Origin of the sequence: Cupriavidus necator, assembly GCF_016127575.1 — a bacterium.
In the GTDB taxonomy this organism is placed as follows: domain Bacteria; phylum Pseudomonadota; class Gammaproteobacteria; order Burkholderiales; family Burkholderiaceae; genus Cupriavidus; species Cupriavidus necator_D.
The window spans coordinates 2,496,202-2,609,814 of the sequence record NZ_CP066019.1 but is presented as its reverse complement, the minus strand read 5'-3'; the positions used below and the strand labels follow the sequence as shown (position 1 = coordinate 2,609,814).

Genomic DNA, 113,613 nt, shown 5'->3' with positions numbered 1-113,613 from the left:
GCCTTCGGTCAGCACCGTGTAGAACGCCGTGATCGAGCCGCCGCCTTCGGGGCCGTTGCCGGTGCGCTCGACCAGCGTCGGCAGCTTGGCAAAGACCGAGGGCGGATAGCCCTTGGTGGCCGGCGGCTCGCCGATGGCCAGCGCGATCTCGCGCTGCGCCATGGCGTAGCGCGTCAGCGAGTCCATGATCAGCAGCACATGCTGGCCCTGGTCGCGGAAATACTCGGCCAGCCGCGTCGCATAGGCGGCGCCCTGCATGCGCAGCAGCGGCGAGGTATCGGCCGGCGCGGCCACCACGACTGATCGTGCGCGGCCTTCGGGGCCAAGGATGTTCTCGATGAACTCCTTCACTTCGCGGCCGCGTTCGCCGATCAGGCCGACCACGATCACGTCGGCGCTGGTATAGCGCGCCATCATGCCGAGCAGCACGCTCTTGCCCACGCCCGAGCCCGCGAACAGTCCCATGCGCTGGCCGCGTCCTACCGTCAGCATGCCGTTGATGGCGCGCACGCCGGTATCGAGCACAGTCTCGATCGGCGCGCGCATCAGCGGGTTGATCTGCTCGCCGGCCAGCGGCACCTCCATGGCGGCGGTGATCGGGCCCAGCCCGTCGAGCGGGCGGCCCGCGGCATCCAGCACGCGGCCCAGCAGGCCGGCGCCAACCGGCAGGCGCTTGGAGCCCGGCTCGCGCGGCGTGGTGATGCCGGCCGGCTGCGGCGATGGTTCCAGCGGGTAGACGCGCGCGCCCGGCAGCAAGCCCACCACATCGGATTGCGGCATCAGGTAGAGCCGGTCGGCGCCAAAGCCCACCACTTCCGCTTCCGCGGTGCGCGGGGCATTGCTGTCGGTGGTGAACTGCCCGGCGGGCAGCTCGATCAGGCAGTCGCTGCCCACCGGCAGGCGCAGGCCCACGGCTTCCAGCACCAGGCCCGCGGCGCGCGTCAGGCGGCCGCAGCTGCGCTTGCTGTCGAGCCCGGCGATGCCGGCCGCGGCGCTATCCAGCGCGCCGATCCAGCGTTGCGCATGGGCCAGCGCGGGATCCGGCGCTGGCGTGGCCTGCTCGGCGGCGTCAGGCATGTGGCGGCTCCCATGGATCGTCGCGGCCCAGCGCCTTGACCACGCGGGTCCAGCGCGTAGGCAGCGTGGCATCGCGCTCGCCGCTGGCGGCGCTGGCGATGCAGCCGCCGCGCGCCACCGACGGATCGGCGCGCACGGTCCAGCCGGCGGCCGCCAGTTCGCCATGCAGGTGGGTTTCCACCAGCGCCACGTCGTCGGGATGCAGCAGCAGGCTGGGCGATCCGCACAGCGCGGGTTCGCTGGTCAGCAGCTCGCGCACGGCCGGCAGCAGCACCGCGGGGTCGTTTGCCAGGGCGGTGCGCACCAGCTGGCGCGCCACGTCGAGCGCCAGCGACACCAGCGCGCGCGCGACCTGGTCGTCCACGCCGCCGAGCGCGCTGCGGAAGTTGGTGGCCAGCGCCTGCAGCTGCGTGGCCTCGTTGCGTGCGGCTTCAAGGCCGCGGGCGTAGCCTTCGCGGTGGCCGTCGCCGTAGCCCTGGGTTTGCCCCTGGGTGTAGCCCTGGGCATAGCCTTCCTTGCGCGCGCCTTCGCGCATCGCGTCGAGCGCCTCGAAATCGATCGGCGGCGGTGCGGGCTCGGATGGCATGGCGGCCAGGGCTTCGGGCGGCTCGCTTTCCCGGGGATCGAGCGAGCCCATCTGCCAGCGCTGCCAGCCGGCCGCGCCGCCACGCGCGCGGCGCGGGGGCTCGAACGGCGCAAAGCCGCCAGGATCGGCGGCCGCGCCGTTGCCGGCAAGGGAAGAGAGCGGGTCGCCGCGCGGCGCGCGGCGTGCGGCCTGGCCGCGCTCAGGGTTTGCCTCAGACATAGGCATCGTCGCCTCCGCCGATCTGCACTTCGCCCGCATCCGCCAGGCGCCTTACCACCTGCAGGATGGCCTTCTGCTCGGCCTCGACCTGCGACACGCGCACCGGGCCCAGCGCGTCCAGGTCCTCGCGCAGCATCTCGCCGGCGCGGGTGGACATATTGCGAATGAACTTGTCGCGCAGTTCCTGCGGCGCGCCCTTGAGCGCGACGATGAGCGACTCGGTGGCGATTTCCTTGAGCACGCGCTGGATGCCGCGGTCGTCGACCTCGAGCAGGTTCTCGAACAGGAACATCTCGTCGATGATCTTCTGCGCCAGGTCGCCGTCGTGCAGGCGCACGCCGTCGATCACAGCCTCTTCGTGCGCGGTGCTCATCAGGTTGATGATCTCGGCCGCGGTGCGCACGCCGCCCATGCGGCTGCGCTTCAGGCTCTGGCCCGCCAGCAGCTTGGTCAGCACGTCGGTCAGTTCCTGCAGCGCGCCCGGCTGCACGCCGCCGAAGGTGGCGATACGCAGGATCACGTCGTTGCGCAGGCGGTCGGTGAACAGCGCCAGCACCTCGGACGACTTCTGGCGGTCCAGGTGGATCAGGATGGTGGCGATGATCTGCGGATGCTCGTCGCGGATCAGCTCGGCAATGGCCGTGGCGTCCATCCAGTTCAGCGAATCGATGCCGCCGCCCGGATCGCGCGACTCCAGGATGTCTTCGATCACCGACTGGGCGCGTTCCTCGCCCAGCGCCTTGTTCAGCACGCTGCGGATAAAGGCATTGGAATCGACGTTCAGGGCCAGGTACTGCTCGGTCTCGGTGCGGAACTCGCCCAGCACCTCGGCCATTTCCTCGCGGGTGACCGAGCTGAGCGTGGCCATGGCCGAGCCCAGCTCCTGCACTTCGCGCTGCGACAGGTGCCTGAACACCTCGGCCGCGGCATCCTCGCCGATCGCCATCATCAGGACGGCGCTCTTTTGCAGGCCGGATTCGGAGATGCCCTTAGCGGTTGTCATTGGCAATCCAGTTCTTGATCACGCTGGCGACCAGGCGCGGGTCGCGCTGTGCGGCGTCGCGCACCAGCGCGAGGTCGCTTTCATACTTGGCGGCAAGCCGCAGGATTTCCGGGTTGGCGGGCTCGTCCGGCGGCAGCAGCACTGCCTCGGTCTCGTCCCTGGGTTCCGGCGCCGGCAGCGGCGGCGAGGTGTAGCGGCGCAGGACCGGGCGCGCCACCTTGAACCACACGAACAGCGCCAGCAGTGCCAGCAGCAGGTAGCCCGCAAGGGTCTTGCCGAGCTCGATCATGTCGGGCTGCTTCCACAGCGGCACCTCGGGCGCGGCCTTCTCGCGCTCGGCGGTGAATGGGCTGTTGACCACGTTGATGGAGTCGCCGCGGTCGGCCGAGAACCCCATCGCCTCCTTGGTCAGGTTCTGGATCTGCGCCAGCAGTGCCGGCGGCAGCGGTTCGGCCACGAGCTTGCCCTTGGCATCGGCCTGCTGACGGTAGTTGACCACCACCGCCACCGACAGGCGGCGCACGCCGCCCGGTGCCTGCTGCACGTGGCGCACGGAGCGGTCCAGTTCGTAGTTGACGGTGGAGTCGCGGCGATTGCTGCTGGGGCCGCTGGAAGCGGTGGCATTGGCGACCTGGGCGCCCTGACCTGGCTGGGCAGCTTGCCCCGGCTGTCCCGGTTGCCCGGCAGCCGGAGCACCGGCCTGTCCCGGCGCCTGGCCCGCACGCGGCGTCTGCGGCGTGGTCACGGGCGCGGCGGCGGCAGCCGGCGGCTGGTTCGACAGCGCCCCGGGCACGCCGCCCGGCGGCGTGACACCCTGCTGGGTCGACTCGCTGGTCTGCTGGCTGCGGATCGCCGAGCGGGTCGGGTCCTGGTTGGGCTTGTAGCTCTCGTCGGTGTGCTCGACGATGGAGAAGTCGACGTCGGCGGTCACCTGTGCGCGCACGTTGTCCTTGCCGACGATCGGCGTCAGGATCGCTTCGATGCGCTTCAGGTAGTTCTGCTCCAGCGCCTGGACGTACTTGAGCTGGGTCGCGTCGAGCATGCGCTCGTTGCCGGTGTTCGACAGCAGGTTGCCGTGCTGGTCGACGATCGAGATCGACTTGGGCGTCAGCTCCGGCACGCTCGACGACACCAGGTGGCTGATCGCAGCGACCTGGCCTTCATCGATGGCGCGGCCCGGGTAAAGCTGCAGCACGATCGACGCGGTCGGCTTCTGGCGCTCGCGCACGAACAGCGTCGGCTTGGGGATGGCCAGGTGCACGCGGGCGGACTGCACCGCGGCGATGGACTCGATCGAGCGCGCCAGCTCGCCTTCCAGCCCGCGCTGGTAGTTGACCTGCTCGGCAAACTGGCTGATGCCGAATTTCTGGTTGTCCATCAGCTCCATGCCGGCCGTGCCGCTCTTGGGCAGGCCCTGCGATGCCAGGCGCAGGCGCGTCTCATGCACCTTCTCGGCCGGCACCATGACCGCGCCGCCGCCTTCGGCGAACTTGTACGGCACGTTCATCTGCTGCAGCGACTGCAGCACCGCGCCGCCATCGCGCTCGGACAGGTTGCTGTACAGCACCTTGTAGTCCGGGCTGCGCGACCACAGCACGCCCACCGCGATGGCCGCGGCCAGGGCGGCGCCGGCCAGCATCAGCGGCAGCTTCGGGTTGGCCTTCAGGCGCTCGATCACTTCTGCCGGGCGCCCGGGCAGTGCCACGGTCGCGGTCATGCGCGTGCTCCGGATCCGGCGCCGCGATGCTGGCGACGGCACGGGCGATGCTGACCGCCTTGGTCGTCGGCGCGGCTCACGGCACGGCTCACATTACGCTGCAGAGAAAACACGCGTACTCCCGAATCGATGATTGTCTGGTGATTTCCGGAGCCAGCACGGGACGACAGCCCGCGCTCTTCCGGCACGGTGGCAATGATCGGCCAGACTTGAGCGCGACAATCCGGCGAATAGACGCGGTTTTTTGTCCGATTTCGGCCCATGGGAGCGCGGAGACGGCGGGTACTCTGCGGGGGCTGAAACTGGGTGCGAACCGCCTGAAGCCCGCCTGCCGGCAGGCTGCACTGTGATGCAAGGGGCGCGCCACAAGACGAACTCTGCCGGTGGACCGGCATACGACGAGCCAAATGACCACTATCTCTTCCATCGAGGGCATGCTGCAGCAACTGCGCGGGATGTCCCAGGTTGCCTCGGGCAACAGTGCCAGCCAGTCCGCCGCGCCGGTCGGCGGCGGCTTTGCCGGCGAGCTGCAGCGCTCGCTGGGCCGCATAAACGCCGCGCAGGAACGCGCCTACGGCCAGGCCGAGGCGTTCGAGCTGGGCAAGCCCGGCGTGGCGCTCAATGACGTGATGATCGACCTGCAGAAGGCCAATGTGTCGTTCCAGACCGGGGTGCAGGTGCGGAACCGGCTGGTGGCGGCTTACCAGGAAATGATGAATATGGCGGTGTAAAGCCCACCGGCCTGCCCTGAACGCAAAGAGCCCCTGGCGCGCGCAAGCGGCCAGGGGCTCTTGTCGTCAGGAAGGCCTGCCGGTTCAGGCCTGCGCTTCAGCGCCTGCGGCCCTGCCCGCTTCAAGGTGGTAGATCCACGCCAGCAGTTCCGCCACGGCCACATAGAGCTGCGGCGGCACGTGGCTGTCCAGGTCGACCTGCATCAGCAGATTCACCAGGGTGGGCGAATCGTGGATATAGACGCCCGCTTCGCGCGCGCGGGCGATGATGGCTTCGGCCACCACGCCATAGCCCTTGGCGACCACGCGCGGGGCCCTGTCCCTGTGCTGGTAGGACAGCGCGATCGCCGCGCCGCGGTCTTGCGCCGCTTCGCTCATCGCGCCGCTCCTACCGTCATGTTGTCCTGGGTCTGCACGCTCAGGCGCTGCAGCACGATGCCCTGCGCCTCGAGCTGGTTGCGCAGCAGCGGCCGTGCCGCGATGAAACGCGCCGCGACATCGGTCTCAGGCGTTGCCACGCGGGCGTCGAGCCCCGCCGGTCCCAGTGTCAGCACCGCTTCGACGATGCCGAGGCTCGGCAATTCCAGCCGCAAGCGGCTGGACCATGGCCGGGCGTTGTCGTTATGGACCTGCGCTGCGCCATCCGCATCGGGGCGCAGCAGCTCCCACTCCATCGGCACGCCGGGCCACGCCTCGCCGGCAAAGCGGAACTGCTGCGTGGCGAGCAATTCCAGCTGCTGGCGGACCACGCCTTCGGTTGCCGGATGGATGGCCGGGCCGGCTGCCGAGGCCTGCCTGCCGGCGTCTGCCGAGGCGGTGTCCGGCAGGCCAGCGGCGGCGCGCGCCGCGTGGGGGATGAGGCTGTCCGGCGCTGCAGCGCGCGCGCCAGCCTCCGCGGTGCTCTGGTAGGCCTGCGTGGCCAGCGCCGCGGCGGACTGGCGTTGGGCCCCCGGTTCGGCAGCGGCTTCGCGGCTGTAGGCCGCCGTGGTGGCGGCGCCTTGCCGCAGCGCCTGTTCCGCCGCCGCATGGCTGTGGGCCACGCGCGGATTGCCGGCCGAGGCCAGCGCTTCAGCCAGCACCTGCGAGGCCGGAATCAGCGGCGGCGCTGAGGGCCGCCCCGGCTCTGCCGCTGCGGCACCGCCGGTATAGGTCAGCAGCGCAGACGGCAGCGTGGTTGCGGCGGCCTGCGCAGTGCCGCCTGGGGCAGCCGCCCGGGCCGGCACCGGTACTTGCGCCTGCGGCTCCTGGCGGATGCCGGGCAACGCGCGTGCGCCGGCAACCCACTGTGCAAGGTGCGATTCGTAGAACAGGCCGCTCTGCCCGACCGTGTTGGCAAGCGCCGACGCCGCAGCCTGCGCCGACGCTGGCGTGGGCGCGGCGGCCAGCAGCGGGCCGGCGCTGCGCACCGGCTGGGCCTCGGTACCGTCCATCACCGCCAGGATGGCCCGCGCCGCCGCGCTCAGCGATTCCTGCGTCGAAGTGCCCGGCAGCAAGGTAGCCTGGCCTGCCAAGGCGTTGGGGCCGGTGGCGTGCTGGCTGTGGCGGATCGCCTGGCCGGTGGAGCTCTGGACATTCGACTCGGTGGCCTCGGGCACGGGCTGCAGCGCCGTCAGCTTGTCGATGGCAAGCGCCGTGCGCAGCGGTTGTGGGTCCGGGGCCTGACCGGGTGCCAGGCCTGGAGGCAGATGGATGCCGGTCATACGGGTCGCGTGAATGCAGACGGCGGGCTTTCCGGCCCGCCGCGGGGAGTAGCGCAGCGGTCAGGCTGCGTCAGGCGGTGGCGCCGTAGGCGGCGGACAGTTCGATCTGGCGGCGCGAGCTGGTCAGCATGTCGCCGAGCTTCTTCAGCTGCGGCATGGCCAGGTCGCGGATGCGGGCATCGTAAGTGAGGATGCGGTCCAGCAACTGGTAGCGGCGCATGCGTTCCGCATCGGAGAACGGTGCCTCGTGGTCCATCTGCCGCAGGCGGTCCACCAGGGCCAGGTAGCCCTGCTGCAGCGCGGTGACGGTGTCCCAGTCAGCCGCCTGGGCGGCCTCGTGCATCCGTGCGGACAGCGCGAGGATTTCCTCGTAGCAGTCCACGATCGGGAAAAACTCGGGAAGGGAAGCCATGTCAGTTGTCCTGTAAGGCGGGTTGCCGATCCGCGGCCGTGTCGTCGATCTGCGCCCAGGCCGAAGCCAGGCTTTCGAGCAGCGTGTCGACTTCGGCCAGCAGGGCCGCGTCGCTGCGCAGGTTGGCCAGCATCAGCCGGCGCACCATATATTCGTACAGGGATTCGAGGTTGGCGGAGATCTCGCCGCCAACCTCATGGTCAAGCACGGCGCGCAGGCCGTTATCGATGATGTCGATGGCTTTGGAGATGGCGTTGCCGCGTTCGATGACGTTGCCGCCCTCCAGGTGGAACTTCGCCCGCGCAATGGCTGCGCGCGCGCCGTCGTACAGCATGGCGATCAGCTTGTGCGGGCTGGCGCTCATGGCGCCGGTCTGGACGCCGACCTGGGCGTAGGCGTTGGCGGATGCGCGGGCGAACATGGTTGGGTTCCTTCAGGCTGTGGTGTGCGGCGGGACGGTTACTTCTTGGTGCTGTTGTTCAGCGCATTGAACTGTTGCGTCAGGTAGCTGCTGGTACGGTTCATCTGCGCTACCACCAGGTCCAGTTGCGTGAACTGGGCCTTGTATCGAGCCACCGTGGCAGTAACGCGGTCCTGGACGCGGTCATAGTCGTCTTCCAGGTCCTTCAGCGTCTTGGTGATGCCATCCTGAGCCACCTTCAGCGCGCCATCGGTCTTGCTCAGGCCCTCGATATAGGTGCTGGCGCGCTTGCCGATGCCTCCGTCGCCGGTGGTGCTGGAAAACAGGGACGTGACGCCACCCAGGTCTTCGTTTATCGCCTTGGTCAGCTTGGTGTCGTCCAGCTTCATCGTGCCGTCTTTGTCGAACGAGATGCCGACGTCGATCAGCGTGATCGTGCCGCCGTTGCCGTCATCCATGGCACCGCCCAGCATTGAACGCAGGCTGGACTGGATCGAGCGCAGCGTGCCGTCGCCGGTCAATGCCGCGGACGTACCGGCCTTCGTATCGAATGCCGTCAGCGACTTGGCGGAACTCTGAATGTTGTTGTAGGCGGTGACAAAAGCCTGGACGGCGGCCTTGATTGCGACGTTGTCGCGGGTCACCACCAGCGATGTCGTGCCTGGCTTGACAAGGTTCATGGTCACGCCCTGCGCTGCGTCCACCACTGAATTGCTCTGGCTGACCACGTCGATGCCGTTGATCGTCAGCGTCGCATTGGCAGGCGGCACCTTCTGTTCCATCTTGTTGGCGGCGGGCGCCGCGGCCGGGTCGAACGCAACCACGTTGTTCAGTGCCGCATCGGTCGACGACACCCGCATGGTGGCTTGCGTTCCGGTCTTGTCCGACGTCAATACCAGGCGGTAAGGGCTGGCGCTGCCGTCATTGACGATGCTGGCCGTCACGCCGATGCTGGCCTTGTTGATGGCATCGCGCATTCCTTCGAGCGAAGAATCCGCGGGGATGGTGACCTTCTTGGTGCTAGTGGCGGCGCCACCGGTGGCCAGCGCTTCGCCGAAGTCGAACACGAGCTCGCCGCCACCGATCGCGGCCTTCTGGTCGGCAACGTTGCTGCTCACCAGCGACTGCGCGGTGGCCAGCGTGTTGACAGTAATGCTGTAGCTGCCAGGCACGGCGTTGGCAGCGGTGGTGACGTTCATCACGTCCGTGGTGCCGATGCTGGCCTTTACTGCGCCGAAGGTGGCAGCATCGGACAGCTTCTTCGCCGCGCCCTGGTAGGCGTCCAGCACGCTCTGCACCTGACTGTAGGCCGACAACTTGGTCTGGTAGCTCTTGGCCTGCGCATTGATGGCGTCAAGCGGTGCCTGCTCGGCCTTCTGCAGCTGGTCCAGCAGGTCGCTCAGTTGCAGGTTGGAACCGATGCCGATGGAGGAGATCGTTGCCATATTATTGTCTCGTCTTCAACTGATATTCAGGGCTCAGGCCGCGTGGTTGATGAACAACCCCTGCAGCTTGTCGATGGCGCGGGCAATGCGCAGCACCTCTTCGGTGGGCATCTGCCGGATCAGGTCGCCGGTTTCCTTGTCGATCACCTTGGTGATGACGCGGTGCGTGGTATCGTCGATCTCGAAGCGCAGGCCGATGGTGGTGGTCTTGAGCGCGTCGACCAGCTCGCCGATGGCGGCGCTGGTTTCCAATCCCTGTGCGGCTTCTGTGTGGTCGCTGGCCACGGCACGATCCTGTCGCTGCGTAGCATGGCTGGCCATGGTGGTGGCGCCGCCAGATGGCATGGCAACGGCTAAGCCTTCGGCTGGCATCCGCACGGTAAAGGGGTTCACTGTCGGGGGAGGCGCCATCGAATACTCCGTCCGGGTTGGCAGGGTTCAGTTCCAGGAGAAACGCTTTGCAGGCAGTCGGGCTGCCTGCGAAATGCTCCTCGGGCAAAAAGGCCGGGCCTTGCGGCCCAGCCTTCCTGCGCCATTCGCCGATGCGATTAACGCAGCAGCGACAGCACGCCTTGGGTGGTCTGGTTGGCTTGCGCCAGGACCGACGTACCAGCCTGTTGCAGGATGTTCGCGCGGGTCATGTTCGACACTTCCGTTGCGTAGTCGGCGTCCTGGATGCGCGAGCGCGACGAGGACAGGTTGGTCACGGTGGTGCCCAGGTTCGAGATGACGGAGTCAAAACGGTTCTGGACGGCACCCAGCGAGCTGCGCAGGTCGTCGACTTGCTTCAGCGCGGCGTCGATCTTCTTCAGTGCGTTGCCGGTGGGAACGCCCGTGAATTCGGCTGTGGGGGTGGCGCCGCTCAGGGAGATCGTGCCAACGGCCACGTTGAGGGTGCCGGCGGCACCGCCGTCGGCCAGGGTGCCGGCAGCGACGTAGTTCTTGCCCTGGACGGTGACGTAGCCCGTGGCTACGCCTGCAGCATCGTTGGCAACACGCACTACCTGGTCTTGCAGAGTGACGGGGCCGGCGATGCCATTGGCGGTGTCGTCGAATGCGACATCAGCTTCGTTGAGCTTCACGGCGCCGGTGGCACGATCAACCGAAGCAGCAAAGTAGTCGTCACCAGCCTTCACGACGAACTGGCCAGAGTTCGCGCCGGCAGCCGTCTTGACTTCGTGCAGTTCGAGGTCCGCTGCGGCGAAGGTCTTGCCGGTTGCGGCGTTGATCTTGGTGACGTCGCCCGCAGCGAAGCTCACGTTGAACGAACCGGTACCAGCGGCAGCGTTGATCGTGGTGATCTTCGGGCCGACGTCCAGCGAGTTCTTGGCCACCGAGAAGCCGCTCAGGCCCAGCGTGGTCCTGTCGATCTGCTTCAGATCGATGGAGATGGTCTCGCCGTCGTTGGCGCCAACCTGGACGGACAGCTTGTTGCTGCCGGCCAGAACCTTGACGCCGTTGAAGTCGGTCTGTTGCGACGTACGGTCGATTTCAGACAGGCGCTGGTTGATTTCATCCTGAATCGACTTCAGGTCGGACGAGGAGTTCGAACCCGTGGCCGCCTGGACCGACAGTTCACGAATACGTTGCAGGTTGTTGTTGACTTCGGTCAGCGCGCCTTCCGTCGTTTGTGCCAGCGAGATGCCGTCGTTGGCGTTGCGCTGGGCTTGCGTCAGGCCGCGGATGTTCGAGGTAAAGCGGTTGGCGATGGCCTGGCCGGCGGCGTCGTCCTTGGCGCTGTTGATGCGCAGGCCCGACGACAGGCGCTGGATCGCCGTGTTCAGCGACGATTGCGACGTGTTCATGTTGTTCTGAGTCATCAGAGACAACGAATTGGTGTTAATGACTTGCGCCATGGTACGACTCCTATATGCAAAGTTTTGGGCATTCCGGCTAGTGCCGTAACGTTGGCGGCCTGCTTTGCAGGGCGTAGAGTGCCTCCGTTGCTTGGGTTATCGACCGGGCAAGAGAAAGGTTTAGAGTGATCTCCGCGATAGTTTCGCGGGGTACCGGCAGGGCGGGCTGAGGCGCCGCGCGGCAGGGCAGGAAGGCGCGTGGGGCGGGCGTTGGCCTAGCGGCGCTTGCTGGTGCGGGGGATGTAGATCGGCAGGAAGTCCGGCTCCGGCGCCGGAGCCGGCGCCACCACCGGCGCGTCCGGCGCATTGGCCAGCGTAACCAGGCAGATCGCCCGCTTGTAGACCACCGTGGGCCGGATGTCGTCCGGCTGCCGGCCAAGCAGCACCACGTAGTCGTCTGACGCCAAGACAAGGCCCTGCAGCCGGGCGCCGGTGGCCAGGTGGACGATCACCGGGGCCTGGCTGGTCCTGTATGCCGCAAATTGCTGGTGTTGCAATTGTCTCCGGCTGCGTGACTTGGGCCGGGTTTCCTTCTTCTTCACAACGACTCCGGAAGAGCCCGCAAGGGTTCTGGCGGCTAATGGCTTGGGGTGCGCCACGGCCAGGGCGGCACGAGAAACATCCGCTCTCGGTAACGGCGCGTGTGCCGGCGGTTGGCGCTGCCAGAAGAGAAGGGGAATAATTCAGGGCTGAGAGTAACAAAGTTCTACAAGCGTTGACGAACCGTGTGTCAATTCGGATCTAGAGTCGCCGCTCTATAAAATGTGTTGCTCTCGAGGCCGTGATATTGTACAGCATTGTGCGCTGCCGCATGCCGCGGCTAGGGCGGCGGGGCGACAGGCCGGTTGGACCGGGCTCGCGATGAAATTGCCAGCCCATATGAAAAGTGCCCTGATGTAGCGTCAGGGCTAAGAACAATCAAAAGTGCGCAAATAATCTCATATCGTCATAAGGGAATCCCCTGATAGAAACGGGATTTACACCTCATGTAAGCGCGTTTATATTCTTGGCAAGAGCTTTTCAGCTCGAGCAGTCCTGAAAAGCCTACGAGCACCCCGCGCGTAGGCTTCTTTTTTTGCCTGCGTCGTTTGAATCGCGCTCTGTGGCGCTGTGGCTGGTGCGGTTAGTAAAAACCGACCGGCCGTTCGGACTGCCCAAGCAGATTTAACGCCACTTTCGCGCCGCGCAATCCTCCGAAATGGGAGGATTTTTGCCGCCAATTCTCATTTCCGTTCAAGAGGTTCAGCTGAACGCCGATAGCCGGCGCGGCCCTTAGCCTGCCGTCGTGGCGGTGCCGCGGGCCACGCGCCGCCGTGCGCGCGCTGCCAGGCCGGCGCCCAGCACCCAGCGCAGCGTCGGTGCCAGCACATGCATGCCCGCGAGTGCTGCCGGGCGCCGTATCGAAGGGCCGTCCAGATCGAGCTGTTGCCGTGCCCACGGCGGCAGCAATGCGATGCCCGCGTCGGCCATGATCCGCACCGCCGGCTGCAGCAGCGGGTTGGCCACCGGCATCTTCCGCACCAGCCGCACCACTTCGCTGGTGCGTTCGCTAGCCAGCAGCGCAGGCCGCATGGCCTCCAGGTAGGCCGTGACTTCGGCGCGCGAGCGCGGCACGTCGGCCGCGCCCAGCATCTGGGCGATGCGCGCAACCTCGTCGTAGTAGCGATCCTGCTCGGTGCCGCTCAGTGGTCCGACATAGCGCAGGTAGCCAGCCAGGAAGCTTGAGACCTCGGCCACGTGCACCCACGTCAGCAACGCCGGGTCGGAGGCGGCATAGTGCCGCCCGTCCGGGGCCACGCCGACCACGCCGGCATGGATGCGCCGTACGCGCCCGATCAGCGCCATGGCATCGGCACGGCTGCCGTAGGTGGTGCCGGCGATGAACTGCGCGGTGCGCCCCAGGCGCCCCTGCATGTCGGTGCGAAAGCTGGAGTGGTCCCAGACCCCGGCCAGTGCCAGTGGATGCAGTGTCTGCAGCAGCAGCGCACTGACGCCGCCCGCGAGCATTGCCGGAAAGTCGGCATGCACGCGCCAGCAGACCGCGTCGGGCCCGAACAGACCGGGATCGCCCGGCGGGTTGTCGTAGTCGAGGGTCACGCCGGAATTGCTGCGGGTCAGCGCGCGCACGTGCGCGCCGGCGCGCTCACGCAGCCTGGTGGAGAGATGGTTCAGCGGGCCGCGTCGTGGCTGCGCAGAGCGGCCGGCGGCGGGGTCGGTAAAGCTGGACAAGGCCGGTGCCTGAATGGGGAAGTCAGGGCCAGCATACACGGGATGCGGGGCGATGTGCGCGGGGTCATGCCGCGGCGGTTGCCGCAAAAAGGGCCGGAGCCCCCTTGCGGGAGTCCCGGCCTGTCAATCTCCGGCGTATGCCCCTGCGGCCGCACCGCATGTTGCGGCCGCACATACCCGGAAAGCTGCCTGTTATCGTGGCTGGCGCGGCTTACTTACGGCTGGCGTTGTCCGCCTTGTTGCCCACCCTGTTGCCCGCCCTGGCCGCTTTGCTGGCCGCTGCGTTGGCCACTTTGCTGGCCCGGTTGCGAGCTGCCGCGATCCTGCTGCTGCTGTTGGTCCTGCTTGCGGTCCTGGTTACCCATCTGACCGCCGCCTTGTTGTTGTCCCGGCTGCTGCTGGCTGCCGCGTTGGCCAGATTGTTCCTGCTGCTTCTGTTCCTGCGGCTTCTGGCCCGACTGCGATTGACCCGGCTGTTGCTGCTGTCCCATTGCTAGCTCCTTGACGCGGCGAACTGCCGCATCCCCTGTTTCGCAATCGCCATGCCAAGGATGGAAGGACCGGGGTGCCGCCAGCAACGGCCTGTAACGGGGGATGCAGCACATCACGCGGCGGGCGCTTTTACAACGGGTGGCCCGATTTACACGCCGTGGGCCCCGCCGCGGACGCCTGGTGCGGCCTGCCCGGCAGGTATGGAGCTTGCTGAAATATGCCTTACCAGTGGTTCCGCGTGCCAGGCAAGTCCGGCAACGGATGCGCTGGTGACCCGAAAAAGGAGGCAGCCATGCGTTTTTCCCGAATTCCCGCGCGCACCGTGCGGATGGCCTGTGTTGCTGCCGCGCTGGCGGTAGCCGGTAGCGCGCTGGCGCTCGACAAGAGCGGCCTGATCCTGGTTGCGGCCGACGATACCCCTGTGGCACCCGTCAATTCCGCGCCGGGCATGCCCGGCCGTGCCGACCCTGACCGGGGCGCCGCCCCGGACATGAGCGCCGACAAGGCCAAGCGGGCCGTCGAGGACGGTGCCATCACCACCAGGATCAAGACCAAGCTGCTCACGACCAAGGACCTCAAGTCCACCGGCATCCGTGTGAAAACCAGGCAGGGCACGGTCGACGTGAGCGGCACGGTGCCGAGCCAGCAGCAGCACGACCTGGCGCTCGACGCGATCCGCAGCGTCGAGGGCGTGACGTCGGTCAATGACAACCTGAAGGTGTCATCGCGGTAAGCGGGTTTGTCCGATGCTGAGGGTTTGCTCCCTCTCCCGCGCGCGGGAGAGGGAGAACGCAATCGGAATTTGGCCCCCCTGCCTAAGCCGCGTGCTTCCTGCGCGTAGTGCTTGAACTCTTGCGCGCGGCCGGCGCGTGCGACTCGCGCTTGGCCGGTGCACGCTTGGTCTTGGCGGCGGTGCTGGCGCGCTTGGCAGGCGGGGTCGCAGCCCGCTTGGCAGCGGGCTGCTTCCTGGCGGCGGCATGCCGCGCAGGGGCCTTGCGGCGCGCGGGCGTGGCGTCCTCCTTGTCTTCCTTGCCGCGCTGGCCCAGGCTCTGGCGCAGCAGCGCCACCATGTCGATGACCTTGGCGCCCTGGCGCGGCGCTTCTTCCTCTTCCGCAGGCGGGGTCAGCTGGTGGGTCTTGCCGGAGTCGATCTTTTCTTCGATGCGCGCCATCAGGTCGTCACGATAGCTGTCGCGGTACTGTTCCGGCTCCCAGTCTTCGCTCATGTCTTCGACCAGCTTGGTGGCCATCTCGATCTCGCGCGCATGCGCGCCGGTGGGTTTGCCGGTGGTCGCCTTGGGCAGGCGCAGTTCGGAGATGGGCAGCACCTCGTCGGCAAAGCGCATGGTGTTGAGCACCAGCGCGTCGCCGTGCACCAGCATCGCGGCCAGGTGCTGGCGGGCGCGCAGCACCACCAGCGCCAGCGCGGCACGCCCGGTGCGGCGCATGGTTTCGTGCAGCAGCGCGTAGCCGCGCTCGCCGCGCTTGTCGGGCTCGAGGTAGTAGGGCGTGTCGAAGTAGTACGGCGGGATGCTCTGCGCGTCAACAAAGCTGACGATATCCACCGTCTGCGTGGCCTCGACATTGGCCTGGCGGAAGTCTTCCTCGTTCAGCAGCACGTATTCGTCCTTGGCGTACTGGTAGCCCTTGACGATATACTCCTTGTCGACCGGCTTGCCGGTGCTCTTGTTGATGCGCTGGTAGCCCACCGGCGCCATGTCGCGCACGTCCAGCAGGTCAAGGTCCAGCGTCTGGCTGCGCGACGCGGGCCGCAATACTACCGGGATATTGACCAGGCCAAAGGTTATGGCGCCTTTCCAGATGATGCGTGACACGTGAGGGCTCCTTTGCCAGCCGCACGGGCACGTTGCGGCGGCGGTGGCGGCAGATCGCCCGGAGGCGGGTCTGCCACTGGTTCGGGCGGGCCCGGCGGAGGTTCCGGCGGCGGGGTTTCAGGCTTGCGCGGCGGGATGTCGGGATCGGGCGTGGTATGCACGGAGCTTCCTTGTTCAAGGGTGGATGGGAGCGGCGGCTGGCATCGGCATCGCGCTAGGAATGGTCCGCGCTGAGTGCATCCAGCAGCCGTGTCAGCGCGTCCAGGTCGGCCGGCTTGACCAGGTGCTGGTCGAAGCCGGCTTCCAGCGCGCGGCGGCGGTCCTCGGGCTGGCCGAAGCCGGTCAGCGCCACCAGCGTGGCGCCGCGCATCTCGGGCAGCGCGCGCAGGCGGCGCGCGGTCTCGAAGCCGTCCATGGCGGGCATGCCCAGGTCCAGCAGCACCACCTCCGGCCGGGCATCGGTGGCGCGCGCCAGCGCGCTGGGGCCGTCGGCGGCGGTCACCACCGTATGGCCAAGTGTCTGCAGCGTCATCATCATGGCCTCGAGCGCGTCAGGGTTATCGTCCACCACCATGATCCGGCGCGGCACGCCGCGGTGCGGCGCGGTGCGGCCGGAGCCTGGGTGCCACTTCTGCCACGGCTCTACCGGCAGCGTCACGGTGAAGGTGCTGCCCTGTCCGGGGCCGGGGCTGTCGGCGCGGATGGTGCCGCCATGTAGCCGCACCAGCTTTTGCACCAGCGTCAGGCCGATGCCGGGACCGTCCTGCTGGATCGCGCTGCGCGGCGGTTCGGGCTGGGTGCCGTCGTCGCGCGCGGCCAGCGGATCGAACAGCTGCCGCTGCAGTGCCTCGGACAGGCCGGCGCCGTTGTCGCGCACGCGCACGGTGACGCGGGCGCCGGACGCGGCATCGGGCGCGGTGTTCGCCGCGCCGTCCTCGAGACTGGCATCGACGACGATCTGGCCGCCGGCGGGCGTGTAGGCCGCGGCGTTCTGCAGCAGGTTGCTGAAGATCTGCGCCAGGCGCACCAGGTCGCCACGTACCGGCAGGGGCTGCTCGGGCAGCGACAGGCGCAGCGTATGGCCGCAGGCGTCCATCGTGGGGCGCACGGCTTCCACCGCGGTATTGAGCGCGGTGCGCAGTTCCACCAGGTCCTCGCGCAGCGTGATGCGGCCCTGGTTGAAGCGCGAGATGTCGAGCAGCTCGTCCACCAGCCGGGTCAGGTGGTGCAGCTGCCGGCCGATGATGTCGCGCGCGCGGAACATGTCCTCGCGCGAGGGCGAGAGCTGCTGCAACAGGTCCGCGGCGCTGCGCAGCGGCGCCAGCGGATTGCGCAGTTCATGCGCCAGCATCGCCAGGAACTGGTCCTTGCGCCGTTCCTCGTCATGCAGCGCGCGGCCGGCACGGTTTTGCAGCGTCACGTCCTGGCAGGTGCCGGCAATGCGCAACGGCGGCGTGCGGTCGTCGCCCGGCTGGCCTTCCGCGCCGCGTACCGGGAACGCGCGCGCGCGGATATCGCGCAGCTCGCCGTCCGGGCGCGCAAGGCGGAACTCGATGTCCAGCCTGCCGTCGCCCAGCATGCTGGCGAACGCCGCTTCCACGCGCGCACGGTCGGCCGGCGCCACGCGCTCCAGGCAGCGGCGCGGCTCTTGCGTCAGCTGCTCGGGCTTATGGCCGCACAACGTGGCGAGCGAGGGGCTGGCGAACAGCAGGCGGGGCTCGGCCGGGTCGAGGATCCACACCACGTCGGCCAGCGATTCGGCCACCTGGCGGAACATGTCTTCATGCTCATGCAGTGCCCGCGAGGTGCGGTGATAGGCGTCCTCTGCCCCGCGCAGCCGCAGCAGCGCCTGGATGCTCGACAACACCTCTTCCGGCTCGGCAGGCTCGACCAGGTAGCCGTCGGCGCCGCAGTTCAGCGCCTCTACGCGCTGGCGCGATTGCGCCAGCCCTGGCGAGGTCAGCAGCACCAGCGTGTGCGCGGTCTGTGGATCGGCCTTGAGCAGCCGGCAGACTTCCAGCCCGCTGATATCGGGCAGGCGTGCGGCCAGCAGCACCAGCACCGGCGCATGCTGTCGCACCAGCGACAGCGCCGAATGGCCGGTGGCGGCCTCGATCACGGAATACTCGCCGCGATGGAGGATGCGACTCTTGACGTAGCGCGGCCCCTCGCGGTCATCGACATTCAGGATCAGCGGGGCCGGGTTGGCGGCATGCGGCGTCATGGCATCACGCTGACAGGCGCTTGCGCGCCCGCGCGGAGGTTTGCTCAGGGCCCGGGATGGTCCGCGGCGGCGCCGTGTAAAACCGCGCCGGCCGCGCTGCCCCGCTTGCAAGCTTTGCCGCGCTGGCGCGGCCGCCGGTTGTAGGTATTACATGCGCACAGAAGTCGTCCATCGCCATTCCCCTTATGCATCAGCACGCCTGCGGCTTTGCCAGGCTGTTGCGCTGGCAGAGTGGCAAGAGGCGTGCCGGGCAGGCGTCGCCCGGCACGCAGCGCGGCAACGGCGTGGCATGCGTGGCCCGCTTCAGCGGCGGGCCGCCTCGCCGCCATGCGCTTCGGCGCTGGGGGAGGTGCCGCCGTGCGGTCCGGCTGAGCCGGCCGCTTCGGCAGCTTTCTGCGGGATCTTGCCGGGCTCGGTAGTGCCGCCGCCGGTGGCGCCCTTGCCAAAGCGCGCAGCGATCCGGTCCTGGACCCGGCTTAATGCCTCGGCCTGCTGTTTGGCCGCTTCGGCTTCCTTGGACTTCTTGGCTTCGGCGGCCAGCTGCTGCTCGGGCGTCGGTGCCGGCAGGCGTGCCTGCACCGGGCTGGCGGCGAAGGACAGCATCGCGCAGGAAACCAGCAGGTGGCGCAAGGCGCGGCGGTTGCGTGGCGCGGCAGCGGTGGCTCGAATCTTCGCGGCGATCCTGAGTTGGCTCATCATCACGTCTCCATGTCGTCGCTGCACTGGCAGCAGTGCAACGTGGCGCACGCGGCGGGGGTGCCGGGCCGTGTGCCATGACCGGGATGCGGCAAGAAATGTGCCGCTTGGCGACTGCTGTGGATCTCCGGCGGGAACGGGGGGCTATCGGGCGCGTGCCAGTCGCGCCGCGGCGCGCGTGATCGCCTGCCGGGTTTCGGCGTAGTCCGCCCATGGGTCGTCGGCCGCCACGGCGTCGAGCCTCGGGCCGGCATTGGCCACGGTCCACTGCGCCGCGCCTTGCAGGCTATCGAGTTCCTCCCACCACACCGGCATCGATACCCCCAGCCCCGGGCGTGCCCGCGCCGAGAATGCCGCCACCGTGGTGGCGCCTATGCCATTGCGCAGGTAATCGATGAAAATCTTGCCAACGCGGTTGCTTGGACCGCTCTTGGCCACGAAGCGCTGCGGCACGGTGGCGGCGACATGGCGCACCGCGTCATGCGCGAACGCCTTCACCTCGTCCCACCCGGCACGCGGCGTGATCGGCACCACCACGTGCAGCCCCTTGCCGCCACTGGTCTTCAGGAAGCTGGCGAGGCCGAGTTCATCGAGCAGCGCCTTCATCAGCGCGGCGGCTTCCTGCATTTGTGGCCAGGGCACGCCTTCGCCCGGGTCCAGGTCGAAGACGATGCGGTTGGGGCGCTCGATGCTGCGCTTGCCGGCGTTCCAGGTGTGGAACTCCACCACATTGAGCTGTGCCGCGGCCACCAGGGCTTCGGCCGACGCGATTTCCAGCAGCGCGGGATGCCCAGGCCACAGGCCCGGATCGAGCACGTTGAGGCCGTCCACCCGCAGCGTGTCGCTATGCCGCTGGAAGAACTGCTCGCCGCCCACGCCCGATGGCGCGCGCACCATCGCGATCGGTCGCCCGCGCAGGTGCGGCAGGATCAGCGGCGCGGCGCGTTCGTAGTAGCGCACCAGGTCGCCCTTGGTCAGGCCGGATGCTGTGTCGATGACGCGCTCGGCATGGCTGATCGCGACCTTGCCGCCGGCGGCGGTGGTGCGCTTTGCCGCCGCCTTCGGCCGTGTGCCGGCATGCTTTGCCGTGGTTGCCGCGGGCTTGCCGTTGGCCGCCGGCGTTGCCGGCCGCTCCACCGACACCGCGCGCGCGGGCTTGTCGGTGCGCAGGCCGTGGAACACGGCATGGCGCACGCGGCCTTCGCGGGTCCAGCTGCCGAACGAGACCTCGGCCACCAGCTTTGGCCGCACCCAGTGCCCCTTTACGCCTGCAGGCACGTTCTCAAAGGGCGCGGAATCGGCGCGCAACGCGTCCAGCTGCGTGCGCAGCGCGCCCAGCGTGCGCGCGTCGAAGCCGGTGCCGACATTGCCCGCGTAGCGCAGCCGCCCGCCGCTGTCGTGCACGCCAAGCAGCAACGAGCCGATGCCGGCGCGGCTGCCCTTCGGGTCGGTGAAGCCCGCCACCACGAACTCCTGGCGCAAGGTGCATTTCAGCTTGATCCACGTACTGGTGCGCGCGCTGACATAGGCGGCGTCGGCGCGCTTGCCGATCACGCCTTCAAGCTTCATGCGGCAGGCTGCCTCGAGCATGTCGGCAGGGCCGGCCTCGAAGTCCTCGCTGAACTGCAGGCGCGGCGAGGTGTTGTGCGCGAAGATCCGGCGCAGCAGGGCGCGCCGCTCCACCAGCGGTACCTTGCGCAGGTCATGGCCGGCAAAGTAGGGCAGGTCGAACACGAAATACTGGATGCCCTCGACGCGCGCGGTATCGAAGGCATTCTGCAGCGCCTGGAAGTCGGTCGCGCCATGCTTGCCGAGCACCACGATCTCGCCATCGAGCCAGCCATCGGGCAGGCCCAGGGTGCCGACGTCGCGCGCCAGCGCACGCAGCTTGCTGGTCCAGTCGTTGCCCTGGCGCGTGAACAGGCGCACATCCTTGCCGTCGATGCGGGCCAGCAGCCGGTAGCCGTCGAACTTGATCTCGTAGCGCCACGCCTGCGCGTCGGACGGAGGCTGCTCCACCAGCGTGGCCAGCTGCGGCGCCAGCGCCAGCGGCAAGGCCGCGCGCGGCGCGCCGCGCGGCGGCTTCAGGGATTTCGCCGTGCCGTGTGCATCTGGTGCGGCTTCGTCAGGCGGCTGCGCGGACTTCGCGCGCTTTGCCGCGGGTTTGCGCTGCGTGCCGCCCAGCACGCTGTCCGGCAAGGCCTCGACCACATCGAACTCCGATGCCGGCACGGCGGTCTCGTCGCGCTCCTTGATCAGCAGCCAGGCGTCCTGCTCCTTCTGCCGGCTGCCGTGCATGCGCACCAGGGTCCAGTGACCGTGCAGCTTTTCACCGCGCAGCTCGAACTTCAGCTTGCCGGCGCGGTAGCCGGCCTCGGCATCGCCTACCGGCAACCAGGTGCCGCGGTCCCAGACGATGACCGTGCCGGCGCCATAGTGGCCGGCGGGGATTACGCCCTCGAAGCCGGCATAGTCCAGCGGATGGTCCTCGACATGGATGGCCATGCGCTTGTCGGCCGGGTCCAGGCTCGGCCCCTTGGGCACGGCCCAGCTTTTCAGCGCGCCGCCGAGTTCGAGGCGAAAGTCATAGTGCAGCCGACGCGCCGCGTGCTTCTGGATCACGAAGGAAAGCTCGCCGGCGCGCTTGTGCACCTTGCCGCGGGTGCGCGCGGCGCCGCTGGGCTCAGGCGTGGCGCCGAAGTCGCGCATGCGACGGTATTTGTCGAGCGCGGCGGGAGCGGCCTTGGCGGCTGGCGCGCCGCGTGCCGCCGGGCGGGCCGTGCTGGCGCGCTTGCCGGTGGGCTTGCCGGCGCCTTTTGCCGCGGCGCGGCGTTTGCCGGGATCCTTTGGCGCTGTCGGTCGCGTGGTCTTGGCCATTGCTGTCGCCGGTTAGGTGGGATGTATCCAGCTTAGGCAGCACATGCCGCCGCTGAAATCGGCGCCCGTCCTACAGCGCCCGGCGGCAGCCCCATGCGCGTCGCGCCATGTGGTTCTTACCGGGTGTTGTAAATCTGCGGCAGCCCGCCTGCCGTGGCGCCGCCAGCCAGGGCCGCCCCGGACAGGAACGCTCCTTGCGACTCCCCAGCGGCATGCCCGGCACCGTGCCGGGCCTCCCCGAGGAGAAGCGGCGATGAAACCAACCCTGAAGAACATTGGCTCGCAGGTCATCGTCCTGACCGGTGCCAGCAGCGGCGTGGGCCTGGTGACGGCGCGCAAGGCGGCGCAGCAGGGCGCGCGGCTGGTGCTGGTGGCGCGCAGCGAGGGCTCGCTGCACCAGCTGGCCGAAGAGCTGCGCGACCATGGCAATGAAGTCATCACCGTGGTGGCCGATGTCGGCAAGCATGAAGAGGTTGGCAAGGTGGCGCAGGCTGCGATCGAGCGCTTCGGTGGCTTCGATACCTGGATCAACAACGCCGGCGTGACCATCTTCGGCCGCCATTGCGACGTGCCGCTGGAAGACCAGCGGCGGCTGTTCGATACCAACTACTGGGGCACCGTGCATGGCTCGCTGGCGGCGGCCGCGCACCTGCGCGAGCACGGCGGCGCCATCATCAACATGGGCAGCGAGGCGGCGGACGGCCCGCTGCCGCTGCAGAGCGCCTATGCGGCCTCGCAGCACGCGATCAAGGGCTTTACCGATTCGCTGCGGCTGGAACTGGAGCAGGAGCAGGCGCCGGTCAGCGTGACGCTGATCAAGCCTGCCGGACTGGAAACGCCGCTGGCGATGCACGCCAAGAATTTCCTCGATGTCGAGCCGCGCATGCCGCCGCCGCTGTATGACCCGGCGCTGGCGGCCGACGCGATCCTGTTTGCTGCCGCGAACCCGCGCCGCGAGCTTTTCGTCGGTGCTGCCGCCAAGGCGTTCTCGGCCGCGGCGTACCACGCGCCGCACACCTTCGACCGCTTCATGCGCCGCTTCATGGGCCGCGCGCAACAGACGCATCACCCCGCGGGTCCGCTCGAGGACAACGCGCTGTATGGCAGCGGCAGCGGCCTGCAGGAACGCAGCGGCAGCCACAACGCGCTGCACTCCTGCCCCTACACCACCACCGCGCGGCACCCGATGCTGGCCACTGCGCTGGTGGTGGGCGCCTCCGCCGCGGTTGCCGCGGTGTACCAGTTGCGGCACAAGCGCTAGTGTCCTGTGCTGCGCACATTGGTGGCGCGTGGGCCGCGAACGCCTATCATTGACTCGAATGCCCGCAGTTGCGGGCATTCGGGCCTCCGCCGGGCGGCGGCGCCAGGCCGCCCGCGCACGGGGCCTGCTGTCTTCCCCATCACACAGAAGGTATGCTCATGTCCGAGCCGCATGCGGCAAAAGGCATCCGTACGTCACTCGTCGGCGAGCCGGACTGCACCCTGGCGGACGATGCCGGCCTCCTGCTGGCGGCACAGTACCGGCGCCTGCTCGACGCGGTGGAAGACTGCGCCGTGTTCGAGACTGATGCGCACGGGTGTATTGCGATGTGGCCGGATGCCGCGCGGCGCGTGTTCGGCTACAGCGCCGAGGAAATCACCGGCCGTCACTTTTCCTGCCTGCATCGTCCTGACGATGTCGCTGCCGGCCTGCCGCAGCAATGGCTGCAGGCGGCCGCACTCGGAGGCAGCGCGCGCGACCAGGGCTGGCGCGTGCGGCGCGACGGCAGCCTGTTGCAGGCGTCCTGCCTCATGCGGGCCATTGGCGCTGCCGACGGGCCGGACGTAGCGGCCAGGCATGGCGATGCCTCGTCCGTGGAGTCCGCGGCAGGCCAGGCCGCCGGCTTTATCGTGTCGTGCCGCGACATTACCGTGCAGCAGGCTGCATCCGAGCATGCCCGGCTCGCCGATACCCGGATGCGGCTGCTGGCTGAAAACCTGCCCGGCACCGCGGTGTGCGAACTTGACCTGGACGGCACCATCCGCAGCTGGAACGTCGGCGCGCAGGCGCTGGCCGGCTACGTCGAGGCCGAAGCCGTCGGCCAGCCGCTGGCACTGCTCTATTCCCGCCAGGATGCCGCCGCGGGGCGCGACCGCGCGGCGCTGGAAGCCGCGCGCGCGTGCGGCCAGTGGGCCGGCGAAGAGCGCGTGGCACGCAAGGACGGCTCGGTGGTGCGTTGCCATACGCGCATGGTGCTGGTGCGCGACGCCGCCGGCTGCCCGACCAGCCTGCTGTGGACCGTGCGCGACCTGAGCGATGCGCTGCGGCTGGAAATGCTGGAGGCCGGCAGCCGCCGGCTGCAATCGTTCCTGGCCATCCTGGCGCATGAACTACGCAATCCCCTGGCGGCGGTGCGCAACGCAGTCGAAGTGATCGAGCTGACCCCGGATGCCGACACGCGCGTGCGCCGCTGCGCCGGGATCATCGACCGCCAGCTGCACCAGCTGGAGCGGCTGGTGAACGACCTGCTCGACGTAGGCCGCGTGACCGCCGGCAAGCTGAAGATGGAGCTGACGCCCACCTCGTACAACGACGTGGTAACCACCAGCATCGAGGCAATCCGCCCGGTGCTGGAAGCCGCCGGCCAGCGGCTCGTGTTGGCGCTGCCGGCAAGCTCGCCCTATGTGCGCGCCGACGCCGCGCGGCTGGGGCAGGTGCTGCTGAACCTGCTCAGCAATGCGGTCAAGTACACCCCGCGCGGCGGTATCGTCAGCGTGCATGTGAGCGTGGAGTCAGCGCGCGTCATCACCGCCGTGTCGGATACCGGCCGGGGTCTCGCGCCGGCGGCGCTGGACCGCATCTTCGACCTGTTCGCGCAGGAGGCCGGCGCCGGCAGCCGCGGCGGCCTGGGCATCGGGCTGGCGCTGGCCAAGGCCGTGGTGGAAGCGCACGGCGGCGCGATCCAGGCCGACAGCGGTGGCGCGGGCAAGGGCAGCACCTTCACCGTGATCCTGCCGCGCGCCAGCGCCCGCCGCCGCGAGGCCGGCACGCCGCCGCCAGGGCCGGTGCCGCGGCGCCGCGTGCTGGTGGTGGACGACAATGCCGATTCGGCTGACAGCATGGCCGAGCTGCTGGGCCTGCTCGGCCATGAGGCGCGCGCCGCCCATGGCGGCCAGCAGGCACTGGACCTGGTTGCCGAATTCCGCCCGGATTGCGTGCTGCTCGACCTGGAAATGCCCGACATGTCGGGCTTTGAAGTCCTGCCGGCATTGCGCCAGGCGTGCGCCCCGCGCGCGGTGCAGTTCCTGGCGCTGACTGGGCGCTGCACTGCCGAAGACCAGCGGCGCAGCGAACTGGCCGGCTTCCATGCCTACCTGACCAAGCCGCTGGCGATCGAGGCCCTGTCGCGCGCGCTGGCCGCGCCGCTGCCTTACAAGGAGCGGTAGGCGTCCAGCCGGTTGTACAGCGTCTTCAGGCTGATGCCGAGCGCGCGCGCGGCCTGGCGCTTGTCGCCGTCAAAGCGCGCCAGCGTGGCCATGATGATTTCGCGCTGGGTGTCGGCCAGCGTGGTGCCGACGCGCACGCTGACCACGCCGTCTACCGTGGTGGGCCGCGGCGGCTGCGTGGCCAGGTTGGGGTTGCCGATCTCCACGACCTTGTCGGCCAGGATAAAGGCGCGGTAGACGGCGTTCTTCAGCTCGCGCACATTGCCCGGCCAGTCATAGCGCACCAGCCGCTCCAGCGAGGCGGCCGAGAAGGCCTTGTCGGTGCGCTCCATGGCGTTGTACTCGGCCAGGAAGTGGCGTGCCAGCGGCACGATATCGTCGGGCCGCTCGCGCAGCGGCGGGATATGCAGTGGGAACACGGCCAGCCGGTACAGCAGGTCTTCACGCAACTGGCCGGCACGCGCTGCCTCGACCGGGTCGCGGTTGGTGGCTGCCAGGATGCGCACGTCGGTGGCGATGGGCGTGTCGCCGCCGACGCGGTGGAAGGTGCGGCCTTCCAGCACCCGCAACAACTTGATCTGCATCTCGAGCGGCATTTCAGTGACTTCGTCGAGAAACAGCGTGCCCCCATGGGCCTGCTCGAAGTAGCCTGCCTTCTGCTCGATCGCGCCGGTAAAGCCGCCTTTCTCGTGGCCGAACAGTTCCGACTCGATCAGTGTGGGTTGGATCGCCCCGCAGTTGACCGCAATGAAGGGGCCGTTGCGGCGCGCGCTGCGCTCATGTACCGCGCGCGCCACCACTTCCTTGCCGGAGCCGCTTTCGCCTACCGCAAGCATGGTGACATCGGTGGGCGCCACGCGCTCGATCTGGGCCAGCAGGCGTTGCATGGCGGGCGACGCGCTTTCCCACAGCAGCGACACCTGCGAGGGTATGGCACGGCGCGGCGCGGGCTCGCGCGCCGGCTCGGATGTGCTGGCGGCGTGGCTGGCGGGCTGCCCAGAGAGAGCGGCGTTGCTGCGCCGCGATGTGCTGGCGGTCACGGGCACAATGAAGGCCTCGGTCGGGGGCGGGCTTGTCGTGAGAAGTTCCTATGCTAGCCTTTGGCGCAGGGGCTTGCCATAGGTGTCTGAGCCCGCGCGGAAACATCCGACAGCTGTGTCAGACGGACACCGGCAACGACCGTGCCTGCCCGCGCTTAGACTGGCATTACGCAGTGGACTTGTGCAACCGACTGACAATGTCGCAGTCGAGACCCGTGCCGCCCCTGTGCCTGTCGCGCCACGCCTTGCATGGAGCGTGGCGGCGGGCGTGCCCGAGCCCGGCAGCGTGACCGCCGTGGCCCGCGAACGGAGGCGCCAGCGGATTTCGCCCAAGTTTCCAATAGGTCTCACTGACGGATCGTATGCCCCACATCCTGATTGTCGATGACGACGAAAACGCATGTGCCGCGCTAGCCGAGATCGTGGCCATGGAAGGCTTCAGCTCCGCCACGGCGGGCACCCTGCGCGAGGCACGGCTGCAGATCGGCTGGCGCATGCCGGAGGCGATTGTGGCGGACCTGCGCCTGCCGGACGGCAACGGCATGGAGCTGTTCGACGAGGTTGGCGCCTCGGGCGTCGAAGTGATCCTCACGACCGGTTATGCCAGTGTGGAAAGCGCGGTCGAAGCGCTGCGCGCCGGTGCCACCGATTACCTGGTCAAGCCCATCAACGTGGCGCGGCTGCAGACCGTGCTCAGGCGCCTGGCCACCACCGGCGAGTTGCGCGCCGAGATCCATTCGCTGCGCGGCGAGTTGCGCCGCTACGGCCGTTTCGGCCGGCTGATGGGCAGTTCCGAAGTGATGCAGGTGGTCTACGACCAGCTTGCCCGCGTGGCCCCGACTGAAGCCACGGTACTGCTGATCGGCGAAAGCGGCACCGGCAAGGAACTGGCCGCGCAGACCGTGCACGAGCTCTCGTCGCGGCGGCGGCAGCCGTTCCTGGCGGTCAACTGCGGCGCGATCTCGCCCACGCTGATTGAAAGCGAGATGTTCGGCCACGAGCGCGGCAGCTTTACCGGCGCGGACCGCCAGCACAAGGGCTATTTCGAGCGCGCCGACGGCGGCACTCTGTTCCTGGACGAGATCACCGAGATGCCCGCCGAGCTGCAGGTCAAGCTGCTGCGCGTGCTGGAGACCGGCACCTTCATGCGCGTGGGCACCAACCGCGAATGCCATGCCGATGTGCGCGTGCTGGCCGCCACCAACCGCAACCCTGAAGATGCGGTGGCCGACGGCAAGCTGCGCGCGGACCTGTTCCACAGGCTGAACGTGTTCCCGGTAGAACTGCCGCCGCTGCGCGCGCGCGGCGACGACGTGATCCAGATCGCCAACCTGATGCTGGACCAGCTCAATGCCGAGCAGGGCACCCAGCGCCGCTTCGCGCCCAATGTGCTGGACAGCCTGCGCCTGCACGCCTGGCCCGGCAATGTGCGCGAGCTGCGCAACTTCGTGCAGCGCGCCTTCATCATGTCCGACGACGACCTCATCACCGAAGTGCAGGTGCCGCTGCAGGTCGCGGCCACGCAGGCGCCGGGCGCGGCGGTGGTGTCGGTGCCGGTGGGCATGTCCCTTGCCGATGCCGACCGGCAGCTGATCTTCGCCACGCTGGAGCAATGCGCGGGGGTGAAGAAGCACGCGGCCGAGATCCTCGGCATCAGCCTGAAGACTTTGTACAACCGGCTGGAAGATTATGCCGCCCGCGGCGAATTGCCAGAGTGGCTGCGCGCCTCGCGCAACGACACCGGTTCGTCGGCTACCGGCTGATGGCGTGAGGCAGCGCCTGCGTTAGCGGGGATCGGGCCCGTGCCAGTGAGCCGCAGCGCCCTGTGCAGCACGTTTCTTGCTTCCTCCAACGCATACAACCCGGCCAATCCGGCCGGGGACGTGCCAATGCCGAGCCGCACATGACGCAGCACCCCCCGCAATCCGCGATGCCGGACGCTCCGCTTTCCTCGCCGGCCGGCGCCGTGCGCAGCGTGCAAGAGGTGAGCGCGCTGATCGAGCAATCGGCGCATGACCTGCGTTCGTCGCTGAACGCCATCCAGAGCTGGGCCTACGTGCTGGACCGTGCCTTCGATACCATGCCGGCGCCCGCGCAGCGCGCGCTGGACGGGATTCGCTTCGGCATGCAGCAGCAGCTGGCGCTGATCGAGGAGATGGAAGAGGCCGTGCGGCTGCTGGCCGACGAGAGCGCACCGCGCTGGCAGCGCCTGGACCTGCTGGCGCTCACGGCCCAGGCCATTGCCGACCGGCGTCCCACCGCCGAAGCCCGTGGCGTGCTGCTGTCGCCGGTCGCCACTGACGGTGCGGCGGATTCGTCGGAAGCAGCCTATCTGATCGATGGCGACGCCGAGCGGCTGGCCCCGCTGCTGCGGCACCTGCTGGTGCATTGCATCTGGCGCGCGCCGGCCGGCGGCTCGGTCGGCGTGCAGGTGTTGAGCGAGCCGGATCACGTGAAGCTGCGCATTACCGAGAGCCCGCCGCTGGACCAGCAGCGCAGCGCCAGCCGGCTGACCGCGCTGACCGATTTCTTCGGGCGCCGGGCGGCGCCGGACGGCGCGACCCCGGCCCGGCAGAGCAGCGCGCTGCTGCTGACGCGCCGCATGGTCGAAATGCACGGGGCGGCGCTGAGCGCGGAAAGCGATGGCTGCGATAACGACCGGATCAGGGTTTGCATCGCCGTCAGGTTCCCGCGCCACATGAGCGCCTGAAGCGGCGCCGCGAATTCATGTAGTTTTTACCGGCCTGTCGCGTGCGCTACGCGTAGCGCTTGCCGGCCGGCCCTGGTTGCACTTGCCATACCTGCGGCGTCACGGCAGCGCCCGCACCGCTCCCCCGCCACTCTCCTGTCCTTTCCCGTTTCTGGCCCGCGCCTTGCATGGATGAATGACCCAACCAAGGAGGGTACAACCATGCCCAAAGCCAGCCGCAAATCCGACAAGGCCGCGCAGGTTGCTCACAAGCCGTCCGGCGCGAAATCCGACAAGTCCCTGGCTGCCCGCATGAGCGGGCCATCCGCGGGCAAGGCCCACGCAGGCAGCAAGGCCGCCGCAGGCGACAAGCAACGGGGCAAGGAAGCCAAGACCTACCAGGCCGCCGTGGACGACTCGCTGGAGATGACGTTCCCGGCCAGCGACCCGATCTCGCCGAGCGCAGCCATGCACGCCGAGAAGAAGACGCAGACCGCGCGCGACGATGTCGACTGGAAGCTCAAACGGGGCAGTGAAGAGCAGCCCGTGGGCGCCAAGCCGGCCGGCCAGCGCAAGGGGTCGGCCAGCAAGCGCTGAAGCGCATTTCCGCAACCCTGAGTCCAGGTGCCGCGGCGGGATTCTACCCAGGGCCCCGCGCCGCGGCCCGCCAAACGGAGATAGCCATGACCCGAGTCCAACCTGAGCCCCCTGAAGAACGGCCGCCGCACGGCGCATCCATCGTCGGCGGCATCGACCGCGATTCCCCGGGCCCTGGCCCATTCGTGATGGCAGCCGACACGCTCGAGGGCAACAAGGTGGTTGACCCCGCCGGCGACGATATCGGCACCATCGACCACATCATGATCGACGTGCTGGGTGGGCGCGTGGCCTACGCGGTGCTGGCCATGGGCGGCTTCCTTGGCATTGGTGAAAAACTCTTCGCCTTGCCGTGGTCGGCGCTCACGCTCGATACGCGGCGCAAGTGTTTTGTGCTTGGTGTTGAAAGGGATCGGCTCAAGGCCGCGCCGGGGTTTGACAAGGACCACTGGCCCAGCATGGCGGATTCGCAGTGGGCGACCAGCATTCACCAGTATTACGGGATTTCGCCTTATTGGGAGGCGGATCGGTATGACCCTTGGGATGATAAGAGGAGGTGATGAGGAGTGGGCGTTGGCTCTTGGGTTGGCGCCATGCGGTCGCTCGTCATTCTTGGCAAGCGCCGCTGTTTCGCCGGAGTCGGGCGGTGGCCCGCGCTCTCAAGCGACATCGCATCAACGCCTTCGGCTGCGCTTCGCGCAAGCGCCCAATGACCGTCAACGCATTTTGGGCCTGCGTAGCAGCCGTAGGCGTCCCCGCGATATGGCTGGCAGCAGGCGGCCTATGCCCTGCATGGGGATCGTTCAATAGTGGGTTAACGCAGGCACTGTCACTGACTCACATGGCGTAGCAGGGTCGAACGGGCAACCACGCCCAATCGGCAAGCAGCACCGTGCGTACCACCAACACCGTGGAACTGATTGCCAGCCGCATAGGCGACGCGTTCTTTGGTTATTTTCTGTCGCTCGGACAAAAAGTAACTCGCCGGCTACGCCGGCGAAACAGCAGCGCTTGCCAAGTGCCAAAAAACCAACCAAATGACGCCAGTCACAAACAGCCACACGCTGTGGGAGCGCCAACAATGAACAATTCCAGCCCAATCCCGCCAGCCATTGACCATCGACCCGGGTCCGGCAAGCATTCCGGCGTGCTGCATGCCTTTGACCGCTTCGCCGGCGCGGCCACGCGCCAGGCCGGATCGCCGATCGCATTCGTGCTGGCCGTCGGTGTGGTGGCCGCGTGGGCCATCACCGGCCCATTGTTTTCCTATTCCGAGACCTGGCAACTGGTCATCAATACCGGCACCACCATCGTCACCTTCCTGATGGTGTTCCTGATTCAGCAGAGCCAGAACAAGGACGCGGTCGCGGTCCACCTGAAGCTCAATGAACTGCTCGCCTCGCACCGCGAAGCCAGCAATATGCTGGTGTCGATCGAGGACCTGGACGAGGAAGAGCTGCGCCAGCTGGTGACCTTCTATCGCCACCTGGCCGAGCTGGCTGACAAGGAAGACGGTATCAAGTCGAGCCATTCGCTGGACGAGGCGCGCGAGAACCACGCCGCCAAGCGGCAGGCGCGCGCAGCGCGCGGGCGCCGGCTGGACGGCAGCGATGCCGGGAGCCGCTCACCCACCGTGGCACCCAGCTCTTAGCCCATGCGGCCCCTTCCATTCCATCGAGCGACAGCCACCAGCAAGGAGCCGCCCGTGTCCGAACCGAGCAAGGCAACGAATCAAAAGCGCGCCGCCCCGGGCAACCTGCCGGCGCGCAGCCGCGCGGTGATGGTCTACGGTTGCGAGACCCTGGGCAAGGCCGACAGCCACCATGGCACGACCCTTGCCAATATTGCCCGCAAGGTCGCCGACATCGCGGGTCTCACCTTTGCAGGCGCCTACGCCGCGCCTGATGCGGGGCTGCCTGTGCCGTACCTGGTGCCCGCGCAGACGCTGGTGGGGCGCAAGCTGGCCCAGGACCTCGGCGTGCGGGGCGCGGGCGACCTGTTTGGCGGGGTGGTGCCTTACGCCTTCGTGGCCACCAAGGCGATCACGCACGGCCTCGTGGCACCCGGCGCGGCAGCACCGCAGGGCTGGTCCGAGGACTTTGTGCAGCGCGTGGTGGGCGCTACCCTGCCGGGCTTCACCGCCTTCACGCTCGGCGACGCGCGGATTGCGGCAATGCGCCTGCTGGCGCTGGGGCCGGTACGGCTGAAAGAACCGTATGGCGTCGGCGGGCTGGGCCAGCGCGTGGTCCACGACGAACGCTCGCTGGACGAGGCGCTTGCCGCGATGGCGCCCGACGTGGTGGAAGCCCATGGCCTGGTGGCGGAGCGCGACCTGGACGCGCCGCAGACCTACAGCGTGGGGCAGGTGGAACTGGCGGGCCTGCGGGCCAGCTATTGCGGCACGCAAGGGCTCACTGCCAACAACCACGGGCAGAAGGTCTATGGTGGCTCGACGCTGACGATGGTGCGCGGCGGCCTCGAGGCGCTGCTGCGGCACCCGTTCGACGCGCGCACGCTGGCCGCGGTGCGGGCCGCGATGGTGTACCACGAAGCCGCGCTCGCGTGCTATGGCGATGCCGGGAACATGGTGCTGTCGCGCTGCAACTACGACGTCGCCTTCGGCCCGCCCGCGGGCAGCGCCGGCCACGGGCAGGTGCTTGGGGGCGTGCTGGAACAGTCCTGGCGGGTGGGCGGCGCGACCGGCGCCGAACTGGCGGCGCTGGCTGCGCTGCGCGAGGATCCGCGCCGCGCCCGCGTGGTGGCTGCCACGCGCGAGGTCTATGGCAAGGGCGTGCGCGTGCCGGACGACGCCGAGATCTACTTCCAGGGAGAAGACCGGCACGCTGGTCCGTTGACCAAATACGCACGACTGGAGCCTGATTCCGATGGCAACGCATGAAGACCTGCTGCAGATAGAAAGCGAAGGCGGCACCATTGCCGGCACCCTGATCAGCCCGCAAACCAGGCTGCCGGGCGTGCTGTTTGTCCACGGCTGGGGCGGCAGCCAGCAGCAATACCTGGCCCGCGCGCGCAAGGTGGCAGGCCTGGGCTGCGTCTGCCTGACCTTCGACCTGACCGGGCACGCCGGCACCCAGGCGCAATACGAGACCGTCAGCCGCATGCGCAACCTGGCCGACGTGGTGGCCGCCTACGATGTGCTGGTGCGCCAGCCCGAAGTGGACCGCAACGCCATCGCGGTGGTGGGCAGCAGCTACGGCGGCTACCTGGCTGCGCTGCTGAGCACGCTGCGCCAGGTGCGCTGGATGGCGTTCCGCGCGCCGGCGCTGTACATGGACTCGGGCTGGGAACTGCCCAAGCGCCAGCTGCATCGCGAACAGGACCTGGTGGCCTACCGGCGCAGCGTGGTGCCGCCCGAGAGCAACCGCGCCCTGCGCGCTTGCGCGGAATTTGCCGGCGACGTGCTGGTGATCGAATCCGAGCACGACCAGGTGGTGCCGCACGCCGCGGTGATGAGCTACGTGGATGCCTGCGTGCACGCCAGCTCCATGACCTACCGCGTGATCAAGGGTGCCGACCACGGCCTGACGGAAGAGGAAAGCCAGCGCGGCTACAGCAGCCTGCTGGTCAACTGGCTGCGCGAGATGATCACCGTCGCGCGCGCCGGCCCGGTCAGCGCCGAGCGCGCCGAGCGGCCCGCGGAGCGGCCCGCACCGCAGGCGGCCACCGGCGAGCCGGGCATGCCGCAGGCCGAGTCCGCAAGCGTGCCGGCGGTGGTATCCGGCGCCCAATAGCGGCTTGCGCCATGTCGATGGCAGCAGGCCAGGACAGCTGAACCGGCTCAGCACCCCAATGGGCCGATGTAGCCCGGCAGGCCGCGCGCGCCCGCGGCGTGGGCCAGCCGGAACGCCTGCGCCAGCGCGATGGCAAAGTGATGCGGGGTGTCGAACGGGCCCGCCACGTGGCGGCGGAAATAGTCGGCCCAGCGGAAATCCATATAGGCGGTCTTGACCTTGCGATAGCCGCCGGCCAGCTGCACGAAGGCCTCGAGGCTGCGATACGGGTCGTCGCGCATGTCGTGGATGCCGGCAGGCAGTTCCGTCAGCGGACGGCGGCGCCCGTGTTCGTCGTAAGGGTGGACCATGTGCTCGGCCACCATGTGGCGCCAGAACGCCGGCACGTCCATGTCGCTCAGGTCGGCGCGCACCACGCCCGGCACATGGGTGAGCCCCAGATCGTGCCAGGCGCGCACCCAGTGATGGTGATCGACCACGTACAGGGCCTGTTCCGGACCGATCACCAGGTGTACGCGGTGCCGGTCCAGGAACGCGGCGCGGTCCTCCGGTGGCACGCGCCGGGTGACATGGACCTTCTGCGCGACGTGGTAGCCGCCTACCGTGATCTGGGTGGGACGCAGGGCATCCAGCGGCACCATCAGCTTGCTGTCCGGGCACAGCTTGCGAGGCTGGCGGCGCATGGGCGCATCAACTCTTGTTCAGCGTGCGCTCAGGCGAGATCCCCGAAGTATCGGTGCCGGCCGCATCGTCGCCGCCGACCTCGGAGCCCGCCGCCCACGCGGCGCCCGGCTGGCGCTGCACGCGCAGGTGATTATTCACCTCGGTGACGCCGAACACGGCATCGGCAATGTCCTCGATCACGTACTTCTCGCGGCGCTCGCGCACGGTGCCGTCCAGCGTCACCACGCCGTTGGCCACTTCCACGCTGACATCGTGGACATCGACATAGGGGTTCATCGCCAGGCGTTCGCACACATCCTCGCGTACGCGCTCATCGGCGCGGCGGTAGCCCTTGGGGCCGACCGGACGGCGCCCGGCGCGCTGGCCGCCTGGCGCTCCCGCTTGCGCCGTATAGGACGCGTGGCGCCGGTAGCCCGGATCATCCGGGTACACACGCTGGCCGCCGCTGTACGACTGGCCACCGCTGCCGGCATCGCCAAAATAGCCGCCGCCATAGCTCGGCTGCCCGGCGCGCTGCGCGCGGTCGCGTTCCATGCCTTCGCGCCAGTGCATGGCGCGGCCGCCGCGTTCACCCCATTCTTCTTCACCACCGTGCCAGCCGCGGCCAGGCTGGCGCGGGTCATCCTCATCGCTGAGTTCGCTGCGGCGTCCGCGCGGGCCGAAGCGGTCTTCATCGCGGTAGCCATAGCCCGATTCGCGTTCTTCGCTGCGGTAGCCGCTGTCCTGCGGGGCCGGCCGGTAGCCACCATAGCCGCTGCTGTACGGATGGCCGGTGCCGCCCGTGTCGGCCGCGCCATAGCCCGGTTCGCCCCAACTGCCGCGGCGCTGGCCGGCAGGCGTGCCCTGCTGGTACCACGGGCCGCCATGGAGATCGGACTCGCGTTCGCGGCCCGGAGGCGCGGATTGGCCGCTGCTGTCGCCGCGCCAGTCCTCGCCCCATTCCTGTCCCCAGTCCTCCGAGCCGCTGCCCCGGCCCTGGTCGCGCGTCCGTTGCGCCGGGCCGCGCTCGCGGCGCTGCGTTTCGCTGCCGCTGCGGGGGCCGCTGCGGCTGCGCTCGTTGCGGAAGTTGAACATGGTTGCCTCCTGGCTGTGGGGCCCGGGCGTCCTCCGCCGCACTGCCAGGTGCGGCGGGCCCGTGCGGCAACCGCCGCAGGCGCGCCGGGCCGGTGATGTTCATGCCTGCAATGGCCGCAATATCCGTGCCCCGACGCGCGCGCGGGGGCCAGGCGGGCTGGCCGTCCCGGATCGCTGTAAGGATTGCCGGGCGATGTAAGGGTTACGGGCGGCGTGTCAGCCACGGCCGCGGGCCGCGGCGTGGCCCGGGCTCGCCGTTTGCGGCATGGAATTTGCGCGGCACCTGCAAGGGCCGCGATGCGGCCGCGCAGACAGGAGCCAGCCATGTCCACACCGACCAGCATCCCGCCCCAGCACCAGTCGCGACAACCTGGCCTGGAGTCCGCCATGCGGCCGCAGCCGGACAGCGGCGCTGACGACTATGTCGGCAGCGGCCGCCTGCGCGGGCGCGCGGCGCTGATTACCGGCGGCGACAGCGGCATCGGCCGGGCCATTGCGGTGGCCTTTGCGCGTGAAGGCGCCGATGTCGCCATCGCCTATCTCGATGAGCATGCCGATGCGCGCGAGACCGTCGAGCTGGTGGAGGGGGCGGGCCGCAAATGCCTGGCAATCGCCGGCGACCTCGCCGACCGCGCGCATGCCGAGGCCGTGGCGCGACAGGCGTTGCAGCAGTACGGCAAGCTCGACATCCTGGTCAACAACGCCGCCGAGCAACACTCCAAGGCCTCGCTGGAAGAGGTCGACGCCAGCCAGGTGGAGGCCACCTTCCGCACCAATGTGTTTGCGATGTTCCACCTGACGCGCGCGGTGCTGCCGCACCTGAAGTCGGGCGCGTCAATACTGAACACCACTTCGGTGACCGCGTATCGCGGCAGCAAGCACCTGCTGGATTATTCCGCCACCAAGGGTGCGATCGTATCGTTCACGCGTTCCCTGGCGCTGCAGGTGGTCGAGCGCGGCATCCGTGTCAACGGCGTCGCGCCGGGCCCGATCTGGACACCGCTGATCCCGTCGACCTTCACCGCGGAGGAAGTGGCCGAGTTTGGCAAGAAGACGCCGATGGGCCGCCCGGGACAACCGTTCGAGGTGGCGGCGGGCTTTGTATTCCTGGCGTCCGACGCGGCCAGCTATATCACCGGGCAGATCCTGCACATCAACGGCGGCGAGGTCGTCAACGGCTGAGGCGCCAGGGCGGGGCATGTAGTTCCGGGGCCGCCTTTGCAAATATTGCACGCCGGCGTGCGCGCCATGCAGGCCGTGCGCGCGGCGTGCCGCACAGCAGGCGCAGGCGTGGCTCTTGCAATGTGGATGACAGCAGTCATGACCATCGCCACCATCATGGGAGTCAGTCATCATGTCATCGATCGTAGCCGGACGTTTCGATTCGATTGCCAGCGCCGAAGACGTGGCACGTACCCTGTTCTCGCGCGGCTTCTCCGTGTGGGACGTATCCATCATGTCGGTGGGGCCGGACAGTGCGCCGGAAAGCGGCGCGGTGGACCGCGTCATGCTGGCGGCATGCGTCAACAACGGCCTCGATTCCGTTGCCGTGGACGTGCTGCGTGAAGCCGGGGCGAGCGCACTGGAATGCGCGCAAGGCAACTGGGAATGCGGCCAGTGGACGGATTTCAATCCCGCCCGCCACGGCGAGCCCATACGCGGCGGCGAGGGTGAGTACTGGCCACGCCCGCTCGCACGCGAGGCGGTTGCCGAAGAGAGCACCGGCAACGAAGACCCGGGCAGCGAGCTTGAGCACTTCGTCGACCAGAAGCGTGCCGAGAACGACTGAGCGCCGCGTCGCCGCAGCCGACAGCGCTGAACCAGGCACGCCGCGCAGCGCGCGAGGCAACGCCGTTGCCGAACTGGCTCGCCTGCGCCCGACCCAGCTGACGCTCGGTTATGCCCACGTCAGCTACAAGATGGATGTCACGCAGCGCCACGCGAACCCGGACGACCACGCGGCGCTGCGGCGCTTCATGCGCCGCCATCGCGTCAAGACCGTGGCCGGGCCGGGCGGCAGCCTCTATATCATCGATCACCATCACTGGGCGCGGGCGTGGCTGGATCTCGGCTACGAGCAGGCACCCGTGCGCGTGCTGCATGACTTCAGCCGCCTGAGCCCGTCGGCGTTCTGGAAACGGATGCGCCGTCTCGGCCATGTCCATCCCTACGACGAGCACGGCAAGCTGCTGGGCCCGAAGGCGCTGCCGCCCACTGTGCGGGGCATGCGCGACGATCCCTATCGCAGCCTGGCGGCCTTTGCGCGCGAGGCCGGGGCTTACCGCAAGCCTGGCAGCGCTGCCGGCGATTTCTCCTGGGCCGCCTTCCTGCGCGAGCGGGTGGAACAGGACCTGGGCAGCGTTGCGGGATTCGGGCTGGCGCTGGCGGAGTCGATCCGGCTGGCGCGCAGCACCCGGGCAAGACGTTTGCCCGGCTATTGCGGCGGGCCGGCGAGGGGGAGGGTCGGGGGAAAGAAGGGCGGTGCCAGATAGCAGGTGGTGGCTGGCCCTGGCAGCCCGCTTGGGCTTGCTCGCTCGCCCACGGGCGGGAGAGTGAGCAAGCTTGCCGATCAACTGTCTGACTTGTGCTTCGGCATGCCCTTGGTCTTGGTCGAAGCCATCTTGTCGAGTTCCTTCTCGCTCATCGATTTATACATCGAGCGGGAAGGTCCCTTGAGCGATCCGGCCTTCTTTTCGCCGCGCTTTGCGGAGAGCGCCGCTCCCGCGGCCTGCTGTTGCGCCTTGGATTTGGCTGGCATCTGGGTCTCCTTGCAAATGGGGGAAGGAACCGGGCGATGCGGTGGCACACGCCCGCGCTTCGTTATAGGGCGCCGGCGCGGCAGCGACAAGGGTAGCCCCGCGCTGGCGCCGCTGCGTGCGCCAGCCGGCGTGCGTTGCCCGCAGGCTGGCCGGGAACGCTAGATCCGGCCAAGCACCACGAGCAGCACCACGATCAGGACGATCAGGCCCAGGCCGCCGCTAGGCCAGTAGCCCCAGCCGGAACTGTAGGGCCAGGCCGGCAACGCGCCGATCAGCAGCAGGATAAGGATGATCAGGAGAATGGTGCCGATTCCCATGGCGTGCTCCTTGTTGTGGATCTGGCAAGCCGGGCTTCCGGACCGGGTGGCCTCGGAGAGCCAACTGCTTACAGTTCAGCCTAGATCAGGGGGCGCCGGCGTCCCCCCGGACTAGGGCTGAAATCGCTGTAGGAATCGGACGACGTTGGGGTGCCGGACGCGCAACATGCAGGGCTGTCGTGGCGGCCACTGCGCCGCGTTCAGAACGCTGCGTTCAGCCCGTGTTCGACGGCATAGACGGCCACCTGCACGCGGCTGGCCAGGTTCAGCTTCTTCAGGATGTTCTGCACGTGGATCTTCACCGTGCTTTCCGCCACACCCAGGTCGCGCGCGATCTCCTTGTTGCTTTCGCCGCGCGCCAGGCCCTGCACGATCTCGCGCTCGCGCGCGGTCAGCCGCGGCGCTTCGTCCTGGCGCGCCGCGGCCACCGGTGCGGGAGCGCGGAACTGGGCCACCAGCTTGGCGGTCATGCTGTCGGAGATGACCGGCTCGCCGGCCGCGGCACGGCGGATGCCGGCGATCAGCGCCTCGGTCTCGATATTCTTGATCAGGTAGCCGCGCGCGCCGCCGCGCAGCGCGGCAGCCAGTTCCTCGGCTTCCTCGGACACGGTCAGCACGATCACGGCGGTCCGCGGCAGGTCTTCCACCAGCAGCTGCAGGGCCTCCAGGCCGGACAGGCCGGGCATGTTCAGGTCCAGCAGGATCACGTCGGGACGGTGCTGCTTGGCGCGCTTGATGCCTTCCACGCCGTCGGCGGCTTCGTCGACGATCTCGAAGTCGGCCTGCCGCTGCAGCAGCGCACGGATGCCGGAGCGGAACAGGGTGTGGTCGTCGATCAGCAGGATGCGGATGGTCATGGCTGGGTCTCGGTGGTCGTGGGGGCGGGGCGGGTGTCGGCGAACTCGCGGGCGCCGGAAGAGCGGCCGGCGGGCAGCACCAGTTCGATGCGCACGCCGTGGCCGGGGCGGGCCTGCACGTGCAGCTGCGCCCCCAGCCGCGCCGCGCGCTCGCGCATGATGTTCAGGCCGATATGCGCTTCGGCGCGCGTGGCGATTTCCTCCGGATCGAAGCCCTCGCCGTCGTCCTGCACCACCAGCCGGAAATCGCGGCCGTGGCTGAGCGCCACCGCCACGTGCGCCGCCATGGCGTGCTTGCGCACATTGGAGAGCGCCTCCTGCAGGATGAACAGCACCTGCAGCTGCTGCTCCGGCGCCAGCGGCCAGGCGCCGCCGCTCTCGTCAATGGCGAGCGTGGCCTCGGTGCGGCACTGGCGCCGAAAGCGGCCCACGGTCTCTTCCACCGCCGGTCGCAGCTCGCCGGTGCCGAGCCGCGAGCGGAAGTTGTTCAGCAGTTCGCGCACGTCCTGGTAGCTCTCTTCCACGCCGTGGCGCAGCATCGGCACGATCTCACGGGTCTCGGCCAGGTCGTCGCGTTCGACCGCGGCGTCCAGCAGCTGCACCTGCAGGTTCAGGTAGTTCAGGCCCTGGGCAATGCTGTCGTGCAGGCCCTGCGCCACCAGGTTGCGCTCTTCCACCACCGCCAGCTGGCGCGCGGTCGCGGACAGGCGCAGGTGTTCCAGCGCGGTGCCAAGGTGCTGGCCCAGTGTTTCCAGCATCTGGCGGTCTGACGGGGGCAGCGCGCGCGGCGTGCGGAAGTGCAGCGCGAACACGCCGGTGGCGCCGCGCTGGCTTTCGATGCGGAAGGCCGCCAGCGACTGGAAGCCGTTGCGGCTGCAGGGCGTGGCATCCCCGGCGGCGCCCTGGCGCTGCGCCGCGCGCAGGTCGACGATGGCGACCACGGCCTCGCGCGTGGCGTCGCCGCAATGGCAGGCGTTGGCCGCCGCGCAGGATTCGGATTCTGCCAGCGCGGCCGGCAGGCCGGCGGCTGCCAGCAGGTGCATCCTGCCATGGCGGCTGTCCAGCACGCGCACGCTGCCGCCATCGGCATCGAACTGGCGCATCACGCGTTCCAGGAAGCCGCGCGCCATGGCCTCGGCATCGGCGGCCTGGTTCAGGAAGGCGGCCATGTCGTAGAGCGTCTCCAGGTCGCGGTTCTGGCGTTCCAGCTCGGCGGTCTTCTGTGCCACGCGCGTCTCCAGGTCGTGGTACAGCCCCTGCAGTTCGCCGGCCATGCGGTTGAAGCCTTCGCTGAGGGTGCCGAACTCGTCGCGGCTTTCCACCGGCAGGCGCAGCGAGAACTCGCGCGCGGCCATGCGCCGCAGGCCGTCCTGCAGCCGCAGCACCGGCAGGATGATCCACAGGTAGAGCAGGTAGATCACGGCCACGGTGCCGACGCAGGCCATTGCCGCCAGCGCGATCTGCGACAAGCGCAGCCAGTCGGTCTTGCGCGCGCTGTCATGCTCGATCATGCCAACCAGGCGATCGGCCTGCGCGACGAAGCCGGGCAGTGCGGCGATATAGCTTGCCGGCGCTGCGTGCTCGCCCGTTCCGGCTACCGCCAGCGGGCGCAGACGTTGTTGCCAGCCCTGCGTGACACGGGTCATCTGGGCATGGATGGCGGGTTCGTCCGGCAGGAACAGCGGGCGCGCCGCGTCGCCTTTCCTGAGCAGGGCCAGCGTGGCGTCCAGCGCCTGCACCTGCTCGGCCAGTGCATTGTCCTGGCGCGCCTGCGCCAGCGTCAGTTCGATCGCCACGCGGTTGGCGCGCATGCGCAGGCTGCCGGCGTCATTGATGGCGGCACCCGCGCCCTCCAGCTTCCATGACAGCCACAGCGTGCCGGCAATCATGCCCAGCACCACCAGCAGCACGGCCAGCGAGAGCGAGATGATGCGGGTGGAGAGGCGGTCGCGCAGCGCCGACAGGCCGGCAGCGCGGAAGTCCGCCGCGGCGCTGGCGGCTGGAGGATCGGTTCGGAACATGGCGGTATCGGGGGCTACCAGTCGGGGGAAGCCGGGTGGTGGCCCGGCGGCCGGCGCGTGCATGGCTGCGCGCTGGCATCGAGGGCAATTTTCCCTGCGCAGCACGCGGGGCTTCCTGCGCCAGATCAAGAAAACCCGGCTTCGGCGTCTGGCATGTGCGGCCGGCGGCGCATCGGCTTGTCATTTGCGGGGAATACCGCCCACACACCAGGCCTGTCACGTCGTGACATATCGCTCCACCGCATGGCGCGGGGATACATCGTCGGACTTATCTGCGGTCAAATCCCCACGACCTGCCCTAGCCTAGCATCGGGTCCCAACATTGATGGGGAGAAGCAAGGCGTGAAGGCAGCCAGTTTCGACTATGAACGCGCCCCGCGCCTGGCCGTGGTGTTCGGCTGCCTGATGCCGGCGCCGTGGCTTGGTGCTGCGGCGGGAGTCTTGCTTGCCGCCGGTCCGCCCGGCGGCTTGCCGGACCGCTTTGCGCCACTGGCGCTGGTGGCGGTGCATGTGCTGGCGCTGGGCATGCTGCTGCCGGTCATGGTGGGCGCGCTGTTCCAGATGATGCCGGTGGTGGCCGGCGTGGCCGTGCCGGGTGCGGGGCTGCTTGCGCCGTTCATGGCCGCGGCCGGCGCGGGCGTGGCCACTGCCCTGGGCATTGGCCTGCTCGGCGGCGAGCCTGTGGCGATGCAGGCGGCTGCGGCCGTGGCCGTGATCCCGTTGCTGGCCGGGGCCATCCTGCTGGCTGCGGGCCGGCGCGTGGCCGCAGTGGATGCCACCACGCGCACCCTTGCCGGCATCGGCGCGCCGCTGATGGTCGCGGTGCTGTGCGGCATGGTGCTGGCCGGCGCCTTCGGCGGCTGGTGGCGCGTGCCGGTGGCGCGCTGGCTCGGCCTGCATATGGCGTGGGTGCTGGGCGGCTGGCTGGCGGCGCTGGTGACCGGCGTGGCCACCACCGTGCTGCCGATGTTCTGGCAGGTGCCACGCCTGCCGGCGGCGATCGGGCGCTGGCTGCCCATGGCGCACTGGTTGCCGCTGGCGCTGTTCAGCGCCGCGGCAATGCTGTGGCCGGATCACCGTGCGCTGGCGTATGGCGTGCTGCTCGTGTGGCTGGCGTTCGTGGCGGTGGTGGGCGCATGCGGGCTGGCCGGCACGCTGCGCGCGCGGCGGCGCCATGATCCGCTGTGGCTGCTCTGGCCGGTGGCATGCGCCAGCATGGCAGGCGCGGCGCTGCTGGGGGCGGCGGCCGTGGTGCTGCCCGCCACCGGGCTGCCGCTGGCATGGTGGGCCGGCACCATGGCGCTGGTCGGCGTGGGCGTGCTGCCGGTCACGGCCATGCTCGGCAAGATCGTGCCGTTCCTGGCCTGGCTGCACCTGCGCCGGCTGCTGCCGCCGCGCGCGCGGGTGCCGGCCATGCAGGCCATCATCGTGCCGGGCCGGCAACGGCGGCAGGCATGGCTGCTGCTGGCTGCCTACGTCCTGCTGCTGGCGGTGCCGCTGGCGCCGGCGCCGCTGGCCCGTGCTGGCGGCGTGCTGCTGGCGGGCGCCAATGCGTGGCTGGGGTGGCAACTGCTGGGAGCGTTGCGATGCATGCGGGAGATGAAGAAGCGCGGCGGATTACCGCCGCGCTCAGATTGCTGACAAAGTCTTTCCTGCTGCGGGTGTGCGGCGCCCGTTGCACTTGCCGGCCTTGCGGGTTGGCTCGCTCAGATTGCTGAAGCTGTTGCCGTCAGGCTGGCGCCAGCCCGGCGGGCTTTTCCCCCGTCAACAGATAGTGCATCAGCTCCGCCACCGGCCGGATCGCCTCGCCGAAGGGCAGCGCACCCCGGCCGCGGAAGAACAGGCCGCGCTCCACGTCGCCGCGCACGGCCTGCGCCAGCTTCAGGTCGATGCAGAACTGGCCGATGCGGGCAATGCCGTCGCGCAGCCCGCACGCCTGCAGGCAGTCGAAGCCCTCCAGGCATTCACGCGGCCTGGCGCGGCGCTGCAGCCGCGACTCGCTCGACAGGTAGCGCGACAGCCACGGCGTCAGCACGGCGCGCGCGGGCAGCCCGGCCACGCTGGTGAACTCGCGCAGGGTCTCGGGCCGCGCCGTGGCCAGCACCTGCTTGAAGGCCGGGTGGGCATCGCATTCCTCGGTCACGGCGAAGGCCGTGCCCAGCTGCACCGCGGCGGCGCCCTCGCCCAGCCAGTGGCGCACCTTGGCATGGCTGTCGATGCCGCCGGCCAGGATCAGCGGAATGCTGTCCCAGGCCAGCCCGAGCTGCGCAAACAGCTCGCGGCATTCGGCCAGCACGCGCGAAAACGAAAAGCGCGGCTCTGACAGGTCCTGGATGCTGGCCGCGCCCAGATGGCCGCCGGCATGGGCCGGATGCTCGACCACGATGGCATCGGGCAGGCGGCCCTTCTTCATCCAGCGGCGCAGCACCAGGCCGATGCCGCGCGCCTCGGACAGGATCGGGATCAGCGCCACCCTGGGGTGGCTGGCGGTCAGTTCGGGCAGGTCCAGCGGCAGGCCAGCGCCCATGACGATGGCATCGGCGCCGCTTTCACAGGATTGCCGCACCAGCGCGGCGTGCGAGCCCACCGCCTTCATCACGTTGACGGCGATCAGCCCGCGGCCCTCGGACGCCGTGCGCGCGGCACGGATCTCGCGATCCAGCGCTTCGAGGTTGGCGGCTTCGATGGCGGGCTTGTCACGGCTGCCGCGGGTGCGTTCCATCAGGTCGGGGTGGTGGTGGCGCAGGTCGATGCTGGCGATGGTGCCGACGCCGTTCTCGCGCGCGACGGCGCCGGCCAGCCGGTGGGCCGAGATGCCGATGCCCATGCCGCCCTGCACGATGGGCAGCAGGCGGCGGCCGGCCAGCTTGAGCCAGGGTTGATTCATAAAATCTCCGGAAGAGGATGGGCGCGGGGCCGGCGTGCGGCCAGCCGCGTGGATGACCGGGCAAGCGTGGCACAGCGGCACGTGCCGGCGTTTGCCGCAGGTCAAGCGCGCGGTGGTGGCCTGCCATCGGCCTACGCCGACCGGCATAGGCCGGCGCGGGCGGTGTGCGGTTGGCGTGGGTTTGCGCGCGGTCAAGCCCCTGCTGCAAGCGCTTGGCTAGCATCGGCGGCTGTCTTCATCTTCGCGCCGCCGCCGGCGCCATCACCGATGACCCCTGCCTCCCCAGCTCCATCCACCGCGGCGAACGTGCCGCGCCGGCCCCAGCTCGTTGCGCCCGCCGGTTCGCTGGCGGCCCTGCGCATGGCGCTGCAGCACGGCGCCGACGCGGTCTACCTGGGCCTGCGCGATGCCACCAACGCGCGCAACTTCGGCGGCCTGAACTTTACCGAGGCCGACATCCGCACCGGCGTGGCCGAAGCCCACGCGCGCGGCGCCGAGGTGCTGTTCGCGATCAACACCTTTGCCCAGATGGGCGCGGTGGCCCAATGGCAGCGCGCGGTCGATGCGGCGGCGGACCTTGGCGCCGACGCGGTCATCATGGCCGACGCCGGCCTGATGGACTATGCGTGCGAGCGCCATCCGGGCTTGCGCCTGCACCTGTCGGTGCAGGGTTCGGCCACGCACGCCGACGCCATCGAGCTGATGCGCGAGCGCTTCCATATCCGCCGCGTGGTGCTGCCGCGCGTGCTGTCGCTGGCGCAGATCGGCAAGCTGGCGCGCCAGACCAGCGTGGAACTGGAGGTGTTCGGCTTCGGCAGCCTGTGCGTGATGGCCGAGGGGCGCTGCCTGCTGTCGTCCTACGCCACCGGCGACTCGCCCAACAACAAGGGCGTCTGCTCGCCCGCGCACGCGGTGCGCTGGACCGAGCAGGACGGCACCATGCAGGCGCGGCTGTCGGGCATCCTGATCGACAGCTATGCGCCGGGCGAGCCGGCCGGCTATCCCACGCTGTGCAAGGGCCGCTTCGAGGTGGAGGGCGAGCGCGGCTACGTGCTGGAAGAGCCCACCAGCCTCAATGCGCTGTCGCTGCTGCCGGCGCTGATCGACATGGGCATCGCTGCCATCAAGATCGAAGGCCGGCAGCGCAGCCCGCGCTATGTGGGCGATGTGGTCGGTGTGCTGCGCGCGGCCATCGACGCGGCCTGCGCCGATCCGGCACGCTTCGTGCCGCGGCAAGAGTGGCAGAGCACGCTGGGGCGCCATGCCGAAGGCGACCAGGTCACGCAAGGCGCCTATGACCGGCCGTGGCGGTGACACCCATGACATCGATCTGCCTTGAACCGGCCATGACGGAGCTTCCCATGCCAGAGATTGCCGCGGCCGCGATGCCGCAAACCGTAGCGATGCCCGCCTTCGGCATCGCCCTGGGCCCACTGCTGTACTACTGGCCGCGCGAGGCCGTGATGCAGTTCTATGCGTCGGTCGCCGATGCGCCGGTCGACCGCGTCTATCTCGGCGAGACCGTCTGCACGCGCCGCCATGAAGTCCGCCATGCGCAATGGCTGGAGATTGCGCAAATGCTGCGCGATGCCGGCAAGGAGGTGGTGCTGTCCACGCCGGTGCTGGTGGAGTCCGACACTGACATCGCCTGGATGCGCCGCGCCTGCGCCCAGGACGACTACCTGGTCGAGGCCAACGACCTTGGCGCGGTGCGCTGCATGCAAGGGCGGCCCTTTGTCGGCGGCCCCCACCTCAATGTCTACCACGCCGATACGCTGGCGTGGCTGGCCGGGCTGGGCGCGGCCGGCTGCGTCGCGCCGGTGGAGATGGATGGCGCCACACTGGCCGCGCTGGCAGCGGCGCGCCCCACCGGCATGCGCCTGGAAGCCTTTGTCTGGGGCCGGCTGCCGCTGGCGTTCTCGGCGCGCTGCTTTACCGCGCGCCACCATCGCCTGCGCAAGGACAGTTGCGAGTTCCGCTGCATGGACTATCCCGACGGCCTGGTGGCAGCCACCGGCGAGGGGCAGGCGTTCTTCACGCTCAACGGCGTGCAGACGCAGAGCGCCACCTGCCTGGACCTGTGCGCAGAGGCGTTGGCGATGGCGCGGATGGGGGTGGGGATGCTGCGCGTGAGCCCGCATTCATCCGGCACGCTGCAGGTGGTGCAACAGCTCGCGGCGATTCGTGCTGGTGAACAGGCACCCGCTGCCAGCGGCATCACGCCGACCGGCGCCCAGCCCTGCAACGGCTACTGGCACCGCAGCGCGGGCATCGCCTGGGAGGCCCGGGCATGAGCGCGCTGCACAAGCTGATCGCGGGCGTGCACCGGCGCATGCCCGCCCGTGCCAGGGCGCTGCCGCTGGTGGCGGCGCTGGAGCTGGCGCGCCGAGCGGGATGGCTGGAGCCACCGGCCGCACTGGACGGACACGCCTTCCTGCTGACGGTGCAGGACCTTGGGCTGGCCGTGCCGTTCCGCTGCGAAGGCGGGCGCTTTCGTGCCGCGGCAGCGGACGCCGAGGCTGAGCTGACGCTGCGCGCCTGCGCGGTCGACTACCTGCGCCTGCTGGGCGGCGAGGCCGATACCGACACGCTGTTCTTCCAGCGCCGGCTGGTGATCAGCGGCGATACCGCGCTGGGCCTGGAGGTCAAGTACTGGCTCGACGCCGCGCCGCGGCCCGCATGGGTCAGCCAGGCGGCGGCGCGGCTGGTGGCCTTGCACGGCGCCACCGTGGGGCGGGCAGGTGCGGCGTCGTAGCCGTGCCGCTCAGGCGTCGCCGTCCAGCATGAAGCGGTTGCGTCCCGCGCGCTTGGCCCGGTACATAGCGCTGTCGGCGCGGTGCAGCAGCGGCTCCAGCCGCGGCGCTTCCGGCACGGTCCAGACCGCGCCCACGCTGATGGTGACCACCGGCTGCACCGGCGTGCCGTTGTGCGCGATGCCGAGATCGCGCACAACGGCCACCATGCGGCGCGCCACGTCACGGGTCTCTTCACGCGTGGCGCCGGGCAGCACCGCCGCGAATTCCTCGCCGCCCAGCCGGGCGCAGAACTGCTCGCCGGAGAGCGTGCGGGCCAGGGCGCCGGCAATCTGCCGCAGGCAGTCGTCGCCGGCCACGTGGCCATGCAGGTCGTTGTATTGCTTGAACTGGTCCACATCCAGGATCAGCAGGCCCAGCGCCTGGCTGCGCTCGCACGCCCGGGTCACGGCCGCGATCGACTCGCGCTGGAAGTAGCGCCGGTTGCGGATGCCGGTCAGGGCGTCGATGTCCAGGTCGGCCTGCACCTGCCACAACTGCTCTTCGGTCTGGCCGAGCCGCGCGGTCAGGGCCAGCTCGCGCGACTGGAAGCGGCTGATGTCGCGCAAAAACAGCAGGCTGCCGATCTGCCTGCCGTCCAGGCGGGCGACACGCTCCACGGTAAGCTCGAAGGGCGCGCCCGGTGGCACGAAAGGCGTGGCCGCGAGGCTGGCAGTGTCGGCAGGCGAGTGCTGCAGCGCGGTTTCCCAGCCGGAGGGCAGTGGGTCGCCGCGGCGCAGGGCCGGCCAAAGCTGCGCGGCGGCCGGGTTGAATTCGACGATGGCGCCATGGCTGTCGACGATCACGCAGCCCTCGCTGAGGGCATCGAACACCTGCAGGCGGGCGTAGTGGCCGATATCGTCAAGGTGCGTGCGCAGCGCGCAGAACCAGACCAGCGCCGCCATCAGCGAGAACGTCGCCGGCGTCAGGTCCCCGCCCAGCGGCCCGGTCCAGCGGTTGAGGTAGGCGACATTGGCAACCAGGGGCAAGGCCAGGCCCGACGCCAGGATGGCGCGGCCCCGCCGCGACAAGGCCCCGTTGGGCACTTCGGCCGTCACCAGGAAATGCAGGCTCACCCCCAGCAGCAGGTACGACCAGGCCGCCACCGCGGCATAGCCGATGCCATGGTCGAACACCGCACCGGGCAGTACGCCGGGAGGCATCAGCGTGATGCGCGGCCAGATCAGCCGGTGGCGCTCGTTGGTGAAGACCATCACCACGGTGACCACGGCCACCAGCACGGGCAGCCACAGCCTGGACCAGGGCACCACATAGCGCGGGCGGCTCAGGTGCACCATCGCCACCAGCCAACCGATCGGCACGGCGACGATCCCGAGGTACTGGATCTTGGCCCACAGGATGCGCCCTTCCAGGTCCGTGGAGCTGATCTCGAGCAGGCGGCCGCCGCTCCAGGTCGCCGCGCCGAATGCCAGCACCAGGAACGCCTGGACGGTCGGATCGTCGCGCCGCGGCCAGGTGGCGATGGCCATGCCGATGCAGGCGACCACGGCGACGGTAAGCAGGAGAACCAGGGAATATGAGGGCATTGAAGGCGGAGCGCGTCCCGAGACCCGGGCGTTGGTTCCGGCGATCCGCGATCTCGTCAGCCAGCATGATACCGGGCTGCGCGGCTGGCTTGGCAGTGGGTGCGCCGATGCAACAGGTGGCAGGCAAGGGGTGCGCGCGCGCCACTACCTGGCGCCGGGCGAACCGATCGGGATGATCGCCGCGACGGCGCAAGGCGGGGGCGGCCGGGTCATGCCGGCCGCGGGGTTTCGCGGACCAGCCAGAAGGGGACGTCGGTGACGTCCTTTTGCATGTCTTGCCAGTCAGGCATCAGGCCCCGCGTCAGCAGGTGGCCCCAGCCATCGATCCACTTCTGCTGGGCCCGGGCGTACAGCTCCAGCATGGCCGATGCATAGTGCAGCGGGCCGCCGATCAGCGGCAGCTCGCAGGCAATCTCGCGCGCATAGAAGGCCTCTGGCTCCGGCGCGAGGATCGCGCCCATGGCATCGAACTGCAACTCCTCATACATGGTGCGGGCGAACTCCAGGTTGAGTTCGGCCATGCGGCGCCAGTTGTCCGCCAGGTCGGCCTGCATGGCCTCGACCTGCTGCGCGCCGGAGAAGAAGGTGGGAAACGGCCGGAAGCCGAGCGGCCAGAAGGTTTGCATTGCGGTCATCATCACGGGAATCTCCGGTGGTGGGCGTGCGCGCAGCGCGGCAGTTGCTGCACACGGCGATGCCGACATGTGGGCGGCACACCCGGACTAGCTTATGCGGTAATGGCGCGCATCGCCATGTCGGCATCCTGGCACCCGAGTGTGTCAGTCACTTGCACCCCAGCCGCCTGGCCAGCTTGTGCAGGTTGCTGGCATCGATACCCAGCTGGCGCGCTGCCTGCGCCCAATTGCCACCCTGGTCCTTCAATGCCTGTTCGATGCAGGCGCGCTGGGTTTGCTCGACCGCGTCGCGCAGGGTGATGCCTGCAGCAAGCGCCGGGGCGGCGAACGCGCTGGCCATGCCGGCGCCGGCATGGTGTGCCGCGGGCACTTCCAGTCCGTCGAGGTCGAGCAGTTCAGGCTCCAGCGTCACGATGTCATTGCGGCCCGCGCCACGGCTGACGGCACGCAGCGCCGCGCGGCTGATCACGTGTTCCAGCTCGCGCACGTTGCCGGGCCAGCGGTAGCTGCGCAGCGCATCCTGCGCACCGCCTGACAGCCGCAGGCTGCGCAGCCCCAGGCGCGCGCGGTTCAGCTCCAGGAAGCGCCCGGCCAGCAGCAGCACGTCGTTGCCGCGCTCGCGCAGCGGCGGGATCGGGATCGGGTAGACCGACAGGCGGTGGTACAGGTCGGCGCGGAACGAGCCGTCGCGCACATGCTCGCGCAGGTTGCGGTTGGTCGCGGCAATCACGCGCACGTTGACGCGGCGCGGGCGGTCCGAGCCCAGCCGCTGGATCTCGCCGTTCTGCAGCGTGCGCAGCAGCTTGGCCTGGATCGCCAGCGGCAGTTCGCCGACTTCATCGAGGAAGAGGGTGCCGCCGTCGGCGGCCTCGAAGCGTCCCGGGCGCTCGCCGGTCGCGCCCGAGAACGCGCCGCGCGCATGGCCGAACAGCTCGCTTTCAGCCAGCGACTCCGGCAGCGCCGCGCAGTTGACATGCACCAGCGGCTGCGCGCGCCGGCGCGACTGGCGGTGCAGCCGGTGCGCGAACAGCTCCTTGCCCACCCCGGTCTCGCCCAGCAGCAGTACCGGCAGGTCGGTATCGGCCACCACCTCCAGCTCATGCAGCAGGTTGGCGATGGCCTCGCTCTGGCCGATGATCTCGCCGCCGATGTCGCCATGCTGGGCCGTGCCTTCGTCGGCCTCGGGCGTGCCGCGTGCCAGCTGCAGCGCGCGGATCTCGCCTTCCAGCCGGGTGGTGCGGATGGCCGCTTCCACGATCACCGTCAGCCGCTGCAGCTCGGCCTGGGCCGCGGCATCGAAGGTGCCGATCGCCAGCGCATCCAGCGTCAGCGCGCCCCAGGGCTGGCCGTCCACGGCCAGGCTGGTGCCCATGCAGTCGTGCACCGGCAGCGGCTCGCCAACGTGCTCGTCGATCAGGCCGTCGTATGGGTCGGGCAGCATGCTGTCGTGATGGAAGCAGGTCACCCCGCGCCGCGCCAGGATCGCGGCCAGGCGCGGGTGCAGGCCGACCGCAAAGCGCCGGCCCAGCGCATCGCGCACAAGGCCATCGACCGCAACGGGGCGCAGGTGGTCTTCTTCCAGCCGCAGCAGCGCCACCGCGCCACAGCGGAAATGCGTGCGCAGCATGCTGACCAGCCGCTGCAGGCGCACCGCATGCGGCAGGTCGGTGACAAGGTCGGCCAGCAACTCGGGATACATCGCGCTCGGTAGCATGGTTAAAAATACCGTAAGGGTGATAAGTACCGCGAGAAGTATAGGGTATTAATTACCGTCAGTGTTTCAACCCATTGATCTGGATAGGTTTTTTTCAGGCACGCTCCTCGCGTAAGTCGTGCAGGCATAACTTACACATGGAGCAACCATCATGACCTTGCAGGACCACTCGCTTGGCCAACTGGCCCGCCTGATCCCTGGTGCCACCCGGATCTTCCACGGCTACGGGCTGGACTTCTGCTGCGGAGGCAAGCAGACCCTGCGCGACGCCGCGCAGCAAAAGGGTCTCGATGCGGCTGCCGTCGGCACCATCGACGCCCAACTGCGCGCGCTGCAGGACGAAGGGTCGTCGGCACAGGACTGGAACACGGCGGCGCCGGCCGAGCTGATCGAACATATCCTCACGCGCTTCCATGCGCGCCACCGCGAGCAGTTGCCCGAGCTGATCCGCCTGGCGCGGCGCGTCGAGCAGGTGCACGGTGACCGGCCCGATTGCCCGCTTGGCCTGGCCGACCACCTGAGCGAGATGCTGGGCGAGCTGGAAACGCATATGCAGAAGGAAGAGCAGGTGCTGTTCCCGATGTTGTCGCGCGGCCTGCATGCCGCCGCGGGCCGGCCGATCACGGTGATGCGCGCCGAGCATGACGACCACGGCGTGGCGTTGCAGCGGCTGGCGGCGCTGACCAACGACATCACGTTGCCGCGCGCGGCCTGCAATACCTGGCGCGCGCTCTACCTGGGCCTGCGCACGCTGCGCGAAGACCTGATGGAACACATCCACCTGGAAAACAACGTGCTGTTCGAGGTCGCCACCGCCGCCGCGCAAGCCACTGGCTGCGGTTGCTCGACGCACGCCTGAGCCCTCCCGCCACCATAACCAACGACTTCGCATCATGGGTTCCTACCGCAGACTCTGGTTCCTGCTGATCGCCGTGCTGGCGGTCACGTTCTCCCTGCTCGGCTACTACGGCGTCGAGGTGTACCGGCAGGCCCCGCCAATGCCGGCCAAGGTCGTCACGACCGAGGGCCGCACGCTCTTCACCGGTGAAGAGATCCTGGACGGCCAGACCGCCTGGCAATCCGTGGGCGGCATGCAGCTGGGCTCCATCTGGGGCCACGGCGCCTACCAGGCGCCGGACTGGACCGCCGACTGGCTGCACCGCGAACTGAGCGCGTGGCTGGAGCTGGCCGCGCAGGACGCCAACGGCCGGCCCTATGCGCAACTCGACGCGCCGGCGCAGGCCGCGCTGCGCGAGCAGCTGCGCACCGAGTACCGCGGCAATGCCACCGATCCGGCCACCAACGTGCTGACCGTGTCGAAGCGCCGCGCGCAGGCCATTGCCGACACCGCCGCCTACTACGACCAGCTCTTCTCCGACGCGCCGGCGCTGCACACCACGCGCGAGCACTACGCGATGAAGGAGAACACGCTGCCCAGCGCCGAGCGCCGCGAACAACTCACGCACTTCTTCTTCTGGACCGCGTGGGCCGCATCGACCGCGCGCCCGGGGCACGAAGCCACCTACACCAACAATTGGCCGCACGAGCCGCTGATCGGCAACCAGCCCACCAGCGAGAACGTGGTGTGGTCGGTAATCAGCGTGGTGGTGCTGCTGGCCGGGGTCGGCTTCCTGGTATGGGCATGGGCCTTCCTGCGCGGCAAGGAAGACGCGCCGCCGCAGGCGCCGGCACGCGATCCGCTGCTGGCCGTGGCGCTGACGCCGTCGCAGCGCGCGCTCGGCAAGTACCTGTTCCTGGTGGTGGCGTTATTCGTGTTCCAGGTGTTCCTGGGCGGCTTTACCGCGCACTACACCGTCGAAGGCCAGAAGTTCTACGGCATCGACGTCTCGCAGTGGTTCCCCTACGCACTGGTGCGCACCTGGCATATCCAGAGCGCGCTGTTCTGGATCGCCACCGGCTTCCTGGCCGCGGGCCTGTTCCTCGCGCCGCTGATCAACGGCGGCAAGGACCCGAAGTACCAGCGCCTGGGCGTCGAAGTCCTGTTCTGGGCACTGGTGGTCGTGGTGGTGGGATCGTTCACCGGCAACTACCTGGCGATCGCGCAGAAGCTGCCTGCCCACCTGAACTTCTGGCTGGGCCACCAGGGCTATGAGTATGTCGACCTGGGCCGGCTGTGGCAGATCGGCAAGTTCGCCGGCATCCTGATCTGGCTGGTGCTGATGATGCGCGGCATCCTGCCGGCGCTGCGCGCGCGCGGCACCGACCGCAACCTGCTGGCGCTGCTGACCTCGTCGGTGGTGGCAATCGGCCTGTTCTACGGCGCGGGCCTGGCCTACGGCGAACGCACCAGCCTGACGGTGATGGAGTACTGGCGCTGGTGGGTGGTGCACCTGTGGGTGGAAGGGTTCTTCGAAGTTTTTGCCACCACCGCGCTGGCCTTCATCTTCTCCACGCTGGGCCTGGTGTCGCGCCCGATGGCAACGGCCGCCAGCCTGGCCTCGGCCTCGCTGTTCATGCTGGGCGGGATTCCCGGCACCTTCCACCACCTGTACTTTGCCGGCACCACCACGCCCGTGATGGCAGTGGGCGCCGCCTTCAGCGCGCTGGAAGTGGTGCCGCTGATCGTGCTGGGCCATGAGGCCTGGGAGAACTGGAGCCTGAAGCGGCGCGCGCCGTGGATGGCAGACCTGAAGTGGCCGCTGATGTGCTTTGTCGCGGTGGCGTTCTGGAACATGCTGGGCGCCGGGGTGTTCGGCTTCATGATCAACCCGCCGATCGCGCTGTACTACATCCAGGGACAGAACACCACGCCAGTGCATGCCCATGCCGCGCTGTTCGGGGTGTACGGGTTCCTGGCGCTGGGCTTCACGCTGCTGGTGCTGCGCTACGTGCGCCCGGCCTACCGGCTCAGCCCAACGCTGATGAAGACCGCCTTCTGGGGGCTGAACCTCGGCCTGGTGCTGATGATCGGCACCAGCCTGCTGCCGATCGGCATCATCCAGTTCCTGGCCAGCGTCGAGCATGGCACCTGGTATGCGCGCAGCGAGGCCTTCATGCAGCAGCCCATCCTGCAGACCCTGCGCTGGGTGCGCACCTTCGGCGACGTGGTGTTTATCGTCGGCGCGGTGTCGTTTGCCTGGCAGGTGGTGCTGGGGCTGGCGAATCGTACGCCGCTGGCGGCGGATGCGGTGCCGGCAGGGATGAAGCCGGCGGCACGTTGAAAGATAGGGAGCGAGAGGCAGTGTTTGCCCGCCCGGGGTTCGGGGCGGGCTTTTTTATCCTGCCGATGCGTGGCGGCTCAACTGTTGCCAGCCTGCTGCGCCTCGGCCACGACTTCCCGGATGGCCTGCTCGAAAGCCTCCACCGGCTGCCCGCCGGTGACCAGGTAGCGGTTGTTGAAGATGATCGATGGCACCGACTGGATGCCCATGCGCTGGTACTCCTGGATTTCCGCGCGCACCGCATCGGCATAGTCATCGCTGTCCAGCACCTTGCGCGCCGCCGCGGCATCCAGGCCAACGGCCTGCGCGGCTTCGACCAGCACCTCGTGATTGCTCGGGTCCTTGCCATCGGCATGGTAAGCGCGCAGCAGCGCCAGCTTCAGCGGCAGCTGCTTGCCTTCCAGGCCCGCCCAATGCAGCAGCCGGTGGGCGTCGAAGGTGTTGTAGACATGGGTGCGCTCGCCAAACGGAAAGCCCACGCCGGCGCCGCGCTCGCGGATCATGGCCTGGGTCTCTGCGATCTGCGCCGGGGTGCGCCCGTACTTCCTGCCGAGATAGTCGACGATCGCCTCGCCCTCCGGGCGCATCCCCGGGTTGAGTTCAAACGGATGCACGACGATCTCGGCATCCACCGCATCGCCAAGGCGCTGCAACGCCAGTTGCAGTGAAGACAGGCCGATGGCGCACCAGGGGCAGGCAATGTCGGAGACGAAGTCGATCTTGATGGGTTGGGGCATGGCTACTCCTGGCATGGGCAGGGGTATGGCCCCGGCCCGGATCTGGAAATTGCCGACAGGGTAGCCTGACTGGCGAATCCTTGCAGGCGGGCGCCGCGGCCGTGGCCGTGGCGCCCGCCCCATACGAACCCGTCAGTCCCAGCGGCGCCCGTGGCCGTGGCCGTCATTGTGACCATGACGGTGTGCCCATTCGCGCTCGCGCCAGTCGCGGCGGTGGTCTCGATAGCCTTCGCGGTAGCCTTCCCGGTAGTAGCCCCGGTGGTAGTCGCTGCGATAGCCGCGGTCATAGTCATAGCGTACCGGGACCGGTGCCACCACGACGGGGCGCGGTGCCACCACTACCGGGCTGGGCGCATAGGCAACCGGAGCCGGCGCATACACCGGCGCAGGGGCATAGACCGGGGCTGGACGATAGACTGGCGCCGGCTGGGCCACCACCACGCCCGGCACGCCGATGCCGATATCGATATTCACACCGGCGTACGCCCCGGCGCTGGCCACCAGCATTGCACCACCTGCTACCGCCATTGCGATGATTCGTTTCATGGTTGCCTCCCAAGGGGCGTTGGACATGGGCTCACTGTAGGGGGCGGGCCTGTAATATGGGGCGCGCGAAGTGTTGCAAGTGTGACGTGGTGTAACCCCGCTGCAGGGCAGGGACGTCCTGGCTACGCCTGTATCATGCAACCTCGTTGCCGAAGCCCTTTCCTTCCCTAGCTGCTCCATGCGCCGTACCGCCTTTGTCCTGCTGGCCCTGGCCGCCTTCACCGCCGTCCCCACCGCAGCCACTGCCGCCGATATCCAGGCCGGCAAGGCACTCTTCGCCACGCGCTGCGCCTCGTGCCATCACGTCGGCCGCAACGCGCGCGCAGGCTTTGGCCCGCAGCTGAACGGCATCTTCGGCCGCGCCGCGGGCGGCACCAGCGATTTCCAGTATTCGGAGGCGATGCGCGCTTCAAAGGTGGTGTGGTCGCATGACACGCTGCGTGCCTTCATCCATTCGCCCGGCAAGGTCGTGCCTGGCACCAAGATGCGCTTCTGGGGGCTCAGTGACGACAAGCAGATCAGCGATCTGCTGGCTTACCTGCAGACATTGCAGTAGGCGGGAAATGCGGCCCCGGCCCTTCCCCGGCCAGCGCGTCATGCGGGTTCCGCAACGGGCACGCCTTCAACGACAGACACCCGCACCCGATACACCCATCCAGCTGGTCACGCAATTGCGTGAGCGTCCGGATCCGTTCATCCAGGTCATCGCGCCAGCTCGCCGACAGCCGGCGCCAGTCGGCCGCGGTGGGCGCACGCCCGTCCGGCAGCTTCTGCATGGCATCGGCGATCACCGCCAGCGGCAACCCCATGCGCTGCGCCACGCGGATCACGGCCAGGCGCCGCAGCACGGCACGCGCATAGCGGCGCTGGTTGCCGCCGCTGCGGGTGCTGGCGATCAGGCCACGCGATTCATAGAAATGCAGGGCGGATACGGCAATGCCCGTGCGCGCGGCGACTTCGCCGACGGAGAGCAGTTCTTCGGAAGGCGCGGCACGGCGCCGGCGCGGTGAGGGGGGCTTGTTCGCGGAGGCCATCGGCAGTGGAAGACACCAGTGGAACGGAGGAATGCCCATGCTAACACCAAGGCTGCGCTTGACCTCAATTTAGGTTGAGGTTTGATACTTGCGACTCCATTGTTCGCCACGCCTCAAATACAGAGCTGATGACCATGTTCCCGTTCTCGCCCTCATCCTTGCGTTCTCCTTCTATGCCCGCGCTGCCTTCAATGCCCACCATGCCGGTTGCCCGCCCCAATCCCTCGCTGAGCCTCATCAATCCCGAGGGCCTGTACGACCCGCGGCCCAACGGCTATTCGCATGTGGCCATGGTGGAAGGCCCGGCCCGCATCGTCTATATCGCGGGGCAGGGCGGTGAGGACGCGGCCGGCTGCCTGCCGCTCGATTTCCCGCGCCAGGTGGCACGCGCCATGCAGAACCTGCGCATCGCGCTGCAAGCGGCAGGCGCCGACGTGGGCGATGTGGCCAAGCTCACGGTGCTGGTGGTCGACCACTCGCACGACCGCCTGCGCACCTTCGGTGCGGCGCTGCGCGAGATGTGGGGCGACAAGCCAACGCCGGCCTGCACGCTGATCCCGGTGCCGCGGCTGGCGCTGGACAACATGCTGTTCGAGATCGAAGCGACGGCGGTGCTGCCGGGCTGAACGCAACTCAACGACTGCGTGATCGCCGAAGTGGCGCGCGTGGTCGGGCGCGAGCGGATGAAGGGCAGGATTGCCTGCTGCCGCAAAGCAGGGCCTGGGCTGCACCGCTGCGGCGCTTTGCCGCAGCAGCTGTCCCATCTTCAGCGCGGTGCGGCGCTGAAAGTCTTGTTGACGATCTTCCAGACGCCGTCGATCTCCAGCAGCGTCATGTAGTCGGTGAAGGTCACGCCCGGGTATTCAAGCACCACCTTGGCGACGCCCGCATTGCCCACCACATCGAACTGCGTGATAAAGCGCTTGCGCTGCGCCTCGTCTGCCGCGGGATGGCCGGGGCAGCGCGCCGAGGCGAATTCCTCGACCGTCAGCGAATGCAGCTTGCCATCACGGAACGAGACGATGCGCGCGTCGGCGGCAAACGCCTTGTACATGAACTCGGCCTTGCCGGTGATATGGCCCTGCAGGTAATCCTCGATCGGCGCGAGCGCGGCCACGTGGCGGGAAGTCAGGCCCGTTTCTGAATACGTCATGGTCTCCTCCAAAACTGGGGCGGCACCGGGTACCACCCCATGCCGCAGCGTTGAAAGAGCTGATTGTATTCCAGTTTTGTATGCAAACGTGCGAGGCAGCGCCGCTCAGACCGATGTGACGATGAGTTCACGCAGCCAACTATGCGCCGGATCGCGATGCACGCGCTCTGGCCACAACATCGACATCTCATAGCCCGGCACTTCGACTGGTGGTTCCACCACCTTCAGTCCCGGCACGCCGCGCACCAGCCGCTCGGGCAGCATCGCCACCAGATCGGTGCTGGCAACGGCCGACGTGACAAACAGGAAGTGGGGCACTGACAGCACCACACGCCGCTGCATGCCGGCCAGTACCAGCGCCTCGTCGGTGACGCCGTAGAAGCCGCCACCGTCCGGCGACACAATCACATGGTCGAGCGCGCAGAACTGCGCCAGCGTGGGCCGCCGCTTCAGCCGCGGATGGCCGGCGCGGCCCACCAGCACATAGCGCTCGGTAAACAGCGCACGCCGGTGCAGGCCCGGCGGCGAGCCATCGGTGGTATGGAAGGCCAGGTCCAGTTCGGCACGCTCGGCCTGCCGGGCGATGCGCGGCGGCACCATCTCGACCACGGCCAGGCGCGCGCCGGGCGCCGCCATGCGCAGCGCCTGCAGCGCCGGCAGCACGATGGTCGATTCGCCGTAGTCGGTCGCAGCCACGCGCCAGGTGTGGGTCGAGGCGGCGGGATCGAACGGCGTATCGGACGAGACCGCATGCTCCAGCGCGGCCAGCGCTTCGCGCAACGGTTCGCGCAGCGATTCCGCCTTGGCGGTGGGACGCATGCCGCGCGGGCCCGGCAACAGCAGCGGGTCACCGAAGTAATCGCGCAGCCTCGACAAGTGGACGCTGACCGAAGGCTGCGACAGGTGCAGCCGCTGCGCCGCGCGGGTCACGTTGTGCTCGGACAGCAGCACATCCAGCGTCACCAGCAGGTTCAGGTCCAGCCGTCTGAGATTATTCATGACAATACCTGGGATATTGGATATTCATTTCTAATATAGCTGACGACGGCCTATGCTGGGTTCACTCAATCATTGGAAGCCGCTGTCATGAACGTATTGCTTGTGTATGCCCACCCGGAACCGAGGTCGCTTAACGGCGCGATCCGCGACTTTGCCGTGCAGCGCTTGCGCGATGCCGGGCACCAGGTCCAGGTCTCGGACCTGTATGCGATGCAGTGGAAGGCCCAGCTCGACGGCGCCGACACCAAGGCGCAGCCGGGCAACGCACCCTTCCACCCGTCACTGGATTCCAAGCACGCCTTCGAGAACGGGCTGCAGAGCGATGACATTGCGCATGAGCAGGAAAAGCTGCGCTGGGCCGACGCCGTGATCCTGCAGTTCCCGCTGTGGTGGTTCTCGATGCCGGCCATCCTGAAGGGCTGGGTCGAGCGCGTCTATGCCTATGGTTTTGCCTACGGCGTGGGTGAGCACTCCGACGAGCGCTGGGGCGACCGCTATGGCGAGGGCAGCCTCGCCGGCAAGCGTGCCATGCTGATTGTCACGACCGGCGGCTGGGAGTCGCACTACAGCCCGCGCGGGATCAATGGCCCGATCGACGACATCCTGTTCCCGATCCATCACGGAATCCTGTACTACCCCGGGTCTGACGTGCTGCCGCCGTACCTGGTGTATCGGACCAGCAAGGTTGATGAGGCGCGCTTTGCGGGGATTCGCGAGGAATTGGGCCAGCGGCTGGATATGCTGGGGACGACCGCACCGATCCCCTTCCGGCGGCAGAACGCGGGGGACTACCGGATTCCGCAACTGACGCTGCGTGAGGAGGTTGAGCCGGGGGCAGTGGGGTTCGCGGCGCATGTGCAATAGGGCCCGCGACAACGCTATTCCCGGCATCGACTGCACAGGCTCGGCCACGACCCATTCTGAGGGCGGCGCTGCAATATAGCCGAACGACAAGCATCGCGACTGTGTGCCGCTGGAGTTGTTCAAGAGCGCGCTGTAGGACATGTCAAGAGCAAATGTAAACAATTGCCATAAACAAAGGAGTGGGCCGGATCGCTCGCGGTATCCTGGCGCGACCCAGCATGGACTCGATCCCCGGACTGGTATTAGAGAATTTAATTTCTGATCTTATTATTTATTTTCCGAATCTTCCGGTAGTTCTTGGGGAATATTCCCGCATGATCCGGAAAGTGGATTTGGTATGATGCGTGCGCCGGGATTCTTAGGGGCCTGTTCCAGCGCTCTCCCAAGTTTCGGTTCGCTGGTGGCCTTGGGTGAGTGCGTTGCACTCAAGCTTTGAGAGTAAGGAACGATTACATGCCAAAGACGATATCCGCAATCAGATTTTTGGGGTGCTGCTGATGTGCTCATCATGAGAGTAAAGAGTAGGCTGCAGTATGTTGAATAGTTCATCAATGAAACGATCAGTTCGCCGCTGCCTGATGTATGCGGCGCCTATGTTGCTGCTCATTGCAGTTGCTATGGTGGCCATTAATGCGCGCTTGGCTGCATGGGCCGGTCCCTTTGATCTTCCACGGGGACGTGATCCGATTATTGGTGACCTTGGCGGTGTGCCGGTTTCCGTCCCGCTGAACTACACCCACTTGGTGACCGAGTACGAAGGAGATCCGAGTGTATTTGATCCAGAGCGTCGCAACTGGAAGGCGCCGGTGCGCACCTTTGCTTCGAAGATCAATTCACTACCCCTGATGGTGCATCTGCCGGACTTTGCGCCGAGGACGGCGGCGAACGAGGCAAGTTACTACCGAGCGCAGAAGTCGATGGAGGGGCCAGAGGAATGGCTGCCGATTGGGGTGAGCGCCAATCAATCACTGAACGTACATAAAGAAAAGATGGTGCTAGGCAATCCCTACGATCAGCATGTCACAGTTAAGGGGCTTGCCAGGTTCCGCAATAGGCGATACGACCGGCAGCCCGAGACACGCTATGGACTAGCCGAGTACAGATCCGAAGAGATTGTGCGTTATCCGAGTGGTCCTGTTGTATCGAGGGATCGCCTGTTCTTCTTTACGAATGATGGCAAGGACGTGTCATTCATTGAATGCAACGCAAATGGGGAGCCGTTCGAGGAAAGTCCGCGCAATGTCTGCATCCATCGCTTTTCTCTCTATCCCTCAATGAAGGCCGAAGTGAATCTCCAATACGATGCCCGTACGTTGAGTCAGTGGATGGAATACGAACGTAAGGCACGTGAATTGATCCTAGGTTTCCGGGTGCAGCCCGGCGAGCCCGCCGCCACGCCTACTCTTCAACAGCGATAAGACGGTCTGCTCATGCCAAATCCGATATCTGCACGGTCGTTGAAAGATATTAGGTTTCAGCTTAACGCAGGCACGCTTACTCCGTCGCAAGTCTATAGCCGGCTCGAAGGCTACGGATACAAGTACTCAGGCTGGGCCGGTGGTGTGGCCGACGCCACTAGTATCGCCGGCGCCTCAGCGCTGACGTATATGCACAACACTGCCAAGGACCTGGGGAGGCCGTTGACTGGGGCGCAGGTTGAGAAGATTAAGCTGGACATGGCAAAAGGCTATCTTGATGCGCTGTATCAACAGACTATCGACGGTAGTCTGCCTGTCACACGTGACATCGATAGCAGGGAAGTCTGGAACTTTCACCGCCAGGTCTTCAAAGACAATGGTCTTCCCCCTTCCGCCTGGACCCTAGATACCCCCTTCCGCCTGATGGAGAAAATGGGTGGCCCGGCACAAGTCGAGCGGTTCTGGAGCATGCTGCGCGACACGGGTGGTGGTTACAGCGACGCACTTGCGGCCAACACCGCCACGCTGGCGTTCATGTACGGCGCATCGACCTCGCCTGATCCGGTGGTGCGCGCCATGGCAAGCGATTGGCTGGAAAAGGCACCGGGCATAGCGTCCGGGAAAGAGTTGCAGAATTTCATGGATGCTGTTGGTCGAATCGACCAGGCAGGCTTCTTCGAATCCATGGGAGTGGATGCAGCCAATACCTTGCGGGAAATTGGCAGTCATGTCCAAGATCAATTCAAGCAATTGCTCGATAGGTTGCCGTTCTCGGACGCCCGCGGCGCTATCGGTGTTGGCAATGCGCTAGCTGGGCTTGGTGGGGATCGCATTCAGCTTGCTGACCATAGTGGCACGCATTCCGATGCAGCTACGCCTACAGAGGAAATGCTTGCCGCTCAACATCAGGCTTTTGCTGAGCGGGCCGCCCACTGGCAAGGCACCATTGAGCATCTCTATGGCAGGGACGTTACCCTCTACACTCTCGGAGACGGCACACTAGTGCTGGTGGATGGGCAGCGCAATGTGCTTGCTACTGTGGCAACCGACGACGGTAATGTCCGCCTTACTGGCTTGCATGGTGAGATGGTCACTGTTAGCGCAGGCGGTGAGCTGGACCTGACAGGCCCAGCTATCGGTGGTCTGCCATTCGACGAGCATGATACGCGGCCTGACTCGCAGCCCACACCCGTGCCAGAGGCAATAAGCCCTGTGGACGCGCTTGGCAGCGTCCAAAGCATGCTGTCCCTGATCCAGGCAATCGAATCCGGCGACACGAAGGCGATTGTGGCCGCCAGCGCAGCGATGCTGATCAATCTGGATCGCCTCGGCAGCGGCAAACTTTTGCCCGATGGCGTCGGCGTCGGACTGAATGCCCTCGCTGCTGGCCTGAACCTGTTCAACGCCATTCAAGACGGCAACGGACTGGGCATCGCTGCTGCCAGTACCAACCTCGGCAGCCAGGCGGCAGCCATCTACGCCAACGCGCTCAAGGAACAAGGAATTGTTGCATTCCAGGCTGAGTCGGCATCCGCTGGCACTCTGCTGGATAGCGCTGCGACGACAGGGCAGATTGCTGGTGGGCTGGCGCTGGTCGCAAGCATTGTCACGCTGGTAATGGCCATCGAGGATGGCAATGAGTATCAGGTTGCCGGGGCGGCACTGAGTACCATCGCTGCGGGCATGACGGTGGCAGGCTATACCTCCTATTGCCCACCTGTTGCCTTCGCGGCTATCGCCGTGACAATGATCGGCTCAATGCTGTCCGCAAAGGATCTTCCGACGCTAGAAGGTGAAGCCACCGCTGTGTGGAATCCGGACGGCAGCATTCACGTGCTCAAGACCACCGATGCCGAGGACGGCGGCGCGACGCCTGCCAACATCCTGCAAAGCCTGATCGACGCCCTGCAGGTGTCGCTTGCCCAGCAGGTGGATGCCAACGGCAACCCACTTTACGCCATCATTCCACAGCGCCTGCCGACCATCGGCTATCTCTTCGATCCTGATGGGGCGCGCCTGAACGATAACGGCGGTCAGCTGTATCTCAAGTGGATCGACGACAACGGCCAGGAGCAGAGACGCTACTATGATGGCGCTGGTTTGCGCTATGACACCAGCCAGGCGACCATTGCGCAGCAGTTCATGCAGCAGGCGTTCGCTGCCATCGTCCCGGCCTGGGAAGCGGAATCGGTGCTCGCCCACATGCGCGAATCTGGCGTCGTCACTGCTCCGGCAACGGGCAGCATTGAAGAGAACCGGTCGCGAGCTGGCCTGCAACTGCACAGCCCGGATTGGCATGAGGCTAAGGCCGACGCAGGCATGCCTGAGGCAGACGCTGACGGCATCCGCCAGCATTTTACTGCGCTGACGGTCGACCTGAAGCCGGAACTGCCTGCAGGTGTGAACCCTGGCCGGATCGGCAAGAACGTCGATCTGGACGGCTACATCGAGCAGACGGACTGGGTGAACGCCAACCAGGGCATCCTCTCCATCGATGTGAACGGCGATGGCAGGATCGGGCAGAACGAGATCCTGACCAACGACCCGGATGCCTCCGCCGCCCATGCCCGCAACAGCGTGCAATGGCTCGATGTCAACCACGACGGCAAGCTGGACACTTCCGACCCGGCCTTTGCCGCCCTGGGCATCTGGCTGGACGTTAACCGCAACGGCCAGACCGATCAGGGCGAGTTCGCATCGTTCCTCGACCGGGGTATCGCCAGCCTGGATTTCACCAGCACGCCACCCGTCCTGCGCGCCGCCGATGGCAGCGTCATGATGGTCACCGAGCACCACCTGACAGCGGATGTGCGCGGCGACGCCTATCAGGTGGCGTTTGTGGACACGGACGGCGATGGCCGGCTCGATGCCTTTGCCGGCATGCTGCACGCGAAGGAAGGCGGCGAGACGGTCCTGAATGCCGTCGTCACTCATGATTACACGGGCGAAGCTGGCCATACCCATGGCGGCGTAGCCTTGGAAGACGCCAGCGCTGAGATGCAAGTTGCCGAAGGCGACAGTCGCATCAAAACCGCCAGCGACAAGCAGCACGAGCAGACGCTTGCCGAAGACGCGATCGTCGCTGGCGATGACCGCGTGGCTGATGGCGAGGGCACGACCCCGGTCGGGCGGGCTACTGCCACCCGTGTCGAGCCGGATGACAGCCGCCTGACCTCGAAGGACCCAAATCCCGGCAGGCCTGCGCAGCGTACTGACACGGTGCGCCCGGCGGACGGCCGTGTTACCAGCGCTCCGCCAGCTAGCCCAACTGATGCCTTCGCTGCGATCCGCGATCAGTGGATCAAGAGCAGCGACAGCCTGTTTGCGGGCACCGGCGCGCTGCTGGGTGTCGCGGCGGGTGCCGTGACCGGCGTTGCCAACGCGGCAGAAGGTGGCGGGCAGCCTGATGCGCCAGCCCCCGCTATCGATACAACCGGCAACAACACCATCAGCCGCCTGCCGGTGGAACTTGGAACGACGGTTGATTCGCCGGACCAGCCGCAACCGACTGTGGCTCAGCCGCCCTTTGTACAGGTGCCAGTCAACGCCTTGCCACCGGCGACGCGCCCGGTTGGCAGCGAGGCAACGCTCGGGTCGCCAGTCGAAGTCACTTTGGATCTGATCAGATCAGTGCCGGCGGTTGGTGTCAATTACGATGCCGCAAGTGACGATACGATCCTGACCACAACGCCCGGCCGCGTGGCAGCTGGGCCGAACGGCGAGGATATTCAGATCATCGCGCCGGACGTAGCCGATGAGCAGGTCGCAGGCATCGAGGACACGCGCTATGCCATCGATGCGGCAGTGCTGCTGGCCAACGATACCTCGCGCGACGTCCTGACCCAGCCACTGCGCCTGATCAACGTCTACGGCGGCGAGAATGGCACGGTGACCCTGACACTGCTGCCCGACGGCAGCCAGCGCATTGTGTTCACCCCTGACCCAGACTATTGGGGGCCGGCGCGTTTCCGCTACACCGTCGAGGATGAGTATGGCCTGCAGGCGACTGGCCGCGTCTACTTGGACATTGCGCCGGTCAATGATGCGCCGGTCACTGCCGGTGAAACGGCCGCTTTCGATGAAGATACCGGCCTGCTGTTCACCTCGGGACAGCTGCTTGCCAACGATTTCGATGTGGATACGCCCACCATCGGCGACGTGCTGAGCATCCTGCGTGTTTCGAATGCCACGCACGGCCTGGTGGCCCTCGATGCCCACGGCAACGTGCGCTTCCTGCCTGACCAGGATTACTTCGGGCCGGCCAGCTTTGTCTACTGGGTGTCGGATGGTAACGGCGGCTTGACGCCCGCTACCGTCAACCTCGAAATCCGCCCCGTCAATGACGTGCCGGTGGTGGCGGGTGAAACCGTCGCCACCGACGAGGACACCATACTGCTGATCGAGCAGGCGACGCTGCTGGCCAACGACTGGGACGTGGATAACCCCCACTCGGACCTGACCGTGTTCTCGGTGCGCAACGGCCAGCACGGCACGGTCGAGCTGACCCCCGAAGGACAGATCCGCTTCGTGCCGGAGCAGGACTTCTTCGGCACCGCGACCTTCTTCTACACCGTCTACGACGGCGCGGGCGGCTATACCGAGGCGATGGCCACGGTCGATCTGGCGCCGGTCAATGACGCGCCGATCGTGACTGGCGAGGACTTCCGTGGCAATGAGGACGAGGTAGCGGCCTTCACCGCGGCCAGCTTGCTTGCCAATGACCGGGACGTGGACGATGCGCAAGCCACGCTCACGCTGGTAGCGGTCGGCAACGCCCAGCACGGCGAAGTGCGTCTGAATGCCGACGGAGCCGTCACCTTTATCCCGGAAGCGGATTACTTCGGTGCCGCCAGCTTCGAATACACCGTGTCGGACCCGCACGGCGCCATCACCACCGGGCGGGTGGACATTGACTTGGCTCCCGTCAATGATGCTCCGCGGCTGCGCGACGATGTGATTGCGAGCAACGAGGACACCGCGCTGACCATAGATGTCGCCGCACTGCTTGCCAATGATACGGATGTGGACAACCCACCGGAGGCGCTTTCCATCACCCGCGTCAACGGCGCCACGCACGGTACCGTGTCGCTGAACCCGGACGGGACCATCCGTTTTGTGCCCGATCCAAATTTCTTTGGTGATGCCAGTTTCACGTATGAAGTGAGCGATGGCGTGGGGGGCGTCTCGACCGCGACGGCGACTATTCACGTGGCGCCAGTCAATGATGCGCCGATCGCCAATGACAATATCGTGGACGGACGCAGGGGCGTGGCCATTACGCTGACCGCGGCGGCCTTGTTGGCGGATGACTTCGACATCGACAACCCGCATGGCGATCTGCGCATTGTGGGCGTGTCCGGGGCCGAGCACGGCACTGTGCGACTGAATGCGGACGGCTCGGTGACCTTCCTGCCGGAGCCTGGCTTTGGCGGCTACCCGGGTGCACAAGGCCACTTCACCTACACCATCTCGGATGGTGTAGGCGGCTTTGCCATGGCGACCACGACCATCAACCTGGAGAAGATCAACACGACACCGGTCGCGGTTGATGATGGCTTCTCGGGCTATGAGAACACGCCGTTCGTCATCAATACGGCGCAATTTCTTGCCAATGACGCGGACCCGGATGGCGACGCGCTCGCAGTCACCCAGGTTGCCAATGCGCAGCACGGTACGGTCGAGATCCAGGCCGATGGCCAAGTCCGGTTCACGCCTGACCACGACTTCTATGGGCAAGCGTCCTTTCAGTACCTGGTGTCCGATCCCTACGGAGGGCAGACCTGGGCCACGGCCTTCCTGCATGTTGAGCATGTGAACAAGGCGCCGATCATCGAGTCCGTCGAGTATGGTCGCGCCATCTTTGGGTATTACGTCGGCCCGCCGGTCGTGGTGGGCAAGGCTGCTCCGGGTGCAGGTGCGGGCTCTGCCGGGCAGTATGTATACAGTGATGGCCCTGTCTTTCAGCCAGTCTATGACGAAGCACTGGCCTTGTCGCTGAACTTGCAAGGCCAACTGTTTGATGCCGGCGGGCGGCCTTATACACCATCGCACTATCAGAATGGCATGCTCAAGCCACTGGCACTAGACCAGATGGATGGCGACTACTTTTTCGCGGGGGCAAGCTATGAGTCAGATCGGGTTCTTGTCCCCGCCAATGATCCCCGAAGAGAAACGGGCCGGATCATTGCCTACGATCCAGATGGCGATACAGCGGCCATTGTCATATCGATTGTTCAGGCGCCGCAACACGGTTACGCCTATGCCAACACCTATCGGGAAACCGAATATGGCTTTGAACACTCAGGTGAGCTCGTCAGCCGCTATGCCAACTGGCAGTACGAGAGCCATGCGGGAGACCCTTACACCGGTACTGACGCCTTCACCATCCGTATTGCCGATGCTCAGGGGGCATTCATGGACGTGGTGATTAACGCTACCCACAAGGGCACCAATGCAAGTGGCGGCTACACGCCCCTCGTGATAGACCTGAATGGCAACGGCGTGGAGTTGCTAGCGGCGGATCAATCCAACGTCAGGGCCGACGCGAATCATGACGGCCAGCCTGAGCAAATCGGATGGGCCGCCGCGACCGACGGCGTACTAGGCTTCGATGCCGACGGCGACGGCAAGATCATTGTGGAAGAGACGCGCCTGACCAATTTCGCGCCCGGCACGAAGACAGACCTTGAGGCGCTGGCCACCTTCGACACCAATGGCGACGGCAGGATCAGCAAGGAAGACGCTGCCTGGAGCCAGTTCAAGGTAGTGCAGGACGTCAATGGCAATGGCGAGTTCAGCGAGGCCGAGCACAAGACACTGGATCAGGCTGGCATTGCCTCCATCGCACTCCAGCGACAGGGCGAGGCCCACCTCGATCATGGCAACGTCGTGTTCGGCACGGTGGAGGTCACGCACACCGATGGCAGCAAGAGTGAGGCCGCAGACGTGATGTTCGCTGGCAAGGATGTGCCGCTGCCCGGCTTCGCCCTGTACCTGGAAGAGGTCCAGCAGGGAATCGCGCCGAACGAGCCGATCGATGCTGCCTTTGCCGCCGACGCCGTGGCACAGCTGCTCGCCACCGCCGAGACGCCATCTTCAGCTTGTCCCTATCCGCCGCACAGCGCGGAAGCCGTGCAATGGAGTTGCCTCCAGTGGAACAAGCTGCTGACGACGGCCGATGGGTCTCAGGCCCCTGGCGGCTTTGTCCCTCCGCGTGAGGACACCCTTGCCGAAATGATGGACCGCGCCGCACAGGCCAGCGCGGTGGACTTGGGCATGGGCCAACCGTCATGACCTTGATATTCGGCATATGAAGGCCCGCAGTCACTGAGCCTGGCAATAAAAACTATCCCGCGGGGGAGAAACACGCCACCCGCCGGGAGCGCTTGATTTTTTCGATGGGATAGAACGATGAATGCATTGCTTCGGGCTGTGATGGCCCTGGCACGGGGGCGGCCATGAATCGGAAGCCAACACTGCCCAATCTTGGCATGCTTGCCGTATTCGCGCGCCTGCATGAGGTCAAGGCCGATCCCGAGGGCCTCGCACGCCGCTGGGACGTGCGTGATGACTTTGACGCCAGCCGGCTGCTGTGGGGCCTGGATGACCTTGGCTTCGACGCCAGGTTGGTCGAGGGCGGGGTGGACAAGCTGCGTCGCGCAGCATTGCCCGCGCTGGCCCTGACCCGCAGTGGCCGGGTTGTGCTGGTCGGCAAGGTGGATGCCGATGTCGTCCACGTGCAGCGGGACCCGGACCAGCCACCGCAGGCAGTGCCAGCGGCGGCGTTCGCCGGCGAGTTCGCCAATACCTGGATCGAAGCCGGCCGCAGCGTGGCATCCCTGACCGATGGCACGGCCAATGCCGGCACCTCGGCGTTCGGCTTTGCATGGTTCTGGCAGGCCATCAAGAAGTACAAAACCGAACTCACCCAAGTCTTGCTGGCATCGTTCGTCGTGCAACTCTTTGCACTGGTGACGCCGCTTGCCTTCCAGGTCGTGATCGACAAGGTGCTGGCCCACCGCTCGCAGGCGACGCTGGTCGTGATGCTGGTGGCCCTGGCTGGCGTGGCGCTGTTCGAGGCGATGCTGAATGGCCTGCGCCAGTACCTGCTCACCCATACGACCAATCGCGTCGATGTCGAACTGGGCGCGCGCCTGTTCCGGCACCTGATGCGCCTGCCGATGTCGTACTTCAACTCGCGCCGCGCCGGTGACGTGATGGCTTCGATGCGCGAACTGGAGACGGCGCGCAACTTCCTGACCGGGCAGGCGCTGACCGCCTGGCTGGACCTGTTCTTCGCGCTGGTGTTCCTGGCGGTCATGTTCTATTACAGCCCGCTCCTGACCATTATCGTGATCTGCTTCCTGCCGATCTTCTTTGGTGCGTCGTATGTGATCAGCCCGATCCTGCGCAAGAAGCTGGAAGACAAGTTCGCACTGGGCGCCGACAATCAGGCGTTCCTGGTGGAGACCATCGGCGCGATGGAGACCCTCAAGGGTCAGGCCGTTGAAGCCAACTGGCAGCGCCGCTGGGAAAGCCGGCTGGTGCGCTACGCGGTAGCCGCATTCGAATCGGGCCATACCGGCAACTGGACCAACCAGGTCATCAATCTGACCAGCAAGGTGTTGACCGTGGTGCTGCTGGGCGTCGGTGCCATGCAGGTGATCGACGGCAACCTCACCGTGGGCGGGCTGATTGCTTTCAACATGCTGTCGGGCCGGGTCAATGCACCGATCATCAAGCTCTCGTCGCTGTGGCAGGAATTCCAGCAGATGCGCGTGGCGGTCAGGCGGCTGGGCGGCATCATGGATACGCCGGCCGAGGCGGGCCAGCTTTCGGACCAGACCCAACGGGCAGCGATTCAGGGCTTTGTCCGCTTCGACCGGGTGAGCTTTGCCTATCAGGCCGACGGCGCCCAAGTGCTGTCGGATGTCTCCTTTTCCATCCCCGCTGGGGAAGTCGTGGGCGTTGTCGGCGTTTCTGGTGCCGGAAAGACGACGCTGATCCGCCAGTTGCAGCGCCTCTACTCACCCACTGGTGGAACGGTCACGATCGACGGGCTCGACCTGGCGACGGTGGACACAGCCTGGCTGCGTAGCCAGGTAGGCGTGGTGTCGCAGGACGCCGCGCTGATGAACATGTCGGTGCGCGACAACATCGCCATCTCCGATCCGGGCCTGTCGCTGGAGGCCGTGATGGCAGCCGCCAAGCTGGCCGGGGCACACGATTTTGTCAATGCCTTGCCCCAAGGCTACGACACCGTGATCGGTGAGCGCGGCAGCCTGCTGTCGGGCGGCCAGCGCGCCCGCATCGCCATCGCGCGGGCGCTTGCGACCAACCCGCGCCTGCTGCTGCTCGATGAGGCCACCGCCAGCCTGGACTACGAGTCTGAGCGCGTCATCCACGACAACCTCGAGAAGATCTGTGCGGGCCGCACCGTCTTTATCGTCGCGCACCGCCTCTCCACGCTGCGCCTGGCCGACCGCATCCTGGTGCTCGATGGCGGGCAACTGGTCGAGCAAGGCCATCACACTGACCTGATCACTGGCGAGGGCAAGTATCGCGCCTTGTTCGAGGCGTCGCGTGTGCTGGAAACCCTCACTATCAAGCACAAGGCCCCTGTGCAACCGTTGCCGGGAGCCGCTCATGTCTGAGCCGATGAAGCCTGACCAGCAAGCGGCAGCCGATGCCTTTGCCACGGCCGCCATGGGCATCGCCAACCGCCGTCCCGCGCGCATGGCACGGATCGTCGCTGGCAGTATCTGCGGTATGGCCGTCCTTGCGCTGGTCTACGCCACGATGGCGAAAATGGACGTGGTGGTCTCCGCGCAGGGAAAAGTCATTCCCTCGGGCAAGTCCAAGGTGGTGCAGCCGCTCGAAGCCGGCATCGTACGCGAGATCCATGTGCGCGACGGTGAGAAGGTCAAGGCTGGCGACATCCTGGTCGAACTCGACCCGACCACCACTGCAGCAGACCGTGACCGGCTGCAGCGCGATCAATGGGAGGCCGTAGCCGGGGTGCGACGGCTGACTGCGCTTCTCGACGGCAAGCCCACCATGCAGGCCGTCGAAGGCTTGCCTGCGGATATCGCCCGGACGCAGCAGGCGCTGCTCACCAGCGCGCTGGCCGAACAACGCGCCAGGCTGGCGGCGCTCGACGCTGAAATTGCCCGCAAGCGTGCCGACCGGGAAGGGGCCGCTGCCAGTCTGGAGCAGATCCGCGCCAGCCTGCCGCTTGTCAGCAAGAAGAACGACATGCGCGAGGAACTCGTCAAGACCGGGCATATCGCCGAAACCGGCCTGATCGAGACGCGGCTGGAGCTGATCAACCTCAGGAAGGAACTGGCTCTGCAGACCAACCGGCTGGCCGAAGCTGGCGCGGGCCTCAACGCCGCGCAGCAGCAGCGCGCACAGGCGGTGGCAGAGTTCAGCGCACGGCATGCGGCAGAGCTGGCCGAGGAAAGCCGCAAGTCTGCCACGGCCGAGCTGGAGCTGGTCAAGGCAACGATGCGGCGTGACCTGCAGACGCTGCGCGCACCGATCGACGGCATCGTCCAGCAACTGGCGGTGACTACCGTTGGCGGCGTGGTGACCCAGGCGCAGCCGGTGGCGATCGTGGTGCCCGAGAACACTGCACTGGAAGTGGATGCTCAGGTGCAGAACAAGGACATCGGCTACGTGAAGCGCGGCCAGCGGGTCATTACCAAGGTGGAAACCTTTGACTTCACCCGCTTCGGATATATCGAGGGCGAAGTGCAGTGGGTGGGTACCGACGCCATCAATGATCAGAAGCTTGGCCCCATCTATCCTGTGCGCATCAAGCTCGACACGATGGCCACGCCGAACTCAGTCAATGGGCGCAAGGGGACGTTGACCCCGGGGATGAGCGTGACCGCGGATATCCGCGTGGACCAACGCCGCATGATTTCCTACTTCCTGTCGCCGCTGATGCGCTACAAGGATGAAGCCTTGCGGGAGCGGTGATGGTGCGCATGCATGATTTGACCAGCGCTGCTGTGGCTGCGCTGGCCGCGGTCGGCGCTCTTGTCCCGAGCCAGGCCAGCGCCATCGACCTGCTGTCGGTCTACAGGATGGCGCAGGGGGGCGACCCAACCTTCGAGGCATCACGCTACGCGCTGGAGGCCGGACGCGAGAAGCTGCTGCAGGCTCGCGCCGGCGTGCTGCCCTCGATCAACCTGAACGGCAACGGCAATCGCCAGGACAGTTCGCCCAGGCCGAGAGCGACCTGATCCTGCGCACCTCGCAGGCGTACTTCGATCTGCTGACCGCGCGCGACAGCGTGACAGTTGCCAGGGCGCAATTGCGGGCAGTGGAGCAGCAGCGTGTGCTTGCCAAGCGTCGCTACGACGTGGGCGAGGCGACCATTACCGATGTATACGAGTCGCAGTCCCGCCACGACCTTGGGCGCTCGCAGCTGGTGCAGGCGCTCAACGATCAGGAGGCGAAGCAGGCGGAACTCGAACGGCTGGTCGGGCCATTGCCCGAGCCTGTAGCGGGCCTGAAGGCTGACGTGACCCTGCCGGGTCCCGAGCCGAAGGATGTCAATGCCTGGATGGGTCACGCGCGGGAGAACAACCCGCAAGTGCGCACGCAGTTGGCAGCGGTCGAAGTTGCCGAGAAAGAGGTGTCCAGGAACCGCGCGGCGCACCTGCCGACACTGGACTTCACGGCTGGCTATGGCAACAACTACACCTCAGGTTCGATGACCTCGCCCGCGGACATCGAGAACCGGGTCAAGTCCGGCACCATCGGGCTGCAGCTGACGATCCCGATCTACCAGGGCGGCGCCGTCAACTCGCGCGTGACTGAGGCAATCGCCAATCGGTACAAGTCGCGCGCGGAGCTGGAAGCGGCGCGACGCCAGGCGGCGACGCAGGCACGGCAAGCCTATGGTGGTGTGACGAGTGGCCTGTCCCAGGTCGAGGCGCTGACTTCTGCGGTCACGTCGAGCCTGGATTCGGTCAATGCCAACAAAATTGGCTACCGGATCGGCACGCGCGTGAACATCGACGTGCTCAATGCCGAGCAGCAACTCTTTGCGGCGCAGCGTGATCTCGCAAAGGCACGCTACGACACTATCCTGCAAGGCATGCGGCTGAAGGCGGCGGCCGGCACGCTGACTGAGGCGGATGTCCAGGGAGTGAATGCGCTGCTGACCAACAATGCGCAGCAGGAAACACCGGCAGTGCCTGCCATGCCCGCTGCTGCCGGCATGAAACAACCCAGGACAAGTATCCAATGACTATTCCGACCGACAACGAACAGCTGATGAAGTTTGCTGCCGAGCAAGCGCAGCGCGTGATCAAGAAGATCCCGCTGCTGGGCCCGGTGTCTTGGCTGATGATGAACAATCCAACGACGCGCCACAGCTTCTTCGCTGACCTGGAGTGGCGCGTGATGCCGCCGCTGATCCTGGAGCAGGCCAAGCTGTACATGCGGGGTGAAATGCCCACAGCCTTCGTGACCTGGGCCTACCTCTCCGACGCTGTGGTCGAGCGGTTTGCCATGCCGCCGTACCAATTGGCGCCCGGGGATTGGAAGTCGGGCGACAAGGCGTTCCTGATCGACGTGTTCGCCCCTTATGGTGGCGCCAAGGACGTGCTGGACGATCTGAAGGCCACCGTTTTCAAGGGCAAAGTGCTGCATCAGTTGGCACCGGACGGCGAGCGGACGATGCGCGTGCTGGAGTAAGCCACAGCGGGCCGGGGCCGGCCCGCCATCTCGTTACTCCGCCCGAATATCCGCCCGCGCCGCCACCGCCCGCATCTCAGGCAATTCCTTCTCCACCCGCGCCTTCACCGCCGCGCCATTGCCGTAGGCCGGCGTCAGCGCCAGCTCGACCATGCGTGCCTTGGTGGCGGGTGCATTGGCGACCTCGGCCAGCGCCTTCTCCAGCTTCTGCTGCACCGGCGCGGGCAGGCCCGCGGGTGCCAGCAGCGCGAACCACGTGCCCATCTGGAAGCCGGGATAGCCGCTCTCCGCGACGGTCGGTACTTGCGGCAGCGCTGGCAGTCGCTGCGGCGACAGCACTGCCACTGGCCGGATCTTGCCACCCTTGATCAGCGGCAGGGTGGCCACCACGGTATCGACCGCGATCGGCACCTGGCCGCCGGCCAGCGCGGTCAGGCTGGGGGCGCTGCCGTTGAAGGGCACGTGGACCATGCGGATGCCGGTGGCGGACTTGAGCATCTCCGCGCCGAAATGCACCGAGGAGCCGGCGCCGAACGAGCCGTAGGAGAACTTGTCGGGGTGCGCCTTGGCCTGCGTCACCAGATCCTTGAGCGTGGTGATCTGCGTGTCCGGGTTGGCTACCAGCACCAGGCTCATGTCGGCGACCAGGCCCAGCGGGGTGAAGCTCTTGATGGGGTCGTAGCCCAGGTGTTGGCGGATGGCCGGGTTCAGCGTCAGCGTGGTGCTGGCCGCCAGCAGCAGCGTGTAGCCGTCGGGCGCGGCCTTGGATACCTGGGTGGCGCCGATCACGGTGCTGGCGCCGGGCTTGTTCTCGACCACTACCGACTGGCCGAGCTTTTCGCCGAGGCCGACTGCCAGCAGGCGGCCCAGCACGTCAGTGGCGCCGCCCGCGGCGAAGGGCACCACCAGCCGGATCGGTCGGTCCGGCCAGGATTGGGCCTGCGCGGCGGCGGGCGTTGCGGACAGCACCGCGGTCAGGGCGGCGGCGCAGGCGAGAAACGGCTTCGGGGGCATTGCGGTCATCGTTGGCACTCCTGCCGGCAGTTGTAGGAATAGAAGGCAATCGGAAGCAATATGAAGCGGGGCCGGGACCAGCCGAAGGCTCAATCGAGCCAGGGGCTGCGCACGCGCGAGAAGCCGCCGGCCTGGTCATAGGCATGGCCGAGCTGCAGCACGGCGGCGTCGGCCTGCGCGGGGCCGATGATCTGGATGCCGGCCGGCAGGCCCTGGGGGCCGAAGCCGGCGGGTGCGGCCAGGGCGGGCAGCCCGGCCATGGTGGCCGGCACCACGACCTGCATCCAGCGGTGGTAGGTGTCCATGTCGCGGCCGTCGATGGTGTGCGGCCAGTCCCAGTCGGCATCGAACGGAAACACCTGCGCGGCCGGCAGCACCAGGTAGTCGAAGCGCTCGAACAGCGAGCGCAGTGCCTGGTACCAGGCGCTGCGCTCGCACAGGGCTTCGTACACGCGCGTGCCCGGCAGGGCCAGGCCGCGCTCGATCTCCCATGCGGCCTCGGGCTTGAGCAGCGCGCGCCTGGCCGGGTCGTGGTACAGCGCCGCGTTGGCGCCAGCCACCGAGAAGCTGCGCAGGTCGATCCACGCGTGCCACAGTCGCTCCAGGTCGAACTCGGGCAGCGCGGTGTCCACGGTGCAGCCGAGCGTGCGCAGGTGCGTGAGTGCCTGCTCGCAAGTATCTAGCACGCCGGCTTCGGTCGGCAGGTGGCCGCCCAGGTTGCCCAGCCAGCCGATGCGCACGCCGGCCCAGTCGCGTTCGGGCGGCAGCGTGAAGGTGCCGGGCGCTTCGGCGCGGTGCGTCAGCGGCAGACGCGCGTCGAAGCCGGCCTGCACCGACAGCAGCAGGGCCAGGTCCGGCACGTTGCGCGCCATCGGGCCGGCCACGCTGAACTGCTGGAAGAAGACCTCATCGCCCGGGCCGTGCGGCACGCAGCCGACCGAGGTGCGCAGGCCATACACGTGGTTGAACGCCGCGGGCGTGCGCAGCGACCCCATCATGTCAGAGCCATCCGCCACCGGCAGCATGTGCAGCGCCACGGCCACCGCGGCGCCGCCGCTGCTGCCGCCGGCGGAACGCGCCGGGTCGAAGGCGTTGCGGGTGGTGCCGTAGACCGGGTTGTAGGTATGGCCGCCCAGGCCGAACTCCGGCGAGTTGGTGCGCCCGACGAAGACCGCGCCGCCGGCGCGCATGCGCTCGAAGATCACGGCGTCGTACTCGCTGACCTGCCCGGCGAAGATCGGCGAGCCCTTGGTGGTGACCATGCCCGCGGCCGGGCTGATGTCCTTGGGCGCCTGCGGGAAGCCGTGCAGCGGGCCGCGGCTGGCGCCGCGTGCCAGTTCGGCGTCGAGCCCGGCGGCCTGCGCGCGCAGGGTGTCGCGCTCCACCGGAGCCACGATGGCATTGACGCGCGGGTTGTGGCGGTCGATCTGGCCAAGGAAGGCATCGAGCACTTCCACGCACGAGACCTCGCGCGCATGGATGGCGCGCGACAGGGCGACGGCATCGAGTTCGGTGATGGGATCGGGGGTCCGGGTGGGCGCCATGGCTCGGGGGTCTCCTGTGGTGTCGGGAAAAAGCATACGGGCGGCGCACGGTTTCCCGCAATCGATGATTTTTTCAAATATCCTTGCGTAAAACGCAAACCAGCCCCCGGAGCCGCCCATGCTGTCGCATCGCCTGCAGGAAACCTCGCTGCGCTATTTCCTGGAGGTGATACGCAGCGGCTCGCTGACCGAGGCGGCGCAGCGGCTGAATGTCACCGTGTCGGCCGTGAGCCGCCAGGTCGGCGCGCTCGAAGCGTTGCTCGGCGTGCCGCTGTTCGACCGCCGGCCGCGTGGTATGGTGGCGAGTGCCGCCGGGGAGTTGCTGGCAGCTTATGCGCTGCGCGGCGCGCTGGAAGCCGATCGGGTGGTGTCAGAGATTGCCGCGCTGCAGGGCCTGCGCCGGGGCCGGGTGCGGGTGGCCAGCTCGGCGGGGTTTGCGATCGAGTTCCTGCCGCGCATCATTGCCGAATTCCGCCAGCGCTATCCGGGCCTGCAGTTCCATGTGCGCGTGGCGTCGCCGGCCGAGGTCACCGGCATCGTGCTGCATGGCGATGCGGACATCGGCATCACCTACAGCCGCGCCGCGGAGCAGGGCATCCGCGTGGAGCACCGGCAGCCCGCGCCGGTGATCGCCATCATGCGGCCGGACCATCCGCTGGCGCGCTTTCGCAGCGTCACGCTGGCGCAGATGCAGCCTTATCCCCTGGCGCTGCCGGAGGGCGACAACACCGTGCGCCAGCTGTTCGACATCGCTTGCGGCGAACGCGGGGTGGTGTTCGAGCCGGTGCTGGTGACCAACCACTTCGAGACCCTGACCAGCTTCGTGCTGCACGGTGGCGGGCTGTCGATCTCCGGCGCCGTCACCGTGGGCGACAGGTTGCGCCGCGGTGAACTGCACGCCGCCTCGATCCGGGAGCGCGGCATGCGCAGCCGCGCGGTCGAACTGCAGACGCTGGCCGGCCGCACATTGCCTGAGGGTGTGCGTGCGTTCCTGGGGTTTATCCGCGAACGGCTGGCGGCGGAGGTTGGCGTGGCGGGCGCCTAGGCCGATCTCGGCCTGGGGCGCCCGCCACCGTTGGCGTTATCCGCGCCAGGTGCTGCCGGTCACATCGCTGGTGCTGCGGGCTTCGGGGGCCTCGCGGCGCACGCGGATGTCGTTGTTGACTTCCTTGACGCCGTAGGTGCCGTCGGCCAGGTCTTCGATATAGAACTTCTGGCCGCGGTCGCGCACGGTGCCGGTCAATGACACCACGCCTTCGCTGACGTCGACGCTGACGTCGCTGACGTCAACGCCGCGAGCGTAGCTGAGCTGCTCGCAGATCTGGTCGCGGATGCGCTCGTCGCTGCGCTGGTAGCCGCGCGGGCCGGTGCGGCGTTCGGAGCTGCCGAACCAGTCGCCCACGGCTTCGCCGATGCGGCGGCCCAGGTTGTAGAGCACGCCATGCGAGCCTTCGCGCTCGTCATCGGGGCTGTCGGTTTCCCAGCCGCGGCGCTGCGCATATTCCCGGTAGCCCGGGCTGTGGCGCCGGATTTCATAGCGCTGCTTCTCTTCCCAGTCCTCGTGCGGGTCGACCCAGTAGCGGGTGTCACTGCGCAGGTCGCCGAAGTGGGTGTCATGGCCGCGCGTGCGCGGCGATTCACGCGGATCCCGTGCGCGTTCGGCGCTGCGGCGCCACTGGCGCTCGGCGTTGTCGTCGTCGCGTTGCCACGCCTGCGGGTCGCGCCATTCGCTGGCACGCTCCCAGCCATAGCCGCCGTTCAGGCCGTAGCGCAGGTTGCTGCCGTAACGCTCGCCGGACGGGTGTGCCGGGTACCTGCGGGCGCCGTACGCTTCGTTGAAATCCCGGTCCGGGCGGGCGGGGCCGCCGTAGCTGGTTTGGCCCGGGGCCATTTGCTGGCGCCGACGCCGCGCTTGCCAGCGCTCCTGTTCGGATTCAGGTTGCCAGTCATCGTCCTGCCATGCCTGGCGGCGTTGGCGCGCGTTGCGCGCATTGCGCTCATCGTAGTAGTAGCCCATGCTGTTTTCCTGACAGTGTGCGTGTGGCGCCATGTGCGGGCGCACATGCCGTGCGCGAACCGCTGGCGGGTAATCAGGAAGGGGCAAGATTCGTACCGTGTGGAGGGGGGTGCCCCGCGGACGGGGATTTGCGGCACTTTGGCGTGCGCTACCGTGCAACGGTTTCAGAGCTTGTAAGGGATGCAGGGCCGGACGGGCGTGCCGTGCCGCAGGATCCACATGGTGCGAGGCAGGGACGCCAGACGCGCAGCCTGGGGCGAGGCGGCCATACTGCCGCCCGTCGCCGCCTTTGGCTGGTTTACTTCGTGCTGCTGGTCTTGGTCGACTTTGTCGATTTGGTCGACTTGGTGGTCGTGGCTGCCTTGGCGGGAGCGGCCGCGCTGCCGGCAGCTGCCGTGGTATTGGCCGCTGATTCGATCTTCGACTTGCTGAACGCGAAATAGCATTCGGTATTGCTGCTGTTGGCCATTTCCGAATCGCGCGTGGCCAGCACGCCGGTGACGTTGACCTTGTCCCCGGTCTGCAGGTTGCTGATCTTCTTCTGGTTGACCATCAGCGCGTCGCGCATCAGCGCCTTGCCGGTGCACTGCGGATTGACCGAGTCCTTGAAGTAGACGGCGATGGTGTCGTCCGACTTGCCCAGGCCATCCACCTTGGTGATGCGGGAGACCGTACCCGATACCAGGATTGCCTGCGAATCCCACTTCTTCTTCGCGGTGATTTCGTTCTTCTTCCAGTCCGACCAGATATCGCCCAGCGAAGCCGGCTTCGGATCCGCCAGCATGCGGAAGTCGCCGCTCAGCACGTCGCCGGTGCCGTCGAGCACGCCGCTGATGGAGGACATTGCGCCGTCCATCGATTCACATCCCGCCAGCAACCCGGCCAGCGCCAGCCCTACCACCAGTTTTCCCGTCTTCATTCTGTTTTTCTCCAGATCCGCCAGCCCCGTCGGCTGACGACGAGGCATTGTAGCGTACAGGTTGCAAAATTCGACAGAACTGGCAAAAGCGCTCTAATTTCGGGGAAAAGTGGGAAATATCCCCCAAACGGGGGCTGTGCTACTGGCCGAACGGCAGGGCCAGCAGTTCGGTGCGCAGGACCGCGTTGGCGCGCTCGCGCCCGGACTCGACCGGCTCGGCCGGCCAGGGCGAGGGATTGGCCACGCCGCCATGCTCGGCATCGAAGGCGGAATATTCACGGCCCCAGGCCAGCGAGCATTCGCCATGGCGGCTTTGCAGCAGGGCAGAGCGCGGCTTGCCGCCGCCGCCAGGGGTGAACTGCACGGCCGGCGATGCCAGCGGCGCAGCCAGGCCTTGCAGGTAGACGATCTTGGGCAGCGATGCCCAGTAGCGGGTATCGGCCTCGGCATTGGCCGCCCTGGACATCGCCCCCGCGGCAAGGCTGATCAGCGAGCCGGCAGCCCCGGCTGCGCCCAGTCCCTGCGCCAGGCCGGCATTGCCACTGTTGGCTCCCGACAACGCAGCATTCACCAGGCCCGAGGACAGCGCTCCCGCGGCATCGGCAATGGTCGCGGTGTTTTCCTTGAAGACGGCTTTGCCATCCAGGATGCCCTGGATTGGCCGCCCGCCCCGGGTCAGCGCGACGCGGTCGAGGTCGGCGGCAGTGCCTGAGGCCATCGGCTTCACCGCCGATGCATAGGCGATGCGCGGCGTGCTGCCTGCCGCGCCTTGCGGCAGGAAGCCGAGGATGCTCCTGGTGTCGCCCAGCGTGACTTTCTCCGGGCCGATGCCAAGCTCGAACACGCTCAGGTGCCGCGGCAGCGTGCCGCGCGGCTGGGCGTAGAACGGCTCCGGTGCGTGCCTGGCCGCGCGCGCCGCCAGCTCAGCCGCGCGCGCGCTGTCGCCGGCGCATTGCGAGGCCCAGGCCGCCAGCCAGGCCATCAGCGCAAAGCCGCCCTGATCACCGTCATAGCGCTCGTATTGCCCGAACGCGTTCTGGATGTCGGCCTGCAGGAAGGCTGCGCGGGCGTTCTGGTAGTCGCCGGCGCTGGCATAGAGCAGGCCGCGGTAGTAGAAGGTCATGGCCCGTTCGTACGGTTCGCCCTTCCAGTCCTTGACGCTTTCGGCGGACCACAGCGACTTGGCTTGCTGTGCGTTGGGGTCGTCGGCATAGATGCGCAGGATGCGCGCCGCGGCCATGTCGAAGGCGCGCCCGGCCAGGCGCGGCTGGCCGGCCTCGATCGCGGCCAGGCCCAGCAGGTTCAAGTTGAGCACGGCATTCCACTCGCCTTCCATGTACAGCGTATGCAGGATGCGCTGGAGTTCGGCGGCTTTGTCGGCAACGAAGCGGTCGGCTTCGGCCGCCAGCCGCTTCTCTTCGCCGTCGAACCAGGCTGCCGCCCCCGGCAGGGGCGCGGCCAGCGCCAGCGCGGCCAGTGCGGCGGCGGTGCGCCGCATCCCCCGGGCAGTCTTGCGGATCCGCATTGCCGGCCTCAGCGGTGCTGTGCCAGCGGCGCGGCGGTTTCACGCAGATCGGCCAGCTCCTGTTCGCCGGGCAGTTGGTAGCGCACGTTCATGGTGAAGCCGATCGCCTGGCCCGGCTCCAGCACCACCCGCTGGAACGTGAACTTCTGCACCTGGTCCAGCCGCTCGTGCCGCATCGCCACCTGCTCATCGGATTTCGAATAGTTGTCCATCGCCAGCGTCACCAGCGACAGGAACGGCAGCCCGCTCAGTACGCCCTTGACCATGGTCTGGTCGGTGTACTTGTTGGCGCTGCCCAGCTTGACCAGTTCCAGCTCGGCGGGCAGCAGGTCATAGACCGTCAGGTCGCCGCGGAAGGCCTTGTCGCCGCGGTTGAAGGCCAGGAAGTGGATGGTGCGGTTGAACTCGTCGGGGTCCTTGCTGTGCAGGTCCAGCAGGATCTCGCGGCGGATGAAGTCGCCGCGGTGCAGTTCGCCCTTGATGAATTCGATCCTGGGCACGTCCTTGCGGTTGACCGCCAGCTGCCGCTTGACTTCGGCCTGGGTCACCATGCCATCTTCATACAGGGTGTAGACCAGCGGGGTCGAGGCCACCACGACCTTGCTGTTGCCGGGGGACACGGCCACGGTATCGCCCACGTTCAGGCTGGACAGGTCGGCCTTGCCGGCCATATCGGCGCGCACCTGGGGCGAGCTGTCGCCGCCGGTGCGGGTGGATTTCAGCGCCATCTGCGGGGCGGCGCAGCCGGCAAGGAGGACGGCGGCCAGGGTGGCCGCCAGCAAGGAAGGACGTGGCATGGAACAAGCTCCGGTCATGGCTGCAGAACGGGATGGATGTCAGGGGTGCCGGCAGGACCGGGCATAACGCATCGTCATGGGCGTGCTGGCCTGGGCAGCGCGGGGTAGAGCTGGCCCGGGCGGTAGGGCTGCTGCGCCCGCTGCGCGTCCAGGATTTCGAGCGCACCCGGCAATGAGCCGGCCATGACGGCGTGCTCGGCGTAGTCGAGCTGCGTGCGCGGCGGCAGCACCAGCGTGCGCCAGGCGCTGGGCGGCTCGGGGGCGGTGCCGCCTTGCTGCGGGCGGAAGCGGGTGCGTACCAGCAGCGCGACGTCGAATTCGGCGCAGTTGTAGAGGCCCGCACTGACGGAGCCAAGCCCGCTGGCGGTGCGTGCGATGCCAAGCTCGCGCACGCCGACCATGTCGGCCAGCTCCGGCGAGAGGAACGAGACGGGCAGGGCGGGGCGCTCATGCTGCTGCCGCCACGGCGTGCAGCCGCGATGGGCGGGGGGCGTGGTGGAGCAGCCAGCCAGCGCCAGCAGGCAGGCCGCCAGCGCGCCGGCGCGCCTACCGATAGACCACATCGTCGGCCGCGGCGCGCTGGAATTCATAGATGTTGCTCCAGACCAGCTCGCCCGATTCGACCTCGACCAGCTCGAAGGAGATCTGCATGTAGCGCTGCACCATGCCGGTGGCGGCGCTGCGGCTGTCGAGCGAGCCGATGCGCCCGGACAGGCTGTAGTCGGCACCGATGCGCGCGCGGGTCAGGCCCAGCGTGCCGGCATCGGTGGCGCCGCTGCGCTTGGCCTGGCGCTCGCGTTCGACCAGGGCAGTCTGCGCGCTGACGAACTGGATGCGGGATTGCGCGGCGCGGTTCAGGCTGACCCGCAGCCGGTCCACGATCAGTTGCCGGTCCAGCGGCTGTGAGCTGTCGTTGATGAAGTTGGCGCTGTCCAGGGCGATGCGCGGGCGCTTGCCATCCTTGCCCGGCGCAAAACGCGGCTGCGCCAGGATGTCGCGCATCATCTGGTCAGCCATGGCCACGATGTCGTGACCGTCCAGGCCGACGCCGGACACCGGGCCCTTGCGGCTGACGTCCAGCTCCATGGCGGCCACGCCGGCCGTGTTCGGTGCGGTGGCCAGGCAACCGGCCAGCAACGCCGCCAGCCCGCACGCGGCCATCCCGGCAGCCAGCCGCACCGCGGCCGTTGCCGGGATGGCGCCTGCGGGCTCCCCCCTTGCATGCCCGATTTCCCGTGCGGCCGGTGTGCCGGCTGTCTTATGTGTCACGGTGGTCTTCCCCGTATTCCCGCTTGTTTGCCTGTCTTGTTGCCCGCACTGCTGGCTGCGGCTGATTGGGCTGTTTTGCCGGATCATAGGGGCAGGTGGATTCAGGCGCCTCCCCAGAATATGGGATGGGAAACCGCGGCAGACTGTGCGATGGGTGGGGGCGGCGGCGTTTACCCTGAGGGAGGCCGCGCGGCCGTCCTTGGTGCGGACGGATATGTCAGAATCCGCCGTCGTGCCCGGCGCAACGGGCGGCACAACGGCATGGCTCGGGAAGAGACAGGCATGGCAAGCACAACTAGTGTCCTGATCGTGGAGGATGACCCGGCGGCGCTGAGCCGCCTGGTGCAGGCCGTCGAGATGCATGCGCCGGCCACCGTGGTGGCAGGCTGCACCGCCAGCGCGGCGGAGGCCCTGGCCTGGCTGGCGCAGCACCAGCCCGACGTGCTGCTGTGCGACCTCGGCCTGCCGGACGGCAGCGGCATCGACGTGATCCGCGCCGCGCGCGAACGTTATCCCGCCTGCGACTGCATGGTGGTCACGGTGTTCGGCGACGACCACCACGTGCTGGCCAGCATCGAGGCGGGCGCCATCGGCTACCTGCTCAAGGACGAAACCACGGACCGCATCGCCGCCTCCATCGGCGAACTGCGCGCGGGCGGCTCGCCGATGAGCCCGCTGATCGCGCGGCAGGTGGTGAACCGGCTGCGCGGCGCGCCGGCAGAGGCGGTTGCGCGCGATGCCGCGGCCACCGGCGCCGTGGTGCTGTCGGTGCGCGAGAACGAGATCCTGGACCTGATCTCGCGCGGCTATACCTATGCCGAGACTGCCCGCTATCTGGGGCTGAGCGTGCATACCGTGCAATCGCACATCAAGAACATCTACGGCAAGCTGGCAGTGCGCTCGCGCGGCGAGGCCGTGTTCGAGGCGGCCAAGCTGGGCCTGCTCAAGTCCTTGTGACCCCACCCCATGCTGCATCGGCCGCGCCACCTCCGGATCGTGCTTGTCGTGCTGCTGGCATGGGCCTGCCTGATGCTGTCCGGCGTGGCGGCAGCCGCGGGCACGATGGAACTGGCCGCGGCCACGCGCTCGGCCACGCTGACCGACGGCACGGTGCTGCCGGCGCGCCCGCTGACGCTGCCTGACTACTGGGACCGGGAGCAGCCGGGCAAGTCCGGCACGCTGGCCTACGAACTGCGCTTTGACCGCAACTGGCCCGCGGCTGACCCCGGGGGGCTGTTCGTGCCATGGGCCGGCGGCAGCTACGAGGTACGCGTCAATGGCGTGCTGATCGCCGCCGGCGGGCGCCTGGACGCACCCTCGTCGGCGCTGGCCAAGCGCCCCTACTACGTGGCCGTGCCGCCCGAGCTGGCGCGCGCGCACGGCAACCTGCTGCGCATCACCGTGGCGGCGCGCGCCTATGCGCGCTCGGGCCTGCTGCCGGTGACGGTGGGTCCGGCCGCTGAAGTGCGCGCGCAGTTCGAGCAGGCCTTCCGCCTGCGCGTGGTCGGCCCGCTGATTGCGGCGGTGCTCAGTGTCGTGCTGGGCGGCCTCGCGCTGCTGATCTGGTGGCGCCAGCGCGACCCGCTGTTCGGCCTGTACGGGCTGGCCGAGGTCGCCTGGAGCGTGCGCCTGCTCGACTACTTTGTCGATGACCTGGCGATTCCCGCGGAGCTGCGCAGCTATATCGTCGCCGCCGCGCGCGAGGTATTCCTGGGCGCCATCGCCCGCTTCTGCCTGCTGGTGATCCGCGTGCCGTGGCGCTGGCTGCACCGCACCCTCAACGCCTACCTGTGGCTGGCGCTGCCGGTGGTCGCGCCGCTGGCCGCGATGTCGAGCCACCCGATGGTCTTTCCGCTGAGCTGGCTGGTCAAGGTGGGCATCATCCTGACCGTGGCCGGCGCGATGGTATGGGGCGCATTGCGCCGGCCCAGCCGCGAGGCGACGCTGCTGGCCGCCACCGTGGGCGTGTCGGCGCTGCTGTTCCTGGCGGACTGGATCAAGGTCTGGCTGACCGGCGACTACTACTGGGTCCATTCCATGACCCGCTATGTGTCGGTGCCGTTCAGCGTGGTGATGGCGTGGATGCTGGTGGAGCGCTACACCAGCGCGGTGCAGAGCTTGCAGGACGCCAACCAGGTGCTGACCGAGCGCGTCGCGCAGCGCGAGGCGCAGCTGCGCGCGGCCTTCGCGCGCACGCAGAAGATCGCCGCCGAGGAGACCGCGCTGCGCGAGCGCGGCCGCATCCTGCGCGACATGCACGATGGCCTGGGCAGCCAGCTTGTCACCACGATCTCGATGCTGGAATCCGGCAAGGCCAGCTCCCCGGAAATCGCCGTGCAGGTCCGGCACGCCCTGGATTCGCTGAAGCTTTCCATCGACGCCATGCAGGACACCGGCGGCGACCTGGCGGCAGTGCTGGGCAACCTGCGCTACCGCCTGGGTCCGCGCATCGCCGATGGGGGGCTCGACATCCACTGGGAGGTCGAGCGCCTGCCCGCGCTGGCGCATTTCACCGCGCGCAAGGTGCAGGAGCTGCAATACCTGCTGCTCGAAGGCATCACCAACGTGCTGCAGCACGCGCGGGCAACCGCCCTTACCGTGACCGCCCACGCGGACATGGACGCGCAGGTGATCCGGATCACGCTGGCCGACAACGGCCGCGGCTTCGACACCGGGGCCACGCGCGGCGGGCGCGGGCTGCGCAACATGCAGGTGCGCGCGGCGGCCATCGGCGGGCGCTTGCAGATCCGGTCGGCGCCGGGCAGTACGGCGCTGACGGTGGAGGTTCCGCTGGCGCCGGGAGACGGCGAGGAGGCCGGCACGGACGGGGAGGGGCTCGCGCCCGTCGCGTAGAGGTCCGGCAGCCTCGGCGCGAAGGCTCAGCATGCCAGGCCGGGGCTGCCCTCAGCGCGCGCCACGCCGCGGTGCCAGCCGCACGGCCAGCGCAGCCAGCGCGGCGGCGCTCGCCAGCGCAGCCACGCCGGTCCAGCCGAAACGCGCCAGTGCCAGGCTGCCGAGCGCGGCGCCGACGGCCATGCCGGTGAACATGCAGACGAACAGCACGGCATTCAGGCGACTGCGCGCGCCCGGATCGATGCCATAGACGATGGTCTGGTGCGCGACCAGGGCGATCTGGACACCGAGGTCGAACCCGATGGCGCTGGCGCCGATCAGCCACAACTGCGCATGCGGCGATACCAGCGGGGTCAGCAGCATGGCGGCAAACGACAGCGCCGCCAGTGCCGCGCCCAGCCGGGTCACCCGCTCCGGCCCGCTGCGGTCGGCAAGGCGCCCGGCAAGCGGCGCGCCCAGCGCGCCAGCGGCGCCGGCCAGGCCGAACGCCCCCGCGGCCTCGCTGCCGAGATGGAATGGTGCGCCATGCAGCATCACTGCCAGCGTGGACCAGAACGCGCTGAAGCCCACCGACAGCAGCCCCTGCGCCAGGGCCGCGCGGCGCAAGGCGCCATGCTCGCGCCACAGCGCCGCCAGCGAGGCCAGCAGCGCACCATACGGCAGCACCGTGGTGGGCGTGAAGCGCGGCAACTGGCGCCGGGCAACCAGCGCGACCGCCGCGATGCTGGCCGCCGCAATCATGAACATGGCGCGCCAGCCGAAGTGCGCGGCGACGAAGCCGCTCACCACCCGCGACAGCAGGATGCCCAGCAGCAATCCGGTCATGACTGTCCCGACCACCTTGCCGCGCTGCGCCGCGGGCGCCAGCGCCGCTGCAGCGGGCACGATGTCCTGGGCCATGGTGGCGGCCAGGCCCACCACCAGGCTGGATACCAGCAAGGCGCCAATGCCGGGCGCCAGGCCCGCCAGCAGCAAGGCGCCGACCAGCGCCACTGCCTTGGCCACGATGATGCGGCGGCGGTCATAGCGGTCGCCCAGCGGCGCCAGCAGCAGGATGCCCAGCGCATAGCCGAGCTGCGTCAGGGTCGGGATGGCGCCGGTTGCCGAATCGGAGGCATGCAGGTCGGGTGCCATCACCCCGAGCATGGGCTGGCTGTAGTACAGCGAGGCGACTGACAGGCCCGCGCCGACGGCAAGCAGCAGCACCAGGCGTCCCGGCAGGGGCGGGCTGGCAATGGTGGCGGCGGATGGGGTGGCGGGAACAGAGGACATATCGAGGTTGCGAGATCCGCAGGCAGGTTTGGATGGCTCGAAGTGTTGTCCACGCGGGCTGATTCTGGTAGACGTGCGGGATGAACAATGGTTATACGAGATGCGTATGAAACGCCAGCCAGCATCGCAGCGAACCACCACCATGCAGGGCAGGGCAGCCGCCCGCGGCGCCACCAGCGCCGACCGCATCGAGCTGTTGCAGACCTTTGTGCGCATCGTCGAGGCCGGCAGCCTTTCGATGGCGGCAGCGCAGCTGCAGACGACCCAGCCCACCGTCAGCCGGCGCCTGCAGACGCTGGAGCGGCTGCTCGGCGTGCGCCTGCTGCAGCGCTCCACGCATGCGATGAAGCTGACCGAGGACGGCGAGCGCTGCTATGAGCGTGCCAAGGAACTGGTGGCCGACTGGACCATGTTCGAGGCCGACGTGCGCGGGGTCGGGCATGCGCCGGCCGGCACGTTGCGCGTGGTGGTGCCGCACGCTTTCGGGCAGGAGCTGCTGGTCGGCCCGCTGGCCGGCTACCTGCAGCAGTGCCCCGAAGTCTCGGTGGAATGGCTGCTGCATGACCGCACCCCGGATTTCATCGCCGAGGCCATCGATTGCGCGATCCATGTGGGCGAAGTGCATGAACCCGGCGTGGTGGCGGTGCGGCTCGCAGACGTGCCGCGCGCGGTCATTGCCGCACCGTCGCTGTTTGAGGGTAAGCCGCTGCCACGCCGGCCGGAAGACCTGGAGGACCTGCCATGGCTGGCGCTGCGCACCTTCTATCGCAATGAGGTCGTGCTGCAGAACACGCAGACGCTGGCGCGACAAGGCATCGCATTCCAGCCGCGCATGAGCACGGACAGCCTCTATGCGCTGCATTCGGCGACCCGGCTGGGGCTGGGCGTTGCCGTCGGCTCGGCCTGGATCTTTGCCGATGACATTGCCAGCGGCAGGCTGCTGCACCTGCTGCCGCAGTGGCAGGCCGATCCCTTGCCGATCTACCTGGTCTACCCCTATGCGCGCTTCTATCCGGCGAAGCTCAGGTTGTTTGTCGATGCCATGCGGCAAGCGATTCCCACGCCAGGTATGGTCGGGAGCCCGGGCCCGCGGCGGCGCGAGCGCGGCGAGCGGACCCGTCGCGCATGAGCTTGCTCAGGGAGGCGCCGAAGACGACGCCGTCAAGGGCACAAGGCCGGACAGGCCGCCGTCACCCCTTGCCCGATGCCCCACACGTCTTCGGTGCACGCGGGCAGGCAGCGGTGCCGACGCTGCCCGCAACCCGTGCTTTCTGCCCCACTTCAGCGCGTTTTCTGCACTGGATTTGCGCATCATCAAGACCTTCGAAATTCGTGCTTCAGGCCTGCAAATCAAGGCCGATAGGAGGAAAACCAAGCCAAGTTCCGCGACCGCCATGACTCCTATTTTCCTTCCCGCCGAGCGCCTGATGGCGCGCCTGAATATCAACCGCAAGCTCGCGCTGATCGCCGTGCTGTTCCTGGTGCCGCTATGCGGCACGATGTATGTGGTGCTGAGCGATGCGGCGCGATCGATCCGCACCACCGGCGATGAAGTGCGGGGGCTCACCGTGGTCGGGCATGCGCTCGACTTCATGCGCGAGACCCAGGTCCGGCGCGGCGCCGCCAATGCGGTGTTGTCGGGCAATGCGGCCTTTCGCGCCACCTTCGATGGGGCCGACAACAAGGCCGCGGCCAGCCTGGCGGGGCTGACGCGCAGCATCGCGGAGAATCCTGCTTTCGAACTCGGGGCCGGGGCGCGCAAGCTGGAGCAGGACTGGCAGCATCTGCGCGGGCTTGGCCTGGACACCATGGCCGGGCCGCTGTTCGAGCGCCACAGCGCACTGGTGCGGCAGACGCAGGCGTTTATCGGCGACGTGGCTGAGCGCTCGCAACTGGCGCTGGACAGCGAAGCGGGCTCCTACTACCTGATCAGCCTGCTGGTGGGCCCGATGCCGCGCCTGGCCGAACTGAGCGCGCTGGCGCGCGGCCGCGGGGCCGGCATCATCGCGCAGGGCGGCTATGCCGATGCCGCGCAGCAGGCGGGTCTGGGCGCGCTCGCCGAGCAGATCCACGAGGGGCTGGAAACGGTGCGGCGCGACATCGCGCGCGTCGGGAACGCGGCACCGGCGTACCGGCCGCGCATCGGCGCCGCGCTGGCGCGACTCGCCGCGATGGACAATTTCCATCGCACGCTCAAGGTCCGGATGCTGGGCGCGACCGGCATCGACATCGATGCCAAGACTTACTTCGACGAGGCCACCGCCGCCATCGAAGGCGTGGCGGCCGCCAACAAGGCGTTTGCCGAGGTCGCTGGCGCCATGCTGGCACAGCGTGTCGCGGCGCAGGAAAGGCAGTTCGTGTTGCTGGCGGGCATTGCGCTGGTGACCGTGGCCGCCGCGTTCTACCTGTTCATCGGCTTCAGCCGCGGCACGCGCGGCGACGTGCGGCAGGTGGCGGAGATGGTCGAACGCATCAACGCGGGCGACCTGACCCTGCGCATCGCGGTGCGCGGGCGCGATGAACTGAGCGAGATCAAGCGGCACCTGCTGTCGCTGGTGGACAGCTGGCGCGCGCTGATCGGCGACACCAAGGCCGGCGCACACAACGTGCTGGCGGCGGCGGGCGATATCGCGCAGGGCAATATCGACCTGTCGCAGCGCACCGAGGAGCAGGCCTCGTCGCTGGAGCAGACCGCGGCCAGCATGGAGCAGCTGACGGCCACCGTGCAGCAGAACGCCAGCAATGCCGGCCAGGCCAGCGAGCTGGCGCGCGAGGCGTCTGACGTGGCGCGCGCCGGCGGCGACGCGGTCGGGCGCATGCAGCAGACCATGCAGGAGATCGAGGCCGATTCGCGGCGCATCGTCGACATCATCGCGGTGATCGACGGCATTGCCTTCCAGACCAATATCCTGGCGCTGAATGCGGCGGTGGAGGCCGCGCGCGCGGGCGAGGCCGGCCGCGGCTTTGCGGTGGTGGCGACCGAAGTGCGCGGGCTGGCGCAGCGCGCCGGCAGCTCGGCCAAGGAGATCCGCACGCTGATCTCGCAATCGGCGCAGCGCGTGGCGTCGGGCAACACGCTGGCGCTGGACGTTGCCGCGACCATGGAGAACACCGTTGCCGCCATCGGCCGCGTGACGGCGATGATGGATGAGATCAGCCATGCCTCGCGCGAGCAGAGCAGCGGCATCGCCCAGGTCAACCAGGCGGTGACGCAGATGGACCAGGTCACGCAGCAGAACGCCGCGCTGGTGGAGGAGGCCGCCGCGGCGGCGCAGTCGCTGCAGGAGCAGGCGCTGCATATGCAGCGGGCGGTGGCGGTGTTCCGGACCGAGGCGCAAGCCTAGTCCGCCACGCAGTGCTCAGCGCCGGAAGATCCAGATCACGACCGACACCAGCACCGACACCAGGATGCAGGTCGTGATCGGAAAGTAGAAGCTGAACCCGTCCCGGACGATATGGATATCGCCGGGCAGCCGCCCGAGCGGCAGCTTCGACAGCCAGGGCCAGGCAGCTGCGGCTGCGATCAGCAGGCAGCCAAGGATGAGAAGCAGGCGTTGCATGATCGGATGGATTTGTTCGGGCCGGCGGCTTGTGGCGCCGCGTGTCCTGAGACATTGGACAGGCACGGCACCGCAGGATTGCATCGGCTCGGCGCACCGGGGCCAGGGACTATAGGTCGCGGGTTTCGGAATGTAAATTGAGAGTTGGCGCTGTTTGCATGAAATTTGGTTATACCGCCGAAATACCGCAAGGCTAGTCTGATAGTAGATTTCACGAACAGTTCGTTTTCTGATAGAAAGCACTGTTCCCTGATCCAGATGTTCAATCTGGTTCCAAAAAAATGGCGCGTTCCGGTGAAATCCACATGCTGGACGGCCAATTTCCCGCCGGGTTAACGCTAATTCTGAGTCGCAATGCCCGTTGCCTAAGATTCCGTTCAATTGGAGAACAGCGGTTCGCCATTAGAACAAAATCGCATGTCCGGCCTGCAGGATGGCTAGTGCGATTTCCAGGAAAACGGAGACAGCAGTGCAACATCCCACCCAAACGAAGGGCGGCGTCACGGACGTCCAGGCCCTGATCGACGGACAGCGATTCACTGGGTACCAGTGGCTCATTCTTGTGCTGTGCTTCCTGATCGTTGCCATTGACGGTTTCGATACCGCCGCAATCGGATATATCGCGCCGGCGCTGGTGCAGGACTGGGGGATCGAGAAAGCCGCCCTCGGGCCCGTCATGAGCGCGGCCCTGTTCGGTCTTGCTTTCGGTGCGATCTTCGCCGGTCCGCTGGCTGATCGGGTCGGCCGCAAGAAGGTGCTGGTGCTGTCCGTCTTCTTCTTTGGCGCCTGCAGTCTCGCCACCGCGTTTGCGCCCACGCTGGGCTGGCTCACGGTCTGGCGCTTCCTGACCGGCCTTGGCCTGGGCGCCGCCATGCCCAATGCCGTGACGCTGACATCAGAGTTCGCGCCGCAACGCCGCCGTGCCGTGCTCGTGAACACCATGTTCTGCGGCTTTCCGCTTGGTTCCGCGGCCGGCGGCTTTGTCGCCGCCGCGATGATCCCGCACTTCGGCTGGCACAGCGTGCTGCTGCTTGGCGGCATCGTGCCGCTTGCGCTCGCGCTGTTGCTGGTGGCGCTGCTGCCGGAGTCCGTGCGCTACATGGTCCTGCGCAACTATCCTGCCACCCAGATCCGCAACGTGCTGCGACGCGTGACTGGCGCAGACCTGTCCAGGGCCAACAACTTCATCATCGGCGAGCAGGCCCCTGCGACCCGATCCGCCATCGGCACCGTGCTGGCGCCCGGCTATCGCCTGGGCTCGGCGATGCTATGGTCCACTTACTTCATGGGCCTCGTCATCTTCTACCTGCTGACGAGCTGGATGCCGACGCTGATGAAGGACGCCGGTTTCTCGATCCAGCACGCGTCATTCCTGACGGCGCTGTTTCCGCTCGGTGGCGGCATCGGCACCATCGCGGCCGGCTGGTTCATGGACCGCTTCAATCCGAACAAGGTCATCGCCATCACCTATGCTGCAACCGGCGTACTGATCTACGCAGTGGGCCACGGCACCGGCAGCCAGGTGCTGCTGGGCGTACTGATCTTCCTCGCCGGTACGGCCATGAACGGCGCCCAGTCTTCGATGCCTTCGCTGGCCGCGGCCTTTTACCCGACGCAGGGCCGTGCTACCGGCGTTGCCTGGATGCTTGGCATCGGCCGCTTCGGCGGCATCACCGGCGCGCTGCTCGGTGCTGAACTGCTGCGCCTGCACCTGGGCTTCGACACGATTTTTACGCTGCTTACCGTGCCGGCATTCCTTGCCGCCGGTGCACTGCTGGTGAAGCATTTCAGCAGCCGGCCTGCGGGTGCCGCCGACTCAGTCAATGGCGGCGCAAGCGTCGCAAGTCACTGAGCGGAAGCAGGCTGGGCCGCGGCGCGAATGCAGTTTGCCAACGCCTCGGCCATCGGCGTGAGCGTGCGGTCGCCGTGCCGCAGCAGGCCGATCGGTTCCTCGGTGCCCTGCGTATCGATTGGCAGGAGTACCAGATCTCCCTCGGACACCGCGCGCCTGGTTGCGGAGAGCGGCGCTGCCCACACGCTGTCACTCTGCCGGGCCAGCAGGCGTCCGAGATAGGCATCCGAGGTTTCCACGCATCCGCCCGGCAGGGGCAGGCCGTGCCGGGCGAGCAGGCTTTCCGTGTTGTGGCGGGGAATCGAGCCCGCGGCCGGAATCACCAGCGGCCATGCCAGCGCGTCCACCAGCGTTGGCCGCGATACGGCGGCGAGGGGATGCCCGGGGCGAACCGCCAGAGCCAGCGAGTCCTGGCCCAGGGACTCGAACCACAGGCTCTCCATGGCCACCGGGTCATCCATGCGGCCAATGACCAGGTCGAGCACATCCGCCTTGAGTTGGTCGATGAGGTTGCGGTTCATGCCGGTCTGCACGGCAAGGCCGACCTCGGGATGCGCGGCGCGGAAACGCAGCAGGGCGTCGGTCAGCACGGCCGGCACCACGCTCGGCAGCGCACCCAGCCGGATGCGCTCCTGCGGCAGCGCATCCGCGCCGGCCATGCTGTCCGCCGCGGCATCGATATCCGCGAGGATGCGCAGGGCGTGGCGCAGGAAGCGCGTGCCGGCGGTGGTCAGTTCGGTGCCGGCCCGCTGCCGCACCAGCAGGCGGGTGCCGGCCAGCTCCTCGAGCTCGCTCAGTGTCTTGGAGACGGCCGGCTGGGTCAGGCCCAGGCGTTCGGCCGCACGGCCCAGGTGCTGGGTCTGCGACACCGCCACGAAACAATAGAGGTGCCGCAGCCGCACGCGATTGCGGAAGATTTCGAGTGCGGGAGGGGCCTGTGGTTTCATGCCTAAAAGTTATCGTATTTAACAGTAATCTTAATTTACATGACTTTATGTGTTGTTTAAAGTCAAACCATTCCAACGACGAGGAGACTGCCCGATGACCCGTCTTGCCCAGTACCGCCGTCCCTACTGGGACACCCAGCCCGAATACCGCTTCGACCCCTATGCCTCGACGCAGAAGCGCTCGCCGGCCCAGCCGCTGATTGCGCTGCCGCAGTCGCTGTCTGAAGTGACCGGTCCCACCTTTGGCGCTGAGTTCGTCCGCGAAGGTGATAACGACCTCACCGTCGGCAACGGCGGCGAGCCCATCGGCGAGCGCATCCTCGTGACCGGCCGTGTGCTGGACGAGAATGGCAGGCCGGTGCCGAACGCGCTGATCGAGGTGTGGCAGGCCAATGCGGCCGGCCGCTACGTGCACAAGCGCGACCAGCATGATGCGCCGCTCGACCCGCATTTCTCGGGCGAGGGCCGCACCGTCACCGATGCCAGCGGGCGCTACCAGTTCAAGACCATCAAGCCCGGCGCCTATCCCTGGCGCAACCACCACAATGCCTGGCGGCCGCAGCATATCCACTTCTCGCTGTTCGGCAACGCCTACGCCACGCGGCTGGTGACGCAGATGTATTTCCCCGGCGATCCGCTGTTGCCGTTCGATCCGATTTTCAACTGCGTGCCGGACGAAAAGGCGCGCGACCGGCTTGTGGCCAGCCTCGACTGGGAGACGACCCAGCCCGAATACGCGCTCGGCTACCATTTCGATATCGTGCTGCGTGGCCGCGATGCCACGCCGATGGAGTAAGACCATGCTCTACGCCACCGCATCCCAGACCGTCGGCCCTTATCTCCATATCGGCCTGAGCGGCCTGAACTGCGCCGACCTGACCGCCAGCGCGCCGGAACTGGCTGGCCAGCGCATCGTGATCGAAGGCCGCGTGACCGACGCCGACGGCGAGCCCGTGCCGGACGGCATGGTCGAGATCTGGCAGGCCAACCCCGCCGGCCGCTACCGCCACCCCGACGATGCGCGCGAGCTGCCGCTGGTGCCCGGCTTTACCGGCTTCGGCCGCGTGCCGACCGAGGCCGACGGCTCGTTCCGCTTTGTCACCGTCAAGCCCGGCACCGTGCCCGGCCCGGACGGCCGGCCGCAGGCGCCGCACATCATGGTGTCGGTGTTCATGCGCGGGCTGGTCAAGCATGTCGCCACGCGCATGTACTTCCCGGACGAAGCGGCCGCCAATGCCGCCGATGCCGTGCTGGCGCTGGTCCCCGCCGAGCGCCGCGGCACGCTGATTGCCAGCGATGCCGGCAACGGCACGCTGCGCTGGGATGTGGCGCTGCAGGGGCAGGGCGAGACGGTGTTCTTCGATATCTGAGGCACTCGCTGCCGGCAACAGACGCATAATCGGGTGGCCGTCGATGTCACGGCCACTCACGCTACCCATCGCCCCCAATGCCAACCGCTACGCGTCTTACCGATCCCATGTCCGGCAGCCCGGCCGTGCTGGACATTTTCTCCGACGCCGGCACGGTGCAGCGCATGCTTGCCGTGGAGGCCGCGCTCGCGCGCGCCGAAGCGGACAGCGGCGTGATCCCTGCCGCGGCCGCGGCCGTGATCTCCGACGTCTGCCGCGATCCCGGCATCATTGACCGCGACGCGCTTGCGCAAGCCGCAGTCGCTGCCGGCAATCTCGCGATTCCCTTCGTCAGGCAACTGACCGCCGCCGTGGCCGCGCGCGATGCCGAGGCGGCGCGCTTTGTCCACTGGGGCGCCACCAGCCAGGACATCATCGACACCGCACTGGTGCTCCAGGCCGGCGACGCGCTGCGCGCGCTGGATGCCGACCTGGTGCGCCTGGGCGAAGCCTGCGCCGCGCTGGCTTCGGCGCATCGGGCCACGCCGATGGTCGCCCGCACCTGGCTCCAGCATGCACTGCCAGCCAGCTTCGGCCTCAAGGCCGCGGGCTGGCTCGATGCGCTGCGCCGCGATCTCGGTCGTCTCGATGCTACCCGCGCCCAGGCCCGCGCGCTGCAGTTCGGCGGCGCCGCCGGCACGCTCGCCAGCCTTGGCCAGGCCGCGCCCGCGGTGACCGCCGCGCTGGCCCGCGAACTGGACCTGGCCGCGCCCGTGCTGCCGTGGCACGCGCATCGCGACCGCATGGCCGAGGTTGCCACCACGCTGGGCATGCTGACCGGCACGCTCGGCAAGATGGCGCGCGATATCTCGCTGATGATGCAGACCGAGGTGGCGGAAGTGGCCGAGCCGTCTGGCCCCGGCCGCGGCGGCTCCAGCACCATGCCGCACAAGCGCAACCCGGTCGGCTGCGCGGCGGTGCTGACGGCCGCGGTGCGCGTGCCCCCGCTGGTGGCGACGATGCTGGCGGGCATGGTGCAGGAACATGAACGCGCCCTGGGCGGCTGGCAGGCAGAGTGGGACACGCTGCCGCAGATCGTGACGCTGGCCGCCGGCGCGCTGCGCCAGATGGGCGAGGTCGTGGCGGGGCTGCAGGTCGATGCGGCGCGCATGCGTGCCAACCTCGGCCTGACCCATGGCCTGATCCTCGGCGAGGCGGCGATGCTTGAACTTGGCAGCAGGATCGGCAGGCTGCCGGCGCACCATCTGGTGGAACGCGCCTCGCAGCGTGCCGTCGCCGACGGCACCAGCCTGCGTGACGCGCTGGCCCGCACGCTGCAATCCGATCCGGCGCATGCCCGCCTGCTCGATGACGCCGCGCTGGATCGCCTTGCCGACCCCGCCAACTACGCGGGCCAGTCAGCGGCCTTTGCGGACGCTGCCGTGCAGGCCTGGCAATCCGCACTGGTGGCGCGCCAGTCCTGAGACTGCCCTGAGCCCGGAACTACCGCGATGCGCCGGCCACGCCGCCGGCCGCGCACCCAAGGAGACTGCATTGCCCTACCTCGACCACGCCGGCGCCCGGCTCTTCTACACCGTTGACGGCCCCGAGTCCGCGCCGGCCATCCTCTTCTCGAACTCGCTCGGCACCGACCACACCATGTGGGAGCCGCAGGCTGCCGCGCTGGCCGGTCGCTATCGCGTGGTGCGCTACGACACCCGCGGCCACGGCCGCTCGACCGCGCCGGGCGATGCCTTTACCGTGGCGCAGCTCGGGCAGGACGTCATCGCCATCCTGGATGCGCTGGGGATCGGGCAGGCGGTGTTCTGTGGCCTGTCGATGGGCGGGCTCACCGGGATGTGGCTGGGCATCCATGCGCCGCAGCGGTTCTCGCATATCGTGCTGGCCAATACCGCCGCGAAGATCGGCAATGCCGACGGCTGGAATACCCGCATCGAGACCGTACGGCGCGAAGGCATGGCCGTGATGGTCGCGCCTTCGGTCGAGCGCTGGTTCACGCCGGAGTTTGCCGCCACGGCCGAGCGCGCGCTGGACGGCCTGCGCGATGTGCTGGCCGGGCTCGCTCCGCGCGGCTATGCGGCCAGTTGCGCGGCAGTGCGCGACGCCGATTTCCGCGAGTCGGTCGCATCGATCCAGGTGCCGGTGCTGGTCATCGCCGGCAGCCAGGACCCGTCGACCCCTGCGCAGGAAGGCCGCGCGCTGGCCGACGCGATTCCCGGCGCCCGCTTTGTCGAACTGCCCGCCGCGCATATTTCCAGCTTCGAGCAGCCCGGCCGCTTCACGGCGGCGCTGCTCGATTTCGTGCGCGGCCGGCTGCCGGTGACCGACGACCATGCGCGCTACGACGCCGGCCTTGCCGTGCGGCGCGAGGTGCTGGGCAGCGCGCACGTGGACCGTTCGCTCGCGCGGCTGACCCCGCTCAACGAGGAATTCCAGCACCTCATCACGCGCTATGCCTGGGGTGAGATCTGGACGCGCGAAGGCCTGCCGCGGCATACGCGCAGCCTGCTGACGATCGCCATGATGGTGGCGCTGAACCGCGCCGAGGAGCTGAAGCTCCATCTGCGCGCCGCCGCCAACAACGGCGTGACGCGCGACGAGATCAAGGAGGTCTTGCTGCAGGCCGCGATCTATTGCGGCGTGCCGGCGGCGAACTCGGCATTTCATCTGGCCGAGGAGGTGTTCGCCGAAATCGACCAGGCAGGCTGAGCGGTCAGCCCGCCGCATCCGCGGGCGGTGGCATCGCAAATGCCGGCAGCCGCGCACGCCCCGACTGCCGGAACTCAGTCGGCGCCTGTCCTACCAGCCGTGCAAAGAAGCGCGAGAAGTAGGCCGCGTCAGCGAACCCGAGCGACAGGGCGATGTGCTTGACCTCCAGGTCGCTGAACAGCAGGTCGCGCTGCGCCTCGGCCAGTACGCGCGCGTGGATCATCTGCAGGGCCGACTGCCCGCAAGCCTGGCGGCACACGCGGTTGAGCTGCGTGGGTGTGATGCCGATGGCGCTTGCATAGTGCGTGATGTCCTTGTGCTCACGATAGTCGGATTCGAGCAACTGCTGGAACAGCCGGAAATGCCGCGCGGGCCGGCTGTCGCTGCGCGCCGCGGCCGGCGCGGCGGCATTGGCCAGCCGCGCGATGCCGATCAGCAGCAGCGTCAGCAACGCCGACAGCGACGCCCCGCGCCAGGCGGACACGGTTTCCATCTCGCCGCGAACCAGTGCCAGCGTATCGGCCAGCGGGTGGCCCCGGCGCACGCGGTCGTGGCGCGGATCGGCGAACAGCGGTAGCGCATCCGGCACACCCGCCAGCAGCGTGCGCAGGTGGCTGTCGGTCATGGTCACGACCATGCCGTCGGTATCCGGCGTGAAGACAAAGCCGTGGATGTGCCGTGGCGGCATCGTCACCAGCGAGCCGCTGCGCAGCCGTTCGCGCCGCTCCTCCAGCAAGGCTTCGCCGGCGCCTGAGTGAATGTACAGAATTTGCAGGAAGCGATCATGCCGATGGGGCTTGATCTCCCATCCGTGCAGGCGGCTGCGTGCGGCAATGGATTCGAAATGGAGCTGGTTTTCCAGCAGTTCCGAGGGATTGATGCCATACAGAGAGTACGTCGGGACAGGTTTCACGGTGGCTTAGGTGTTTACCATCGATGTTCCGATTGTCCTGTCATTGGTTCGATCTGTCCATTCCTTGGCGGGTCTCCGCCGACTATCTTTAGCGGCAGAAGACCGATAACCACAAGGAGACAAGACATGCGCACCCAGGTTGCCATCATCGGCGCCGGCCCGGCCGGCCTGCTGCTCGGCCAGTTGCTGACACGCGCCGGCATCGACAACATCATCATCGAACAACGCAGTCCCGAATACGTGCTTGGCCGCATCCGCGCGGGCATCCTGGAGAGCGTCACCGTCGACGCGCTGGAACGCGCCGGCGTGGCCGGGCGGCTGCATGCGGAAGGCCTGGTCCACCACGGCATCGCCCTGTCGTACGGCGGGCAGCGTCACCATATCGACCTGCATGCGCTGATCGGGCGCAGCGTCACGGTGTACGGGCAGACCGAGGTCACGCGCGACCTGATGGATGCGCGCCGCGCCGATGACACCCCCACCGTCTATGAAGCGCAGGAGGTGAGCGTGCACGGTTTCGACGGCAGCACGCCGTCCGTGCGCTATCGCAAGGATGGGGCCATGCACGAGGTGGCCTGCGACTACATCGCCGGCTGCGACGGTTTTCACGGCATCTGCCGCGAGAGCGTGCCGGCCGCGGCGCGGCAGGTGTTCGAGCGGGTCTATCCGTTCGGCTGGCTGGGGCTGTTGTCGGAGACGCCCCCCGTTGCCGATGAGCTGGTCTATGCCAGCCATGAGCGCGGCTTCGCGCTGTGCAGCATGCGTTCGCGCCACCGCAGCCGCTATTACGTGCAGGTGGCGGCTAGCGAGCGCGTGGAAGACTGGTCAGACGAGCGCTTCTGGCAGGAGCTGCGCAGCCGGCTCGATCCGCAGACGGCAAGCGCGCTGGTGACCGGGCCCAGCATCGAGAAGAGCATTGCGCCGCTGCGCAGCTTTGTGTCCGAGCCGATGCGTTTTGGCCGGCTGTTCCTGGCGGGCGACGCGGCGCATATCGTGCCGCCTACCGGGGCCAAGGGGTTGAACCTGGCGGCCAGTGATGTGCTGGCGTTGTCCGAAGGCTTTGAAGCCCGTTACCGCCGTGCCGATGCCAGCGGCCTCGATGGCTATTCCGCGCGTTGCCTGCAGCGCGTGTGGAAGGCCGAGCGCTTCTCGTGGTGGATGACTTCGCTGTTGCACCGGTTCCCGGATGCGGATGCGTTCTCGTTGCGGATGCAGCGGGCGGAGCTGGATTATGTGGTGGGGTCGGAGGCTGCGTCGCGGGTGCTGGCGGAGAATTATGTGGGATTACCGTATTGAGGTGAGTGCACTGCGCGATTGCTGACGGCATCCGCATGCTGCGGGTTTGCTCCCCCTCCCGCAAGCGGGAGAGGGAGCACACAATCGGGTCGCCGGAACTCGGTAGAACTTGCTGGCAGCCGACGCTACGCGGCCAGCGAGCCAGCGTCCGGCACGATCGCGTGCACCGCTTGCAGCGTGTCTGCAACCACCCCACCCACCAGCATCACGGCCGGGCTGGCCAGCCCCGCCGCGAGCGCTTCGGCGAGCGTGCCGAGCGTGCCGGTCCAGCTGCGTGCCTGCTCGCTGCCGGCATGCATCACCACTGCCGCCGGCATGTCGCTGCGCATGCCCGCCGCCAGCAAGCCGTCGCGGATCGCCGCGAGCCGGCTCATGCCCATATAGATCACGAGCGTGGTGCCGCCACGCACCAGCGCCTGCCAGTCGGGCGAGCCGTGCGCGCTGGTATGGCCGGTTACGAAGGTCACGCCGTGGCAGTGCGCGCGGTGCGTCAGCGCAATCCCCAGTGCCTGCGCGGCGGCGATGCCGCTGCTGATGCCATTGACGATCTCGACGGCCACGCCGTGGCCGCGCAGGAAGGCGGCTTCTTCGCCGCCGCGCCCGAACAGCAGCGGATCGCCACCCTTGACGCGCGCCACGCTGCGGCCGGCCAGCGCGTGCTGCAGCGTCAACTTCTGGATGCGTTCCTGGCTGACCGAGCAGCGCCCGCCGCGCTTGCCGACCCACTCAACATGGGTGCCGGGGCTGGCATAGCAGGACATCTCCGGCGCGATCAGGTCATCGACCAGCCAGACCTCGGCCGCGGCCAGCGCGCGCATGGCGCGTACCGTGACCAGGTCCGGGCTACCCGGGCCGACGCCGACCAGCCAGACCTTGCCGGGTTTCAGGGGTGGATTCATCTCGGGCTCCTGCGATCGGGCATCACCACGCCGGCTCAGTGGCTGGTGCCGGCCGAGCGCGTGGTCTTGTTGAAGACGTTGTACTTGCCGATGGGCTTGTCCATCGGCAGGCGCCTGACCTCCTGCAAGGTGGCCGCGTCGTACACCACGATGGCGCCGTCGCGCTCCATCAGGCTGACCAGCGCGTAGCGCCCGTCGCGCGTGAATTCGACGTGGGCAGCGGTGCGCCCCGCGCTCGGAGTAACGCTGCCGACCACCCGCAGGCTTTGCTTGTCGATCACCTGCAGCGTGTCGCGCCTCGGGCTCATCATGGCATCGGCCCAGGCGTAGGGGGTGTTTTCATGGCTGCGCAGGAAGAAGCCCGGACCGTTGGTCGGCACGGTGGCGACCGTGTGCCAGTCCTGCATGTCGATCACCGTGATGCGCCCTTGCCCGAGGTCGGGCGAGGCCATCACCTCACGTCCGTCGCGCTGCCAGGTGATGCCGCTGCCCAGGTGCGGCATGCCGCCAAGCGATAGCGCCGCGACCTTTCGACCCTGCTGCAGGTCGATCACCTGGCCGCCACCCTTGCGCGAGGCGCCCAGGATATGGCGATAGGGTTGGTCGAAGAAGAAGTCGTCGAGCACATCGTCCAGCACCACCACGCGAGGTGCCAGCGCCGGCAGCGGCGCACCGGCCGCATCGGCGTACGGAATCTCCCAGACCTCGGCGATATCCTTCAGCGCGGCAATAAAGCTGTGGCGCGGCGCGGCGTCGTAGACGGCGGAGACGCGCGAGGCCTCGCCATTGCGCCCCTTCACGTCGATCACCCGCGCCAGCGACAGGTCTTCGGCATTGAGCAGCACCAGCGTGCGCGGCAGCGTATTGCCGGCCAGCACCCAGCGGCCATCATCGCTGACGGCGATGTTGCGCGTGTTCACGCCGACCCGGATCTCCGCCACATAGGCCAGGTTCCACAGGTCGTACTTGCTGACCCAGCCATCGCGGCTGGCCAGGTAGACATAGCGGCCGTCGCGGCTGAACTTGGGGCCGCCGTGCAGCGCAAAACGGGTGGCAAAGCGATGGACCGGTGCCAGCCGGTCCCCGTCGAGCACGGTCATATGATGGCTGCCGGCCTCCACCACCACGAACAGGTTCTGCGGATCGGCGCCGAACAGCGGCCGCGCCGGCAGGCTGCCGGGGGCGTGGTGGACGATATGGCTGGCGCGGATGGCCTGCGCGTTCCATTGCGGCGTGGCTGCGGGTGCCGTGCGCAGCCAGCGCGCCAGGGCCTGCAAGTCGGGCTCGGCCAGCGTGCCGGCGAATGCCGGCATCTGCGTGGCGGCGCGGCCAGCGTGCAGCACCTGGTCAAGTTCGCTGGCGCGCAGGCGTTCCAGGCTTTCCGGCAGCAGCGCGGGGCCCATGGCGCCGAGGCGGTCCGCGCCATGGCAGGCGGCGCAGTGCTGGCTGTAGAGCGCCGCGGGGTCGGCGGCCATGGCGGCTTGCGTGGCGCAGGCAAAGGCCAGGCCGACCAGCCATCGGAGCACGGTCTTCATGCCGCCACCTCCGTGCCCGGCGCATGCGCGATCTCGGCATCGCTCAGGTAGCAGCCCGGATCTTCCGCCCAGGCGTTGCCTGTCAGCGCAAAGGCGCGCACCCGGGTATTGCCGTTGCAGATGGCGCGATATGCGCAGCCCGCGCAACGCCCCTGCAGCGGACGCGGCGTGCTGGCCAGGCCCGCCATCAGCGGATCGGCGCGGCTGGCCCAGATCTCGCCGAACGGCCGCTCGCGCACATTGCCCACGGTCACGTGCCACCACATCGTGTCGGGATGGACATTGCCGAGGTTGTCGATATTGGCCACGCCGACCCCGGTGGCGTTGCCGCCCCAGTGTTCCAGCCGCTGGCGCATATCCACCAGGCGATGCGGCAAGCGCCTGGCGATCCAGTACAGCAGGTACACGCCATCCGCATCGTTGTTGCCGGTGACGAAGTCGCCCGCATGGCCCTGCTGCGTGCGCTGCCAGACGTGGTCGAACAGCCAGTCGAGCGCGGCGCGGGTGCGCGCATGGTGCGCGTCTTCGGCGCGATGGCTGCGTGCACGGCCAGCATAGTTGAAGTGCGACAGGTAGAACTTGTCGATGCCCTCATGCTCGGTCAGCGCCACCAGGTCGGGCAGTTGCGCCGCGTTGGCTTCGGTCAGCGTCATGCGCACGCCCACGCGCAGGCCGGCCGCACGCGCGGCGCGCAGGCCCGCCAGCGCCTGCGCAAAGGCGCCGTCGCTGCGGCGGAAGCGGTCGTGCGTGGCGGGCAGGCCGTCCAGGCTGACGCCGACGTAGTCGAAGCCCGCTGCCGCTAGCCGCGCGGCATGCCCCGCATCGAGCAGCGTGCCGTTGGACGACAGCGACAGGTGGAAGCCGAGTGCGCGCGCCCGTGCGGCAATCTCGTAGAGGTCCGGCCGCAGCAGCGGTTCGCCCCCGGACAGGATCAGCGCGGGCACGCGCGCATCGCGCAACTGGTCGAGCACGCGCAGCGCCTCGGCGGTATCCAGCTCGCCCTTGAAGTCCGTGTCGGCGGAGGTTGCATAGCAGTGCCGGCAGTTGAGGTTGCAGCGGCGGATCAGGTTCCAGATCACCACCGGGCCGGCGGGCTTGCGCGGCGGCGGCACCGGGCCGGCATCGCGCAGGGCTTCCATGAAGCGGGACAGGCGGAACATGGGCGGGGTTTCCTATTGGTCTGGGCCGGGCGGCGGCAGGCGCAGCCCCGTTTTCTTGAGGATGCGGGTGGACCACAGCACGTCGTGCGCGCGGCAGGCGTCGCCAAGCAGTGCCGCGATCGCGGCAACCTGCGGCGCGGCGTCCTGGCGGGAGCGCGCATGGACCATCGCGAACAGGTTGTAGGGCCAATGCGGCAAGTGGCGCGGACGGCGATAGCAATGGCTGACGAAGGGCAGGGCGCCGATGCGCTCGCCGAGCATGTCGATGAACGCATCGTCCACGTCCCACACGGTCATGCCGTTGGCGCGCCAGCCCAGCCGGTAGTGGTTGGGAACGGCGCCGATACGACGCAGCACGCCGCGCGCATGCATCGCGGCGAGCCGCGCCATCACTTCCTGTTCGGTCAGGCCGAGTGCGCCGGCCACTGCCGCGTAGGGCGCCGGCACCAACGGGAGTCCTGCTTGCGTGGCGCGGATCAGCGCCAGGTCGACGGGATCGACAGGCTTGGGCATCAGGCGGGCAGGTAGAGGTTGACGAAGAACTCGCGTTCCTTCGGGAACGGCAGGATCTCGACGCCGGCCGCCGCCGCGATGCGCGCGAGTACCGGCGCGACATCTTCCTGCCTCGCCACCGCCAGCACGAACCACAGGTTCAGGTGATGCGTGCGCGCGTAGTGGTGGGCGACCTCGGGGTGCGCGTTGATGGCAGCGATCACGGCGCCCATCCGCTCGGCGGGTGCATGGCAGGCGCACAGCACGAAGCTGCCGCCCGCGCGCTCGATCTGGTACAGCGGGCCGAAGCGTGTCAGCACGCCTGCGGCAAGCAGTGCGCGCAGCCGCTCCAGCAGTTCGGCCTCGGTGATGCCGAGCGCCGCCGCCGCTTCGGCATACGGATGCGGCACCAGGGGCAGGCCGCGCTGCAGCGCGTTGATGATGCGGCGGTCGAGCGGGTCGAGTGCGGCGATGGCACGGGTCATGCCGACACCTGCATGGCATAGCGTGTGCCGCGCTGCTTGTAGCAGCGCGTGCCGACCAGCACGGTCCCGGGCGCATGTTCCAGCCCGGCGGTGGCATGGATGCGCGCCAGCGCGGGCAGCAAGTCTTGCGCATTGCGCGCATGGACCATCGCAAACAGGTTGTAGGGCCAGTCGGGCAGCCGGCGCGCGCGGCGGTAGCACAGGGTCACGCGCGCCAGCCGCGCCAGCCGCATGCCGATGGCGTCCACGTGCGCGTCGGGCACATCCCACACGCACATGGCGTTGTGGCCGAAGCCGAAGCGCCCATGCTGCAGCACCACGCCCAGGCGCCGGATCACGCCCTGCGCGGACCAGCGCGTCAGCCGCTCCAGGACCTGAGGCATCGCCATCCGCGCTTGCGCTGCCAGTGCGTGGAACGGGCGTGGCGTCAGCGGCAGGCCGGCTTCCAGTGCGGCCACCAGGCGCCAGTCGTCATCGTCCAGGGCGACAGGCGCGGCGGGAGCGGCCGCGCTGGCAGCGCGGCGGGCGCGTGCGCTGCCCGGGCGCGCGAGCGGGAAGCCGAGGTCGATGTGATACTCGCGGGCCATGGGCAGGTCCAGCGGCGCCAGGCCGGTCATTTCCCCGATCGACGCCAGCGTGACATCGAGCATGCGGCGCTCGCGCGCGCCCGCGACGAACCACAGGTTGCACGGATGGCCGCTGCGCGCATAGTTGTGGCTGACCGCCGCGCAGGCACTGACGCGCGCCGCCACGCGGTCCAGCTGGGCCGGCGGCACGGACAGCGCCGCCAGCGTGCTGACGCCGATCACGTTGGGCGCGAACACCGCGCCGACGCGGCTGATGCGCCCGTTGCCCAGGTCGCGCGCCAGCAGGCTCAGCAGCGTGTGCTCGCACAGGCCGAGCTTGCCGGCCAGCGCCTGGTAGGGCCGCGGCTGCAGCGGGAAATCGCGCTGCAGGGTGTCGTAGACGCTCAGTTCATCGTACATGGTGTCCCTTTACATGCCGAACCGTTGCGCGCGCACGGTGAAGAAGATGCCGCTGGGGCTGTCGGCGGGCAGCGTGGCAATTCGCGCCAGGCTGGCGGTGTCGTAGATCTCGACACGGTTGTCGTCGCGGCAGGACAGCCACAGGGACTCGCCCTTGGGCGTGAACTCCATGTGCAGCACGCCGCGGCAGGGATGCAGCGTGCGCACCACCTGGCGCGTGGCGGTGTCGATCACCTGCACCGTGTCGTTGTGGGGGAAGGCGAAGTTGACCCAGACCTGGCGCCCGTCGGGGCGTGCCATCACAAAGACCGGCTGGCCGGCCAGCGCCACGCGCGCGGCCTGCTGCCAGCCGTTGGCGGGATCGGCCACCAGCACCTCATGACGGCCGATCGCCGGCAGCCAGGCCAAGCCCTGGGCCATGGCCCAGCCGCGCAGGTGCGGCATCTTGTAGACCGGCAGCGGCGCGCTGCCGCGGCCGTAGCCGGACAGCACGCGGCGCGACTGCAGCGGCGCCTGCCACAGGTCGACCAGCGCCAGGCCGTCCTCACCGAACAGGCCGGCCAGGTACCAGCGGCCATCGGGCGTGACCAGTCCGTCGTACGGCTCGCGGCCGGCGGGCAGGCGTGTCACCTGCGGCTGACGCGGATCGCCGGCATCGATGATCCAGATTTCGCCGGATTCGAACAGGCTGGCGGCAAAGCGGCGGCCGGGCAGGTCGGCCAGGCCCACCACCTTGGAGCGGCGGCCGTCATTGCCGATGGCCGGCAGGTCAGCCAGCGGCTCAAGCGTCTGGGCATCGAACAGGCGGATGCCGCCGGGCGCGTAGTTCTGCGTGGCCACCACGCGGCCGTCCTGCGAGATCGCGCCGCCGATGCTGTTGCCCGCCTGCAGCACGCGGTGGGTGATGCGGGCGCTGAGCAGGTCCACGCGCGTCAGGCCGCCGTCGCGGCCGAAGACATAGGCGTAGCGTGTGTTGCGCGAGAACACCACGCTGGCATGGGACAAATCACCGAGTCCTTCCACGGTTGCCAGCCGGGTCATGCCGGTGGTCTCGACGATCTGCAGCCGTCCGGCGGCGCGCTCCACCACCACGCCCAGGTCGCCGGTGCCGCGCGCGGCGCTGGCACAACCGGCCACCAGCGCGGCGGCAACGGTGGCGCACAAGGCCGCGGCCAGGCCGCGGATCAGTTGCCTTGCGGCGAGGCGGCCGGTGGCTTGCCGGCCTGCAGTCGATCGATCAGCCATTGGGCTTCATCCTGCGTCATGAAGGGTTGCCAGGGCGGCATCGCGGTGCCGGGGCGGCCGTACAGCACGGTGGCGACCAGGCCCTCGGGCGGCTTGCCGGACAGTGCCTCGCGCGTCAGCGGCGGGCCCAGCCCGCCGCCAAGCGTCATGCCGTGGCAGGCGCCGCAGTCATCGCGCAGCCAGTGCGCAAGCTGCGCCTGCCGGGCAGCGGTGGGCTGGGCCGCCGCGCCGGGCGCTGCGCCCAGCAAGGCCGCTGCCAGCCCCGCCAGCGCAGCGCGCCGCCAGGCGATGTGATTACGCATGGTGGCGCCGGCTCAGTACACGTCGTGCTGCGTGTTATAGGCGTTGAACTTGCCGGTCGGGGTGATCAGGCGCTTGTCCTTGATCACGGTCTTGAGCGTGCGGGTCTTGTCGTCGACCACCACCAGCGCGGACTCGCCGTCCTTGGTGCCCCAGACCGAGAACCAGACCTCGTCGCCGGCCTTGTTGTACTCGGCCTGCACCACGCGCCTGGCGCCCGCGCCCTTCAGGCCGGCCCAGTCGGCGATCGGCAGCACCTTGTAGCCGGCTTCCAGGTTGCGCGTGTCGAACACCGCCACCGACTGGTTGAGCTTGGCGTCAGGGTTCAGCGGCGTGTCGACCCACAGGTTGGACGACTTCGGGTGGGTCTTGATGAAGAGTGAGCCGCCGCCCTGGCCCTTGATGGTCTGCACCACCTTCCACGCCTGCGCCGGGTGTCCGGCCGGGTCGGTGCCGATCAGGCTGATGGTCTCGTCGCCAAGGTGGCTGGTGGCCCAGACCGGGCCCAACTTCGGATGCATGAAGTTGGCGCCGCGCCCCGGATGCGGGGTCTTGCCCACGTCGATCAGCGCGGCCAGCTTGTCTTCCTTGGTGTCGACCACGGCAATCTTGTCGGACGCATTGGCGGCCACCAGGAAGTAGCGGCCGGTGGCGTCGAAGCCGCCGTCATGCAGGAACTTGGCCGAATCGATGGTGGTGGTCTTCAGGTTGGACAAGTCCGAGTAGTTGACCATCAGGATCTTGCCGGTCTCCTTGGCGTTGATCACGAACTCCGGATGGAAATGGCTGGCGACGATGGCCGCCACGCGCGGCTCGGGGTGGTATTCGTTGTCCACGGTCATGCCGCGCGTGGAGACCACCTTGAGCGGCTTGAGCGTGTCGCCTTCCATGATCACGTACTGCGGCGGCCAGTAGGAGCCGGCCACGGCGTACTTGTCTTCATAGCCCTTGTACTTGGAGGTCTCGACCGAGCGCGCCTCCATGCCGACCTTCACTTCCGCGACGATATCGGGCTTGGGCAGCCACAGGTCGATCAGGTCCAGCCGCGCGTCGCGGCCGATCACGTACAGGTAGCGCCCGGACGCCGACATGCGCGAGATATGCACCGCGTAGCCGGTCTTGACGATATTGATGATCTGCTTGCTGTCGCCGTCGATCAGCGCGACCTCGCCGGCATCGCGCAGCGTCACCGAGAAGAGGTTGTCCAGGTTGTACTGGTTCATCTTCTTTGTCGGACGCTGGGCCACCGGCAGGATGTCCTTGCGGCTTTTCTCGATATCGGCCAGCGAGTATTCGGGCGGGGTCGGCGGGTCGAGCTGGATATAGCGCGCCATCAGGTCGACTTCCGGGTCAGTAAGATCGCCCGAGGTGCCCCAGTTCGGCATGCCGGCGGGGCTGCCATACTTGATGAAGGTCTTCAGGTACTCGGTGCCGCGTGCGCGGGTGATGTCCGGCGTCAGCGACTTGCCGGTCGCGCCCTTGCGCAGCACGCCGTGACAGCCGGCGCAGCGCTCGAAGTAGATCTGCCGGGCGTGGTCGAACTCAGCGGCAGTGAGGGTGGGGATGGCGGCTTTCGGTTCCGCCTTCGGTTCTGCCTTGGTGGCTGCATGTGGCAGCCCGAGCCAGAGTGAGAGCGGCAATGCCGCGATTGCCGGGTACAGCCAGTTTTTTGCTTTCATGGGTGCCGTGGATCAGCGGTGAGGAAAGCTGTTTCGCGGTGCCCATGCCTGCGTGGCGGGCACCTGTCGTCGTGTGGAAATCATGCGGACACACTGACGACATGGAATTGACTGGCATCAAACGGTGGCGGCGGTGCGGGAACGAAGTGTGGGGTGGTGTTGATCCTTGTCGTTTGCAGCGGGGCAAGCGCGCCGCGGAGGCGACGCGCTTGCAGGGCAGGCTTCAGGTCGCGCTCAGGCGGTCGCGCGTGCGCCTGGCCACGTTCGTTGTCCACGGGAACGCGCTCCGGTATTGCTGGATGAACTGCTCGATCTCGCCGCGCTGCCGCAGCGACAGGCCGATCATGTCCAGCCCTTCGATAAACATGCGGCGGTGCCGTGCCGACAGCTCGAAGGCGTAGTCGCCGGAGGGCGTGCGCACGCGCATCGCCTCGACATCGATGCTGATGGTGTTGGCCGCGTCCGCATCCACGTCGTTCATCAACGGCCCGATCACCTCGCGTGGCAGCATCACCAGCAGCAGCCGGTTGTTCATCGCGTTCGAATAGAAGATCTCGCCGAAGCTCGGCGCAATCACGGCGCGGATGCCGAATTGCTGCAGGCCCCAGACGGCGTGCTCGCGGCTGGAGCCGCAGCCGAAGTTGGCGCCGCTCACCAGGATGCTGGCGCCGGCGTACTCGGGCCGGTTCAGCACGAAGCCAGGGCGCGGCGCGCCGCTGGCGTCGAAGCGGTGGTCGTAGAGAATGCCCTCGGCCAGCCCCGACTTGTCGATCCCGCGCAGGAACTGCTTGGGGATGATCTGGTCGGTATCGAGGTTCTCGAAGCGGATGGCGGCGCCTTTGCCGGCGATGCAGGTGGGTTCAGGCATGGGTGATCTCCAGCTTGCGGACGTCGGTGATGACGCCGGTGACGGCGGCCGCAGCGGCCATGGCCGGGCTCATCAGGTGGGTGATGGCACCGCGCCCCTGCCGGCCCTCGAAATTGCGGTTGGTGGTGGAAGCGCAGCGCACGCCGTCGGCGAGCACGTCGTCGTTCATGGCCAGGCACATCGAGCAGCCCGGTTGTCGCCATTCAAAGCCGGCGGCGGTGAGGACTTCGGCCAGGCCCTCGCGCTCGGCCTGGGCCTTGACCGCGCCCGACCCGGGCACCACCATGGCTCTGACCCCCGCGGCCACCTTGCGGCCGCGCACCACGCTGGCCACCGCGCGCAGGTCCTCGATGCGGCCGTTGGTGCAGGAGCCGATGAAGACGTGCTGGATCGGCGTGCCTGCCAGCGCGGCGCCCGGTTGCAGGTGCGTGTACGCCAGCGCGCGCTCGACCGAGCGCTGCTCGGCCTCGTCGAGCTGGTCTTCCGGGAACGGGATCTGGCCGGAAACCGGCAGTACCTGGTCCGGGCTGGTGCCCCAGGTGACGTAGGGCTCGATCTCGCTTGCGTCGAACACGAAGTCCATGTCGAACACGGCGTCCGCATCGCTTTGGAGAGTCGCCCAGTAGCTGAGCGCGGCGTCGCGCTGCGGGCCTTCGATATCCACGGCGCGGCGCAGCACATAGTCCGTGGCGACCGCGTCCGGCGCGATCAGCGCGCCGCGCGCCGCGGCCTCCACAGTCATATTGCACAGCGTGAAGCGGGCCTCGATGCTCAGGTCGCGGATCGCCGATCCGCAGTACTCCACCACATAGCCGCGTGCACCTTGCGCGCCGATCGCGCCGATGATCCTGAGGATCAGGTCCTTGGCGGTGGTCCCGGCGGGCAGCTTGCCGTCCACGCGGATGCGCATGGTCCTGGCCATCCGGTAGACCAGCGTCTGGGTGGCCAGCACATGCTCGACCTCGGAGGTGCCGATGCCGAAGCCGAGCGCGCCGAGCGCACCGTAGGTGGTGGTATGGCTGTCGCCGCAGATCACCACCATGCCCGGCCGGATCATGCCGTGCTCGGGCGCGATCACATGCTCGATGCCCTGCAGCGTGTCGTTGGTGTCGAACAGCGGGATCGCGTGCCGCTCGCAGTTGGCACGCAGGTTGGTGGCCTGCAGCGCCGAGGCCGGATCCGCGATCACGCGGATCGCGGTGGGGTGCGTCGGGATGATATGGCTGACCACCGAGACGTTCTGTCCGGGCACCAGCACGCCGCGGTCCTGTTCATGCAGCCCGGCGAAGGCCTGCGGGCTGGTGTACTCGTTCATCAGGTGCAGGTCGCAGTACAACAGCACGTTGTCGTCGTCGAGCCTGGCCACGGTATGGGAGTCGACCAGCTTCTGGTATAGCGTCTTGGGGGTCATGGCAACTGCCTTGTCTGTCGTTATTCCGCGGTGATGCCGCGCTGCCTGATCAGGTTGGCCCACACGGGCATCTCCTTTTCCAGGCGCTGGCGCGCGGCCTCGGGCGTGGTCGGGGTGGGCTCGAAGCCTTCCTTGAGCATGCGCTCACGGGTTGCCTGCGCGGCCAGCGCGGTGTTCAGCGCCGCGTTCAGCTTGTCGATCACGGGCCTGGGCGTGCCGGCCGGGGCAAACACCATGAACCAGGTCTCGAAGGCATAGCCGGGCAGGCCCGCCTCGGCCGCGGTCGGCACATTGGGCAACTGCGGCGCGCGCTTGCTGCCGGTGACGGCGAGCGCCTTGAGCTTGCCGCCCTGCACATGCTGCTGCGCGGCCGAGATCACCGGGAAGCTCATGTCGACCTGGCCCGCGATGGTGTCGACCAGGGCCGGGCCGCCGCCGCGGTACGGCACGTGGACGATGGAGACGTTGGCCACCGACTTGAACAGCTCGGCCGACATATGGAAGGTGCTGCCGTTGCCCGCGGACCCGTAGGTCAGCTTGCCCGGCGTGGCCCTGGCAGCGGCGATCAGTTCCTGCAGGTTCCTGGCGGGCACGTTGTTGTTGACCACCAGCACGTGCTGCGAACTGGCGACCATGCCGATCGGGGCCAGGTCCTTCAGCGTGTCATACGGCATGCGCGGGAACAGACCCGGGTTGATGGCCAGGGACACCGTCTGCAGGCCGATGGTGTAGCCGTCGGCGGCGGCCTTGGCCACGGCATCGACGCCGATATTGCCGCCGGCGCCGGCACGGTTCTCGACCACGATGGTGCCGCCCAGGCTCTTCGACCAGGCATCCGAGACCAGGCGGGCGGCGATGTCGGCACTGCCGCCCGGGGCGTACGGCACGACCAGACGCACCGGGCGCTGGGGATAGGACTGCGCCGCGGCCGTGCCGATCGACGCGGCACACAGCAGCAAGGCCGTGAGGTGGGCAACTTTCATGGGTGTCTCCTGGTTTAGGAATCGTTATGGAAACCATCGTATCATTCACCTATGGGCACATAATTTAAACTCAGTTACTTCTTTGTTTCCTGGTATTCACCAATGGATAACCTCTCGGACGTCGCGTTCTTTGCGTGCATCAACAAGCAGGGCAGCCTGACCGGCGCCGCGCAGGAGCTTGGCGTGACGCCGCCCGCCGTCAGCAAGCGGCTGGCGGGGCTGGAGGCACGGCTGCGCGTCCGGTTGCTGCACCGGACCACGCGCCGCATCAGCCTGACGCCGGAAGGGGAGAGCTATCTGGTGGAGGGAGCGCGGATCCTCGCGGAGATGGAGGCGCTGGAGCGATCGATCGCGGGCACCGGCAGCACCCCGCACGGCTTGCTGAAGATCGGCGCCACGCTCGGCTTCGGACGGCGGCATATCGCGCCGGCGCTGTCGGGGTTCTCGCGCCGCTGTCCGAATATCGAGGTCCAGCTCTACCTGACCGACCGGCCCCTGAACCTGGTCGAGCAGGGCCTGGACGCCATGATCCACTTTGGCGAGATGCCGGACGTGCGCCTGACGGCGCGCCTGCTGGCCAACAACCGCCGCCTGCTCTGTGCCGCGCCGTCCTACCTGGAAGCGCGGGGCGAGCCATCGAGCCCGCGCGAGCTGGCGCGGCACAACTGCATCTTCATCCGCGAAGCCGACGAGACCTTCGGCACCTGGCACCTGCGCCATGGCGCGCAGCAGGAGACCATCAAGGTCCGCGGCACCATGAGCACCAATGACGGGGAATCGGCGCTGGCCTGGGCGCTCGATGGCCAGGGCCTGATCGTGCGCTCCGAGTGGGATGTTGCGGAGCCCCTGCGCAGCGGCGCCCTGCGCCGGGTGCTGCCCCAATGGCAGTTCGCGCCCGCGGATATCCACCTGGTGTTCCCGGCGCGCAACCATCGCCCGGACAAGGTGCGGGCGCTGGTGGACTTCCTGCTGGAACACTTTGCCAGCCACCGTGCCTCCGGCGCGGGCAGCTCGGACAGCAGCTGGTAGCCATCTGGCGGCGATCCTGCGCGGCACCGGAGCCGCGCCACCCGATACTGGGGGGCGATTCCGGCGCCGCTAGCGTCCATCATGACCGGCAATACCAGAAGCCCGACGGAAACACGCATGGAAACAGCCCCCACGCCCCAACCCGGACGCACGCTGCGTCACACCCGCCAGATCGAATGCCGCGGCTATCTGCGCGACGATGGCCTCTATGACATCGAGGCCGATATGGATGATATTTCCGCCGACGCCACCGAACTGCCCTTTGTCAGCGTGCCCGACGGGGGCTTCATTCACCAGATGCGCCTGTGCATGACGATCGGCGCGGACCTGGTGATCCGGCGCTTCGAGGCCCGCACCGAGACCGGACCGACGCCATACTGCGCGGAGATCAACGCCGCCTATCGGCAGCTCGAGGGCCTGCGCATCGGCGGCGGCTTCCGGCAGCAGGCCAGGGCGCGCCTGGGGGGCGCCAAGGGCTGTACCCACCTGACCGAGCTGCTGGGGCCGCTGGCCACCACCGCGATGCAGACCATCATGTCGGTCCAGCGCGAACAGTCGCCGTGGCATGCCAAGCTGGCGGGAGACGAGCCCGTACCCCGGCCCTGGATACTGGACACCTGCCACGCCTACCGCAACGACGGCGAGGCCGTGAACGTCATCTGGCCGTTGCACCGTCGCGCGAGCGACTGAACGCGGCGGCCGCGCTCGCCGCCCCCGCCTCGTCCTTCATGGCGAGGATGAAGCCCCCCACCTGTGCAATGTCGTCAAGGGCCATGCAAGGCAGTACCGAGTCCATGCGCGCGTCGGTGGCCAGCGCGACGATCGAAGGGTCGCCCGGGTAGTAGGGCGCGCGCCCGTGCGCCGGCCGGTAGACCTCGATGCGCGGAATCGCCTCGCGCCGGAAGCCTTCCACCAGCGTGATATCGGCCGGCCGCAGGCGCGCCACCTGCTCGGCCAGCGTCGGCTCGGCCTCGTCGGCCAGTTCGCGCACGATGGCGAAGCGATAGGGCGATGCCACCATCACCTCGGCCGCGCCGGCGCCGCGAAAGCGCGCGCTGTCCTTGCCCGGCGGCTCCAGTTCGAGCGGATGATGGCTGTGCTTGATCACGTTGACGGTCAGGCCCTGTGCGCGGAACCACGGCAGCAGTGCCGTGATCAGCGTGGTCTTGCCGCTGCCGGAGGTGCCGGTAATGCCAAGGATGAAGGGATGCATGGGGTCAGGGTTCGCAGGGTTCGCGGAGTTCAGTTTGGGCGGGCAGCGGGCACACCAGCGGCAGGAAGCTGTCGGCACGCTGCGAATAGGCCAGCAGCGCGCCGGCCTGCAGGTCGAAATACCAGCCGTGCAGCGTCAGCGTGCCGGCCTCCAGTGCGCGCCGCACGAACGGGAAAGTCTGCAGGTTGCGCAGCGACACCAGGATCGCCGCCTGTTCGCAGGCGCGCTGGCGCTCGGCGGCGCTGGCCGCGGCCAGGGCTTCCTCCACCTGTCTGCGCGCCGGTGCCGCGATGCGCACCCAGGCGCCGATGTAGTCGGGGTCTTCGCTTTCGTCGGGCGCATGGTCGCCGGCGTCGGCCGGCTGCGCCAGCAAGGCGCGGATGCCGCCGCAGCCGCCGTGGCCCATCACGATGATGCGGGCCACGCGCAGCTGCTGCACGGCAAACTGGATCGCCGCGCATACGCCGTGCAGGCTGCCTTCATGGCGGCCGGTGCACGGTGGCACCAGGTTGCCGA

At 68.0% G+C, this 113,613-nt stretch carries 103 protein-coding genes (2 of these 103 cut by a window edge); 44 read left to right on the top strand and 59 right to left on the bottom strand.

The window, feature by feature from the left end; all coding sequences use genetic code 11:
• The 4 genes in view from fliI to fliF are tightly spaced (each overlapping or abutting the next) and all read right to left on the bottom strand, a layout consistent with a single transcriptional unit that may run on beyond the window.
• Positions 1–1,077: the 5' portion of a flagellar protein export ATPase FliI gene (fliI, locus tag I6H87_RS30705; protein ID WP_010810690.1), read on the bottom strand. The gene continues 399 nt to the left of window position 1, outside the view; the window shows 1,077 of its 1,476 coding nt (coding positions 1–1,077); the start codon lies at positions 1,075–1,077; the stop codon falls past the left edge of the window.
• Complete coding sequence (fliH, locus tag I6H87_RS30700) at positions 1,070–1,888, bottom strand: flagellar assembly protein FliH (RefSeq protein ID WP_011617819.1); 819 nt, start codon at positions 1,886–1,888, stop codon at positions 1,070–1,072. The genes fliI and fliH overlap by 8 nt, the downstream gene beginning before the upstream one ends.
• Positions 1,875–2,885, bottom strand: coding sequence for a flagellar motor switch protein FliG (gene fliG, locus I6H87_RS30695; protein WP_010810688.1), 1,011 nt, complete (start codon positions 2,883–2,885; stop codon positions 1,875–1,877). The genes fliH and fliG overlap by 14 nt, the downstream gene beginning before the upstream one ends.
• Complete coding sequence (gene fliF / locus I6H87_RS30690; RefSeq protein WP_010810687.1) at positions 2,872–4,602, bottom strand: flagellar basal-body MS-ring/collar protein FliF; 1,731 nt, start codon at positions 4,600–4,602, stop codon at positions 2,872–2,874. The genes fliG and fliF overlap by 14 nt, the downstream gene beginning before the upstream one ends.
• Before the next feature lie 407 nt (positions 4,603–5,009).
• On the opposite strand from fliF, the gene fliE reads away from it, so the two are divergent.
• Positions 5,010–5,333 carry a flagellar hook-basal body complex protein FliE gene (fliE, locus tag I6H87_RS30685; protein WP_041688225.1) on the top strand — a complete coding sequence of 108 codons (324 nt, stop codon included), beginning with the start codon at positions 5,010–5,012 and terminating at the stop codon, positions 5,331–5,333.
• 84 nt (positions 5,334–5,417) lie between these two features.
• Here the strand turns inward: fliE and I6H87_RS30680 are convergent, their stop codons facing one another.
• From I6H87_RS30680 to I6H87_RS30640, 9 genes are all read right to left on the bottom strand, one after another.
• Entirely contained in the window at positions 5,418–5,711 is a 294-nt protein-coding gene (locus I6H87_RS30680) for an EscU/YscU/HrcU family type III secretion system export apparatus switch protein (protein ID WP_011617817.1), read from the bottom strand.
• Positions 5,708–7,033, bottom strand: a complete 1,326-nt coding sequence (gene fliK, locus I6H87_RS30675; RefSeq protein ID WP_011617816.1) for a flagellar hook-length control protein FliK — start codon at positions 7,031–7,033, stop codon at positions 5,708–5,710. Before fliK ends, I6H87_RS30680 begins: the two co-directional genes overlap by 4 nt.
• A 70-nt stretch (positions 7,034–7,103) precedes the next feature.
• Positions 7,104–7,445 (bottom strand): flagellar protein FliT, encoded by a 342-nt coding sequence (locus I6H87_RS30670; protein WP_011617815.1) that lies wholly within the window; start codon positions 7,443–7,445, stop codon positions 7,104–7,106.
• Position 7,446: 1 nt separating this feature from the next.
• Entirely contained in the window at positions 7,447–7,866 is a 420-nt protein-coding gene (fliS, locus tag I6H87_RS30665; protein ID WP_010810682.1) for a flagellar export chaperone FliS, read from the bottom strand.
• Between the two features lie 38 nt (positions 7,867–7,904).
• Positions 7,905–9,311, bottom strand: coding sequence for a flagellar filament capping protein FliD (gene fliD / locus I6H87_RS30660; protein ID WP_010810681.1), 1,407 nt, complete (start codon positions 9,309–9,311; stop codon positions 7,905–7,907).
• A 33-nt stretch (positions 9,312–9,344) separates the two neighbouring features.
• Positions 9,345–9,656: a flagellar protein FlaG gene (locus I6H87_RS30655; protein WP_231881467.1), complete on the bottom strand. Its 312-nt coding sequence runs from the start codon at positions 9,654–9,656 to the stop codon at positions 9,345–9,347.
• 203 nt (positions 9,657–9,859) lie between these two features.
• A complete protein-coding gene (locus tag I6H87_RS30650) occupies positions 9,860–11,167 on the bottom strand; it encodes a flagellin FliC (protein WP_011617813.1) in 1,308 nt (435 codons plus the stop codon).
• A 215-nt stretch (positions 11,168–11,382) separates the two neighbouring features.
• Positions 11,383–11,664: an RNA chaperone Hfq gene (locus tag I6H87_RS30645; protein WP_010810678.1), complete on the bottom strand. Its 282-nt coding sequence runs from the start codon at positions 11,662–11,664 to the stop codon at positions 11,383–11,385.
• A 775-nt stretch (positions 11,665–12,439) separates the two neighbouring features.
• On the bottom strand, positions 12,440–13,396 hold the full coding sequence (locus I6H87_RS30640; protein WP_231881466.1) for an oxygenase MpaB family protein: 957 nt from the start codon (positions 13,394–13,396) through the stop codon (positions 12,440–12,442).
• Positions 13,397–13,632: 236 nt separating this feature from the next.
• Here I6H87_RS30640 and I6H87_RS30635 point away from each other — a divergent pair, with 236 nt between their 5' ends.
• Together I6H87_RS30635 and I6H87_RS30630 are read left to right on the top strand one after the other, a co-directional pair.
• Entirely contained in the window at positions 13,633–13,893 is a 261-nt protein-coding gene (locus I6H87_RS30635) for a hypothetical protein (protein WP_041688558.1), read from the top strand.
• 287 nt (positions 13,894–14,180) lie between these two features.
• Positions 14,181–14,621 (top strand): BON domain-containing protein, encoded by a 441-nt coding sequence (locus tag I6H87_RS30630; RefSeq protein ID WP_010810675.1) that lies wholly within the window; start codon positions 14,181–14,183, stop codon positions 14,619–14,621.
• 82 nt (positions 14,622–14,703) lie between these two features.
• On the opposite strand, the gene ku is transcribed toward I6H87_RS30630, so the two are convergent.
• The 4 genes from ku to ligD form a co-directional block, all read right to left on the bottom strand.
• Positions 14,704–15,723: a non-homologous end joining protein Ku gene (gene ku / locus I6H87_RS30625; protein WP_010810674.1), complete on the bottom strand. Its 1,020-nt coding sequence runs from the start codon at positions 15,721–15,723 to the stop codon at positions 14,704–14,706.
• A gap of 214 nt (positions 15,724–15,937) precedes the next feature.
• Positions 15,938–17,947, bottom strand: coding sequence for a response regulator (locus I6H87_RS30620; protein WP_011617808.1), 2,010 nt, complete (start codon positions 17,945–17,947; stop codon positions 15,938–15,940).
• A 303-nt stretch (positions 17,948–18,250) separates the two neighbouring features.
• Positions 18,251–18,646, bottom strand: coding sequence for a hypothetical protein (locus I6H87_RS30615; protein ID WP_011617807.1), 396 nt, complete (start codon positions 18,644–18,646; stop codon positions 18,251–18,253).
• A 141-nt stretch (positions 18,647–18,787) separates the two neighbouring features.
• A complete protein-coding gene (ligD, locus tag I6H87_RS30610) occupies positions 18,788–21,520 on the bottom strand; it encodes a DNA ligase D (protein ID WP_010810671.1) in 2,733 nt (910 codons plus the stop codon).
• 253 nt (positions 21,521–21,773) lie between these two features.
• Here ligD and I6H87_RS30605 point away from each other — a divergent pair, with 253 nt between their 5' ends.
• Both I6H87_RS30605 and I6H87_RS30600 read left to right on the top strand, forming a co-directional pair.
• A complete protein-coding gene (locus I6H87_RS30605) occupies positions 21,774–22,781 on the top strand; it encodes an SDR family oxidoreductase (RefSeq protein WP_010810670.1) in 1,008 nt (335 codons plus the stop codon).
• A 158-nt stretch (positions 22,782–22,939) separates the two neighbouring features.
• Positions 22,940–24,946 carry a hybrid sensor histidine kinase/response regulator gene (locus tag I6H87_RS30600; RefSeq protein ID WP_010810669.1) on the top strand — a complete coding sequence of 669 codons (2,007 nt, stop codon included), beginning with the start codon at positions 22,940–22,942 and terminating at the stop codon, positions 24,944–24,946.
• On the opposite strand, the gene I6H87_RS30595 is transcribed toward I6H87_RS30600, so the two are convergent.
• Positions 24,931–25,992, bottom strand: a complete 1,062-nt coding sequence (locus tag I6H87_RS30595; protein WP_011617806.1) for a sigma-54 interaction domain-containing protein — start codon at positions 25,990–25,992, stop codon at positions 24,931–24,933. The two genes, I6H87_RS30600 and I6H87_RS30595, sit on opposite strands and share 16 nt — an antisense overlap.
• Before the next feature lie 356 nt (positions 25,993–26,348).
• On the opposite strand from I6H87_RS30595, the gene I6H87_RS30590 reads away from it, so the two are divergent.
• The 7 genes from I6H87_RS30590 to I6H87_RS30560 all read left to right on the top strand — a co-directional run bounded on the left by I6H87_RS30590 (position 26,349) and on the right by I6H87_RS30560 (position 33,024).
• A complete protein-coding gene (locus tag I6H87_RS30590; protein WP_010810666.1) occupies positions 26,349–27,749 on the top strand; it encodes a sigma-54-dependent transcriptional regulator in 1,401 nt (466 codons plus the stop codon).
• A 140-nt stretch (positions 27,750–27,889) separates the two neighbouring features.
• A complete protein-coding gene (locus I6H87_RS30585; RefSeq protein WP_011617805.1) occupies positions 27,890–28,696 on the top strand; it encodes a sensor histidine kinase in 807 nt (268 codons plus the stop codon).
• Positions 28,697–28,897: 201 nt separating this feature from the next.
• Entirely contained in the window at positions 28,898–29,272 is a 375-nt protein-coding gene (locus I6H87_RS30580) for a hypothetical protein (protein WP_011617804.1), read from the top strand.
• An 86-nt stretch (positions 29,273–29,358) separates the two neighbouring features.
• Positions 29,359–29,832, top strand: a complete 474-nt coding sequence (locus I6H87_RS30575; protein ID WP_011617803.1) for a PRC-barrel domain-containing protein — start codon at positions 29,359–29,361, stop codon at positions 29,830–29,832.
• 521 nt (positions 29,833–30,353) lie between these two features.
• Positions 30,354–30,923, top strand: a complete 570-nt coding sequence (locus I6H87_RS30570) for a low affinity iron permease family protein (protein WP_011617802.1) — start codon at positions 30,354–30,356, stop codon at positions 30,921–30,923.
• A 54-nt stretch (positions 30,924–30,977) separates the two neighbouring features.
• Positions 30,978–32,171: a DUF3182 family protein gene (locus I6H87_RS30565; protein WP_011617801.1), complete on the top strand. Its 1,194-nt coding sequence runs from the start codon at positions 30,978–30,980 to the stop codon at positions 32,169–32,171.
• The gene (locus I6H87_RS30560) at positions 32,158–33,024 is read left to right on the top strand and encodes an alpha/beta hydrolase family protein (protein WP_011617800.1); all 867 of its coding nucleotides are present in this window, start codon (positions 32,158–32,160) and stop codon (positions 33,022–33,024) included. Before I6H87_RS30565 ends, I6H87_RS30560 begins: the two co-directional genes overlap by 14 nt.
• 47 nt (positions 33,025–33,071) lie before the next feature.
• On the opposite strand, the gene I6H87_RS30555 is transcribed toward I6H87_RS30560, so the two are convergent.
• A complete protein-coding gene (locus I6H87_RS30555; protein WP_010810659.1) occupies positions 33,072–33,707 on the bottom strand; it encodes a ParB-like protein in 636 nt (211 codons plus the stop codon).
• Positions 33,708–33,714: 7 nt separating this feature from the next.
• Positions 33,715–34,782, bottom strand: coding sequence for a BON domain-containing protein (locus I6H87_RS30550; RefSeq protein WP_011617799.1), 1,068 nt, complete (start codon positions 34,780–34,782; stop codon positions 33,715–33,717).
• A gap of 324 nt (positions 34,783–35,106) precedes the next feature.
• Between I6H87_RS30550 and I6H87_RS30545 the strand changes: the two genes are divergently transcribed.
• The 3 genes from I6H87_RS30545 (at position 35,107) to I6H87_RS30535 (ending at position 37,274) form a co-directional block, all read left to right on the top strand.
• Complete coding sequence (locus tag I6H87_RS30545) at positions 35,107–35,964, top strand: SDR family oxidoreductase (RefSeq protein ID WP_010810657.1); 858 nt, start codon at positions 35,107–35,109, stop codon at positions 35,962–35,964.
• A gap of 172 nt (positions 35,965–36,136) precedes the next feature.
• A complete protein-coding gene (locus I6H87_RS30540; RefSeq protein WP_010810656.1) occupies positions 36,137–36,571 on the top strand; it encodes a hypothetical protein in 435 nt (144 codons plus the stop codon).
• Positions 36,555–37,274: a ParB-like protein gene (locus tag I6H87_RS30535; protein ID WP_011617798.1), complete on the top strand. Its 720-nt coding sequence runs from the start codon at positions 36,555–36,557 to the stop codon at positions 37,272–37,274. Before I6H87_RS30540 ends, I6H87_RS30535 begins: the two co-directional genes overlap by 17 nt.
• A 77-nt stretch (positions 37,275–37,351) precedes the next feature.
• Here the strand turns inward: I6H87_RS30535 and I6H87_RS30530 are convergent, their stop codons facing one another.
• The 4 genes from I6H87_RS30530 to I6H87_RS30515 form a co-directional block, all read right to left on the bottom strand.
• Positions 37,352–37,540, bottom strand: a complete 189-nt coding sequence (locus I6H87_RS30530) for a DUF3008 family protein (RefSeq protein WP_010810654.1) — start codon at positions 37,538–37,540, stop codon at positions 37,352–37,354.
• 159 nt (positions 37,541–37,699) lie between these two features.
• On the bottom strand, positions 37,700–37,858 hold the full coding sequence (locus I6H87_RS30525) for a DUF3309 family protein (RefSeq protein WP_010810653.1): 159 nt from the start codon (positions 37,856–37,858) through the stop codon (positions 37,700–37,702).
• Positions 37,859–38,058: 200 nt separating this feature from the next.
• A complete protein-coding gene (locus I6H87_RS30520; RefSeq protein ID WP_011617797.1) occupies positions 38,059–38,715 on the bottom strand; it encodes a response regulator in 657 nt (218 codons plus the stop codon).
• The gene (locus I6H87_RS30515) at positions 38,712–40,736 is read right to left on the bottom strand and encodes a type IV pili methyl-accepting chemotaxis transducer N-terminal domain-containing protein (RefSeq protein WP_011617796.1); all 2,025 of its coding nucleotides are present in this window, start codon (positions 40,734–40,736) and stop codon (positions 38,712–38,714) included. Before I6H87_RS30515 ends, I6H87_RS30520 begins: the two co-directional genes overlap by 4 nt.
• 342 nt (positions 40,737–41,078) lie before the next feature.
• On the opposite strand from I6H87_RS30515, the gene I6H87_RS30510 reads away from it, so the two are divergent.
• Complete coding sequence (locus I6H87_RS30510; protein WP_011617795.1) at positions 41,079–42,377, top strand: hypothetical protein; 1,299 nt, start codon at positions 41,079–41,081, stop codon at positions 42,375–42,377.
• An 88-nt stretch (positions 42,378–42,465) separates the two neighbouring features.
• Here I6H87_RS30510 and I6H87_RS30505 read toward each other — a convergent pair whose 3' ends face one another.
• Positions 42,466–43,623, bottom strand: coding sequence for an NAD(P)H-dependent flavin oxidoreductase (locus I6H87_RS30505; RefSeq protein WP_010810649.1), 1,158 nt, complete (start codon positions 43,621–43,623; stop codon positions 42,466–42,468).
• A gap of 267 nt (positions 43,624–43,890) precedes the next feature.
• On the opposite strand from I6H87_RS30505, the gene ubiU reads away from it, so the two are divergent.
• From ubiU to ubiT, 3 genes are read left to right on the top strand one after another with little or no spacing between them, the layout of a single operon-like run.
• Positions 43,891–44,937, top strand: a complete 1,047-nt coding sequence (gene ubiU / locus I6H87_RS30500; RefSeq protein WP_174549461.1) for a ubiquinone anaerobic biosynthesis protein UbiU — start codon at positions 43,891–43,893, stop codon at positions 44,935–44,937.
• Positions 44,938–44,984: 47 nt separating this feature from the next.
• Entirely contained in the window at positions 44,985–45,917 is a 933-nt protein-coding gene (locus tag I6H87_RS30495; protein WP_041688556.1) for a U32 family peptidase, read from the top strand.
• Entirely contained in the window at positions 45,914–46,378 is a 465-nt protein-coding gene (ubiT, locus tag I6H87_RS30490; RefSeq protein ID WP_011617792.1) for a ubiquinone anaerobic biosynthesis accessory factor UbiT, read from the top strand. Before I6H87_RS30495 ends, ubiT begins: the two co-directional genes overlap by 4 nt.
• Positions 46,379–46,387: 9 nt before the next feature.
• Here the strand turns inward: ubiT and I6H87_RS30485 are convergent, their stop codons facing one another.
• From I6H87_RS30485 to norR, 3 genes are all read right to left on the bottom strand, one after another.
• The gene (locus I6H87_RS30485; RefSeq protein ID WP_011617791.1) at positions 46,388–47,962 is read right to left on the bottom strand and encodes a histidine kinase N-terminal 7TM domain-containing protein; all 1,575 of its coding nucleotides are present in this window, start codon (positions 47,960–47,962) and stop codon (positions 46,388–46,390) included.
• Between the two features lie 209 nt (positions 47,963–48,171).
• Entirely contained in the window at positions 48,172–48,600 is a 429-nt protein-coding gene (locus I6H87_RS30480) for a polyhydroxyalkanoate granule-associated phasin (protein WP_010810644.1), read from the bottom strand.
• A 145-nt stretch (positions 48,601–48,745) separates the two neighbouring features.
• Positions 48,746–50,311: a nitric oxide reductase transcriptional regulator NorR gene (gene norR, locus I6H87_RS30475; RefSeq protein WP_011617790.1), complete on the bottom strand. Its 1,566-nt coding sequence runs from the start codon at positions 50,309–50,311 to the stop codon at positions 48,746–48,748.
• 151 nt (positions 50,312–50,462) lie between these two features.
• On the opposite strand from norR, the gene ytfE reads away from it, so the two are divergent.
• Positions 50,463–51,170, top strand: a complete 708-nt coding sequence (ytfE, locus tag I6H87_RS30470) for an iron-sulfur cluster repair protein YtfE (RefSeq protein WP_010810642.1) — start codon at positions 50,463–50,465, stop codon at positions 51,168–51,170.
• Positions 51,171–51,204: 34 nt separating this feature from the next.
• Entirely contained in the window at positions 51,205–53,493 is a 2,289-nt protein-coding gene (locus tag I6H87_RS30465) for a nitric-oxide reductase large subunit (protein ID WP_011617789.1), read from the top strand.
• Positions 53,494–53,570: 77 nt separating this feature from the next.
• On the opposite strand, the gene I6H87_RS30460 is transcribed toward I6H87_RS30465, so the two are convergent.
• The gene (locus I6H87_RS30460) at positions 53,571–54,230 is read right to left on the bottom strand and encodes a DsbA family oxidoreductase (protein WP_011617788.1); all 660 of its coding nucleotides are present in this window, start codon (positions 54,228–54,230) and stop codon (positions 53,571–53,573) included.
• A gap of 132 nt (positions 54,231–54,362) precedes the next feature.
• Positions 54,363–54,776, bottom strand: a complete 414-nt coding sequence (locus I6H87_RS30455) for a hypothetical protein (protein WP_041688220.1) — start codon at positions 54,774–54,776, stop codon at positions 54,363–54,365.
• Between the two features lie 178 nt (positions 54,777–54,954).
• Between I6H87_RS30455 and I6H87_RS30450 the strand changes: the two genes are divergently transcribed.
• Positions 54,955–55,332 (top strand): c-type cytochrome, encoded by a 378-nt coding sequence (locus I6H87_RS30450; protein ID WP_011617786.1) that lies wholly within the window; start codon positions 54,955–54,957, stop codon positions 55,330–55,332.
• Here the strand turns inward: I6H87_RS30450 and soxR are convergent.
• Positions 55,295–55,810: a redox-sensitive transcriptional activator SoxR gene (gene soxR, locus I6H87_RS30445; RefSeq protein ID WP_010810823.1), complete on the bottom strand. Its 516-nt coding sequence runs from the start codon at positions 55,808–55,810 to the stop codon at positions 55,295–55,297. The genes I6H87_RS30450 and soxR overlap by 38 nt on opposite strands.
• Positions 55,811–56,010: 200 nt before the next feature.
• On the opposite strand from soxR, the gene I6H87_RS30440 reads away from it, so the two are divergent.
• The gene (locus tag I6H87_RS30440) at positions 56,011–56,436 is read left to right on the top strand and encodes a RidA family protein (RefSeq protein WP_018315435.1); all 426 of its coding nucleotides are present in this window, start codon (positions 56,011–56,013) and stop codon (positions 56,434–56,436) included.
• A gap of 140 nt (positions 56,437–56,576) precedes the next feature.
• Here I6H87_RS30440 and I6H87_RS30435 read toward each other — a convergent pair whose 3' ends face one another.
• Both I6H87_RS30435 and I6H87_RS30430 read right to left on the bottom strand, forming a co-directional pair.
• Complete coding sequence (locus I6H87_RS30435) at positions 56,577–56,963, bottom strand: nuclear transport factor 2 family protein (protein ID WP_010810825.1); 387 nt, start codon at positions 56,961–56,963, stop codon at positions 56,577–56,579.
• A gap of 105 nt (positions 56,964–57,068) precedes the next feature.
• Positions 57,069–57,962, bottom strand: a complete 894-nt coding sequence (locus I6H87_RS30430) for a LysR family transcriptional regulator (protein ID WP_010810826.1) — start codon at positions 57,960–57,962, stop codon at positions 57,069–57,071.
• An 87-nt stretch (positions 57,963–58,049) separates the two neighbouring features.
• Between I6H87_RS30430 and I6H87_RS30425 the strand changes: the two genes are divergently transcribed.
• The 8 genes from I6H87_RS30425 (at position 58,050) to I6H87_RS30395 (ending at position 72,955) form a co-directional block, all read left to right on the top strand.
• The gene (locus tag I6H87_RS30425; RefSeq protein WP_011617783.1) at positions 58,050–58,826 is read left to right on the top strand and encodes an NAD(P)H-dependent oxidoreductase; all 777 of its coding nucleotides are present in this window, start codon (positions 58,050–58,052) and stop codon (positions 58,824–58,826) included.
• 551 nt (positions 58,827–59,377) lie between these two features.
• A complete protein-coding gene (locus I6H87_RS30420) occupies positions 59,378–60,244 on the top strand; it encodes a hypothetical protein (protein ID WP_136227886.1) in 867 nt (288 codons plus the stop codon).
• A gap of 189 nt (positions 60,245–60,433) precedes the next feature.
• Positions 60,434–67,537 carry a tandem-95 repeat protein gene (locus I6H87_RS30415; protein ID WP_136227885.1) on the top strand — a complete coding sequence of 2,368 codons (7,104 nt, stop codon included), beginning with the start codon at positions 60,434–60,436 and terminating at the stop codon, positions 67,535–67,537.
• A gap of 164 nt (positions 67,538–67,701) precedes the next feature.
• On the top strand, positions 67,702–69,897 hold the full coding sequence (locus I6H87_RS30410; protein WP_011617780.1) for a peptidase domain-containing ABC transporter: 2,196 nt from the start codon (positions 67,702–67,704) through the stop codon (positions 69,895–69,897).
• The gene (locus I6H87_RS30405; RefSeq protein WP_011617779.1) at positions 69,890–71,227 is read left to right on the top strand and encodes an HlyD family type I secretion periplasmic adaptor subunit; all 1,338 of its coding nucleotides are present in this window, start codon (positions 69,890–69,892) and stop codon (positions 71,225–71,227) included. Before I6H87_RS30410 ends, I6H87_RS30405 begins: the two co-directional genes overlap by 8 nt.
• A gap of 8 nt (positions 71,228–71,235) precedes the next feature.
• Positions 71,236–71,493 (top strand): hypothetical protein, encoded by a 258-nt coding sequence (locus tag I6H87_RS34545; RefSeq protein ID WP_231881465.1) that lies wholly within the window; start codon positions 71,236–71,238, stop codon positions 71,491–71,493.
• Positions 71,490–72,506 carry a TolC family outer membrane protein gene (locus I6H87_RS30400; RefSeq protein WP_328706766.1) on the top strand — a complete coding sequence of 339 codons (1,017 nt, stop codon included), beginning with the start codon at positions 71,490–71,492 and terminating at the stop codon, positions 72,504–72,506. The genes I6H87_RS34545 and I6H87_RS30400 overlap by 4 nt, the downstream gene beginning before the upstream one ends.
• Complete coding sequence (locus I6H87_RS30395) at positions 72,503–72,955, top strand: toxin-activating lysine-acyltransferase (RefSeq protein ID WP_011617777.1); 453 nt, start codon at positions 72,503–72,505, stop codon at positions 72,953–72,955. The genes I6H87_RS30400 and I6H87_RS30395 overlap by 4 nt, the downstream gene beginning before the upstream one ends.
• 33 nt (positions 72,956–72,988) lie before the next feature.
• Here I6H87_RS30395 and I6H87_RS30390 read toward each other — a convergent pair whose 3' ends face one another.
• On the bottom strand, positions 72,989–73,978 hold the full coding sequence (locus tag I6H87_RS30390) for a Bug family tripartite tricarboxylate transporter substrate binding protein (protein WP_011617776.1): 990 nt from the start codon (positions 73,976–73,978) through the stop codon (positions 72,989–72,991).
• Between the two features lie 80 nt (positions 73,979–74,058).
• On the bottom strand, positions 74,059–75,513 hold the full coding sequence (locus I6H87_RS30385; protein WP_011617775.1) for an amidase: 1,455 nt from the start codon (positions 75,511–75,513) through the stop codon (positions 74,059–74,061).
• A 118-nt stretch (positions 75,514–75,631) separates the two neighbouring features.
• Here I6H87_RS30385 and I6H87_RS30380 point away from each other — a divergent pair, with 118 nt between their 5' ends.
• Complete coding sequence (locus tag I6H87_RS30380; RefSeq protein WP_010810830.1) at positions 75,632–76,558, top strand: LysR substrate-binding domain-containing protein; 927 nt, start codon at positions 75,632–75,634, stop codon at positions 76,556–76,558.
• 36 nt (positions 76,559–76,594) lie between these two features.
• Here I6H87_RS30380 and I6H87_RS30375 read toward each other — a convergent pair whose 3' ends face one another.
• The 6 genes from I6H87_RS30375 to I6H87_RS30350 form a co-directional block, all read right to left on the bottom strand.
• Complete coding sequence (locus I6H87_RS30375; protein WP_011617774.1) at positions 76,595–77,530, bottom strand: BON domain-containing protein; 936 nt, start codon at positions 77,528–77,530, stop codon at positions 76,595–76,597.
• A gap of 298 nt (positions 77,531–77,828) precedes the next feature.
• Positions 77,829–78,449, bottom strand: a complete 621-nt coding sequence (locus tag I6H87_RS30370; protein ID WP_010810832.1) for an OB-fold protein — start codon at positions 78,447–78,449, stop codon at positions 77,829–77,831.
• Positions 78,450–78,588: 139 nt separating this feature from the next.
• Positions 78,589–79,974 carry a hypothetical protein gene (locus tag I6H87_RS30365; RefSeq protein WP_011617773.1) on the bottom strand — a complete coding sequence of 462 codons (1,386 nt, stop codon included), beginning with the start codon at positions 79,972–79,974 and terminating at the stop codon, positions 78,589–78,591.
• Between the two features lie 8 nt (positions 79,975–79,982).
• Positions 79,983–80,771: a hypothetical protein gene (locus tag I6H87_RS30360; RefSeq protein ID WP_010810834.1), complete on the bottom strand. Its 789-nt coding sequence runs from the start codon at positions 80,769–80,771 to the stop codon at positions 79,983–79,985.
• Positions 80,772–80,845: 74 nt separating this feature from the next.
• On the bottom strand, positions 80,846–81,334 hold the full coding sequence (locus I6H87_RS30355; protein ID WP_041688214.1) for a putative periplasmic lipoprotein: 489 nt from the start codon (positions 81,332–81,334) through the stop codon (positions 80,846–80,848).
• Positions 81,318–82,040, bottom strand: coding sequence for a penicillin-binding protein activator LpoB (locus I6H87_RS30350; RefSeq protein WP_231881464.1), 723 nt, complete (start codon positions 82,038–82,040; stop codon positions 81,318–81,320). The genes I6H87_RS30355 and I6H87_RS30350 overlap by 17 nt, the downstream gene beginning before the upstream one ends.
• A 282-nt stretch (positions 82,041–82,322) precedes the next feature.
• On the opposite strand from I6H87_RS30350, the gene I6H87_RS30345 reads away from it, so the two are divergent.
• Positions 82,323–82,997, top strand: coding sequence for a response regulator (locus tag I6H87_RS30345; protein ID WP_011617771.1), 675 nt, complete (start codon positions 82,323–82,325; stop codon positions 82,995–82,997).
• Between the two features lie 9 nt (positions 82,998–83,006).
• Positions 83,007–84,893, top strand: coding sequence for a sensor histidine kinase (locus I6H87_RS30340; protein WP_041688212.1), 1,887 nt, complete (start codon positions 83,007–83,009; stop codon positions 84,891–84,893).
• A 51-nt stretch (positions 84,894–84,944) separates the two neighbouring features.
• On the opposite strand, the gene I6H87_RS30335 is transcribed toward I6H87_RS30340, so the two are convergent.
• Positions 84,945–86,165 carry an MFS transporter gene (locus tag I6H87_RS30335; protein WP_041688210.1) on the bottom strand — a complete coding sequence of 407 codons (1,221 nt, stop codon included), beginning with the start codon at positions 86,163–86,165 and terminating at the stop codon, positions 84,945–84,947.
• A 106-nt stretch (positions 86,166–86,271) separates the two neighbouring features.
• Between I6H87_RS30335 and I6H87_RS30330 the strand changes: the two genes are divergently transcribed.
• Both I6H87_RS30330 and I6H87_RS30325 read left to right on the top strand, forming a co-directional pair.
• Positions 86,272–87,294: a LysR family transcriptional regulator gene (locus I6H87_RS30330; protein ID WP_041688208.1), complete on the top strand. Its 1,023-nt coding sequence runs from the start codon at positions 86,272–86,274 to the stop codon at positions 87,292–87,294.
• Between the two features lie 265 nt (positions 87,295–87,559).
• Positions 87,560–89,509, top strand: coding sequence for a methyl-accepting chemotaxis protein (locus I6H87_RS30325; RefSeq protein ID WP_011617767.1), 1,950 nt, complete (start codon positions 87,560–87,562; stop codon positions 89,507–89,509).
• Positions 89,510–89,524: 15 nt separating this feature from the next.
• Here I6H87_RS30325 and I6H87_RS30320 read toward each other — a convergent pair whose 3' ends face one another.
• A complete protein-coding gene (locus I6H87_RS30320) occupies positions 89,525–89,725 on the bottom strand; it encodes a DUF2905 domain-containing protein (protein ID WP_010810842.1) in 201 nt (66 codons plus the stop codon).
• A gap of 469 nt (positions 89,726–90,194) precedes the next feature.
• Between I6H87_RS30320 and I6H87_RS30315 the strand changes: the two genes are divergently transcribed.
• The gene (locus I6H87_RS30315; protein WP_011617765.1) at positions 90,195–91,577 is read left to right on the top strand and encodes an MFS transporter; all 1,383 of its coding nucleotides are present in this window, start codon (positions 90,195–90,197) and stop codon (positions 91,575–91,577) included.
• On the opposite strand, the gene I6H87_RS30310 is transcribed toward I6H87_RS30315, so the two are convergent.
• Positions 91,571–92,524: a LysR substrate-binding domain-containing protein gene (locus tag I6H87_RS30310; protein ID WP_011617764.1), complete on the bottom strand. Its 954-nt coding sequence runs from the start codon at positions 92,522–92,524 to the stop codon at positions 91,571–91,573. The two genes, I6H87_RS30315 and I6H87_RS30310, sit on opposite strands and share 7 nt — an antisense overlap.
• 94 nt (positions 92,525–92,618) lie before the next feature.
• Here I6H87_RS30310 and pcaH point away from each other — a divergent pair, with 94 nt between their 5' ends.
• The 4 genes from pcaH to pcaDC all read left to right on the top strand — a co-directional run bounded on the left by pcaH (position 92,619) and on the right by pcaDC (position 96,603).
• On the top strand, positions 92,619–93,320 hold the full coding sequence (pcaH, locus tag I6H87_RS30305; RefSeq protein WP_011617763.1) for a protocatechuate 3,4-dioxygenase subunit beta: 702 nt from the start codon (positions 92,619–92,621) through the stop codon (positions 93,318–93,320).
• A 4-nt stretch (positions 93,321–93,324) separates the two neighbouring features.
• Positions 93,325–93,894, top strand: coding sequence for a protocatechuate 3,4-dioxygenase subunit alpha (gene pcaG, locus I6H87_RS30300; protein WP_011617762.1), 570 nt, complete (start codon positions 93,325–93,327; stop codon positions 93,892–93,894).
• A 107-nt stretch (positions 93,895–94,001) separates the two neighbouring features.
• Positions 94,002–95,357, top strand: a complete 1,356-nt coding sequence (locus tag I6H87_RS30295; RefSeq protein WP_010810847.1) for a 3-carboxy-cis,cis-muconate cycloisomerase — start codon at positions 94,002–94,004, stop codon at positions 95,355–95,357.
• Between the two features lie 70 nt (positions 95,358–95,427).
• Entirely contained in the window at positions 95,428–96,603 is a 1,176-nt protein-coding gene (gene pcaDC, locus I6H87_RS30290; RefSeq protein ID WP_011617761.1) for a bifunctional 3-oxoadipate enol-lactonase/4-carboxymuconolactone decarboxylase PcaDC, read from the top strand.
• Between the two features lie 4 nt (positions 96,604–96,607).
• Here the strand turns inward: pcaDC and I6H87_RS30285 are convergent, their stop codons facing one another.
• Positions 96,608–97,516: a helix-turn-helix domain-containing protein gene (locus tag I6H87_RS30285; RefSeq protein ID WP_011617760.1), complete on the bottom strand. Its 909-nt coding sequence runs from the start codon at positions 97,514–97,516 to the stop codon at positions 96,608–96,610.
• Positions 97,517–97,642: 126 nt separating this feature from the next.
• On the opposite strand from I6H87_RS30285, the gene pobA reads away from it, so the two are divergent.
• Entirely contained in the window at positions 97,643–98,812 is a 1,170-nt protein-coding gene (gene pobA, locus I6H87_RS30280) for a 4-hydroxybenzoate 3-monooxygenase (RefSeq protein WP_011617759.1), read from the top strand.
• A gap of 125 nt (positions 98,813–98,937) precedes the next feature.
• On the opposite strand, the gene cobA is transcribed toward pobA, so the two are convergent.
• The 12 genes from cobA to I6H87_RS30220 all read right to left on the bottom strand — a co-directional run bounded on the left by cobA (position 98,938) and on the right by I6H87_RS30220 (position 110,855).
• On the bottom strand, positions 98,938–99,711 hold the full coding sequence (cobA, locus tag I6H87_RS30275) for a uroporphyrinogen-III C-methyltransferase (RefSeq protein ID WP_011617758.1): 774 nt from the start codon (positions 99,709–99,711) through the stop codon (positions 98,938–98,940).
• A gap of 35 nt (positions 99,712–99,746) precedes the next feature.
• Positions 99,747–101,246 (bottom strand): nitrite reductase, encoded by a 1,500-nt coding sequence (locus I6H87_RS30270; RefSeq protein WP_011617757.1) that lies wholly within the window; start codon positions 101,244–101,246, stop codon positions 99,747–99,749.
• Positions 101,243–102,406: a heme d1 biosynthesis radical SAM protein NirJ gene (gene nirJ, locus I6H87_RS30265; protein ID WP_010810853.1), complete on the bottom strand. Its 1,164-nt coding sequence runs from the start codon at positions 102,404–102,406 to the stop codon at positions 101,243–101,245. Before nirJ ends, I6H87_RS30270 begins: the two co-directional genes overlap by 4 nt.
• 12 nt (positions 102,407–102,418) lie before the next feature.
• Positions 102,419–102,919, bottom strand: coding sequence for a siroheme decarboxylase subunit beta (gene ahbB, locus I6H87_RS30260; protein WP_011617756.1), 501 nt, complete (start codon positions 102,917–102,919; stop codon positions 102,419–102,421).
• Positions 102,919–103,383: an Lrp/AsnC family transcriptional regulator gene (locus tag I6H87_RS30255; RefSeq protein WP_011617755.1), complete on the bottom strand. Its 465-nt coding sequence runs from the start codon at positions 103,381–103,383 to the stop codon at positions 102,919–102,921. Before I6H87_RS30255 ends, ahbB (I6H87_RS30260) begins: the two co-directional genes overlap by 1 nt.
• Positions 103,380–104,369, bottom strand: a complete 990-nt coding sequence (gene ahbB / locus I6H87_RS30250) for a siroheme decarboxylase subunit beta (protein ID WP_011617754.1) — start codon at positions 104,367–104,369, stop codon at positions 103,380–103,382. Before ahbB (I6H87_RS30250) ends, I6H87_RS30255 begins: the two co-directional genes overlap by 4 nt.
• 9 nt (positions 104,370–104,378) lie before the next feature.
• Positions 104,379–105,614: a cytochrome D1 domain-containing protein gene (locus I6H87_RS30245; RefSeq protein WP_010810857.1), complete on the bottom strand. Its 1,236-nt coding sequence runs from the start codon at positions 105,612–105,614 to the stop codon at positions 104,379–104,381.
• Positions 105,554–105,916 carry a c-type cytochrome gene (locus tag I6H87_RS30240; protein WP_010810858.1) on the bottom strand — a complete coding sequence of 121 codons (363 nt, stop codon included), beginning with the start codon at positions 105,914–105,916 and terminating at the stop codon, positions 105,554–105,556. Before I6H87_RS30240 ends, I6H87_RS30245 begins: the two co-directional genes overlap by 61 nt.
• Positions 105,917–105,928: 12 nt before the next feature.
• Entirely contained in the window at positions 105,929–107,593 is a 1,665-nt protein-coding gene (locus I6H87_RS30235; protein ID WP_011617753.1) for a nitrite reductase, read from the bottom strand.
• Positions 107,594–107,816: 223 nt separating this feature from the next.
• Positions 107,817–108,461: a 3-isopropylmalate dehydratase small subunit gene (leuD, locus tag I6H87_RS30230; RefSeq protein WP_010810860.1), complete on the bottom strand. Its 645-nt coding sequence runs from the start codon at positions 108,459–108,461 to the stop codon at positions 107,817–107,819.
• Positions 108,454–109,872, bottom strand: a complete 1,419-nt coding sequence (gene leuC, locus I6H87_RS30225) for a 3-isopropylmalate dehydratase large subunit (protein ID WP_010810861.1) — start codon at positions 109,870–109,872, stop codon at positions 108,454–108,456. Before leuC ends, leuD begins: the two co-directional genes overlap by 8 nt.
• A 20-nt stretch (positions 109,873–109,892) precedes the next feature.
• The gene (locus I6H87_RS30220) at positions 109,893–110,855 is read right to left on the bottom strand and encodes a tripartite tricarboxylate transporter substrate binding protein (RefSeq protein WP_011617752.1); all 963 of its coding nucleotides are present in this window, start codon (positions 110,853–110,855) and stop codon (positions 109,893–109,895) included.
• Between the two features lie 102 nt (positions 110,856–110,957).
• Here I6H87_RS30220 and I6H87_RS30215 point away from each other — a divergent pair, with 102 nt between their 5' ends.
• Together I6H87_RS30215 and I6H87_RS30210 are read left to right on the top strand one after the other, a co-directional pair.
• Positions 110,958–111,884 carry a LysR family transcriptional regulator gene (locus I6H87_RS30215; protein WP_010810863.1) on the top strand — a complete coding sequence of 309 codons (927 nt, stop codon included), beginning with the start codon at positions 110,958–110,960 and terminating at the stop codon, positions 111,882–111,884.
• A 117-nt stretch (positions 111,885–112,001) separates the two neighbouring features.
• Entirely contained in the window at positions 112,002–112,574 is a 573-nt protein-coding gene (locus I6H87_RS30210; RefSeq protein WP_011617751.1) for a DUF2889 domain-containing protein, read from the top strand.
• On the opposite strand, the gene mobB is transcribed toward I6H87_RS30210, so the two are convergent.
• Together mobB and I6H87_RS30200 are read right to left on the bottom strand one after the other, a co-directional pair.
• Positions 112,540–113,097: a molybdopterin-guanine dinucleotide biosynthesis protein B gene (gene mobB, locus I6H87_RS30205; protein ID WP_011617750.1), complete on the bottom strand. Its 558-nt coding sequence runs from the start codon at positions 113,095–113,097 to the stop codon at positions 112,540–112,542. The genes I6H87_RS30210 and mobB overlap by 35 nt on opposite strands.
• A gap of 4 nt (positions 113,098–113,101) precedes the next feature.
• Positions 113,102–113,613 carry the 3' portion of a carbonic anhydrase gene (locus I6H87_RS30200; RefSeq protein ID WP_010810866.1) on the bottom strand. The gene runs 196 nt beyond the window's last position, so only the last 512 of its 708 coding nucleotides appear in the window; its start codon lies off the right edge, out of view — the gene reads right to left on this strand; it ends in the stop codon at positions 113,102–113,104.

Coding starts and splice junctions, on each gene's coding strand:
- fliH (WP_011617819.1), bottom strand. CDS start 1,888: ATGCCTATGTCTGAGGCAAACCCTGAGCGCGGCCAGGCCGCACGCCGC.
- fliG (WP_010810688.1), bottom strand. CDS start 2,885: ATGACAACCGCTAAGGGCATCTCCGAATCCGGCCTGCAAAAGAGCGCC.
- fliF (WP_010810687.1), bottom strand. CDS start 4,602: ATGACCGCGACCGTGGCACTGCCCGGGCGCCCGGCAGAAGTGATCGAG.
- fliE (WP_041688225.1), top strand. CDS start 5,010: ATGACCACTATCTCTTCCATCGAGGGCATGCTGCAGCAACTGCGCGGG.
- I6H87_RS30680 (WP_011617817.1), bottom strand. CDS start 5,711: ATGAGCGAAGCGGCGCAAGACCGCGGCGCGGCGATCGCGCTGTCCTAC.
- fliK (WP_011617816.1), bottom strand. CDS start 7,033: ATGACCGGCATCCATCTGCCTCCAGGCCTGGCACCCGGTCAGGCCCCG.
- I6H87_RS30670 (WP_011617815.1), bottom strand. CDS start 7,445: ATGGCTTCCCTTCCCGAGTTTTTCCCGATCGTGGACTGCTACGAGGAA.
- fliS (WP_010810682.1), bottom strand. CDS start 7,866: ATGTTCGCCCGCGCATCCGCCAACGCCTACGCCCAGGTCGGCGTCCAG.
- fliD (WP_010810681.1), bottom strand. CDS start 9,311: ATGGCAACGATCTCCTCCATCGGCATCGGTTCCAACCTGCAACTGAGC.
- I6H87_RS30655 (WP_231881467.1), bottom strand. CDS start 9,656: ATGCCATCTGGCGGCGCCACCACCATGGCCAGCCATGCTACGCAGCGA.
- I6H87_RS30650 (WP_011617813.1), bottom strand. CDS start 11,167: ATGGCGCAAGTCATTAACACCAATTCGTTGTCTCTGATGACTCAGAAC.
- I6H87_RS30630 (WP_010810675.1), top strand. CDS start 14,181: ATGCGTTTTTCCCGAATTCCCGCGCGCACCGTGCGGATGGCCTGTGTT.
- I6H87_RS30620 (WP_011617808.1), bottom strand. CDS start 17,947: ATGACGCCGCATGCCGCCAACCCGGCCCCGCTGATCCTGAATGTCGAT.
- I6H87_RS30615 (WP_011617807.1), bottom strand. CDS start 18,646: ATGATGAGCCAACTCAGGATCGCCGCGAAGATTCGAGCCACCGCTGCC.
- ligD (WP_010810671.1), bottom strand. CDS start 21,520: ATGGCCAAGACCACGCGACCGACAGCGCCAAAGGATCCCGGCAAACGC.
- I6H87_RS30605 (WP_010810670.1), top strand. CDS start 21,774: ATGAAACCAACCCTGAAGAACATTGGCTCGCAGGTCATCGTCCTGACC.
- I6H87_RS30600 (WP_010810669.1), top strand. CDS start 22,940: ATGTCCGAGCCGCATGCGGCAAAAGGCATCCGTACGTCACTCGTCGGC.
- I6H87_RS30590 (WP_010810666.1), top strand. CDS start 26,349: ATGCCCCACATCCTGATTGTCGATGACGACGAAAACGCATGTGCCGCG.
- I6H87_RS30585 (WP_011617805.1), top strand. CDS start 27,890: ATGACGCAGCACCCCCCGCAATCCGCGATGCCGGACGCTCCGCTTTCC.
- I6H87_RS30580 (WP_011617804.1), top strand. CDS start 28,898: ATGCCCAAAGCCAGCCGCAAATCCGACAAGGCCGCGCAGGTTGCTCAC.
- I6H87_RS30575 (WP_011617803.1), top strand. CDS start 29,359: ATGACCCGAGTCCAACCTGAGCCCCCTGAAGAACGGCCGCCGCACGGC.
- I6H87_RS30570 (WP_011617802.1), top strand. CDS start 30,354: ATGAACAATTCCAGCCCAATCCCGCCAGCCATTGACCATCGACCCGGG.
- I6H87_RS30560 (WP_011617800.1), top strand. CDS start 32,158: ATGGCAACGCATGAAGACCTGCTGCAGATAGAAAGCGAAGGCGGCACC.
- I6H87_RS30555 (WP_010810659.1), bottom strand. CDS start 33,707: ATGCGCCGCCAGCCTCGCAAGCTGTGCCCGGACAGCAAGCTGATGGTG.
- I6H87_RS30550 (WP_011617799.1), bottom strand. CDS start 34,782: ATGTTCAACTTCCGCAACGAGCGCAGCCGCAGCGGCCCCCGCAGCGGC.
- I6H87_RS30545 (WP_010810657.1), top strand. CDS start 35,107: ATGTCCACACCGACCAGCATCCCGCCCCAGCACCAGTCGCGACAACCT.
- I6H87_RS30540 (WP_010810656.1), top strand. CDS start 36,137: ATGTCATCGATCGTAGCCGGACGTTTCGATTCGATTGCCAGCGCCGAA.
- I6H87_RS30530 (WP_010810654.1), bottom strand. CDS start 37,540: ATGCCAGCCAAATCCAAGGCGCAACAGCAGGCCGCGGGAGCGGCGCTC.
- I6H87_RS30525 (WP_010810653.1), bottom strand. CDS start 37,858: ATGGGAATCGGCACCATTCTCCTGATCATCCTTATCCTGCTGCTGATC.
- I6H87_RS30520 (WP_011617797.1), bottom strand. CDS start 38,715: ATGACCATCCGCATCCTGCTGATCGACGACCACACCCTGTTCCGCTCC.
- I6H87_RS30515 (WP_011617796.1), bottom strand. CDS start 40,736: ATGTTCCGAACCGATCCTCCAGCCGCCAGCGCCGCGGCGGACTTCCGC.
- I6H87_RS30505 (WP_010810649.1), bottom strand. CDS start 43,623: ATGAATCAACCCTGGCTCAAGCTGGCCGGCCGCCGCCTGCTGCCCATC.
- ubiU (WP_174549461.1), top strand. CDS start 43,891: ATGACCCCTGCCTCCCCAGCTCCATCCACCGCGGCGAACGTGCCGCGC.
- I6H87_RS30495 (WP_041688556.1), top strand. CDS start 44,985: ATGCCAGAGATTGCCGCGGCCGCGATGCCGCAAACCGTAGCGATGCCC.
- ubiT (WP_011617792.1), top strand. CDS start 45,914: ATGAGCGCGCTGCACAAGCTGATCGCGGGCGTGCACCGGCGCATGCCC.
- I6H87_RS30485 (WP_011617791.1), bottom strand. CDS start 47,962: ATGCCCTCATATTCCCTGGTTCTCCTGCTTACCGTCGCCGTGGTCGCC.
- I6H87_RS30480 (WP_010810644.1), bottom strand. CDS start 48,600: ATGATGACCGCAATGCAAACCTTCTGGCCGCTCGGCTTCCGGCCGTTT.
- norR (WP_011617790.1), bottom strand. CDS start 50,311: ATGCTACCGAGCGCGATGTATCCCGAGTTGCTGGCCGACCTTGTCACC.
- ytfE (WP_010810642.1), top strand. CDS start 50,463: ATGACCTTGCAGGACCACTCGCTTGGCCAACTGGCCCGCCTGATCCCT.
- I6H87_RS30465 (WP_011617789.1), top strand. CDS start 51,205: ATGGGTTCCTACCGCAGACTCTGGTTCCTGCTGATCGCCGTGCTGGCG.
- I6H87_RS30460 (WP_011617788.1), bottom strand. CDS start 54,230: ATGCCCCAACCCATCAAGATCGACTTCGTCTCCGACATTGCCTGCCCC.
- I6H87_RS30455 (WP_041688220.1), bottom strand. CDS start 54,776: ATGAAACGAATCATCGCAATGGCGGTAGCAGGTGGTGCAATGCTGGTG.
- I6H87_RS30450 (WP_011617786.1), top strand. CDS start 54,955: ATGCGCCGTACCGCCTTTGTCCTGCTGGCCCTGGCCGCCTTCACCGCC.
- soxR (WP_010810823.1), bottom strand. CDS start 55,810: ATGGCCTCCGCGAACAAGCCCCCCTCACCGCGCCGGCGCCGTGCCGCG.
- I6H87_RS30440 (WP_018315435.1), top strand. CDS start 56,011: ATGCCGGTTGCCCGCCCCAATCCCTCGCTGAGCCTCATCAATCCCGAG.
- I6H87_RS30435 (WP_010810825.1), bottom strand. CDS start 56,963: ATGACGTATTCAGAAACGGGCCTGACTTCCCGCCACGTGGCCGCGCTC.
- I6H87_RS30430 (WP_010810826.1), bottom strand. CDS start 57,962: ATGAATAATCTCAGACGGCTGGACCTGAACCTGCTGGTGACGCTGGAT.
- I6H87_RS30425 (WP_011617783.1), top strand. CDS start 58,050: ATGAACGTATTGCTTGTGTATGCCCACCCGGAACCGAGGTCGCTTAAC.
- I6H87_RS30420 (WP_136227886.1), top strand. CDS start 59,378: ATGAAACGATCAGTTCGCCGCTGCCTGATGTATGCGGCGCCTATGTTG.
- I6H87_RS30415 (WP_136227885.1), top strand. CDS start 60,434: ATGCACAACACTGCCAAGGACCTGGGGAGGCCGTTGACTGGGGCGCAG.
- I6H87_RS30410 (WP_011617780.1), top strand. CDS start 67,702: ATGAATCGGAAGCCAACACTGCCCAATCTTGGCATGCTTGCCGTATTC.
- I6H87_RS30405 (WP_011617779.1), top strand. CDS start 69,890: ATGTCTGAGCCGATGAAGCCTGACCAGCAAGCGGCAGCCGATGCCTTT.
- I6H87_RS34545 (WP_231881465.1), top strand. CDS start 71,236: ATGCATGATTTGACCAGCGCTGCTGTGGCTGCGCTGGCCGCGGTCGGC.
- I6H87_RS30395 (WP_011617777.1), top strand. CDS start 72,503: ATGACTATTCCGACCGACAACGAACAGCTGATGAAGTTTGCTGCCGAG.
- I6H87_RS30390 (WP_011617776.1), bottom strand. CDS start 73,978: ATGACCGCAATGCCCCCGAAGCCGTTTCTCGCCTGCGCCGCCGCCCTG.
- I6H87_RS30385 (WP_011617775.1), bottom strand. CDS start 75,513: ATGGCGCCCACCCGGACCCCCGATCCCATCACCGAACTCGATGCCGTC.
- I6H87_RS30380 (WP_010810830.1), top strand. CDS start 75,632: ATGCTGTCGCATCGCCTGCAGGAAACCTCGCTGCGCTATTTCCTGGAG.
- I6H87_RS30375 (WP_011617774.1), bottom strand. CDS start 77,530: ATGGGCTACTACTACGATGAGCGCAATGCGCGCAACGCGCGCCAACGC.
- I6H87_RS30370 (WP_010810832.1), bottom strand. CDS start 78,449: ATGAAGACGGGAAAACTGGTGGTAGGGCTGGCGCTGGCCGGGTTGCTG.
- I6H87_RS30365 (WP_011617773.1), bottom strand. CDS start 79,974: ATGCGGATCCGCAAGACTGCCCGGGGGATGCGGCGCACCGCCGCCGCA.
- I6H87_RS30360 (WP_010810834.1), bottom strand. CDS start 80,771: ATGCCACGTCCTTCCTTGCTGGCGGCCACCCTGGCCGCCGTCCTCCTT.
- I6H87_RS30355 (WP_041688214.1), bottom strand. CDS start 81,334: ATGTGGTCTATCGGTAGGCGCGCCGGCGCGCTGGCGGCCTGCCTGCTG.
- I6H87_RS30345 (WP_011617771.1), top strand. CDS start 82,323: ATGGCAAGCACAACTAGTGTCCTGATCGTGGAGGATGACCCGGCGGCG.
- I6H87_RS30340 (WP_041688212.1), top strand. CDS start 83,007: ATGCTGCATCGGCCGCGCCACCTCCGGATCGTGCTTGTCGTGCTGCTG.
- I6H87_RS30335 (WP_041688210.1), bottom strand. CDS start 86,165: ATGTCCTCTGTTCCCGCCACCCCATCCGCCGCCACCATTGCCAGCCCG.
- I6H87_RS30330 (WP_041688208.1), top strand. CDS start 86,272: ATGAAACGCCAGCCAGCATCGCAGCGAACCACCACCATGCAGGGCAGG.
- I6H87_RS30325 (WP_011617767.1), top strand. CDS start 87,560: ATGACTCCTATTTTCCTTCCCGCCGAGCGCCTGATGGCGCGCCTGAAT.
- I6H87_RS30320 (WP_010810842.1), bottom strand. CDS start 89,725: ATGCAACGCCTGCTTCTCATCCTTGGCTGCCTGCTGATCGCAGCCGCA.
- I6H87_RS30310 (WP_011617764.1), bottom strand. CDS start 92,524: ATGAAACCACAGGCCCCTCCCGCACTCGAAATCTTCCGCAATCGCGTG.
- pcaH (WP_011617763.1), top strand. CDS start 92,619: ATGACCCGTCTTGCCCAGTACCGCCGTCCCTACTGGGACACCCAGCCC.
- pcaG (WP_011617762.1), top strand. CDS start 93,325: ATGCTCTACGCCACCGCATCCCAGACCGTCGGCCCTTATCTCCATATC.
- I6H87_RS30295 (WP_010810847.1), top strand. CDS start 94,002: ATGTCCGGCAGCCCGGCCGTGCTGGACATTTTCTCCGACGCCGGCACG.
- pobA (WP_011617759.1), top strand. CDS start 97,643: ATGCGCACCCAGGTTGCCATCATCGGCGCCGGCCCGGCCGGCCTGCTG.
- cobA (WP_011617758.1), bottom strand. CDS start 99,711: ATGAATCCACCCCTGAAACCCGGCAAGGTCTGGCTGGTCGGCGTCGGC.
- I6H87_RS30270 (WP_011617757.1), bottom strand. CDS start 101,246: ATGAAGACCGTGCTCCGATGGCTGGTCGGCCTGGCCTTTGCCTGCGCC.
- nirJ (WP_010810853.1), bottom strand. CDS start 102,406: ATGTTCCGCCTGTCCCGCTTCATGGAAGCCCTGCGCGATGCCGGCCCG.
- ahbB (WP_011617756.1), bottom strand. CDS start 102,919: ATGCCCAAGCCTGTCGATCCCGTCGACCTGGCGCTGATCCGCGCCACG.
- I6H87_RS30255 (WP_011617755.1), bottom strand. CDS start 103,383: ATGACCCGTGCCATCGCCGCACTCGACCCGCTCGACCGCCGCATCATC.
- ahbB (WP_011617754.1), bottom strand. CDS start 104,369: ATGTACGATGAACTGAGCGTCTACGACACCCTGCAGCGCGATTTCCCG.
- I6H87_RS30245 (WP_010810857.1), bottom strand. CDS start 105,614: ATGGCTGATCGATCGACTGCAGGCCGGCAAGCCACCGGCCGCCTCGCC.
- I6H87_RS30240 (WP_010810858.1), bottom strand. CDS start 105,916: ATGCGTAATCACATCGCCTGGCGGCGCGCTGCGCTGGCGGGGCTGGCA.
- I6H87_RS30235 (WP_011617753.1), bottom strand. CDS start 107,593: ATGAAAGCAAAAAACTGGCTGTACCCGGCAATCGCGGCATTGCCGCTC.
- leuD (WP_010810860.1), bottom strand. CDS start 108,461: ATGCCTGAACCCACCTGCATCGCCGGCAAAGGCGCCGCCATCCGCTTC.
- leuC (WP_010810861.1), bottom strand. CDS start 109,872: ATGACCCCCAAGACGCTATACCAGAAGCTGGTCGACTCCCATACCGTG.
- I6H87_RS30220 (WP_011617752.1), bottom strand. CDS start 110,855: ATGAAAGTTGCCCACCTCACGGCCTTGCTGCTGTGTGCCGCGTCGATC.
- I6H87_RS30215 (WP_010810863.1), top strand. CDS start 110,958: ATGGATAACCTCTCGGACGTCGCGTTCTTTGCGTGCATCAACAAGCAG.
- I6H87_RS30210 (WP_011617751.1), top strand. CDS start 112,002: ATGGAAACAGCCCCCACGCCCCAACCCGGACGCACGCTGCGTCACACC.
- mobB (WP_011617750.1), bottom strand. CDS start 113,097: ATGCATCCCTTCATCCTTGGCATTACCGGCACCTCCGGCAGCGGCAAG.